We start from the raw sequence: 115,343 nt of genomic DNA, 5'->3' as shown, positions 1-115,343 counted from the left end.
TTTCACTATTGAAGTAGCCATCCCTAATGAGCAGGGAAAAATAAAACCCAATCAAATTGCCACGCTCAAACTAAACGACTATACCGCAGAGAATGCCATGGTAGTACCCGAGAATGCCTTGCTAAAAAATGCAAAAGGCGAGAGCGTTGTTTTTGTGATTGAAGAAGAAACAGGAGAAAACGAAGCGAAAGCCCGGCGTGTGATCGTTGAAACAGGTTACTCCTACAAAGATATGGTAGAGATCACAAGCGGGCTTGAACCACAACAAACCCTAATTCTGGAAGGTGCCAAAAACCTAAGGGATGGGCAGAAAGTTAAAATAAGAAATTAAGGCATAATGAATTTAGATAGAGAATTTAAGCTTTCCTCCTGGGCGATCAACAATAAAATGACGGTATATGTAATTATTGCCATTATTATGATTGGTGGTCTTATGTCTTACTACAGTATGCCACGGGAGACCTTCCCCGAGGTGGTAGAGACTAAAATTTATGTAAGCTCCATAAACCCGGGTAACTCGGCCGAAGATGTTGAGAAATTTATCACCGAACCTTTAGAAGAAGAATTTAACGATGTTGCCGGGGTTAAAGAAATCACCTCTTCTACCTTTCAGGATTATTCTTTGGTAATTGTAGAATTTGAAGAAGATGTACAGGTAGAAAGTGCCAAAACCCAGATAAAGGATAAGGTAGATTTAGTAAAAGCAGAGACGACCTGGCCTACCCTGGATAACGGCGGCAAGGTAGAGCCCAATGTTTTCGATCTGAATATTTCAGAAGAAATGCCAATTCTAAATATCAATTTAACCGGTGACTACACAGTACAACAGTTAAAGGAATATGCAGAATATCTTCAGGATCGCATAGAATTGCTTCCACAAATAAAAGAAGCCAGTATTAGGGGAGCCGAAGAGATGGAAGTTGAGATTGCGGTAGATATTTATAAAATGACCGCTTCAAAAGTGAGTTTCTCCAATATTATTAACGCAATAAGTGCCGAAAACAGAACGATCTCTGGAGGAAATGTCATTACCAGCGGGGTACAAAAGAATATAAGGATTATTGGTGAAATTGAAGACCCCAGCGAATTAAAAGACGTAGTGGTAAAAAGAGAAGGCGGGAATATTTTTCTAAAAGATGTCGCCCAAATTAATTTTAGAGAAAAAGATGCCACAACTTTTGCCCGGGAATATGGCCAACCGGTGGTGATGCTTGATATTAAAAAGCGTGCCGGTAAAAATATGATTGAGGCGGTAGATGAAATTAAGGAAATTATAAAGAAAGAAGAGGAAGAATACCTGCCAGAAAGTTTGCATATTAGTCTTTCTAATGATCTTTCCACCAATACCAAAAGTCAGGTAGATGACCTGGTGAATAACATCATCTTTGGGGTGATTTTAGTGGTTTTGGTCTTGATGTTTTTCCTTGGATTTAGAAACGCATTATTTGTAGGAATTGCCATTCCCCTCTCTATGTTCCTCTCTTACATCATCCTTTCCAGTATGGGGTACACCCTAAATACCATGGTACTCTTTGCCCTGGTAATGGGACTGGGAATGCTGGTAGATAATGGTATTGTGGTTGTAGAAAATGTTTATACGCTAATGGACGAGGGCATGCCCAGAAAGCAAGCTGCCAAACAGGGACTTGGGGAAATCGCCTGGCCCATTATCGCTTCTACGGCAACTACTCTTGCGGCATTCTTTCCATTGGGACTCTGGCCGGGAATAATTGGTAGTTTTATGGTAATTTTCCCCATCACACTATCCATTGTTCTGGGCTCATCACTTTTCGTGGCGCTTATCATCAACTCTATGCTTACCTCGCAGTTTATGCGCACAGAGGAAGAAGAGTTCACTAAGAAGAAACTCATTAGAGTAAGCGGCGGCCTGGTAGCTTTTGGCGCAATTTTACTTGTTCTTGGTTTCGTAGTAGATGCCGGGGCACTTCGAGCATTAGGAAATATTCTAGTTCTCATCGCATTGTTACTATGGGCATATAAATATTTTATTTCCAGAGGTGTAGAATACTTCCAGACCAATGCGCTAAAAAAGATGGAGAACGCTTATGAGAAGACGCTAAAATATGCGCTACGCGGAAAAATGGCTTATGTATTTTTCTTCGGAACTTTAATTTTACTGGTGTTATCTTTTGTACTCATTGGCTTAGTGCAACCAAAAGTGTTGTTTTTCCCAGAAAATGAACCCAACCAGGTAATCACCTATATTGAATACCCTGAAGGTACCGATATTCATAAAACCAACGCGCTAGCAAAAAAAGTAGAGCAACGCATTATGGATGCCATTGAAATATATGAAGATGAAGATGGCTATAACTTCATGGTAGAATCTGCAATCTCCCAGGTGGGTGAAGGTGCAGGAAATCCGCAAACCGATGGCGGGCAGCAAAATGAAATGCCGCATAAAGCCAAAGTAACCCTTTCTATGCGGGAATTTAATGAAAGACGCGGCGTTAGCAGTAGCGAGGTGTTATCTATAGTTAGGGATGCAGTGCAAGGTTTTCCGGGAGCCTCTATTGTAGTAGAAAAAGATGCCGCCGGCCCACCAACCGGCTATCCCATTAATATTGAACTAAAGGGAGAGGATTATGAAAATCTACTTTCTGAAGCGGAAGATTTGCGATCTTACATCAACGAACTTAGTATCGCCGGGATTGAAGAGCTTAAGTTAGATGTTAACAAATCCAAACCCGAGTTAAGTGTAAAAGTAGATAGAAAGAAAGCAGGTCAACTTGGTGTCTCTACCTCCCAGGTGGGGCAAACGCTGCGTAGGGCCATCTATGGGGAGGAGATTTCTACTTATAAAGATGGTGAAGATGATTATGAGATAAATGTGCGTTTTGCAGATGAGTATCGTTACAATGAAAACATCCTGTTTAATCAACCCATTACTTTTAAAGATCAAAATACCGGGGAGTTAATTCAGGTGCCTATTTCGTCGTTAGTTACTAAAGAATCCTCATCGTCGTTTAGTTCTATTAAACGAAAAGACCTAAAAAGGGTAATTACGCTTTACTCTAATGTGCTACAGGGATATAATGGAAATGAAATTGTAGGTCAGTTAAAATCGGCTTTAAAAAATTATGAACTTCCGAAGGATATCGATTTAAAATTTACCGGGGAACAGGAGGAACAGGAAGAGAATATGGACTTCCTGGTAAAAGCCCTGCTCATTGCTCTTGGTGGAATATTGCTTATCCTGGTAGCTCAATTTAACTCTATCTCCAAACCTATCATTATTATTATGGCGGTAGTACTTAGTTTGGTAGGCGTATTCCTTGGATTGATCATTTTTCAAATGGACTTTATCATAATTATGACGATGATGGGAATTATTTCCCTTGCTGGTATTGTGGTAAACAACGCCATTGTTTTGATAGATTATACCCAAATACTCATAGATCGTAAAAAACGCGATCTTAATTTAGACGACGATGACCTTCTAACCAAACCTCAATATTTTGATGTTATTGTGAGAGGCGGTAGATCCAGGTTGCGCCCGGTATTGCTTACCGCGATTACTACCGTGCTTGGTTTAATTCCGCTTGCGGTAGGATTAAATATAGATTTCTTTAGCTTGTTTATAGATTATGATCCCCAGGTATTTATTGGGGGAGATAACGTAATCTTTTGGGGACCATTGGCCTGGACGGTGATCTTCGGATTGGTATTTGCCACTTTCTTAACCCTAATTGTGGTACCGGTGATGTTCTACCTGGTAAACCGGGCGAAAGTAAAAACCGCAAATAAACGGAAAGCGAGGAAGCAACGGAAATTGGAAGCGAGAGCTTAAAGCTAAAAAACCTGAGGTTTAAACTTCAGGTTTTTTTAGTTTTAATTTTTCAGGATTCTTTGAAGAATTTCAGAAGTCATTATTACTAATACATTGATGTCAGATAAAAATATTACCAAATAGCACGTTCTCTTTTATAATAGAGCCTAACAGCGATCTCATAATTACCCTCATTGCTAATTGAAATCTTTAAAGGGTTGTTGAAGAATAATATATATGAAAGATTACAATTATTAGCTAGTTACAATTTAGTCTTTTTTCTTTTTTCTTGCAGCCCCGAACTTTCGGGGATCTTGGTTCTTTACCGGACAATAGTGATTACTAATATTTACTGTGCCAATTTTTACACGCCTATTTTAGCGGCAAACCCATAAGAACTTCTTACTTTTGCGCTACTAAAAATTTCAGCGATATTATGTATAGAAGTCATACCTGCGGAGAATTAAATGCGTCCTCAATAGGACAGGAAGTACAACTTTCTGGATGGGTTCAAAAAATTAGGGATAAAGGTTTTATGGTTTGGGTAGATCTACGCGATCGATATGGAATCACCCAACTTATTTTCGATGAAGAACGCTCTTCTAAAGTACTTATGGAAAAAGCCCAGAAACTGGGCAGGGAGTTTGTGATACAGGTTTCTGGAGAAGTGATAGAACGCGAATCAAAGAATCCCAATATTCCAACCGGGGAGATCGAAGTTTTAGTAGCTGAAGTTAATATCCTTAACACCTCCCTTACCCCTCCTTTTACTATTGAAGAAGATACCGATGGCGGAGAAGATCTAAGAATGAAGTACCGTTACCTGGATCTTAGGAGAAATCCTGTAAAAAACAAACTGAAATTTAGACATAAAGTAGGAATGGAAGTTAGGAATTACCTTTCTAATCAGGATTTTATAGAAGTAGAAACTCCATATTTAATAAAATCTACGCCAGAAGGTGCCCGCGACTTTGTGGTACCAAGCCGTATGAACGAGGGGCAATTTTATGCCCTGCCACAATCGCCACAAACTTTTAAGCAATTGCTTATGGTGGGCGGAATGGATAAATACTTTCAAATCGTAAAATGCTTTAGGGATGAAGACCTTCGCGCAGACAGGCAACCGGAGTTCACCCAAATTGACTGTGAGATGGCCTTTGTAGAGCAGGAAGATATCCTGAATATATTTGAAGGTTTAACCAGGCATTTGCTGAAAGAGATCAAAAATGCTGAAGTAGATAAATTCCCCAGAATAACTTATGCTGAAGCCATAGAGAAATACGGTAATGACAAACCAGACATAAGATTTGGGATGGAATTTGCCGAATTAAATGAACTGGCCAAAAACAAAGGTTTTAATGTTTTTGATCAACAGGAATTAGTTGTGGGAATCGCAGTTCCCGGTGCAGCTTCTTACACCAGAAAACAGATAGACAAGCTTATTTCCTGGGTAAAAAGACCACAGGTAGGCGCTAACGGACTCGTTTGGGCAAAGTATAATGACGATGAGACTTTAAAATCTTCAGTAGATAAATTTTATTCAGAAGATGATTTAAAATCCTGGGCAGAAGCCACAAATGCAAATCCGGGAGACCTTATTCTTCTGATGGCCGGAGAAGTCAATAAAACCAGAACTCAACTAAGTGCGTTGCGTATGCATTTGGGCAACGAGCTGGGACTTAGAAAGCCAGATGAATTTGCTCCTCTTTGGGTAGTAGATTTTCCGCTTTTGGAATGGGATGAAGAGACACAGCGTTACCACGCTATGCACCATCCGTTTACTTCACCAAAAGAAGAAGACTTTGCCTTACTGGAAACCGAACCCGGGAAAGTTAGGGCCAATGCCTATGATCTTGTTTTAAACGGAAATGAGATTGGCGGTGGTTCTATTAGGATTCACAATAAAGAAACCCAGGCCAAAATGTTCGATTATTTAGGTTTTACTCCAGAGGAAGCTAAAGCGCAATTTGGCTTTTTAATGGATGCTTTTCAATATGGAGCGCCACCTCACGGTGGTATCGCCTTTGGTTTTGACAGGCTGGTAGCTATTCTTGGTGGCCAGGAAAGCATTAGGGATTTTATTGCATTTCCTAAAAACAATGCGGGGCGTGATGTGATGATAGATGCACCTGCAGAATTAGATGAAGCTCAATTGAAAGAACTTCATCTTCAGGTAAAATTATAAACAACAAGGCATCCTGGTGACTCACTGGGATGCTGCATCTTTACTTAAATTATTTTAAATGTGAGCACTAAAGCTACAAAACTGGTCTTTAAGGTTTCAGAATGGAGCAACCGACACCTAAGTCATCAACAATTCCTGATGATCTTAAGTGCTATTATTGGTTTTACCGCTGGTTTGGGCGCTGTAGTGATTAAAAACCTCACCCATTATATTCAGGGTTTATTAGAAGGAAACCTAATTATAAATTTTCATCACGCTTTTTATTTTATATTTCCGGTAATTGGTTTAAGTCTTACGTTTTTCGTCATTAAATATATTTTTAAAAAAGATATTGGGCATGGGATACCTTCTACGCTATACGCTATTTCCCGGCGCAAAGGAATTATGCGTTCGTTCCAGATGTATGCTTCCATAATCACCGCCCCCTTAACCGTTGGCTTTGGAGGTTCGGTAGGACTGGAAGGCCCCACAGTTGCCACGGGTTCTTCGCTTGGTTCTAATATTTCGAGGTTCTTTAAAATGAACCAGAGCTCACGCACCTTATTAATTGGTTGTGCGGCGGCCGGTGCGATGTCCTCTATTTTTAAAGCACCAATTGCCGCTATTATTTTTGCGATAGAAGTTTTTAGTTTGGACCTCACCTTAATATCCATGGTGCCTTTACTTATAGCTTCTGTATCTGCCATACTTACCTCCTACTTCTTTTTTGGCTCCGATACTATTTTACCCTTTCAGCTTCAGGATAACTTTAGCTTTTCTGAAGTACCATTTTATATATTTCTGGGAGTACTTGCGTCTGGCTGTTCTATGTATTTCACTTATATCTATTTTAAAATTAGTGATGCTTTTAAAAGAATAGACTCTCTATATTACCGGCTTTTATTTGGTGGATTGGGGCTTGGTGTCCTTATTTATTTTATTCCTCCGCTTTACGGGGAAGGTTATGGAGTTATTAATAATCTTTTATCTGAAAATTATCTGGAAGCACTGGGCACTAACTTTTTTAACGCTTACTTAGATAATATCTGGATTGTAATAGTTTTACTTGCAGGGCTGGTGCTCTTCAAAATTTTTGCCACGGCACTCACATTTGGTGCAGGCGGAATTGGCGGTATTTTTGCCCCTGTACTTTTTATGGGAAGCGCCATGGGACATTGTTTTGCACTAATTGTAAATAACCTGGGGATTCTTAAAAATCCCATTTCGGTAAGCAGTTTTACTATGGTTGGTATGGCCGGTTTAATGGCTGGAGTGCTTCACGCCCCACTCACCGCAATTTTCTTAATTGCCGAGCTTACCGGCGGTTATGAATTGTTCGTTCCGCTTATGATCACTGCAGCGATCTCTTACACCATCACCAATCAGTTTCAGGAACATTCGGTTTATACCATGGAGCTTGCAAAGCGTGGCGACCTCTTAACGCATAACAAAGATCAAACTGTACTCACCTTACTGAATATAAAGAATTTAGTAGAGAAAAACTTTGTGCCTTTAGAAATTACAAAAAACCTTGGCGATGTAATTCACGAGGGAGTGATAAAATCTTCCCGTAATATTTTTCCCGTTATCGATGAAAATCGTAACTTTTTGGGAATTCTTTTATTAGACGACATTAGACCTATAATGTTCGATCAAAAAATGTATGAAGAAGTTGAAGTAAGCGATATCATGCAACGGGCTCCAGAAATAATTGACATCAATAAAGACCGGCCAAAGGCAATAATGAGCAAATTTCAGGAGACTAATGCCTGGAACCTGCCGGTTGTGGACAACGGAAAATATATTGGTTTTATTTCTAAATCTAAGATGCTTACCGCTTACCGACAAAAATTAATTGAAGTAACCGTATAAATTATGAATACCGTTTTAAAGATTTTGGGAATTTTAATCCTTATAGCATTGGGAACAGGTTTTTATTACCGGACTTTTGAAGATGTACTACTGGGGGATCGCATCATTGGTATCGCTGTACTTGCCAGTGCTTTTGTTTTAATGCCTATTTTCCTCTATGTGAGATGGAAAGGAAAAAAGCTAAAAGACTACACGCTTACCAAGGAAAATATGGACAAAATGAAGGATCGGGGTATAGATTAAATGTTGGTTTTAAAAGACTTTCAAAATAAAAACCATTTTCTTGCGGTCGCTTCAATTATATTATGCTAACTTTGCCACTTATTAATTATTTATTTTTTTATTACAATGGAAGGTACAGTTAAATTTTTTAATGAGTCTAAAGGATACGGATTCATAACCAACGACGAAACAGGAAGAGACATCTTCGTACACGTAACCGGATTAGATGGCGAAAGTCTTAACGAAGGTGACAAAGTGGAGTACGTTGAAGTAGAAGGAAGAAAAGGAGTTAACGCTGCAGAAGTACGCGTTATAGAATAATATATATTATCCTATTCAAGAACTGTAAAAGCCGCTTTTTAAAAAGCGGCTTTTTTTATTTTCTGTTTAAAAGAATATTTGCGATTAAATTTTAGCAGCAAATTGTGCTTTTACCCCGGCAAGCATTTCTTTTACAACACTTTGCAAATCGAAGTCATGCTCCCATCGCCAGTCTTCCCTTGCCTGCGAATCATCTATGCTGGAAGGCCAGGTACCGGCGATTTCCTGTCTAAAATCTGGCGCGTAATCTATCTTAAAATCTGGAATTTCCTTTTTAATAGCTTCAGCAAGAATTTTTGGCGTAAAACTTAAAGCCGAAAGATTATAGGAAGAACGCACTCTAATCGTTTCAGTAGGTGCTTCCATAATATCTATGGTTGCTTTTATGGCGTCATTCATATACATCATGGGCAACGAGGTGTTTTCACTTAAAAATGAGGTATAGGTTTTATTTTTAAGTGCCTCGTGGAAAATTTCTATGGCATAATCTGTAGTACCACCACCGGGTAGGGTTTTATAACTAATAATCCCGGGATACCTCATACTTCTTACATCTACCCCATATTTATCGTGGTAATATTTACACCATCTTTCCCCGGTCTGTTTACTAATCCCATAAACGGTACTGGGCTCCATAATGGTGGTTTGTGGCGTTTGTTCCTTTGGGGTAGTAGGACCAAAAACTGCAATACTGGAAGGCCAGAATACTTTTTTTATTTTCTTGTCTTTAGCAAGGTTTAGTATATGAAAAAGAGAATCCATATTGAGGTTCCAGGCTTTCATAGGCGCTTTTTCTGCAGTTGCACTTAGCATAGCCGCCATGAGATAAACCTCACTAACCTTATATTTATCAATTACAGTTTCAATAAGCCTCCCATCTGTTGCATCTATAGTTTCAAAAGGACCAGACTGCATCAATTCTTCATTGCCTTCTCTAATATCGCTGGCAACAACCTGCTCATTACCATAATTCTCCCGCAATTTTAAGGTTAATTCGGTTCCAATTTGCCCACAAGCTCCTATAATTAAAATTTTTCCGGCCATTGTATTATTTTTTCCGCAAATATATTTATTTAAACAGAGCTAAGGCTAACGAAATCCCCGAAAACTACGTTTCTATTTTCAATATTGCCCGATTTAAAGAAATAATCCCGATGGCCATCAAGACGATGTTTAAAAAAAGAGAAAGACTAAATTGTAACTAATTAAAAACCTTTATTCTTCAGAAATAATATTGTTCAATTAATTCATTGTTTTGCAGTTTTGTAAATAGCACGGGGAATAATTGTGAAATCGCTTTGAGCTCTTGCTATAAAAGAAAGGTTACTAATTAATTTGTCTTTACCGGACATCAACAACGCTTCTAAATCAACAACCTCGACCCAAGGGTGCGAGGTATGCTTCCGAAAAAGCTCTTTTATTTCGAGGCAAGCCCCGGGGAATTAAACCCTTGGCTATCGCCCCGCGATTAAAAATTAGCGACAGAAAATGAAGGTTTGAGAAAATTATTGCTCCTGTTTGAATTTAGATTAACTTTGTTAGTATGAAAAAACTGGTTTTTAGTTTTGTTGTGCTTCTCTACTCCTGTGGTGAAAAGTCTGCTAGTGATGAAATGTCGTACTCTTCTCTAGATTCTACCACATTAAGCCAGCCTATACCTTCAACAAGGGAAGAGGTGAATTTATTGCCAGAAGCCAGGGAGCAGGCTCTGGAATGGTTGGCATATATAGCTGCTCAAAATGAAATAGACAAACTAAAAGGTGCCAGCCTTGGCGAGACAATAGAAAGTGCCAGGCCATTGGCCCAAATTATGGAAAGCCTGCGCAATACAGTGCCAGATTCTTTAGACTCTAAAGCTGTACATGCCCGCCTTAGTGTTATTTTAACCAAGGCAAAAACTTTAGAGCAACTGGCCTATAGACGAAAATTAGATGCTGAAAAAATTACAAGAACCGCGAGTGAAATTCCCACGGAATTCAACAATTTTAAAATTCAGCTCAATGAACTATTCCTTAAAACACTGGAAGAATTTGAAGCCGAACTAGACAGGTTTGAAGTTGAAAGGGATAGCATTCCTGCCGATAGCCTGTTTGTAGATTAAACTCCTTGGATGCACCTCCAGGTGCACTATAAATATAAAGACAAATCTCGATTATCGAGTATTCAAACCTATTTTAATGCAAAAAATTGTTTTCTTTTTTATCGCCAGTTTATTTAGCATAAATATTGCAGCCCAGCAAAATGTTGAAATAAACAGCGTTTTAGACCAGTGGCACCAGGCAGCAGCAGAGGCCAATTTTAAAAAGTACTTTAGTCTTATGACAAAAGATGGTGTTTTTATTGGCACCGATGCTACAGAGAACTGGCAAAACGAAGCCTTTAAAAAATTTGCAAAACCTCATTTTGATAAAGGTAAAGCCTGGAGTTTTGAGACTTTAGAACGAAATATTTACACTAGCGAGAATACCAAAATCGCCTGGTTTGATGAGCTATTAATTACGCAAATGGGAATTTGTCGTGGTTCTGGCGTTTTGGAAAAGACTGGAAATGACTGGAAAATTGCGCATTACGTATTATCTATTACGATTCCCAACGAAGATGTACAGGCTGTGACCAAGATGAAGAAGAAATTCGACAAAAATTTAATAAATACGTATAAAAAGTGATTATAAAACCAAACTACACTATTAATTTTATTTTTGGGTGCTTTTGTAGCAATCGTGCAAGAAATTACAACACTTAATTTAGTATTATAATTCAAGTCATTAACGAAAACGGTATATCTAAAAACAGGGCAAACCTATAAAGCTTAATTAAAAAGAAGAATCGCCACATATACTGTTTTTTAGTATTTTAGCATCAAAATTTTAATAATTCAAACCACACATGAAAAAAGCAACTAAAGTATTTTTTCTATCGGCTCTTGGCATTGCCGGTCTCACGAGCTGCCAAAACGATAAAAAAGAGACTAAAGAAAAAGAAACCATCCACGGCATCAATATGGCCTATATGGATACTACCGTTTCCCCACAGGACGACTTTTTCCGTTATGTAAACGGAAAATGGGTAGATTCTACTGAAATTCCTTCAGATCAAACTACCTGGGGAAGTTTTATGGAACTAAGGGACCGAACAGATGAAAACGCCCTTGCATTATTGGAAGGTGCATCAAACAACGACAGTTTAGACCTTTCCAGCGACCAAGCAAAAGCGGTACAGCTTTACAACACGATTATGGATACCGCAAGCCGAAATAAACACGGAGTAAAACCGGTAAAGCCTTACCTGGATAAAGTTGATGCCATAGAAAACAAAGAAGATTTACAAAATTTCCTTACCGAAATGCAGGAATATGGTGGTGCAGGCTTTTTCTCTTTTGGAGTTCGTGCCGATGCTAAAAACAGCAATATGAACGCCGCTTACCTTTATCCAGCAGGTTTAGGCTTGCCAGACAGGGATTACTATGTTGCCAATGATTCCGATTCTAAAGAAAAACGAGAAAAATACAAGGAGCACATTACCAGAATGCTTCAGTATATAGATTATTCGGAAGAAGAAGCGGCAGATGCGGCAAAAAGAATCCTTGCTTTTGAAACTAATCTTGCAGAACCTCGGCTAGATAAAGTTGAGCGCCGAGATGCCCGTAAAACCTACAATCCGAAGACTGTTTCTGAACTTCAAAAAATGGCTCCGGCTATTGAGTGGAGTACCTATTTTAACGATATAGGTGCAAAAGACCTGGATACCATCATTGTTTCTCAACCTAAATATATAGAGGCAATGCAACAGGTTTTCGCAAAAAATAATGTAGAAGATTGGAAAGATTATTTAAAATGGAGCATTTTCAACGATGCTGCTGGAACACTTTCTACAGAAATTGAAACCGCCAATTGGGAATTTTACAACAAAACCCTTCGCGGTGCACAAGAGCAGCGTCCTAGAAAAGAACGTGCCTTAAAAACGGTAAACAGAACTGTAGGTGAAGCGCTTGGAAAATTGTATGTAGAAGAACATTTCCCGGCCGAAGCAAAAGATAAAGCCCAGGAAATGATATCCAACCTCATTAAAGCTTACGAGAGCCGAATAGACAATTTGAGCTGGATGGATGAAAAAACCAAAGAAAAAGCCAAAGAGAAATTAAGCACTACCACCATTAAAGTGGGCTATCCAGATGATTGGAAAGATTATAGCGATCTTGAAATTGTAGCTGTTGAAGATGATGGTTCTTATTTCCAAAATATGATGAATGCCAGCAAATGGCGCGTAGCCGATAATATGGCAGACCTTGGACAACCCGTTGATAAAACCGAATGGTTTATGCCCCCACAAACTGTGAACGCTTATTACAACCCAAGCTATAACGAAATTGTATTCCCGGCCGCTATTTTGCAGCCTCCATTCTATGATTACAAAGCCGATGCTGCTGTTAATTACGGTGGAATTGGCGCTGTAATTGGTCACGAAATTTCGCACGGTTTTGATGATAGTGGTGCTAGATTTGATGCTGAAGGAAACCTGAACAACTGGTGGACAGATAAAGACCTGGAAAAATTTGAAGCCTTAGGAAAAGACCTGGCAGATCAATACAGCAATATTGAAGTTCTGGACAGTGTTTATATTAACGGACAATTTACCCTGGGTGAAAATATTGGTGACCTTGGTGGTGTTAATGCTGCTTACGACGGACTTCAAATTCATCTTAAAGAACACGGAAATCCAGGTAAGATTGATGGTTATACTCCAGAGCAACGTTTCTTCCTATCCTGGGCCACCGTTTGGAGAACAAAAATGCGCGATGAGGCTTTAAAAAACAAAATTAAAACCGATCCACATTCCCCGGGAATGTACCGCGCTTATGTACCGCTTCAAAATATAGACGCATTTTACACCGCATTCGATATTAAAGAAGGTGATGAGATGTATGTAGCTCCAGAAGACAGAGTAAAGATCTGGTAATAAGATTTCTTGAATATATAGTCCTCACTGGTCTCAGAGACCTGTGAGGACTTTTTTTTACTCAAAATGATAAAAAGCATCTTCCAAATGCTGCACCTGTATCCCGGCTTTATTTTTAATGATCGCCACTATATCAAATCGCGTTTCCAGGTCCAGGTTATTATCATTGAGAAAAAAATCGGCAGCCTTTACAAGCTGCCTGATTTGTTTAGGCTTTACAAAACTTTGGGGATCTCCAAAATCTGGAGTACTACGTGTTTTCACCTCTACTACTACCAAAGTATTGGTGATCCTGGCTAAAATATCTATTTCTGCTTTATTATGAACATAATTTTTAGCAAGAATTTTATACCCCTTTTTTACAAGATGGTTTTCTGCCAGGCGTTCCCCAAATTCTCCCAAAGCATTGTGCTGTGCCATTTAGAAATTTAGAATTTATTGGGCAATTGTCTATTAAGGGATTTTCAGTAATTATAGAAAACTTTTATTCCACCAACATAATACTGGTTACCTTAAGATTAAGCGCTTTTATTTCATCTGAAGTTGCTTTTACAATGCGATCTCCGTAATACTTATTGGCCACCTGATCTCCCGGAGCTAAAAAGACACGTATACCGGAATCTTCCAGCTCACCTTCATTCCACATTACGGCACCGCCATAATCCCAGCCAAAGCCATAGAAAGAGATTTCTTTTTTATTAAGCTTGTTTAAAGCTTCATAAGTAGTCCCAATTTTAATCCCTTTTTTAGTTTTCCATTTACCGTCTTTAGAAAACCGGATATCGTGTATTTTGGTGCGGTCACTGTCCTTCCATGTAACATGAAGCTCATTTGGAGTATCGGGATACAACACACTAAAGGCGCGTTCTACACTTCCTTCCTCAAACATTCCCGAGTCCTCATAGATATTGGCCTCGGGGTAAGTTTTGGCAAGTTCTTCGGCATTCATATCCTTAATATTTTCTGCGAAAAACCTATCTTTAGATACATTTTTATTTCCGCAGGCCGCAAGTGTTATCAGCGCAATAAGTACAAAGATCTTTTTCATAAATTGGTGTATTGGTTTTATAAAATCGCGTAGCCTGTATTCAGTTTATATTGAACTTAGCGCTACACTAAATTTATTGGTTAGTTCTCAATTTCAGAAGAAAAACTTCCTAAGAATTTTGAAAAATTAAAATTAGAAACTATTACAAGACCGTCCACGTGTTTTACAAGAATTTAACGCCTATTTTTATGGAGTTGCTTACCTTTACAGCTTCATAAAATTTAAAGTAAATGAGCAATTCTCCAGAGCGATACACGATTACCGCAGCATTACCATACACCAACGGACCTATTCATATTGGGCACCTCGCCGGGGTTTATGTCCCCGCCGATATCTACGCGCGCTATTTGCGAATGCAGGGAAATGATGTGGCTTTTGTATGCGGAAGCGATGAGCACGGAGTACCAATTACCATAAAAGCAAAAAAAGAAGGCGTTACCCCCCAGGATATTGTCGATAAATACGACGGAATAATAAGGGAATCCTTCAAAGAGTTTGGGATTTCTTTCAATAATTATTCCCGAACCTCAGCAAAAGTTCATCACGATACTGCTTCAGAATTTTTCAAGACAATGTATGAAAACGGAAAGTTTATTGAAGAAACGACCAAGCAGTTATACGATGATAAAGCCGGGCAGTTTTTGGCTGATAGGTTTGTAACCGGTACATGCCCAAAGTGTGGCAATGAAGAAGCTTATGGTGACCAATGTGAGAGTTGTGGCACTTCGCTAAATGCCACAGACCTTATCAATCCCAAATCGGCAATTACCGGAGAGGTGCCGTCTTTGAAAGAAACACGACACTGGTTTTTACCTTTAGACCAATACCAGGAGTGGCTGGATGAATGGATTGTAAAAGGCCACGCTCACGACTGGAAAAGCAATGTACACGGCCAGGTAAAGTCCTGGTTAAATGACGGTTTGCGCGCCCGTGCGGTAACCCGCGATCTCGATTGGGGAATTCCCGTGCCTGTTGAAGGTGGCGACGGAAAGGTGCTCTACGTATGGTTTGACGCACCAATTGGCTATATTTCTTCTACAAAAGAATGGGCCGAACGAGAAGGAAAGGACTGGAAACCTTATTGGAAAGACGAAAACACCAGGCTTATCCATTTTATTGGTAAAGATAATATTGTATTTCACTGTATTATTTTCCCGGTAATGCTTAAAGCACATGGCGAGTTTATTTTACCGGAGAATGTACCGGCAAACGAATTCCTTAACCTGGAAGGCAAAAAATTATCTACCTCCAAAAATTGGGCGGTTTGGTTACACGAGTACCTTGAAGACTTTCCCCATAAACAGGACGTTTTACGTTACGCTTTAACCGCCAATGCACCTGAAACTAAAGACAACGATTTTACCTGGAAGGATTTCCAGGCGCGAAACAACAATGAATTAGTGGCCATTTTTGGTAATTTTATAAACCGCGTAGTGGTACTTACCAATAAATATTACTCGGGAATAGTTCCAAAACCAAACGAATATTCTGAAGTTGACGAGCAAACCATTGCCGAGCTAAAGGCTTATCCCGCCGTTATTGCCAGTTCTATTGAAAAATACCGCTTTAGGGAAGCCCAGGCAGAACTTATGAACCTGGCGCGTTTGGGCAATAAATACCTGGCCGATGAAGAACCCTGGAAACTAATTAAAACAGATGAAGAACGGGTGAAAACCGTGATGTATGTGGCCTTGCAAATTGCTTCTGCCCTGGCTACATTAAGTGAACCTTTCTTACCGTTTTCTTCAGCGAAACTTCAAAAGATGCTCAACTTCACCGATGCAGAGAGCAAACTTTCTGGCGAGGAATATTCGCAATGGGATAAGATAGCTACCCGGGACTCCCTGCTCCCCGGTGGACATCAAATTGGAAAAGCAGAACTACTTTTTAGCAAGATAGAAGATAAAGAAATTGAAAAACAATTGGATAAATTGGAAGCTACAAAAACAGCTAACGCCGCGGCAGACAAAGAAGTAGAACCACAAAAAGAAACTGCTTCTTTTGAAGATTTCACTAAAATGGACCTTCGTGTAGGTACCATCATAGAAGCTCATAAAATGCCAAAAACCAAAAAATTAATGGTAATTAAAGTGGATACCGGTCTCGATAAAAGAACGGTAGTTTCCGGAATTGCCGAGCATTATAAAGCGGAAAACATTCTAGGTAAAAAAGTAACTGTTTTAGCCAATCTAGCCCCAAGAAAATTAAGGGGTGTTGCCAGCGAGGGAATGATCCTAATGACAGAAAATGCCCAGGGAAAATTGGTCTTCGTAAATCCCGATGAAGACGGGGTGGAACCAGGTGCAACGATAAATTAGGTCTCGTCTGAACCGGTAAGGAGAAGCCGAAATACTCGAACTGACAGGAAAATGCTCAAAATCGCCTACCATCCACGTTACAATCACCCCTTACCGCCGGGACATCGTTTCCCTATGGAGAAATATGAACTTTTGCCTAAACAGTTGTTGTACGAAGGAACCTGTAGCGAAAAGAACTTTTTTAAACCCGATTTCGCTTCGGAAGAATATATTCTTAACGTCCACGATACAGATTATTTTAACCGACTTAAAAACTTAGAATTAAGTAAAAAAGAAATCAGGCAGAGTGGTTTTCCACTTTCAAAGGAGCTTGTGGATCGGGAGATGATTATTGCCGGTGGCACCATAAAAAGTGTGCTTTATTCTTTGGAAAACGGGATTTCCTTTAACATTGCCGGGGGAACGCACCACGCTTATACCGATAGAGCCGAAGGGTTTTGCCTCCTGCATGACCAGGCGATAGCTGCCCGTTATCTTCAGCAACATAAATTGGCACAGAAAATCCTGATCGTCGATTTGGATGTACACCAGGGAAATGGCACTGCCGAGATATTTCAAGATGATCCTTCGGTCTTTACTTTTTCTATGCACGGAAAAGGAAATTATCCATTTAAAAAGGAACAATCTGACTTAGACATTGAAGTTCCCGATGGTAGTGGTGATGCCACCTACTTAAAATTACTAAAGGACACTTTACCAGGTTTAATAGAACAAGAGAATCCAGACTTTATCTTTTACTTAAGCGGAGTTGATATTTTGGAAACCGACAAGCTTGGCCGACTTTCCTGCAGTATCAATGGATGCAAAGAACGCGACAGATTTGTGCTACAAACCTGTCACGACCTTGAAATTCCCGTGCAATGTAGTATGGGTGGTGGCTATTCTAAAGAAATACGGTTTATTATTGATGCCCACGCGAATACCTACAGATTGGCTAAAGAAATTTATTTTTAAAAGCCCATCCCCCTGCCCCCTTCCCAATGGGAAGGGGAGTTAACTTCAGAACTAACTTTAGCTCTTTTTTTCGAGAAGTATGGTGAAAAAATTACTTCAAAAGTAAAAGCTCATTGCAAACTACTTCGGTAATATAACGTTTTGCGCCATTTTTATCATCCCAACTGCGATTGGTGAGTCTCCCTTCTATCCCAAGCTGCTTACCTTTATTTACATATTTTTCTACCAGCTCTGCGGTCTTTCCCCAGGCAATAATATTGTGCCAATGCGTATTCTCTTTTCGTTCCCCGCCCCCGTTTGTATAACTTTCATTAGTCGCTATAGAGAATTTCGCTAGTTTTTTACCAGATTCCAGGTTTACGATCTCGGGCTCCTGTCCCACATGTCCAATTAACTGTACTTTGTTTCTAATAGTGCTCATAACAGAATCATTTAATAAAGTTGAAAATCGTTAGTTCATTTCAACAGTACAAACATAGCTGCAGCTTGCATTATTAATCGTCTGGTAATTATTTGTTTACGTTTATAGACGTTTGGAAACGTTTGTAAATGATTATTTTTAATAAATTACGCAACCTTTTTATGATTTAGCATCTAATTAACAACTAAACCAACATAAAATTAAATGAGAAAAATAGTCAGCCTTTACAGATAACATTTTTAGATCTGGTTTTGGCATTCGCTATCGGTTTTTAAAGGAATAAAATCTAATTTATTCAATATTAAATAGGGAAAAGCTAAAATCAAAGGCTTTGCGCTCTCTGTGCTCTACTTAGCGAGCTTTGGATGAAAATTCGGGGTTAAAGATTGTAAATTTCACTAAGAAATCATTTCTTGTAATAAAAAATGTCACAAGAAGAACCAAAAGTATGGTATGCTTGCTATGGCTCCAATTTATTAAAGGAACGCTTTAGCTGTTATATTGGCGGTGGTCAGCCGGCTAATGCAAAAAGGGTTTACCCCGGTTGCACCAATAAAACCCTACCTAAAGAATCTAAGAGAATCATTATAAATAGGGAGCTTTATTTCGCAAAATCCTCCAAAACCTGGAGCGGTGGTGGTGCCGGATTCATAAAATCTAATTACGAAGACAATGTAGAAACCCTGGGTAGGATGTACCTTATTACCGAGCAGCAATTTGTTGATTTGGTGCAACAGGAAATAAAATTTGAGGGCCATTTCGACATAGATCTTAAAAAAGTGATTCGGGAGGGCTTTTTAGATATGAAAAACAACTCGTGGTATGGCCAGATTATTTATTTGGGCAATGAAGATAGCTACCCCATCTACACCTTTACCAACGAAGATTATTTGGCAGATGACATAAACGCCCCACACGAGTTTTATTTAAAAATCATTATTGAAGGACTCAAAGAGACTTATGCGATGAACAATGCTGAAATAGAGACTTACCTAAAAGAGAAAGAAGGTATTAAAGGATTCCCTATCGCAAATAAATTAGCTGAAATCATTAAAAACTGAAACGATTTTCAATTAATCAAACTGAATATCCTGAGAGACCTCACAGTCCCGATAGCTATTCGGGATCAAAAAACCTGTGAGGTCTGGCTTAATGGGAGTTTCCATATTTTATGAATAAAAACGGATACAATTTAATCGAAAAGATATGATTGAAGAAATAATAAACCTTAATGAAAAGTTTGAGCTTTTTAATGAACATTGGACACCCAAAATTGTTGGTGAACTTAACGGACAACAGGTGAAGTTAGCCAAATTGAAAGGTGAGTTTGTGTGGCATAACCATAGAGAAGAGGACGAAATGTTCCTGGTTATTAAAGGAAGCATGCAAATTCAATTTAAGGATAAGAAAATTCATTTAAATGAAGGCGAAATGTATATTGTGCCTCGTAGCGTAGAGCATAAGCCCATAGCAGCAAAGGAAGCCTGGGTTTTACTTTTTGAACCGAAATCTACCAAACATACCGGCGCAATAAAGGATAAAATGAGCGTTGAGAAACAAGAGTGGATTTAATACTTTATATTTTATGTTATTCGAAATCGCTAGAAAAATCTATCCCTAATTTAATAAATATTCATAGCGTTAATAATTTTTTACCAATTCCATAACAGCTAAATCGGGTTTAAATCTTTAGCTTCCCATTGAAAAATTATAATTATGGGATTTGAACATTTTGATGTATTTGTAATAGGAACCGGTACCGCGGGAAAAGGAGTAGCTACCACTTGTGCCAAAAAAGGCTTAAAAGTCGCCATTGCCGATAATAGGGAATATGGAGGCACCTGTCCCAATCGCGGTTGTGATCCAAAAAAGGTGTTGATGAGTTTTACTGAAATTATTGATCGCGCCTCGAAAATGCAGGGAAAAGGTGTCACAAAAATGCCAGAAATAAACTGGAAAGACCTTATGGCCTTTAAAGAAACTTTTGTAGATGCCATCCCGGCAGCTACCGAAAAAGACCTTAAGGCTTTAGATATCAAGATGTATCATCAGTCGCCAAAATTTCTAGATAAAAACACGCTTTCGGTGGAAGGTAAAACCGTGACCGCCGATAAATTTGTGATTGCTACCGGCCAAAAACCTATGGAATTAAAAATCCCCGGCGAAGAACACGCGCTAATTAGCGATGATTTCCTAAAATTAGAAGAATTGCCCGAAAGTATGATTTTTATTGGCTCTGGTTATATTGGGATGGAGTTTGCACATATCGCCGCGCGCTTTGGGGTAAAAGTCACTATGGTAGATATGGCGCCCAGGGCACTATCTACTTTTGATGAAGATATGGTGAGTTACCTGCAACAGGTTTCTGAAGAAGACCTGGGGATAGAATTTATTTTCAACTTGCAAATTAGTGAAATTGAGAAACTTCAAAAGAATTTTAGGGTTAAGGGAACACGCGATGGAAAAGAAATTTCTGCCAAAGCTGCAATGGTCTTTAATACCGCCGGAAGAGTTCCTTCCATGGAAGAGCTGGATTTAGAAAAAGGAGGAGTTACTTTCTCTAAAAAAGGGATTGAGGTAAATGAATATCTTCAAAATACAGGAAATGAACGTGTTTATGCCTGCGGAGATGTTTCTGCGAGCGACGGCTTACCATTAACTCCCTTATCTTCACAGGAAGCAAAAATAGTTTCAGATAATTTAACAGACGAAAAAGAAAAGAAAAAAGCAGACTTCCCGCCACAACCTTCAGTGGTTTATACATTGCCAAATTTGGCTTCCGTAGGACTTTCCGAAGAGGAAACAAAAGCCAAAGGTTATGACTATACCCTGGAGCATAAATTAATTCCAAAATGGTTTAGCGCAAAGCATATTAACGAAAAGGTTTATGCTTATAAAACCCTCGTTGATAATAAGACAGGATTTATAATTGGCGCGCATTTAGCGGGTCCAAAGGCAGGAGAGATAATTAATATGTTTGCAATGGCGATGTGTGGAAAACTGGATTCTTTAAGCATTAAAAAAATGATCTTCACCTATCCCAGCTGGGCAAGCGACATTAAAGGAATGGTTTAGAAAAAGCCTCCCCCGCCACTCTAAAGGAGGGGAAGCCTGATAGAAATATAAATATCCTTTAGACTTTATTCTTAAATAATCTCGTTATGGGGTTTGTGTCTTTATTCATCCAGGCGTGATAAATAATATTGGAGAAAATAGCTACCGCTCCAATTAAAGCAGCATAAGCGATTAAAGGAATTTCCGCAAAATGCCTAAAATAAATAGCTATTAACGCCCAAACTCCTACTGCGGCAAACTCCCGCATATTCCTGCGCCATATCATTGCGATATTTAAAACGCTTGCCACGGTTAACATAATAACCGTCCAGATTTCTTCAGAAAAAAAAGGAGCATTCCATTCAATTTTTACAAGGTAGGCAGAGATATTGGCAATAGTTGCTACCGCTATCCATCCCGAATACAAACAAATTGGCCACCAACTTAGGGCAAGTATCTTAAGTGGCGCGTCCCATCGCTCCATATTGGTATTTAAGATCACTTTAATTAATGCGAAAAGGATTAAAAGCATAAGCAAAACCGAAAGGCCTGTGAGTTCGTATAACCAGGTAACAACCCAGCCCACATTCGCCAGGTTTGCGATAAAAAACCAATATCCAGATTCCTCTAAAAACCTTAACTCTTTACGGGCGAAAAAAGCCTGAAACAACTGATGTCCAGAAAAAACCAAAAGCGATAAGAATATAATGCCCCAAATAGCAAAAGCATAACCATCTGGTGTGAAAAGATTATAATATTCAGCACTTAGGCTTCCCATGGTATTGCCGTTTATAATTCCGGTTTGTGAAATGTAACTCACAGCAATTGCTAAAACCACCGAAAGAAAATTTAATACTGCTAATCGTTTTTCCATAATATAATGACAAAGATTTCGATTTATATCTATACTTTAAGAATAACTTTAGTTTCATTATCCTTAACTAATCACCAACCTCGACCCAGGGGTGCGAGGTATGCTTCCAAAAAATAACTCTTTTATTTCGAACCAAGCCACCAGAGAATTCAACCCGTGGCTATCACCCTGGGATTAAAATTACTTCTTTTTGTGTAATTGCGTAAGCCTTCTCCCCTTCTTTTAGCTGCATTATATAGTTCCCGGTAAATTCCCCAAAAGCAGGGAGTATAAGTTGTTGTTTTTTTTGAAAGAAACACGGCAGTTTAAGCTGCTGTTTCGCCATCCCCACTAATCGATAACCAGGGTGAATATGTCCACAAATATTAAAGAAGTCGCTTCTATCTTCGGGGTGATGCGTGAGCAGAAATCCACTCAATTGCCACTCTGAATGTATAGCAACGCCTAATTCCCGGTATTTTAAAGGAGAAATGATATCGTGGTTACCGGCTATGAGGATTACTTTAGCTTCTAAAGTTTCCAACCAATTTTCAAACAAATCCCATTCCTTATTTATGCTGCTATGAAAAAGGTCACCCAAAAAGCAAATAATCTTCGGTTGATATTTAGCAACCACTTCGTTTAATCTTAAAAAATTAGCATTAATGGCTTTAAGGGGTACGGCACTTCCAAATTTTCTAAAGTGGGAAATTTTCCCAAGGTGCACATCACTAATTAACAGGATTTCTTTCTCCTGCCAAAAAGCAGCACCACTTGGATGTAGTTGAAAATTTTGATTTTGAAGGTTTATGGTCATTTATTTGTTGAAGTTCCAACGTTTTGAACCCGTATAGTTATCAGAACTATGAGGCCCCTTGTAATGTATTATTCAACGTTATAATTTATGAAGTATTTCGGCTGCTTTCTCCAGGGTTTCTTCGGTTTTAGCAAAGCAAAAACGTAGTTTTTTATCATCTTTCCCATCCTTATTAAATACTGAAATCGGGATACTGGCCAAACCATTTTCAGTAATCAAACGTTTTGCAAAATCTACATCGTGCTCATCGGTTATTGCTGAATAATCCATTACCTGAAAATAAGTACCTTTAGAGGGAGTTCCTTTAAATTTTGAGCCATGCATTAGTTCCAAAAACTTATCCCGTTTCTGCTGATAAAAATCCCCCCGTTCAAGATAGTGGTCAGGGTTCTTTAAATAATCCGCGAAAGCCCATTGCATAGGGTGGTTTACACAAAAGACCGTGGCCTGGTGAAATTTAATAATTTCGTTCATTAGAACTTCCGGCGCAACACAATAGCCCATTTTCCAACCGGTATTATGGAAAGTCTTTCCAAAAGAAGCACAAACAATCGCTCTTTCTGCCAGGCCGGGAAACTTTGAAGCGCTCTGGTGTTGAGCATCATCATAAATCAAGTGTTCGTAAACCTCATCGCTTAGTAAAATGATATTGGTATTGTTAAGCAATTTTTCCAAACGCAACATATCTTCTTTATTCAAAATCGTGCCGGTAGGATTATGTGGCGTATTGATAATGACCATCCTGGTTTTCGAACTGATCTTTTGTTCCAGTTCCTCCCAGTTAATTTTAAAATCTTCTCCTTTTAATTCTATCAACACCGTTTTTCCGCCGGCTAATTTAATATCGGGTTCATAGGAATCATAAGCCGGTTTAAATACAATCACTTCATCTCCCGGGTGCACAAAAGCGGTTATAGCACAGTACAAAGCCTGGGTAGCGCCAGCGGTAAAGATAATTTCTGAAGCTTCATTATATTTTTTTCCGTAGAGCTTTTCAATCTTAGCAACCACCTGCTCTCTTAACTCCGGGATACCATTCATTGGCGGATATTGATTATAGCCTTCTTTCATCGCTTTATAAACCAATTCTTTAAGCTTCCTATCGGTTTCAAAATTTGGAAAGCCTTGTGAAAGGTCTATCGCGTTATGCTTTCTGGCCAGGCTGCTCATCACAGAAAAAATACTGGTTTTTCCTGCTGGGAGTTTTGAAGGTAATTGGTTAAAGTTTGGCATCGGCTTATTTTTAAATAAGATGCATAAAAAATCCCAAACTCTAAAAGAATTTGGGATTTGATTTATCGATATTTAAAAGATTTATCTTTTTGTACTCGCTGAAAGATATTCCCGGTTCATTCTAGCGATATTATCTAAAGAAATTCCTTTAGGACATTCTAACTCACAAGCACCGGTATTACTACAGTTTCCAAAACCTTCATCATCCATTTGTCTAACCATGGCCTGCACCCTTTCTGTAGCCTCAATACGTCCTTGTGGCAGTAAAGCGTATTGTGAAACTTTTGCCGAAGTAAATAGCATTGCACTCGCATTTTTACAAGCTGCTACACAAGCGCCACAACCAATACAGGTCGCTGCATTAAAAGATTCATCGGCATTAGCTTTTTCAACCGGAATAGTATTGGCATCTACAGTGTTTCCGGAAGTATTTACCGAAACATATCCCCATGCCTGCTGTATCCTATCAAAAGCAGTTCTATCTACAATAAGGTCTTTTATCACAGGAAAGGCCTTTGCCCTAAAAGGCTCTATATATATTGTGTCCCCATCGTTAAAAGAACGCATATGCAACTGGCAGGTGGCCACCAACTTATCTGGACCGTGAGGTTCGCCGTTTATTTGCAAAGAACAGGAACCGCAAATCCCTTCACGACAGTCGTGATCAAATTCAACGGTATCTTCACCTTTTTCTACTAACTGCTCATTAAGAATGTCCAGCATCTCCAAAAACGACATATCACCTTCTATCCCATCTATAGGATAGTCAACCATTTTCCCTTTAGCAGTGGCATTTTCCTGACGCCATATTTTAAGTGTTAACTTCATAATTGTAATCTGTTATGGGTTATGAGTTAAGGGTAAAGTGCACCCTCTTCTTCCTAACCATTTTTAGCATTCTTTAAATAATTAATATAACCATTTAAAATTGCTTTGGTACTATTGAATCTATTTCTAAATTCTTCCAAAGTTTTTATATCAATATAATTTTCATCTTTCGCGGTTATAACTTGATTTAATGCTTCACAAAGCGAACCACGAGCAATTCTACAAGCCTGAATGTTTTCCTGATAATTAAATCTTCCAAAACCTTCGGCTATGTTGTCACCTATTGATCTCGAAGAACGACGTAGTTGACTTGTTAGGGAATATTTTTCAAATTCAGGGAATCTGGGAAGCACTATCTCAGAAACAAATCTTCTAAGTTCTCGCGAGGCTTTCCAGCACTCTAATTCTTCAAAAGATAGAATATTCCCCATATGATTAACGCATAACCCCTAACTAATAACCTACTTATAACTTCTTGTTTTCAATTCTATATTTTCAAATACCAGATCTTCCTTGTGAAGTTTTGCTTCTCTAGGGTTGCCGGTATATTCCCAGGCCGCTACATATTTAAAGTTTTCGTCGTCCCTTAAAGCTTCTCCTTCTTCAGTTTGATATTCTTCCCTAAAGTGACCTCCACAAGATTCATTTCTATGCAGGGCATCCTTAGCAAATAACTCTCCTAATTCTAAGAAATCTGCTACCCTACCGGCTTTTTCAAGCTCGGCATTTTTCCCGTTTGCTTTTCCGGGTACTTTTACGTTTTTCCAAAAATCTTCACGCAAAACAGCTATTTCGCCAATTGCATCTTCAAGATCTTTAGCATTACGGGCCATTCCACATTTATTCCACATGATTTGCCCTAATTCCTTGTGATAAGAATCTACAGATTTTTTTCCACCGGCATTCATCAATTTCTCGATACGATCTTTTACAGCTTTTTCAGCTTCATCAAATTCTTTAGTATCGCTTTCTATTTTCCCGGTACGAATATCATTAGACAGGTAATCACCTATGGTATATGGTAGCACAAAATAACCATCGGCCAGACCCTGCATTAAAGCTGAAGCTCCTAATCTATTGGCTCCATGGTCTGAGAAATTAGCTTCTCCTGTTGCATAACATCCGGGCACTGTGGTTTGCAGGTTATAATCTACCCAAAGTCCGCCCATGGTGTAATGTACAGCCGGGTAGATCATCATTGGGGTTTCATAAGGATTTTGATCTACAATTTTATTGTACATGTCAAAGAGGTTTCCATATTTTGAAGCAACCACTTCTTTCCCCAATCGTGTAATTTCCTCTTTAGATGGATTTTTATGTCCCGCGGTAAAAGCTTTTTCTTTTCCGTAGCGTTGTATAGCGCTCTTAAAATCCAAAAATACTGCCTGCCCGGTTTTATTTACACCAAACCCGGCATCGCAACGTTCTTTAGCAGCCCTGGAAGCCACATCACGAGGCACGAGGTTACCAAAAGCGGGATATCGTCTTTCTAAATAATAATCTCTTTCCTCTTCTGAAAGTTCAGTTGGCTTCTTCTCTCCTTTCCTAATAGCTTCAGCATCTTCTTTCTTTTTGGGAACCCAGATTCGTCCGTCATTCCGAAGAGATTCAGACATAAGGGTTAGCTTAGACTGATGATCTCCCGTAACCGGAATACAGGTTGGGTGAATTTGAGTATAGCAAGGATTGGCAAAGTAAGCTCCTTTACGGTGTGCCCTCCAGGCTGCCATCACGTTACATCCCATCGCATTTGTAGAAAGGAAAAATACGTTACCGTACCCACCGGAAGCAAGCACTACTGCGTGAGCAGAGTGACGTTCAATCTCGCCGGTAATCATATCCCTGGCGATAATTCCTCGGGCTTTGCCGTCTACCAAAACCAAATCCATCATTTCATGACGGTTGCAAGGCTGAATCTTACCACGATTAATTTGACGGTTCATAGCAGAATAAGCGCCCAACAATAATTGCTGACCTGTTTGTCCTTTAGCATAGAACGTACGGGACACTAAAACCCCGCCAAATGAACGGTTATCTAAATAACCTCCATACTCCCGCGCAAAAGGAACGCCTTGCGCTACACACTGGTCTATAATATTACCGGAAACCTCGGCCAATCTATAAACATTAGATTCGCGGGAGCGGTAGTCGCCTCCTTTTACAGTATCATAGAATAAGCGATAGTCTGAATCGCCATCACCCTGGTAGTTCTTAGAAGCGTTAATACCTCCCTGCGCCGCAATAGAGTGAGCACGTCTTGGAGAATCCTGGTAACAAAAAGTTTTTACATTATAGCCCAATTCTGCCAGGGTTGCGGCGGCACTACCACCGGCTAACCCGGTTCCAACTACAATAATATCTATATTACGCTTATTGGCAGGGTTTACAAGATTAATATTATTCTTATGATTGGTCCACTTTTCTGCTAGAGGCCCTTTTGGTTCTTTGGAGTCTAAAACTGACATAAATCTTAAGTTTTAAAGGTTATTAATATAGTGAAAAAGGGCTATAAAAATAAATCCTAGTGGAATAATAATCGCATAAGCTACAGTAAAGCCCCGTAGACCTTTGGCATATTTGTTACTCCACCCCACAGACTGGAATGAAGAAGAAAAACCGTGAATAAGGTGAAGACTTAAAAACACAAATGAGATTACATATAATATGGTTCTAACCGGGCTTTGAAATTTCACAACTAACTCATCATAATATCTGGCGACATCCTCTGGATTAGATTCAAAATACTTATGAACCATCTCGGGAAACCAGAAATCGTAAAAATGCAAGCCCAGGAAAGCCAAAACCACTAAACCAGAATAAATCATATTCCTGGACATCCAACTGGAATTTGCACTACCGTTAAATTTAACGTAAGAAATGTTCCTGGCACTTCTGTTTTTAGCTTCCAGAATAAAACCCATTACAAAGTGAAAAATAACCCCAAGAATTAAAATAGGCTGTAAGAATGCCTGGACTACAAAGTTAGTCCCCATAAAATGAGAGATATCATTGAATAGGTCCTTGCTAATAACCGAAGTAAAATTGATTGTAAAATGCTGAGCTAAAAATAAGACCAGAAAAAGTCCCGATAAGGCCATAGCAAATTTTCTTGCTATAGTTGAATTTAGAAATCCACTCATTGGTATGATTATTTTATAGAAAATTTACGTCAAAAATACAGCTCAATTTAGTTACGTACAACTTTTGCCTGCCAAAATAGCCGCTATTTAGAACCAATACAAAGAAGACGAGAAAGCTGCAAATACAGAAAGAAAATTTAATCTGTCCCTACATAAATCATTAAACGAGGTGCAATTAATGCATTTTTTTGATTTTACAAAAGCTTAACGAAGACTATGCTTGTTTTTTAGTAAATTCATCCAAACTATTTTAAACGTAAAGCCAGGTTAACAATAAACAGGGTTTATTTTAGCAATAGCTTTCTATTTATTCTTCGGAAATCAACAACCTCGACCTTAAGCTACGAGGTATGCTTCCGAAGAAAGCTCTTTTATATCGAGGCAAGCTCCGGGCAATTAAATCCCCGGCTCTGGTCCCGCCCTAAAAGAACTTAACCTGAAAGGAAAATAGTTTGTTAATCAATCGAAACAACCAAATTTTATGGATTTTATAGATTATTATAAGCTGCTTAATTTGGATAAAGGCGCCAGCGAGTCCGATATTAAAAAGGCCTATCGCAAGTTAGCCCGAAAATATCATCCAGATTTAAATCCCAACAATAAAGAAGCCCAGCATAAATTTCAACAAATAAATGAAGCGCACGAGGTATTGAGCGATCCTGAAAAACGAAAAAAATACGATCAATACGGAAAAGACTGGCAACACGCCGATGCTTATGAAGAAGCTAAAAAACAACAGCAAAGTAGCGGAAATTATGCCGGCGGCGGATTTAACCAAAATGCAGGTTTTGGCGGCAACCAGGGAGACTATTCCTATTCTGGCAATTTTGATGAAGACACTTTTTCAGACTTTTTTGGAGATATGTTTGGTAGCCGCGCAAGATCGCAAGGTGCTGGAAGAGGAGGTCATTTTAAAGGCCAGGATTTTAATGCAGAACTTCAGCTTAGGCTTAGTGATGTTTACACCAGTCACAAACAAACTATTACCGTAAATGGCAAAAATATTAGGTTAACCATCCCAGCGGGAGTAGAAAATGGACAAACCATAAAAATTAAGGGACACGGCGGCCCAGGCGTTCAAGGTGGACCAAAAGGCGACCTTTATATTACATTCAACATCCTTAATGATACCAGCTTTAAACGAGAAAAAGAAAATTTATATCAAAACGTGGAGTTAGATCTTTACACAGCGCTGCTAGGTGGAGAAATTACTACCAAAACCTTTGATGGCTCGGTAAAGTTAAATGTTAAACCCGAAACCCAACCCGGCAATAAAGTAAGGCTTAAAGGTAAAGGCTTCCCTAAATACAAAAAGAAAGGCGAATTTGGGGATTTAATTATCACCTACAACATCAAAATGCCCACTAAACTAAGTAACAGGGAGAAAGAATTAATTAAAGAACTTCAAAAATTACGCTCATGAATTTAGAAGATTTAATACCAACCGATGAGATTTGCACCCGCTACAAAGTGGAACGCAATTTTGTTCATGCATTAACTGAGAGCGGACTTTTACATACAGTAACCGTCCAAAAAATAACCTATGTACATTGTGACGAGATTTCTGAATTTGAAAAACTAAGAAGGCTACATTATGAACTCGATATTAACCTGGAAGGTCTCGAAGCTATTCAGAATTTATTGAGCCAGGTAAAGAAGCTACAAAACCAAAATGTAGCGCTTAAAAATAAGTTGAATTTATATGAGTAAGCAAGCTTTAGCACATAGGAGCTGTAGTTTAATACCAATTTAACCATAGAACCTTCAAGGTCGTGCTATTTTCTTATTTCTAATTTCCAAGCAAACCAATCGCAGCATTACAGAACAAAAAAAGGGACTTCGCCTTTTACATGCGATTTTACAAAGTTAAATTGACATAACTTCCATGCGACATAACCCTCGATACAACCTTTAGACTATAAAAGAAACAATTATTTAGATTGGACCATTTGAACCTTCAACTCCCCAGAATATTAATAACTTTGCAATTCGAATTCAAAATTTAAAGCCTTAATGGTTTTTAGAACCAGTAAGGTATAAAAATAGCTATTTATGAGATACGAACAGATTGACAGCAAACTTTTTATAAAAAACCGCAAAAGTTTTATGGCGGGCATGAAATCCAGCAGCCTTGCTGTTTTTAATGCTAATGACATTTATCCCATTGGCGCCGATAGCACTTTGCCGTTTCAACAAAACCGCGATCTATTTTATCTTAGTGGGGTAGATCAGGAAGAGGCTATTTTAGTATTATTTCCAGACGCGCCAAAACCAGAACATCGCGAGATTCTTTTTCTCACCGAGACCAACCCGCATATTGCCGTTTGGGAAGGAGCAAAACTAACCAAAGAAAAAGCACTGGAAGTAAGCGGAATAGAAACAGTTTACTGGCTTCAGGATTTCGAAAAAGTTTTTTTTGAATTGATGTCCCAGTGCGAAACCGTATATTTTAATACCAACGAGCACTACAGGGCCAGCGTACAAACCGAAACCCGGGACGATAGGTTTATAAAATGGTGTAAAGAGAAATATCCTGCGCACCGGGTAGCAAAAAGTAATCCTATCTTACAACGCTTACGTTCGGTAAAAGATCCTATTGAATTAGATTTAATGCAAAAGGCTTGCAACATTACCGAAAAAGCTTTCCGTAGAGCTTTAAAATTCACTAAACCCGGAGTTTGGGAACATGAAATTGAAGCTGAATACTGGCACGAAATGATTAGAAACCGCAGCCGGGGATTTGCTTACACCCCAATAATTGCCAGCGGAAACAATGCTAATGTTTTACATTACACCGAAAATAACCAGGAATGTAAAGCCGGGGACTTAATTTTATTGGACACCGGAGCAGAATATGCCAACTATTCCAGCGATATGACGCGCACCATCCCGGTTTCAGGAAAATTTAGCCAGCGGCAGAAGCAAATTTACAATACGGTAAACAAGGTGAAAAAAGAAGCTACCAAATGGTTGGTACCTGGAACAATTTGGGCCGAATACCATAAAGAAGTTGGAAAACTAATGACTTCCGAATTACTGGATCTTGGGCTTTTAGATAAAGCCGATGTACAAAATGAAAACCCAAAATGGCCGGCTTATAAAAAATACTTTATGCACGGTACCGCGCATAACATAGGTTTAGATACGCATGATTATGGTATTCTAACAGAACCCATGAAACCAAATCAGGTTTTTACCGTAGAACCCGGTATTTATTTACCAGATGAAGGTTTTGGAATTCGTCTGGAAGATGACGTGGTGATCCAAAAAGAAGGCGAACCATTCAATTTAATGGGCAACATCCCAATTGAAGTTGAAGAAATTGAAGAGATCATGAATTCTTAATTCGTTAAACCTGAAAGTTTTTGCGAGTGGCATTAGCAGCGCAGCAATTTGTTGTGATTGGTTAATTCGACTCATAAAAGAAAGACTGCTACTGTACTAGCGTCTTCGAAGTGAAACTTTTAGAATTGCGAATTCAACAAATTATTAGAATCAGAGCCACGGATTTCCTTTAGATTCGTGGCTTTTTATATATTTAAAATTGAGAAAAACAACCTACAAAAAGGCCGCTATTCACTATACCGTTAAAGGAACCGGAAATCCGCTTGTGCTCCTTCACGGCTTCCTGGAAAGCAAAGAAATTTGGACAGATTTTGCTGAAGAACTTTCTTTAAAACGCCAGGTCGTTTGTATTGATTTGCCGGGTCATGGAGACTCGGGTAGTTTTGGAAGTATTCACAGCATGGGGGAAATGGCAGAAGCTGTAAAAACCGTTTTAGACGAGTTAAACATTAAAAAAGTGGCACTGGCGGGACATTCCATGGGTGGTTATGTGGGTTTGGAATTGTGTTATAAATTCCCTATGCTATTAAATGCATTGGTGCTAGTAAACTCCACTCCTTTTGCAGACGATGACAAACGCAAAATAAACCGGGATAGGGCTGCAAATTTTGTTTTACGAAATAAAAATGCTTTTGTTAAGATGGCCATTGCCAATTTAATGACCCGCGAAAATTATAAGCGCTTTAAACCTCAACTGGAAGTGATAAAGCTGCGCGCGCTCAACATTCCTAAGACCGGGATTTATGCAGCAATAAAAGGTATGAAAGTTCGCAAAGACCATCTCGAACTTTTTGCTAACTTTGAACATCAAAAAATTATTGTGGCGGGGATTAATGATCCCATTGTAGATTACAATACAATAAAACTGATTTCAAAACGTTGTGGAAGTGAGTTTAAAAGTCTCCCAGACGGGCATTTATCTTTTTTAGAAAACAAAAAGGAACTGCTGGAAATTTTGCAATTTATCGATTAATATAAACGTTTAATTAAAAGTTAGCTTTTTAGAATATTTTATAGACACAATTAAAATAAAATCAAACTTTTATGAAGGAAAGAAACCCCAAAACATTTTCGTTCGCCAAAGTTTTTTGCAGCATTTTTGGACACAAGTTAGTGGTATCAAAAAATGTGACAGATCATGTACACGAATATACTTGCAGAAAGTGCGGCATGGAAATGACCGATACCGCCAATGGCCTTCTAGCTCGTTTAACTCCTAAGTTTAAAGAAACCAACGAGTATATTGCACAAATTCATCAAAAAAGAAAGCGTAAACACCTTAAGCACGCCTCTTAAGCGCAAAATCTTCAAATTTAATTTTAGGAAAAAGGAAACTTTACTCTTTACCTTCCATAGAATTCCAACCTTTTGCGATAAGTGGTAATTTTTGGCTGGCACGGGTGATTAAATGCATGCCTTCTTTTTCTTCGGTTATGTGACCAATTATTGATAAATTAGGATTTGCTTTTATCTTATCATAATCATCCTGGGAAATACTAAATAGTAACTCATAATCTTCCCCCCCACTTAAGGCGATGGTGGTGCTATCTAAATCAAATTCCTCACAAACGGAAATTACCGCAGGATCTAAAGGAATTTTCTCTTCAAATAAGTTTGCACCTACCTGAGAGTTTTTACAAAGATGAATTATTTCAGAAGAGAGTCCGTCGCTAATGTCTATCATGGAAGTCGGTTTTACTTCCAATTCTTCTAGCAAAGGCGGAATATCTTTTCTAGCTTCAGGTTTTAACTGGCGTTCAATAAGATATGTATAAGGATCCAGGTCTGGCTGCGCATTGGGATTAGCTTTAAATACCTCTTTTTCTCGTTCCAGGATTTGCAAGCCCATATAAGCAGCGCCAAGATCACCGGTTACCACCAGCAAATCATTGGGTTTTGCCCCGCTACGATACACCACATCTTCTTTTTCCGCTTCCCCTAAAGCAGTAATACTAATCATTAAGCCAGAAGTAGAAGAAGTAGTATCCCCGCCAACCACATCTACGTTATAAAGTTTTGCTGCCAGCTCGATCCCGGCATACAATTCCTCAAGCGCCTCTACCGGAAACCTGTTTGAAGCAGCGATAGAAACCGTAATCTGGGTAGCCCTGGCGTTCATCGCATAAATATCAGATACATTTACCATTACAGCTTTATATCCCAAATGTTTTAAAGGCATATAAGCCAGATCAAAATGCACGCCTTCTACTAAAAGATCGGTTGAAACCAGGGTTTGTTTTTCTTTAAAATCCAGCACGGCGGCATCGTCCCCAATCCCTTTTATTGTAGAAGGCAGTTTTGGCGTAAAACCTTTAGTTAAATGATCTATCAATCCAAACTCTCCTAATTCTGAAAGGTTTGTACGCATTTCCTGATTATTCTCAAACATATCTCGCTAATTTAGTTCTGCAAAATAAACGAATATTCTGAAACTCTCCACATAAAGCTTCCGTTAGATTAAGCTCAAGTATATATTTTTTTAAGGATTTATTGTAGCTGCTTTCCATTCAGCGAAGTTTATAGTTTTTCAGTAACGCCTGGTTAAAGATTAGAGAACAAAGAAACAAGAAATAACACTGTTTATTTTGTTAGTTTTCCGGTTCCATTTCTTCGGAAAAAAATATCAAATTCAATTATTTTTAAAATCTCCTAAACCGTTTCTTCAGAAACCTTCCACAAAACATAATCTTCGGCCAGGAGAAATTATCACTTCCGTTTAATTTCTTATAGAAACCAGCTTATTTTCAGTTAAATAAGAAAATAATTTCGATTGATTTCAGAATTGATAAGACCTATCAAACTATTCTTAAAACATATAAATGCTTTATGGTAATACGCTTGTTTTATAGTATATTTGTGCCTAATTTAGAATTAATCTTTTTAAGCTATGATAAAAGTAAGCGAAGACGCTAAGAAAAAGATTGCCGCTTTAATGCTGGAAGGAGGTTTTGACAATACTCAGGACTTCGTTCGGGTAGGCGTTAAAAGCGGAGGATGTTCTGGTTTATCTTATGAATTAAATTTTGATAAAGCCCAAACCAACGATGACAAACTTTTTGAAGATAATGAAGTTAAAATTGTAGTGAACAAGCGCAGCGTTTTGTACCTCGCGGGCACTATTTTAGAATATTCGGGAGGTCTCAATGGAAAAGGATTTGTTTTCAACAACCCCAATGCAGAAAGAACCTGCGGCTGTGGAGAGAGTTTCTCTTTATAAATTGGTTCAAGGTTTAAAGTTCAAAGTTTAAGGTTATGGGAACAATTAAACAATTTGAGGATTTAGAAATTTGGCAAGGTGCCAGGGAGATTTGTCAAATTGTTTATCAGATAAAAGAAAAATCCAACCTTAAATCTGATTTTAGACTGTACGACCAATTAAATGGATCCTCCGGTTCAATTATGGACAATATAGCCGAGGGTTTTGAGAGAAATGGCAATAAAGAATTTAATCAATTTTTGTCTATAGCCAAAGCATCTTGTGGCGAAACAAGATCACAGCTTTACAGAGCTTTTGATCGCGATTATATAAATCAGGATGAAATTAATATTTATCGAAAAAAAATAATAGCGCTTAGTAAGCAAATAAGTTCTTTAATGAACTATTTGCAAAAATGTGATATGAAGGGAACAAAATTCAGGAATGAACCTTGAACCCGAAACTTTAAACTTTGAACTAATAAGAGATGGCATATACTGAAGATGATTTAAAAAAAGAGCTCGAGACTAAGGAGTATGAGTATGGGTTTTACACCGATATTGAGTCAGACACCTTTCCTGTGGGCTTAGATGAAGATATTGTGAGGGCGATTTCTAAAAAGAAAGAGGAGCCCGAGTGGATGACAGAGTGGCGCCTGGAGGCGTTTCGCCACTGGCAAACCCTGGAGGAGCCAGATTGGCCTAATGTGAATTATCCGAAACCAGATTTTCAGGATATTTCCTACTATTCTGCGCCTAATAAGAAACCAAAATACGATAGTTTAGATGAAGTAGATCCAGAGCTTTTGGATACTTTTAAAAAACTGGGTATTTCTGTAGATGAACAGAAAAAACTGGCTGGCGTAGCAGTAGATGTGGTAATGGACTCTGTATCTGTTACAACAACTTTTAAAAAGAACCTCGCCGAGAAAGGAATTATATTCTGCTCTATATCAGAAGCGATAAGAGAGCATCCCGAGTTGGTAAAGAAATATTTGGGAACCGTAGTTCCAAAAACAGATAACTTCTATGCCGCGTTAAACTCGGCCGTATTTAGCGATGGTTCTTTCTGTTATATCCCAAAAGGCGTGCGTTGCCCAATGGAACTATCTACCTATTTTAGAATTAATCAGGCTGGAACAGGACAATTTGAGCGTACCCTTGTAATCGCAGAACCCGAAAGTTACGTAAGCTACCTGGAAGGATGCACCGCGCCAATGCGGGACGAGAATCAACTACACGCTGCGGTGGTAGAATTGATTGCTTTGGATGATGCCGAAATTAAATACAGTACCGTTCAAAACTGGTTCCCGGGATCTAAAGATGGAAAAGGCGGCGTATTTAACTTTGTAACCAAACGCGGACTTTGCGAAAAAAATGCAAAAATTTCCTGGACCCAAGTGGAAACCGGTTCTGCAGTAACATGGAAATATCCATCCTGTGTGTTAAAAGGGGATAATTCTATTGGAGAATTTTACTCTATCGCAGTAACCAATAATTTCCAGCAGGCCGATACCGGTACTAAAATGATCCACCTTGGCAAAAACACAAAAAGTACAATTATCTCTAAAGGTATTTCTGCCGGTGAGTCGCAGAACTCTTACCGCGGATTGGTACAGATAAACAGCCGGGCAAAGAACGCTCGTAACTTCTCAGAATGTGACTCCCTGTTAATGGGTAACAAATGTGGCGCGCATACCTTCCCTTATATTGAAGTAAAAAACAAAACGGGACAGGTAGAACACGAAGCCACAACGAGTAAAATTGGAGAAGACCAAATTTTCTATTGTAACCAAAGAGGAATTGATACCGAAAAAGCCATTGCACTTATAGTAAATGGATTTAGTAAAGAGGTATTAAACAAATTACCAATGGAGTTTGCGGTAGAAGCCCAAAAACTATTGGAGATTTCTTTGGAAGGTTCTGTAGGATAAAACAGGAATTAAAGCCTGAAATAATGAAGAAGATTTTGTTCATATTAACGCTCGCTATAACAGCTTTCTCCTGCCAGGATGAAGGTCGCGAGGAACTAATGAACCAGCCTGAAACTGAAAAAGTACCCGATAGTATTCAAGTGCTCACCGGGAAGTTTATTTATGCCGGGGATGCAGCAGTACTTAGAGGAAGTGATTTTGTATATGGGGTAACCGTAGATTCAATGTCTAAAGTTTTGGCAGAAAAAATTGTACCTTACAAAAAAGAAGATTTTGATATGGTTTCAGTTAAGGTTAAAGGAAAAATTGTTCCCAGTGATCACAGGGATAGCTGGAGTGAAAATATAGAAATACGCGAGATATTAGAAATATTGGAAACTGAAAATGTTTCAGAAAAAAAAGATAATAAATAAACTAATCCCGTTTTTCGGGATGCATACCGAGAATTTATGCTAAAAATAAAGAATTTACACGCAAGTATAGAAGATAAAGAAATCCTTAAAGGTATTGATTTAGAGATCAACGCAGGGGAAGTTCACGCCATTATGGGACCAAACGGTTCTGGAAAAAGTACTCTTTCTTCAATTATTGCCGGGAGAGAGGAGTTTGATCAAACCCAGGGAGAAATCATTTTTGAAGATACAGAAATTTCAGAAATGGATCCAGATGAAAGAGCGCATAGAGGTATCTTTCTTTCCTTTCAATATCCGGTAGAGATTCCAGGGGTTTCAGTAACCAACTTTATAAGAACAGCTATCAACGCGCACAGAAATGCCAATGGACAGGAAAATATGCCTGCCAATGAAATGCTGAAGAAAATTCGTGAGAAATCTGAAATGCTGGGCATAGATCGTAAATTTTTGTCCAGATCTTTAAACGAAGGTTTTTCGGGAGGAGAAAAGAAAAGAAATGAGATTTTTCAAATGGCTATGTTAGACCCAAAACTTTCCATACTGGACGAAACAGATTCTGGTTTGGATATTGATGCTCTTAAAACTGTGGCCGATGGTGTAAATAGTCTTAAATCTAAAGACAAATCTGTATTACTTATTACCCACTACCAAAGATTGCTAAATTATATCGTGCCAGATTTTGTGCACGTAATGGTAGATGGTAAGATTGTAAAATCTGGTGGAAAAGATCTTGCCAAAGAGTTAGACGAAAGAGGTTACGAATGGATTAAAACCGAAAAAGCGGTTTAATTCAGAAAGATTTCAGTAAAAGTCTCAGGTTTATTTGAAAACAGGAAACTTGTAAGACTGAAATAATTGAAATTGGCAATATTATAAAACTGCACCAATAGTATATATTGGAAAGCACAAAAGAATTGAAAATGGATTTTAAAGAAAAATTAGTATCATCTTTCCTGGCTTTTGAAGAAGAATATACAGGAAGTAACGATGATCTTAGAAATATAAGAAGCCAGGCCATAAAGGATTTTGAAACTATAGGTTTTCCGGGTAAAAAGGAAGAAGCTTACAAATATACTTCACTTAAAAGCGTATTAAAGGAAGACTATAATATCTTTCCTAAAGGAGAGAATTCTTTGGAATACCGGGATATTCAAAAGTATCTTATTCACGAGATAGATACTTATGATTTGGTGTTTATAGATGGGGTATATTCCTCCCATTTATCCAGCACCACCCATGATAAGATTGACGCTTGTCTAATGTCTTCGGCCATAAATAAAGATCAATACAAACCGGTAATTGACAACTATTTTAACAAAATAGCGCCCAAAAATGGCTTAAATTCCCTAAACACCGCTTTTACTAAAGAAGGGGCATTTATACACATTCACAAAAACACGATGGCCGATAAGCCCATCCAGATCATAAATTTCTCTACCGGCAATGAATCTTCACTATTTGTTCAACCACGTAATTTAATCGTGGTAGATGAAAATTCACATTGTCAAATTATTGAGCGTCACCAAAGCTTAACCGAACAACCGGTGTTGACCAACAGTGTCACCGAGGTATTTGCAGATAAACGCGCGATTGTTGACTACTACAAAATTCAAAATGATAATCTTTCAGCTTCTCTAATAGATAATACGTTTATAGAGCAGCAGTCTGAAAGTTTTTGCTCTGTGCATACTTTTTCCCTGGGCGGAAAATTAACGCGTAACAACCTTAACTTCTATCAAAAAGGAGAACGTATAGATTCTACGATGAAAGGAATCACCCTTATTGAAGGAAAACAACATGTAGATCACAATACTTTGGTACACCATACCCAGCCTAACTGTGAATCACATCAGGATTACAAAGGTATTTTTGATGATAAATCGGTGGGTGTTTTTAATGGAAAGGTTTATGTAGATAAGATAGCGCAAAAGATTAATGCTTATCAATCTAACAATAATGTTTTATTAAGCGACAGAGCTACGATTAACTCCAAACCTCAGCTGGAAATTTTTGCAGACGATGTAAAATGTAGTCACGGCTGTACCATTGGCCAATTAGACGAAGAAGCTTTATTTTATCTAGAGTCCCGCGGGATTCCGAAGAAAGAAGCCAGAGGTCTGTTGATGTATGCTTTTGCCAATAATGTACTGGAAAGTGTAAAAATTCCAGAGATCAAAAAGCGAATTAATAAACTTATCGCTAAAAAATTAGGTATCGAATTAGGGTTTCACCTATAAATTCGGGCTACGGTCTTAAAATTAAATAACCTGATTATTTGATTTGAGCCAAGATTACTCAAGAAAAGTCGCAGACCCGTCTAAGTGAATTGATCCCGGTGAGCCTGGTGCGAGTCGGGATTAATATCAATTAGAGCGTAGCATAAAAGAAACCCTCAAACTAAATTTAAGAAAATGAGTATTGCTACCAATAATATAGCTTTAAACCTGGAAAAGATAAGAAAGGATTTTCCTGTGCTAAACAGGGAAGTGAATGGTTATCCACTGGTTTACCTGGACAATGCGGCTACTTCGCAAACCCCTAAGCAGGTGATGGATGCTATTGTAGATTATTATTCTAACTACAATGCAAACATTCACCGGGGCGTGCACAGTCTCTCACAAGAAGCGACCGATAAATATGAGGCTGCCCGAAAAACCATTCAACAACATTTTAACGCTGAAAAATTACATGAAATTATATTCACTGCCGGCACCACCCATGGGATAAATCTCGTTGCCAATGGATTCGCCTCTATTCTAAAAAAAGGTGATGAAATTCTGGTTTCGGCGATGGAACACCATTCCAATATTGTTCCCTGGCAAATACTTTGTGAGAAAACCGGGGCCGTTCTAAAAGTGATTCCCATGAACCAGGAAGGTGAACTTGTTTATGAGGAATTTGAGGCCTTACTTTCAGAAAAAACTAAAATGGTTTTCGTGAATCACGTTTCCAACGCTTTGGGCACTATCAATCCTATTAAGAAGATAATTGATAAAGCCCACGAATACAACGCAGCGGTTTTGATTGACGGCGCCCAGGCAGCACCGCATATTAAAGCCGATGTACAGGCATTAGATGCAGATTTTTACGTGGTTTCTGCCCATAAAATGTGTGGACCAACAGGGGTTGGTATTTTATATGGAAAAGAAGAATGGCTTAATAAAATGCCTCCTTACCAGGGTGGTGGCGAAATGATTGCAACGGTAAGTTTCGATAAAACCACTTATGCCGATCTTCCGCATAAATTTGAAGCGGGAACGCCAAATATTTGTGGTGGTATCGCATTTGGCGCAGCCTTAGATTATATGAATGCCATAGGTTTTGAGCCTATTGCGCGCTACGAAGAAGAATTGCTGAACTATGCAACATTAAAACTTCAGGAGATTGAAGGTATGCAGTTCTACGGCACATCCCGCGAAAAAACAGCGGTAATTTCTTTTAATATTGAAGGGCTTCACCCCTACGATATCGGAACACTTGTAGATAAGATGGGCATAGCGGTTAGAACCGGGCATCATTGTGCGCAACCCATAATGGATTTTTATAAAATTCCGGGTACGGTTCGGGCATCTTTTTCGTTCTATAATACCAAAGAAGAAATAGACCGTTTTATTGAAGCGTTGAAGAAAGCAAAAATGATGCTTTCATAAATTACTGTTATGAAGAAAATCTTAATCCTATGTATTACACTTGTGATATTTTCCTGCGGAAATTCCGAAGAAAAGGTTTCAGAAGATCCTGCAGATCTCAATAATTTACAGGGAGATTATAATCTAATTGCGTTAGATGGAGAAAATATTTCTTCTGAAGGCTTTATACTTAATTTCAACGGTAAAAAACAGCAATTGGCTGGGAAAACCGGTTGTAATAATTTTGTGGCAAGCTATAAAATTCAGGATTCAATCATAAAGTTTAATCCGCCGCTGGGAACAAAAATGTACTGTGAAGGAGAAATGGAGTATGAAGATACCTTCAATAAAATACTTCCTAAAGTTAGAAACCTTCGCATTAGCGATAAAGATTTAATATTTTTGTCGCAAAATAACGAGCAACTTTTAAACCTCGAAAAACAAGAACAAAGTGAGTAAGACCATACAGGAAATACAGGAAGAGATAGTAGATGAATTTGCGATGTTTGAAGATTGGATGCAGCGCTATGAATATATGATAGAATTGGGAAAAGCACTTCCCCTTATCGACGAGCAATACAAAATAGAAGAAAACTTAATTAAAGGATGCCAAAGTAGAGTTTGGGTTCACGCCGAATTAGAAGATGAGAAATTAGTCTTCACGGCAGATAGTGATGCGATAATCACCAAAGGCATAGTTGCCATTCTAATAAGGGCATTTTCCAATCATCATCCCTCTGAAATTATTGAAGCCGATACCAAATTTATTGACGAAATAGGACTGAAGGAACATTTATCCCCAACAAGGGCAAATGGTTTGGTTAGTATGATTAAACAACTTAAAATGTATGCTGTGGCATACCAAACACAACTCGATTAACATGGAACAAGAAATAGATACACAAGAACTGGGAGAAAAAATCGTTAAGGTTATAAAAACCATTTATGACCCCGAAATCCCTGTAGATATATACGAACTGGGGCTTATTTATGATGTCATGGTAAATACAGACAGGGAAGTGAAAATTTTAATGACCCTTACTACCCCAAACTGCCCGGTTGCTGAGAGTTTACCCCAGGAAGTAAAAGAAAAAGTAGCTTCTATAGATATGGTAAAAGACGCCGAAGTTGAAATCACTTTCGATCCACCGTGGAGCCAGGATCTTATTAGCGAGGAAGCAAGATTGGAACTGGGGCTATTGTAAAAATAAAAGCTCCTAATCCCCAAGGGGAAATTAAAACATTTGCTTCAAAAATTGTATAAACTAATAACTTTTAACCCCTAACTTTTAACTTCAAATATGGCCGAAGAAATTGTAAACCGGGTAGCCAACAGTAAATTAATCACGTTTAACCTGGAGGATCACTATCCTGCGGGAGAACGTGTAGTATTTGATGTTAAAGATTGGTTACTGGAAGGATTTGTATTGCGTGAAAAAGAGTTTAGAAAAGAGGCAAAAGCTCATAACTGGGCTAATTATAAAGACAAATTTGTCGCTTTAACCTGTTCTAGTGACGCAATTATTCCTGCCTGGGCTTATATGTTAATCACCACATATTTACAGCCTTATGCAAAAAAGGTAGTCGCTGGCGACCTGGAAACCCTGGAAACCGTTATCTACACCGAGGTACTTCAAAATCTAAATATAGATGATTTAAAGGATAAACCGGTAATCGTAAAAGGTTGCGCTAATAAACCTGTACCCACCAATGCATATCTATTATTAATTGAAAAATTACAACCCGTAGTAAAAACTTTAATGTATGGAGAGGCTTGCTCCTCTGTACCACTCTATAAAAAACCCAGAAAATAAAATGAAGAAATTCTTACTTGCATTCGCCTTATTTGGCGGAATAATGAGTCTATCGGCTCAGGAAGAAGACGAAGAGCAAAAACAAGGTTGGAGCAGGGAAGGCGATATTTCGCTACTTTTTAACCAATCTGCTTTTAACGCAGAATGGACCGGAGGCGGGACTTCGAATCTTGCCGGAAACATCCTGGTAAATTATAATTTCAATTATTTAAAAGACGATTTTACCTGGGACAATAAACTTATGTTAGACTACGGTCTTACCAAGCAAAAAGGTGATGATTTTAAAAGAAAAACCAGTGACCGCCTGGAGTTTAACTCTATCGCAGGTAAGCAAATTGAGGAATCCAATTGGTATTACTCCTTATTTTTAAATTTTAGGACCCAAATTACTAAAGGTTATAAATTTGGTGAAAATGAAGAAACTGGAAAAACCACTAGAAGAGAATATACACATTTCCTTTCTCCCGGTTATTTACAATTTGGACCCGGTATGCTTTGGAAAAAGAATGAGAATTTCTACGTAAATATAGCGCCCGCGACTGGGAGAATGGTCTTTGTTGATAAAGACTTTACTTCTGGCCCCAATTATGAAGATGGGGATTATTTTGGACTCGACGCAGGGAAAGCCATGCGCTTTGAGTTGGGTGCATCTGTATCTGGTTATGCTAAATTTGAAGTCATTAAAAACGTGACTATGGAGAATATGCTTAATCTTTATTCCAACTACCTGGAAGATGCTAAAAACGTTGACATTGATTATACGATGAATCTAAAGATGAAGATTAATGAGTACCTTTCTACTAATTTGGTAATCCAGGCTATTTATGACGATAATGCAGTGCAGGGCTTTCAAATACGGGAAGTTTTTGGACTCGGCTTTAATTATGCATTTTAAGGCTTAAATCTTACTTATATTTTCAAAGCCAGCTTCCTATTTAAACGGAGCTGGCTTTTATTTTATAATAAATTAAAGCATTTTTAGTTAAATAAATGTTGAAATAATTTCCACAAAAATCACAATAGCAATCTATTGTGTAACTTTGTATCTATGATTGAAAAAACCGACCTAAGTCACGAAAAATCTGTATTAATTGGTATCATCACCAAAGAACAGGGACAGGATAAATTAAAAGAATACCTGGACGAGTTAGAGTTTCTCACTTATACCGCGGGAGGTGAAGTGGTAAAACGCTTTAGCCAGAATATGGACAAACCCAATCCTAAGACATTTATAGGCAGCGGAAAAATGGACCAGGTTAAAGAATTCGTTATCGAAAACGAGATTGGTACCGCTATTTTTGATGACGAACTTTCGCCCGGTCAACAAAAAAATATCGAAAAAATCCTTAAATGTAAGGTTCTTGATAGAACAACCTTAATCCTCGATATTTTTGCCCAAAGGGCACAAACCAGTTACGCGAGAACACAGGTAGAATTAGCCCAATACGAATACCTTTTACCCAGGCTTGCCGGAATGTGGACTCACCTGGAACGTCAACGTGGAGGTATTGGGATGCGCGGTCCCGGAGAAACAGAGATTGAAACCGACCGTAGGATTGTTCGGGATAAAATTGCTTTGTTAAAGAAAAAACTGGCAACCATAGATAAACAAATGGAAGTGCAACGAGGAAACCGCGGACAATTGGTGCGGGTTGCCCTGGTTGGTTACACCAACGTTGGGAAATCTACTTTAATGAACACCATAAGCAAAAGCGAGGTTTTTGCTGAAAATAAATTGTTTGCAACGCTGGATACCACGGTTAGAAAAGTAGTAATTCGCAACCTTCCCTTTTTATTAACAGATACCGTTGGTTTTATAAGAAAGTTGCCTACCCAGCTGGTAGAATCGTTTAAATCTACTTTAGACGAAGTTAGGGAGTCAGATTTATTGTTGCACGTGGTCGATATCTCTCATCCAAATTTTGAAGATCATATAGAATCTGTAAATCAGATCATGAGTGAGATAAAAAGTGGAGATAAGCCAACCATTATGGTTTTTAATAAAATTGACCAATATGAAGCTGAAGAAATTGAGGAAGATGATTTAATGACCGAAAGAACCAAGGCGCATTACACGCTTAAAGAATGGAAGCAGACCTGGATGAACAAATTGGGCGACAATGTATTGTTTATTTCGGCTTTAAACAACGAGAATATGGAAGATTTTAGAAAGAAGGTTTATGAAGCTGTGAGAAAAATACACGTCACCCGCTTTCCTTACAACGACTTTCTGTACCCTGAATATGATAAATACGGCGAAGAAAAGTAGATCCCGGATTGCGAATTTTATGATCTCAAGCCGAATTGATTTCAGATCTTATTTTGAATTACTCCGGAATTCTATAACGTAATTTTTCTAATTAATCCTGGAGACGGGTCTAAAACACCTCTTACATTCAGAAAAGACTCGCTAGTTAAAAAACTAATTTATTTTATAATTTTTTTATAAATTAGTAATGTATTAAGAACTTTCATAATGGAAAAATTAACCCTATTAGCATTTATTTTCTGCTTCGGAATGATATCGGCACAAGACCTGAAAGGAGCCTGGAAATTAGTCGAAAAAGACGGTAAACCAGTTAATGATCGCGAAGTCATTAAAATTATTCAAGATGGCTATTTTGCCCTGGGGTCTAAAAATCTTAGTGATAATACTTTTTTAGGTGCTGCCGGAGGTGAATTTAACCTGGAAGACGAAACACTCACAGAAGTAAGGGATTTTGATACTTATGAAGAAAAAAATATTGGCAGCGAGCAGGATTACAATATTTCGTGGGAGGGCGATAATAAAATGGAGGTTTCTGATGGAAGAACTACAAAAACCTGGGAAAGAATTTCTGATAAAAGCGATGATCTCACCAGAAACTGGGTAATTACCGGCCGGGAACGAAATGGCGAAATAAACACAATGACCCCAGACGACAGGCGAACGATTAAGATTTTAAGCGGCGGCAGGTTTCAATGGGTGGCCTTTAACTCCGCTACCAAAAAATTTAATGCCACCGGCGGCGGAACTTATACTGCCAAAAATGGCACATATACTGAAAACATTGAATTCTTTTCTAAAGATGCCACTCGGGTAGGAGCAAGTTTGGAGTTTCAATATGAAGTAAAAGATGGCAAATGGCACCACAAAGGTAAAAGCTCTAAAGGTGATCCTATTTACGAAATATGGTCGCCATATAACGAAGCATATAAAGAATAATTACTTTCTGGATACACCAATTATCTAAAAAGTTATCGGCTTAAATCTTCGCTATTTACATTCCATAATTTTACAAAGTCGTGCATTCGTGGTAATTTTTTATATAGGAGCCGTAAATTCGAATTCCAACTCTTTTTTTAAATTCACAGAACCTATTATTTTCCCTTTAGATACCGCTGTTAGATCAAAGGATGGTGTATTTAAGTTTAGCTTTTTGGCTGTCTCAGTATAATAATCCTCTTTGGTAGGATGCTCAGGATACGCTGCATTAAAAACTTTACCCCAGGCTTCTTTTTCAATAATTTGCTGAATAATGGCTATACAATCCTTTTGGTGAATAAGGTTTACCGGAGCTTTAGGATTTTTAACCCCTGTTTTGTTCGTCAGGTAATTTACGGGATGCCTCCCCGGGCCAATTAAGCCCCCAAACCGGATTATAGAAGTTTGAACTTCTTTTATGCCCAAGAGCTTCTCTTCAGATTCACTAAGTTGTCGCGCTGCATTTGTGATGCCATTGGGTTTATCTTCTTCGGTGTATTCAGGAAAGTTTTCATCATCTTTATATACCGAGGTAGAGCTTATAAAAATTACCTTTTCCACCACCGATTTTTCCACGTATGTAATAATTCGTTCTATTTTTCCTACAAAATCAGCTTCAGGGTTACTCCGCAATCCCGGCGGAATGTCGATAATCAACAGCTCTGAGTTTGCTAAAAACGCCGTAAGATCTCCCTGCACTCCTTCAGCAAGAACTTTTAATTCATAAGGTGTAAGGCCAGCTTCTTGTAGTATCTGCATCTTTTCGCGGCTGGTAACAGACGCTTTTACCACGTGTTCTTCTTCCTGTAACATTTTTGCCAGTGGTAATCCCAACCAGCCGGCTCCCAATATAGATATATTCATAATATAAGTTCCTCCCAGGCTCCCCGAAGGGGAGGTGTTTTTAGATTTTATAATTTAATTATTTTTATTGTTGTTTTTCTATTTATGTTCTGCAATTTGCACCAATATTTTATTCAATGAGTTCCCCCTTTGGGGGCTAGGGGGCTGTTATGGTCTTCTTAAATATAATAGCATCATTAAGCACAAAAGGCCTGGGAATCATATTTTTTGGCCGTGGCGCAATATTCAATTCCTCATTTTCAAGTAGCTTATAGCTGGATTCATAAAGCGTAAATTCCGGAACTTTATCTTTCTTTAAACTAAATGCTATTCGCAGGGTGTCATTACTGGAGACGTGATAAGTGAGCAAACGCTCCTGCCAGCGGTGAGTATGAATATGGAATTTATTCTGCCCCAAATAAACGCTGTCGGCTGTTTTATTATTCAATTTAAAATTATCAAAATCCATAGTTCTATCTGCGAAAAGTTCTATTCTATCCACTTCCCTGTTTGCGGCTATTTTTAATAAATAGGAATTTGTAGATTCAGTAGAATCGGTTTTTTCCCAAACAATTCCCGGTTCCGGTAAATCAATTTTAGGCGCATCTGCTTTCCAGGTAAAGCGGGTGCCATATTTACTGCTTAGAGTATTACCTTTTGGCGGGGCATTTAATGGCTCTTCTCCAAAATACTCTTTAGTCCATTCATCGGGCATCTTGTCATAAGAATACCAGTTGGTGGTTTCTTTATCGGCATCGGCGAGATAAACCAGGGAATTAGGTTTAGGATGTTCCGAAGTGAAATCGGCTTTAAAATGAGCTGTAATAAGTAGAATATTAAAAATCAAGAAACAAATCACCGCTATTGTTTTATTGCTTTTTAAGTAAACAAAAACAGGTAATAAAAGCTGAAACAACAAAACGCTTAGTAAAACAGAAACAAACAGTATTTTTAATCCCAAAGCCACGGGAAACATTTTTATGAATGGCGTTAAAATAAAAATTGCCGGCAAACTTAGAAAAGCCATAAGCAGCGAAGCCGGATTTTTTTGTCGCAACATCACAAAGAATTGGAGCAATCCAAAATAAACCGGAATAATAAAATAAGCTGCTCCTTTTAGAACAAAAGCCAGCAAAGTGCATAATAAAAGCCAGAAAAATAGCGGAATTACGTAAAGGTTGGCCTTCAACTTTATATGCCTGAACCTATGATAGGCGAAAAATGAAATAAATAAAGCTAAAAATACAAAAGCAGCGATATAATAATAACCATTGTAGGTAAAGCCCTGCTCCATTTCTGAATATTCCGGATAACTATACAAAATTAATTTCCAAAGAAAGAAGGAAAGCAAACCGGCGAAAATTAGACTAAGCGAAAATGGAACTAAACTTTTCACAATACTGCTTCCCTGCAGTTTATTTTGGTTAAAGCCATAAATAACAAGTCCTATAAAAACAATAAAAGCTAAAATAAGTAAGGGAAATATCCAGGAAAACGGATAACTAATAATCTCTCCGCCGGGCAGGTTGAAAAATAGCACCTCCTCATCAGATTTGACTTTGGATAACGGGGCATCTTTAAAATAATCAAGCAATGGCATCAAATAACTACCCTGGTGCGCCAGGCTCTCTTTGTCCAGGTTTTTAGGAATATCGGTGGCAGCGTGGTAATCAAAATGATCGTCAATAAAAGCAAAATTGTACCCGGGAATATCTCCCTGCTCCCGCAACACCGTTAGATCGGTGTCATTTGGGAGCATTTTATAAACACTATACACCAGGGAATTGGTTACCGGAAACCTGGGATTGGCTTTCTTAAAACCATCTATAAGCGCAGCATTACCGGAGTTTGTTTCCAAAAACATAAAAGAATCCCCACCACTGCCGCGGGCTTCAAAATTAAGAGCGAGTTTTACATCACCGGCCCAGGGATGATCTTTTATAAACAATTCAGCACCATTTAAACCCAATTCTTCGGCATCGGTAAAGAGAATGATAATATCGTTTTTATGCGTTTCATTCTTTGCTAAAAAAGCACGAATTCCTTCTAGGATAGCACCAACCCCACTCCCGGCATCACTTGCACCATAGGAAGAATGCGGGTTACTGTCATAATGCGTCATAATTACCAGCGCTTCTCCATCTCCCGATCCTGCCAGCCTGGCCAAAATATTTTGTGGTCGTACTAAAGTGCCATTTTTTGTAAGGCTATAATCTTCGTGGGTTTGGGGCTGCAATCCCATTTCTTGCAATTGGGCTACTATATAATTGCGAACCTGGCTATGGGCTTGTGTACCTACATAATGCGGTTTCTGGGCAATAGCTTCAACGTGTGTAAAGGCTCGTTGGGTAGAAAATGTAGTTTCTGGGGCATCTAAAGCTTCAATGCTAACCGGTTGGCTGCTATAAAAGCTAAACCAAACTGCGACACAGATAAGTAAAAGTGAAAAAATTCGTGGGATGTTTTTCAGCATAATTCAGGAAAAAGAAAAGGATTTAAGACTTTAAAGATACAGAATAGTAAAGAAAAATATAATTTCAACACTCCTTTCATTCAAAACCCAACAGTGTTTTCAGCATAAGTATAAATTTCATTTATAATTTAATTTTCGCTATATTTAACTACTTAACAATCAAAAAAGTAGAATATGGGTATTAAAAGTTTTCAGGGAAAAAGGGCAGCGCCAGAGAAACCTCAGCACGTGCCCATGTTGGTAAAAGATTATATGAGCACCAATTTAGTGACGTTTATGGAGCACGAAAATATTATGGATGTGGCTGAAAAATTAATTGCTAATAAAATATCTGGCGGGTGCGTGGTAGATGAAAATCATAAATTAATTGGGCTTATTTCTGAAGGGGATTGTATGAAACAAATTTCAGACAGCCGCTATTACAACATGCCCATGGACGATGCTACGGTGAAAAAAAGAATGACGTGCAATGTAGAAACCATAGACGGAAATATGAATATTATGGATGCCGCCAAACTTTTTATTGAAAAGCGTTTTAGAAGATTTCCTATTGTAGAGTATGGAAAACTCGTTGGTCAACTTAGTCAGAGTGATGTTTTAAGGGCTGCTTCCAGGCTAAAAGCAAACGACTGGCATCCTTAATTACGTTTTACCAAAGCATAAATTCCGTTATCTAACGGTAGGTAACCCTGGTCGTAAACAAAATAATAGACCTTGCCGGTTTTTGTTGTATAAAGATTGGTAAGATATTCAAAATTAAAGCCACGCTCGAGTAATTTATTTTTGCTCACCGTGGTTTTTTCATGGGGATTAAGACTTTCCAAAATTCTATAATTCTTCCGCAACTGGTTATTTACATTACGAACCAGGTTTTTCCTGTCTTTATTGCGATTGTTATGAAATGCATTGCGACAATAATCGCTGCAGAACTTCTTATCTACACGCCCTACAATCTTATCTCCACATTCCAAACAGGCTTTTGGCATTTCTAGTGACTTTTACCCTTTAAAGATAAAGAAAAAAGTATAAGTATCGAACCGTCAAATTTTTAGGTTTTTAAGTTAAAAATAGACCCAGGGGTTGCGGAACAAAATTTCTGCAATTATCTTTGCGTCAATGACTAAAAATAATATTGCCGAAAGCTTTGCACAATCCCCGCAACAGCAGGAATTGAGGGATTCCCTTGTTTTATCTGAAACGATCAAAGGTAGCAAAGAAGAAAGAAAACATTCTAAAATTCACTTAAAAGGACTTATTGGCTCTTCATTTTCCTTTGTTGCAGCCAATGCATTTAGGGATACCGATAGACCTTTCCTACTAATTTTTAATGATAAAGAAGAAGCTGCTTATCATTTAAACGACCTGGAACAACTGGTTGGTGAAAAGAATGTTCTTTTTTATCCAGGCAGCTACCGCCGGCCTTATCAATTAGAAGAAACCGATAATGCAAATGTTCTGTTGCGGGCAGAGGTTTTAAATAGAATTAATTCGCGTAAGAAACCGGCAATAATCGTCACCTATCCCGATGCTCTATTTGAAAAAGTAGTCACCCGAAAGGAACTGGAAGAAAGTATTTTAAAAATAGCTGTAGAAGATGAGCTTTCTATAGATTTTATTAATGAAGTGCTATTTGAATACAAGTTTAAACGTGTCGATTTTGTAACCGAACCTGGAGAATTTTCGGTGAGAGGGGGAATTATAGACGTTTTTTCCTTTAGTAACGACGAGCCTTACCGCATTGAATTTTTTGGTGATGAAGTAGATAGCATTAGAAGTTTTGATATTGAAACGCAGCTTTCTACAGAAAAAGTGAAGAAAATTTCGGTGATGCCTAATGTGGAAAATAAGCAGTTGGACGACACTTCAACCGCGATGCATAAAACAAGGGTTAGTTTTCTTCAGTATATATCAACAGAAACAGCGATATTTTTAAAAAACCTGGACTTGTTTACCGCGCAAGCCGATAAGTTATTCGAAAAGGCAGAAGAAGCTTTTCAAAACCTTTCCGGAGAATTAAAGCAGAGTGAGCCTAAAGAATTATTTTGCAATGGCGAATTAATCAAACAGCAATTACAGGGTTTTACGATAGCCGAATTAAGCAATCAGGCTTTTCTTGAGATAGACAAAACTATTCAATTTAATACCAAACCTCAACCTTCTTTCAACAAACAATTTGAGTTATTAACCGATAATTTAATTGAAAATCAGGAAAATGGTTATACAAATTATATTTTTTGCGTAAGCGAGCAACAGGCAAAACGTTTCCACGACATTTTTCAAGACCAGGAAAGGAAGCTTAAGTATGAAACTGTTACATTATCACTATTTCAAGGCTTTATAGATGAAACGGGGAAAAATGTATGTTATACAGATCATCAAATCTTTGAGCGTTATCATAAATTTCAGCTTAAAAATGGTTATGCCAAAAAGCAGGCAATTACCATAAAAGAGCTTAGTAATTTAGAGGTTGGCGACTATGTCACCCATATAGACCACGGAATTGGTAAATTTGGCGGACTTCAAAAAATAGATGTAGAAGGGAAAAAACAGGAAGCCATTAAGCTGTTCTACGGCGAGCGCGATATCCTTTACCTTAGCATTCATTCCCTTCATAAAATTTCAAAGTACAACGGAAAAGACGGAAAAGAGCCAAAAATTTACAAACTGGGCAGCAATGCCTGGAAAAACCTAAAGAAAAAGACCAAAGCCCGTGTAAAACACATTGCGTATAATTTAATAGAACTTTACGCAAAAAGAAGGCTTCAAAAAGGATATGCTTTTGGTCCCGATTCTTATTTGCAGCACGAGTTGGAAGCTTCTTTTATGTATGAAGACACGCCAGACCAAAGTACTGCGACCCAAGCCGTAAAAGAAGATATGGAAAGCGAAAGACCAATGGACCGATTGGTTTGTGGGGATGTTGGTTTTGGCAAAACAGAGGTTGCCATAAGAGCTGCTTTCAAAGCAGTGGATAATGGAAAACAAGTTGCCGTTTTAGTGCCTACTACGATTTTGGCTTTTCAGCACCACCAAACTTTTTCTGAACGATTAAAAGATTTTGCCATTAGCGTAGATTATTTAAATAGGTTTAGAACCGCAAAAGAACGTCGCGAAACCCTCGCCGATCTCGAAAGCGGAAAAGTAGATATTATTATTGGTACGCACCAATTAGTCAATAAAACCGTGAAGTTTAAAGACCTGGGCTTGCTCATTGTAGATGAAGAACAAAAATTTGGTGTTTCGGTAAAAGATAAATTAAAAACAATAAAAGAAAATGTAGATACCCTCACGCTCACGGCTACACCTATTCCGCGTACGCTTCAGTTTAGCCTTATGGCCGCCCGGGATTTATCGACCATTACCACTCCGCCTCCAAATAGGTATCCCATAGAAACCAATGTGGTGCGGTTTTCTGAAGAAACCATTCGCGATGCGATTTCTTATGAAATTCAGCGCGGTGGGCAGGTATTTTTTATCCATAATCGAATTGAAAACATCAAGGAAGTCGCGGGATTAATTCAGCGGGTAGTACCAGATGCCAAAATAGGAATTGGCCACGGCCAGATGGAAGGAAAAAAACTCGAAAAATTGATGCTCAGTTTTATAAACGGCGAGTTTGATGTACTGGTTTCTACCACCATTGTAGAAAGTGGCCTGGATGTGACCAATGCCAATACTATTTTTATTAATAACGCGAATAATTTTGGGGTTTCAGATCTACACCAAATGCGAGGCAGGGTAGGCCGAAGTAATAAAAAGGCGTTTTGCTATTTTATTACCCCGCCATATTCGGTAATGACCGAAGATGCCCGCAAGCGAATTAGCGCTTTAGAACAATTTTCTGAACTTGGTAGCGGAATTAATATTGCAATGAAAGATCTCGAAATTCGCGGTGCCGGGGACTTATTGGGCGGGGAACAAAGCGGGTTTATCAATGAAATTGGTTTTGATACGTACCAGAAAATATTAAATGAGGCTATAGAGGAATTAAAAGAAAATGAGTTCCAGGAACTCTATAAAGAAACCGATAATATTGAGGAAAAGAGCTTCGTAAAAGATACGCAAATCGACACCGATTTTGAAATCCTGTTCCCAGATGATTATATCAATAATATTACTGAGCGTTTAAACTTATACACCCAGTTAAATAAAATTTCTTCGGAAGAAGAACTGCAAAAGTTTGAAGGTGAACTAATAGACAGGTTTGGAGAAGTACCCACACAAGGTGAAGATCTTCTTAACAGTGTACGTATTAAATGGATCGCAGCCAGCATAGGGTTAGAAAAAGTGATCCTGAAGCAAAATAAGATGATAGGGTATTTCATCGCCGACCAGCAGTCCAGGTTCTACCAAACCCAGGCTTTTACTAAAGTGTTACAGTATGTGCAATCCCATCCGCATAAATGCACAATGAAAGAAAAGAAAACCAGAAATGGATTGCGTTTGCTCTTGACATTCGAGAAGATCACTTCTATTGAAAGTGCGCTAAAAGTTTTGGAACCCCTTGATGCTAGGAAAAAACAGGAAGCTACGGTTTAGGTCAATTCAGTTGGCAGTACCAGTGGGCAGTAGACAGGATAATAAACAACAAGAGATTGCCGCGCTCCTTACGTCGCTCGCAATGACGCAACCCGCAACAAACATCAGTTGGCAGTCGCAGTTCTCAGTGGGCAGAACACCTAACCACAAACTCAAAACAAAATCAATAGATAGTAAGTTTAAAATCAACTTATCGAACAATCTGAGAACCGATAACCCACAACCGTTTCTACCTCACCAAGAAGGCTTCTTTAGGTAGATAAAATTTGCCGGGTGGTGCTTTTTTTAGATAAAATCGAATAGCTTTCTCCTTCTTTAAATATTGCAGCCTAATTTTTCCGATAGTTGCGCTTACCGCACTTTCTATGGTTCCATCGTAAATACCATTGGCGATACGAACCAAATTAAGGCTAAATCCCTGCTCGGTTCTTTTACAGTCGGTATTCTTTTCCTGTCCAAAAACTACACAATGATTTCCTTTTATTATTTTTTGATTTTCATATTCTAAATCTAATTTCATGGTGTTTTGACCATTGGTAGACTCCCAAAACCACGTGCCAGACATTTCCTGGGAGTTTTGGCTTGAAGCATTAAAAGTAAGTAAGAAAAAGAGGAATAGTAAAATATGCTTCATTGAGTATTTTTAAAATTATCTGTTAAATATACTCAATTTCCGGTTATTCGAATATTATCAATATCATAAGTTGTGGTTTTATCGGGGGCGCCACCCAAATACTTAAAAGCAAAGTGTATCTCTCCGCGCAAACAGGAAATATTCAATTCAGTTTTTAAAAAATGCTTTCCGTATTGATTGGTGGGACCTACCGGAATTTTTGCGTCCATTTGCTTCCATGCTGTGCTTAACGGGTTCCCGGAATAATCCTCGGTTACCCACAGGCCCAAAATACTGGCGTTATCATAAGATGCCATAACCTCAAAAGATAAGGCTATATCGGTTGCCCCTTGCAAATCGATTGGCGGACTCACCAACCAGGCTTCCAACAGCGTTTCTTCAGTATTAAATGCTGAAATCCTAATATGACGATCTCCATTAAAGGTACTGGTTTTAAACCCCTGTCCACCGTTTACATTTACATTGCTCCAGCCTTTATTTTCCAATTTATCCAGGGTTGTAATTGTACTAAAATCCTCCTCAAAAAGCACCTCAAGACCTTGATTTGTTTGGTTTCCGCAGTCCAAAAATTCCGGGTCACATCGTTCAGCATCAAAATTAAAAGCATCGGGGGAGTTTACAGAAATGACAAAATAATCGTCGTAGAAGTTTCTGCTTAAAACTCCTTCCACACTGCCTGAGTTCTTCGGAAGATACAATGATTTAAAACCAGAAAAAGTGCTGCTACTCAAGGTCGTGGTCGCCTCGGTTTCACAACTTTCCAATTGCCGTTCCCCATCATATTCATCTGTTGTTTCTCCTGCAAAAGTGAAGTGATGATTTGCTCTGAACAAATTGCGGTTAAATTGCACCTTTTTTAACTTAATAAACAAATTCTCATGTGCCTCTGTGAATTCTGAAATCTCCAATTCCAGCGGAATTATTTCAGCGGTTTCTTCGGTTCTTAAAATATGATCATCAATCCTGGAGGAGGGTATCGCCAGCACATCTCCCCTATTCTGAATTCCCAATTGATGCACACCATTATTACTCCATAAAGCCAAACCATCTAATTTCACATAGATTTTTCGGCCAAAATTATAAGTTTCAAAAAGGGAGTTGTCATCAATTAATAAGAGGATGCCGGCAGTGGGATTTTCGGGTTTATCCTGCAACACCAATTCTTTATAAAAGTTGCCACCTTCATCACTGGAGACCACATAAGCTTCCATCCAGGTATTGGTTTCAGAAAAAACATAAATATCTTCGGTTTCCGGATTAAAGTTGCTTTTCACCGCAGAAATTCCCGTAATATCGCCGGTTATGGAAATTTCCTTGCTTTCAGATTTCGGTAACTCAAAATCGTCTGTTTTTACACAGGAAATACAGGTGAAAAACACGAGTATCGGTATGTAAAACTTTCTCTTCATTTTTAATCATTTAATCCAGATTATTTATAAAAATTACTGAATGTTTTAAAATCTCACATAGACCATCGCATAATAAGAAGCACCGGCACCCAACCAGTATTTAGGGGAAAATATGGGTTTTGATCGCTCCCGGTCTTCTTTTAGTGTGCGATAATTAGCATTCCGGGATTGTTCAAATCCGCCGGTTTTATAGCGTTTGTCAAAAATATTGTTCAGGCTCACAAAAAAGCCGATAAACTTGCCTTTTATCAACCAGGATTTACCACCAATGGCATTTACCAAAATGTAGTCGCCAAATTGTTCTTGTTTTAATAGTTTCTCAGCAATATTTTCATCGTATTCCAGAATAGGCAAACCATCGGTATCATTAAGAAAATTAGCTGTTCTGGTTAACGGACTAATATCTAAAAATGCGTGACTAAAAAAGTTCACTGTGGTTCCAAACCACCAATAATCGGGATCGCGATATTCTACTCCCAACTGGGCAGCTTGCTGGGGACCACCCGCTATTCGATAATTTTTTAGATAAGCAGTGCCATAATCTACTGTTTCCTTAAAATCATCTGAAGTTAGGTACAAATTGGGATTATTATTATAGGTAAATTGCCCCATTGCTCCCGCTGCTTTTAGTTTTATAGCTGGTGTGATTTGAGCTTCAATCCCAAATTCCAAACCAAAATATTGTTTATCAATTCCACTTAAAACCTCCTGCACAAAGGCCGTAGTGCTGTTTCTTCCCAAACCCGAAAGACCATCGGCATAGTAAAATGAAATTTCTGTGGCATCTTTAATTTGAGAGAAATAACCGGTTAACCTCGCCTTGATTAAGGCTGATCTAAACCGATAGCTAAAATCTAAATTGCTGATGTTTTCACTTTTCAAATCTTCAACTACTGCATTATTTTGTCTCGAATTGGAAAATGAATTTCTAAGATTGGGAGGTTTGGTAAGGTAAGCAGCGTTTACGCCCAGCAAATGTTTTGCGGTGAATTTATAATTTCCGCCAAATTTAAGTCCGAAATCGGTAAACTGAAGTTTCTCACTTTTTCCTAAGGAATTATCAGGGTAATTACCGTTTTGAAAAAGACCTTCCCTTTCATAACTGGTTTGAGATGCTTTTATACCGATGTAAAAATCTAAACGATCGTATTCAAACTCCAGCTGCCCAAAAGCTTTGTAAAGATTAGCGTAAAAGTTAAAATTGTATTTATAAGGTTCTCCTACCCCAACGCTACGATTAGGATTTTGCAAATCACTTTGGGCTCTTTTCTCCAGGCTATTTTCAGCATCACCTTCAGCAAAAAAATCTACGTCAAGATAAGTTTTTCCGCCCAGCATATCCTTAATCGAAGCAAAATTATGACTCTTTAAACGGCTGTAAGCTAATTTTGTATTCAGCTTAAGATGTTCATTTAACCTGGTGTCAAGTAAAGTGTTAACATCAAACTTTATATCATCATTTCTATCTTCAGAAAGTGAATAAACTGTATAGCCGGCGCGGGCATTGGCGGCATATAGTTTCTCCCAATCTAATTGGCCGTTTTGTTTAAAATCTTCCTGTACCAAGTAGGCTGCCTCATAATTGGGATTGTCTTTAAAACGCAAAAAATAACCGGGCAACTTCTGATAATAAGTAGGATCTGGGTTAGTGCCTCCGCCAACATAAGAATTTTGTTCATTTATTGCTGAAAGCCTTGTTCCCCCAAAATCTATTCTCGAATTACCGGTTTTACCCAACTGCAGCGCAACATTAGCATTAATTTTTGTTTCTTCTGAAACCGTGTAGAAATGATTCAGCATAAAGACAGGTTCTTTAATTTCCCTAATCCTGGAATTCCTTATTTCACCATTCTGATAGCCCCAATAGGCATTGTATTTCCTGTTTTTTAGTTCATAAACTTCTTCGGTATTGGGAGAGGATTTTCCGCGGATATTCGGGGTATAAAAACCGGTGAAATTCAACCTATGCCGCTCATTAAAAGTTTTTTCCACGGAAATAAAAAAGCCATTGGCATCATACAAGCTACCATCAACATAGGCTTCTTTGGCAAAACGTCTGGAGGCCGAAACCGCATAAGCCCAACCATTTTTTAACTCGCCGGAACCATAACTTGCCATTAACCGGCCGGAGTAACTTCTATTGGCAGCCGCCAGGGAAGCTTTACCTCCTTTAGCATATTTTGAAGCGCGCATTATAATATTTGTGGTGCCGGCCAGCCCACCAAAACTAACATTGGAAGGCTGCAAGCCCATGCTAAAAATCTGGTTGCGTTGCACATCATTAAGTCCGCCCCAATTGCTCCACTGGGGACGCCCGGTATAGATTTTATTCATTTCCACGCCGTTAATAAGCACTTTTCCATGTTCGCTATCCAAACCTCTGGGCCTAAAAAAGGTCTGACTAAAATCGAAGGCAGCTGCATTTAAAAACACGTCACGGGAAGCCTGCAACAAGCCCGATAAATTATCGATATTAGCTTCTTCTTCATCCAATTGGACAGTAGAAAGTTGAATGGTACTAATTTGATCGGCCAGGTTAGAAAGTACGGGCTGCATCAGGATAAGACCAAGGTCTTTTGTGGTATTCGGAACTATTATTATGGGCACCCGCAGCGTTTTATAATCCGGAAGTTCAATAATTAGTAAAGACTCACCGGCAGGAAAATCACCCAAAAGCTTAAATTCTCCATTTTCCTTAGAGCGGGTTTCAACAAAACTATTCTCTAACCAAATTTTTGCCCCTGTTAGTTTTTTAGCCGATTGTGCATCGGCTAGACTTCCGTGTAGCGAAGTTTCCTGCGCAAACAATGTTGAAAACATAACGCATCCAAAAAGTAGAAATAAGAATATTTTCATCGGTTTAACACAAAATAGCCGGTTAATTTTCAACTAAAAACAGATAACTTGCAAAAAATGAGTAATTTAAATTCATAAATTAGTTGAACTATCAGAAAATGCTTATTCGTAATTTCCCCCTTTTTATAATTAATTTGCTGTTGCTATTGGCTTCTGAAAAGCTTTGTGCACAAGAGCGGGAATTCAAAATTGTAAGCATCGCTTTTTATAATTTGGAAAACCTTTTTGATACTAAGAACAACCCATTTACTTTTGATGACGATCGCACGCCAGAAGGTGATGACGTTTGGACAACACCTAAATACCACGAGAAATTACAGCATTTGGCAAAAGTGATTTCAGAAATTGGAATAGCCGAAATTCAGCAACCGCCGGTGCTTATTGGTATTTGCGAGGTGGAAAATCGCGAAGTAGTAGAAGACCTAATTAAACAACCGGATTTACAGCAATATAATTATGGGATTATTCATTACGATTCCCCAGATAGGAGGGGAATTGATGTAGCTTTATTGTATCGGAAAGACTTCTTTTTTCCGAAGCATTCACAATCCCGGGAACTACTTATTTTTAACAGCAATAAATCTAATAAAAGAGTGTACACCAGGGATCAATTGGTGGTAAGCGGTATTTTGGATGGGGAAACCTTTCACCTTATTGTAAACCATTGGCCTTCTCGCAGCGGTGGGCAGGCTGCCAGCAATTACAAACGGGAAAAAGCAGCTGCATTAAACCATAAAATTATAGACTCTATTTTTAATAAAGAACCCCTGGCCCGGATTATTAGTATGGGCGATTTTAACGATGACCCTACCAATAGTAGCTTTAAAAAAATTCTTGAAACCAAGAAAAGCCCCAAAAACTTAAATCTACATCAATTGTATAATCCTATGGAGAAAATGCGAAAAAAAGGCCTGGGAACTTTAGCTTATCGGGATGGCTGGAATTTATTCGACCAAATTATACTTTCGGGAGGCTTCACTACCAAAAGCTATGAAACTTTTCAATATTATAAAGCAGGGATTTTCAATAAGAAATACCTGATTAACCAAAACGGGAAGTTTAAAGGCTATCCGTTTAGAAGTTATGGTAGTTCAGGCTACCAGGGCGGTTACAGCGATCACTTTCCGGTATATGTTTATTTAATAAAAGAAGTTCCCTCTAACTCCTCCTATAAGGAAGAATAAAACACTTCATAGCAATGCTACAACCATCTACAACCAGGCGCTCCAGGGAATACGACTAAGCATCACTAACAAACCAAGGGTATAAAAAATCGCCAGGGTTTTAAATTTAGGCTTAGAGGTAAGCTTTGATTTATGTTTTGAGTATCCTATGGTGATTAAAACCAAGGCTATAATCATCATTAACGGGTGCTCCATAATATACAATCGCAAAGTAGAATCGCCCATAACCTCGCCCATTCCTTTTTCCAGTAAAACTTGAAAATAAGGAGCTACAAAGTACAATACAATTCCAATTAACAATTGAATATGGGAAATGATTAGTGTAAATAAAGCAATTCTGAAATTTGTAGCGCCATATTCTTTGTTGGAAGCATAGCCAATAATAGCATTTATGGAAGCGACAAATAAAACGAGCACTACTAAATAAGCCCAGTAAGAATGTATAAATTGTACAGTTGGATACATTTTTTTGCAATTTTTACGGCCTAAACCGAATGTTTATAAAACTTAAAACTTTGCAGCGATTTTGCGCAAAATCCTAATCTAAATTTTAATGAGTAAAGATAGGATTTTCTTTAAAATAGACAACTCTTTTTCGTTGTAGGTAGTTTTATATTTTGGGAGTTATAAATCAGGATAAAAAATCAGTTTAAACCTTGTTAATCTCTTAATACCTAGTTAATTTAAGATTAAGGTTTGTATATTTTTTATGAGACGCCAGAAGGGAAAGCTTTAATAAATTCTATAATTTTAGGAATCATTAGTTCAGAAGGTTTTTTGAAGCTGAATTAAAACCAATTTAATCTTCGAAAAGACTTCTTGTTGAATAACCCGGCTAAAGTTTATGCTTGATCTAATACTCAAAAATGCCGCACGATTAAATATACAAAACGGGAAAGAAATATTCCGGCAAATTTTGTAATCCCGGAAGCAAAAAATGCTGTTAAGACCATGAGGATAATTGCACAACACCTGGTAAGTTTTAAAAATGGAAAACAAACTTTTTCTCACGAAAAAGCAAAAATATACTTTAATCGATAATGCAAACATCAACTAATATCACTAAAAAAGACACCGAACATTTAAGGTATTGTCTTTCCCTGGCAAAAGAAGCGCTAAATGCCGGTGATGAACCTTTTGGTTCTATCCTGGTAGATGCTAATAATAATGTTATTGCTGAAGCCAGAAATAGGGTAAACGAGAAAACTGCCCTTGCACATCCGGAAATTGAACTTGCGCAGTGGGCAGCCGATAACTTAAATGTACAGGAGCGAAAAAATATCACGATGTACACTACCGGCGAGCATTGTCCTATGTGTGCCGCTGCCCACGGTTGGGTAGGTATTGGGAGTTTAGTTTATTTGAGTTCCGGGAAACAGCTAAACACCTGGCTGAATGAGTTTGGCGCAGAGCCTGCCCCTATCAAATTTATACCTTCCGAAGAAATAATTAAGAATTCTGCAATTAAGGGCCCGGCAAAAGGACCTATGCTTGAGAAAATAAAGAACCTTCATAGAAAGTATTATCAGTGATAAAACTGAATTAGATTAAAAGCACTATTTAACTATGAGAAAAGCTATACATTTTACACTTATTATCCTCTTAATAATAGGCGTAATTATTATTACAATCGTATGGCCTATTATTGGATTTTCTACCCTGGCTGTTTTAATTTTCGGGCTGGGAATTTATGATATTACGCAAAAAGAGCATACCATTTTACGCAATTTCCCGGTATTGGGTCACATGCGGTATTTGCTGGAAATGATAGGGCCAGAACTGCATCAATATTTTGTGGAAGATGGCACCGATGGAAAACCTATTGACAGGAATCACCGTTCTTATATTTACCAGCGATCTAAACTAGAGCGGAACACGCATCCTTACGGTACAGAGCTCGATGTAGAGGAAGATAATTACAAATGGATGAAGCACAGTATTTATCCCAGTAAAGTACATACAGAAGCACCAAGGATGGTGGTTGGTGGCCCTGACTGTACCAAGCCTTATTCCTCAAGTATTTTTAATATCTCGGCAATGAGTTATGGTGCCCTTAGTAAAAATGCAATAATGGCTTTGAATATGGGAGCAAAAGCCGGAAACTTTTTTCACGATACCGGGGAAGGTGGAATTTCTGAATATCACCGCAAAGGTGGGGACCTGGTTTGGGAAATAGGAACGGGTTACTTTGGCTGTCGCACTGAAGACGGGAATTTTTCTGCGGAAAAATTTAAAGAAAACGCCTCCCTTCCTGAAGTAAAAATGATAGAAATTAAAATCTCCCAGGGCGCAAAACCCGGTCATGGCGGCGTTTTACCTGCAAGTAAAAATAATGAGGAAATTGCCAAAATTAGGGGAGTAGAACCCCATACCACTGTACTATCCCCTCCCGGTCACAGTGCATTTAGTGATGCCAAAGGTTTATTAGAATTTGTAAAGGAATTAAGAGAACTTTCTGATGGAAAACCCGTTGGTTTTAAACTCTGTATTGGAAGCAAGGAGGAATTTATTGAAATTTGTAAGGAGATGCTGGCAACCGATATAAAACCAGACTTTATCACTGTAGATGGCGCCGAAGGTGGTACCGGGGCGGCACCCATAGATTTCTCAAATTATGTAGGAATGCCATGGGAACAGGCTTTAATTTTTGTAGTAGATACTTTAAATCAATACGGATTAAAAGAAGAGATTACTATAATTACTGCTACTAAAATCTTTACCGCTTTCGATATTTTTAAAGCGCTGTGTATAGGAGCAGATATTTGCAATTCTGCCCGTGGAATGATGCTTGCCCTGGGCTGTATCCAGGCTTTAAAATGTGATACGAATAAATGTCCTACCGGCGTTACCAGTAACGATCCCTCTTTTATGCGTGGTCTTGCGGTAGAAGAAAAGTGGAAACGTGTTAAAAACTATCAGGAGCAGACGGTGAATGAATTTTTGGAGCTTTTTGCAGCAGCCGGCTGTACAGATCTAAGTCAGTTAAACAGATCCCTAATTGAAAAACGGGTAATGGACGATGTGCTGCCATATGAGGAACTTTATCCTACGATAAAGCCTGAACGTTAAATATGATTTATATTTCTCTCGGACAAAATAGTGACGTTTTGGTAGGTGTAAGGTACTTTTTTAGTTTTCGATATTATTTATCCTTTCCAAGTTTTAATTTTGGTTCAGAAGAAATGAACTCGTTTAAACTTTCTCCATTGGCTGAAAAATTCCCCTTTTTTGCCCATTTCCTGTCTTTTTATTCCTTCCATAGCCCCGAAGTTTCGGGACTATGCAAGTCAAAAAAAAACCCTTCAAATGAACAAAAAATGGCTGAATTTTGCTTCAAAGTGAACAGTTTAAATGAGTTCTATAGAATATTATAAAAAAATCAATAATTAAAGATTAACAAAGCTTTAGTTTTAATTGGTTCAAAAAGTTCCGAACCGAATATACCTTTGTAATCTAAACACTAAGAATCATGAAATTTAAACTTGTAATACTAACCGTTTTAACTTTAGTCCTGGTAAGTTGTAATACAACAAAAAAAACCAGCGGTCAAAATGCAAATGCACAAATTACCAATACTACCTGGGAACTTGTGGAATTGGACGGATCTAAAATTGATCAAACCAACATTGAAGGTAAAAAGATTCAGTTTACTTTAAATAGCACAGACCAACGTGTTTTTGGTAATTCTGGCTGTAATAATTTCAACGGAAGTTATAATCTGGAAGATGGACTGCGCATTAAGTTTTCTCAAATAGCCAGTACAAGAATGGCCTGTCCCGAAAATGAGATAAATGAGCAGGAAGTATTAGACGTTTTTAACAAAACAGATAATTACACGGTAAATGGTAATAAATTAATGCTGAATATTGGAAAACGTGCACCTTTAGCTGTTTTTAAAAAAGTAGCTCCTAAAGATAAAATTGTAGAAAAATACTGGAAACTTAAAAAACTGGAAGGTAAGGAAGTGACAATGGCCAACAATCAGGAAAAAGAAATATTCTTTATGCTGAAAGCTAATGACAACAGGCTACAGGGATTTGCCGGCTGTAATTCACTTTCTGGAAGTTACAAACTGGAAGATGCCCAACGTATTAGTTTTTCTTACGTGGCGACTACCATGAAATCCTGTCCCGATGTATCTGTAAATGAAGCTGAATTCTTAAAAGTATTTGAACAAGCCAATAATTACAGTATCAATGGAGATGAATTGACGCTAAATGTGGGAAGAAGAGCTTCACTGGCTGTTTTTGAAGCCGTTTATTTTTAATAGAACGATACCTAAAAAATCAGTTTTATTCACCGGGGCTTCCGGTACGGTAGGTTTTGAAGTTTTAAAAACTTATAATTGAACTCATTTAAACTTTCGGATGATAATGATTAAAAATGACGCAAATTCAGCTTAACAATTTTCCAATGTTTCAAACAGGCTAATTTGCGGCAATTTGCTCATTTTCATCTTTGGTTTTTTCAAAAGGTTTAAAAGGAACTAATTCACGATAATGGTCGTATCGGCGGAAAATATCCCGTACATAATTGAAAGGCTCTGAACCACGAACAAGTCCGTAGTGAACTTCGGGTCTGCTAAAATATTTACGTTGTCGCAGTTTTAAAATAGAATTTTCTACGTGATCATCCCAGCGCTCTGGGTCATCACCCAGGGCTTCGGCCAGTCGTTGCGCATCGCGCACATGACCAAAGCCACAGTTATAAGAAGCCATTGTAAATTTAATTCGCTGTATACTATCTTTTATGTTGTCAAAACGCTTATAAAGATTCTTCAAATAATTTGTCCCACCACGAATATTATCTACCGGATCATTAATATTTGTCACCCCAAGCTCTTTTGCGGTTGCCGGCATAAGTTGCATTAAGCCACCCGCACCCGCCCAGGACTTCACTTGTTGGTTAAAACGCGACTCCTGATAGATCAAAGAGGAAATAAGGCGCCAATCCCAGCCTAAGTTTTCTGCATTACTGCGAATTATCTCATCGTAAGAACTAATTTTTCCTTCATTTTTACTGAATAAATCACTGGCAATACGTCGCCGATAACGCTTTTTATCTTTAAAGTATTTATCGTAAAGAGCATAGTAGAAATTTTTTTTCTTAGAAGTTTCTATCCAGGCATTTGCTGCCTTAAGCAACTTTGGAGAATCTTTGCGTACAGCCCAGGCTATGCGTTGCGAAAAACTCACATTGGTACTAATATCAAGAATAGGATGAAAGGTTTTATTGACCGAAGCAAGATTATAATCGGCTACGGTATAGTCAATTTCCCCGTTTACCACCATATTAATAATATCATCGGTTGTCTTGTTGCCCCCTACTTCTTTTACGTGAATTTTACCTCCAATTTCTTTTTCTAAATTCTTTAAACGGGTATAATAAGAAGTACTTTTTCTTACGTGCACGGTATCATCAATCAATTCAATAGGATCGTTAATTAACTCACGCTTTATTTTATAACCGGGAAGCTTTCGCCAATTTTTGGGCATTCGCTGCACTAAAACCTGATGGGTAAGATAAAGGTAATCTGTAAATGCTACCCTTTGCTTTCTGGATTCTGTGATCGATAGACCAAAAGCCACGATATCACCCTCACCAGATTCTAACATATTAAAAACTTCATCAAAATTATTGGCTACTTTAATATCCAATTCTAAACCCAGGCTTTTGGCAAGACGTTCGGCCATTTCATATTCAAAGCCCATAGTTTCGCCGCGGTAGAGGAAATAACTGGTAGAATTATATAGGGTAATTACATTAAGAACGCCATCTTCCTTTATTTCTGGTAGGTCACGTTCAATTTTATTTTTGATTATAACATTGGCAGGACTGCTTTCTTTATTATCGCAAGAAAAAAGCAGAAATAATGAGAAAAATACTATTATTTTAAGTTTGTAAATGTGCTTCATAAGCAATTATTGGCGAAATATGATTATTTCGCATTGCTTGAAGTTAAACATTAAATATATCAGAAAAAAATAAAATAATGTTAATTACTGACCTATAACATCTTGCATCAATTATATTCGAAATATTTATCGCACTAAACACGTCGTAGAAAAACTTCTCAACTGCGCTAGAACTAACCTTATAATTTAATAAAAAACCAGGTTCTATGTTAGGTTTAAGACTTCGACTAACAAAGCCCTAGCTTGTTAAAGAGGCTACGAATTGGAACGACAGGCTCGGCGAGGCAATTTAGTTTGTTAAACCGCAGTCAGCAGAAATTAAAAAAGATTTTGCAAGTAGTGACCTGCAAAATCTTTTTTTACGAATAATAATTTTCATTGATCTAATATAAAAATATAACTAATTAGCATGTTCTCTTTATAGCAAAGCCCGAAAGCGATTTTATAATTATCCTCTTTGCTATTAGAAATCTTCACGAAAAAGAGTTAATTGAAGAATATCACTTATAAAAAAGGCAGGATTCTCAGTTAGTTAGAGTTTAGTCTTTTCTCTTTTTTCTTTCAGCAAAGCGATCTTACTTCTTTACCGTACAATAGTGAATAATTTATAGTTGTTTATCAAAAAAATTATACTTCAGTTTGTTTCTTTAATTCTGGCATACTTCCGTTTGCAGTTTTACCAATAAGCAATCCATTGGCCTGGCCTTTACTAAAATAAGCAGTCGTCCAGTTCCACATCGTACTGATTCTGTTTCTGTAATTAATTAATAGAAACAGGTGTACAAAAAGCCACGCCATCCAGGCGAACCAACCGGTCATGGTCTTTTTTGGCGTGGTAAGGTCTGCCACGGCTTTACTTCTTCCTATTATCGCCATGGTTCCCTTATCGTTATAGGTAAAAGCTTTTGGTTCTTTATTATTAACCATAGCTTCAAAATTCTTAGCGAGTGCACTTCCTTGTTGGGTAGCAACACTTGCCAATTGTGGGTGTCCTTTGGGGAAATCTGGGTCTGAATATAACACACAGGCATCTCCTATCGCATAAATATTCTCGGTATGATCAACCTTAAAATATTCATTAACCCGCAACCTGTTTCCTTTTTCGTAGCTGTCTTCGGGAAGTCCGTCAAATTTCATCCCTGTCACTCCAGCCGTCCAGATTAAAGTTTTGGTTTCTATGCTGTCACCGTCTTTAAAAATCACTTTATCGTCCTTATAATCTGAAACCATTTTGTCCAGCTTTACGATAATCCCCATTCCTTCCAGGCTTTCCTTAGAATATTTCTGGGCTTTTTCACTCATAGGAGGCAGCACATTGGGAGCTCCATCTACAAGGTAGATGTTCAGTTTTTCATCTTTTAATTCAGGATAAATATCATTGAGGATATTATTACGCATTTCTGCGAGCATCCCGGCAACCTCAACTCCAGAAGGTCCTGCGCCAGAAATCACGATATTTCCCATTTTACGTCTTTCAACATCATCTTTAATATAGATAGATCTTTCAGCCTCACGCAGGAGATAGTTTCGCAGTTTTACAGCCTGGTTAATCGATTTCATGGGCAGGGCATTCTTTTCTATATTTTCCATTCCGAAGAAATTACTCTTTGTTCCCAGAGCCATCACCAGGTAATCATATTTAAGCTCGCCGGTACTCAACAAAACTTTGTTTTCTTCTGCTCGCACTTCTATTAATTTCCCTAAGCGGTACCTTAAATTTTTCTTCTTTTTAAAAAGGGTACGAAAAGGAATAGTAATACTGGAAACATCTAACATCCCCGTACTTACCTGGTATAAAAGTGGCGTAAAAAAGTTATAATTGTTTTTATCTACTAAAGTAACCTGAAGCCCTTCTTTATTACCAAGTTCTTTAGCAAGGTTAATCCCGGCAAATCCACCGCCAATAATTACTATCTCTTTATTTCGCATTTTTTCTGGTTTTTACAATTACCCATAAACTTATTCAAGGCTCTGCTAAAATAAGTTTAGGATAAATAATTGGTTGTTTAGTTGAGAAAATACAATGGGTAAAAATTAGAAACCTGCAACTCACAGCCTGTTATTTACAAGTTTAAGTAACTCGAAATGAGTCTCTTTTCACCCCATCATTTTTCCAATTCAAATATACTGAAAATGAGCTGTTTAAAAAATGGAAGCAGGGGAGAGTTAAGACTTGAAACCCTTGTATTAAGTGAGTTTTAACTTGGTTTAACGAAAGTTAACAAGCTAAACTATAGCAGCTGTTATTTAAAATTTTCAGAAATTATTTTCTTCATTTTTAATCTGAAAGGTTTAACACAGATTATTCGAGAATAATCCTAGTCACTGAGGGCGATAAAGATTACGTAAAAACTTTTTCGAGAGTTTAACCTCATCTAAGTCGGAGTTAAATTGTACCTTTTAAATTGTAATCAAAATTGCTTTTAAGGGTAGAGCCTATGTCCTGGATTCTTCTTTTTGAAATCATCTATATTATTATCCTGGTGCTTACAATTTTGCGTGTGTTGTATGATACCCGAAGTGGTTCTAAGATCCTGGCCTATATTTTATTTATTGTGTTAGTGCCTGTAGTGGGAATGCTTTTTTATTTTTCCTTCGGAATAAATTACAGAAAGCGGAAATTGTACAGCAAAAAACTTGTAGCCGATGAACCGCTTCGGAAAGAAATAAAAAACCGGCTTCAGGTATATAAAGAAAAATTGGACACATTAGGCCTTCTATCTAAAGCGCATCATAATTTATCCAACTTTATAAATAGCACCTCCGGAAGCCCCCTGACCGGGAATAACGAAGTAGAATTACTTTTAAACGGTGAAGAAAAATTCCCAAAAGTTTTGGCTGCCATAGAAGCTGCTAAGTCCCACATCCACCTGGAATATTATATTTACGAAGATGACAAAACCGGAAATGAAATTGCAGCGCTTCTTATAAAAAAGGCACAAGAAGGTGTTGAGGTTCGTTTTTTATACGACGATTTTGGAAGCCACGATTTAAGGAAGAAATTCATCAAAAAATTAGAAAACGCCGGGGTGGCCACAGCACCGTTTTATAAGATAAAATTATATGCGCTAGCCAATAGGTTAAATTACCGCAATCACCGCAAAATAATCGTGATAGATGGGGAACGTTCTTTTGTAGGCGGTATTAATATGAGCGATAAATACAGAAATGATACAAAAAACCAAGACAGTTTATATTGGCGGGATACGCATTTAATGCTTAAAGGTCCGGCCAGTCTTTACCTGCAATATCTTTTTCTATGCGACTGGAATTTTTGTAGCAAACAACAACTGGAGTTTGGCCCAAAGTACTTTCCGGAGCAGCCAGAAAATAAAACTATTGAAAAAGAACTACTGCAAATTGTGCCCTCGGGCCCGGATTCTAACCTGCCGGTTATTTTCTATTCTTTAATGCAAGCAATCGCATCGGCGAAAGAAAAAATTTGGATCACCAGTCCTTATTTTATTCCGGGAGAAAGCTTGATGGACGCCTTGATTATCGCTGCAAAAAGTGGCGTTGAAGTGAAATTATTGGTACCGGGAATTTCAGATTCTAAAATGGTAAATGCTGCGGCGCGCTCTTATTATTCTGAATTATTGCCACACGGAGTACAAATCTATCTCTATAACAAAGGCTTTGTACACGCAAAAACGATGGTGGTAGATGATAAGCTCGCGGTTGTAGGTTCTGCCAATATGGACTATCGGAGCTTTGATTTAAATTTTGAAGTAAACGCTGTCCTCTTTAGTGAAAACATCAATAAAAAACTTCAAAAAGCCTTCGAATACGATTTGACAGTAGCATCAAAAATCAATGCTGAGAAGTGGTTAAACCGTCCTAAGTATATTCATCTCTGGGAGAAATTTGTTCGCTTGTTATCACCTTTCTTATGAGATTTTTAGTCATTGATCTTCCATAAAAATATAACTAATTAGTATGTTCTCTTTTATAACAAAGACTTAAAGCGATTTCATAATTATCCTCCTTGTTATTTGAAATCTTGATGAGATGCTATTTAAATTTATTAGTGAATTTGAGACTTTTAGTTTCAGACTTAAAAAATTCAGCTTCAAATAAGTGATTAAAATGTTTTAAAACCTTCTCCTGAACTTCAGCCAAAGGAACTTCTTTTCTATTTAACTCTACATTTAAGGAAGTTACCGCTTTACCTTTAATTCCGCAGGGAATAATATGATCAAAATAACCAAGATTGGTATTTACATTTAGCGCAAAACCATGCATAGTCACCCATCTACTGGCCCTAACACCCATAGCGCATATCTTCCTGGCAAAAGGAGTGCCCACGTCTAACCACACGCCGGTTTCGCCTTCGCTTCTCTCAGCTTTTAGGTCATACTCAGCCAGGGTAAGTATAATTACTTCTTCCAGAAAGCGTAAGTATTTATGAATATCGGTAAAAAAATTATCGAGGTCCAAAATGGGATAGCCAATTAGCTGACCGGGACCGTGATAAGTAATATCACCACCGCGGTTTATCTTATAATAAGTCGCGTTTATTTTCGCCAGTTCTTCTTTAGAAATAAGCAGGTTTTCTATATCCCCATTTTTTCCAAGGGTGTAGACGTGGGGATGCTCCACCATAAGCAGGAAATTTGGTGTTTCAACGTTTAATTTTTCACGTCGGTTCTTAATCTTTAGATCCAGAATTCTCTTAAAAAGAAGCTCCTGATAATCCCAGGTCTCTTTATAATTTCTAACTCCTAAATTCTGTAGCTCTACTTTTTTATTCATACACCTTTTTTAGGATTGTTTAGAATAATAAGCGCAGCAATAACTCCCGGAATCCAACCTAAAACAGTAAGAATCAATACAATTAAAATAGAACCACATCCGCGATCGTAAACCGCCAGTGGGGGAAACAAAACAGAAAGAATTACACGCCAAACACTCATTTCACTCTTAATTTTTGATTTCTTAATCGCACAAAGGTAAGATTATAAATAGGAAAATTCAGATTTAACAAGCATTGGTTGGTAGTCTGATTGTCACTATATTTGCATTCGTTTTGCCAGTAAGCAAAACCAGAACGGCATTTATGGACAAAATCAAAGAATATAAATAATTGTAACAATCAGGTTAATAAAAGTTTCTGTTATAGCTCATTTTTTTCAGCAGAGAAAATGGAGCCTAAAGTTTTAAATTGATTAGTTACAAATAATCTATTTTATTGCAGAAATAAGTCCGCATACCGAGCAATTAAGAAACATCAAATTAGTAACATGCAGTTATCTGAACAGGAAAAAGTAAGAAGAGAAAAGCTTTCCGCATTGAGAAAAGCAGGTATAAACCCTTATCCCGCCAATTTGTATGCGGTAGAGAACACCAGTAAGGAAATTAAGGAGAATTTTGAAGATGGAAAGAAGGTAAAGCTTGCAGGGAGACTTATGTCTCGAAGAATACAGGGAAAAGCTTCTTTTGCCGAAATTCAGGATTCCAAAGGTAAAATTCAGGTATATTTTAACCGGGATGAAATTTGCACCGGGGAAGATAAAAGCAAGTACAATGATGTTTATAAAAAGTTACTCGATATTGGCGATTTCATAGGAATTGAGGGTGAACTTTTTAAAACCCAGGTAGGTGAAATGACCGTGATGGTTCATGACTTCACCTTACTTAGTAAGTCGATTAGGCCACTCCCCCTTCCTAAAACCGACAAGGATGGAAATATCTACGACGGATTTACCGACCCAGAGCATCGTTATCGTCAACGATATGCCGATCTCGCTGTGAACCCACAGGTTAAAGAGATTTTCGTAAAACGTACCAAGCTTTTTACGGCCATGCGTAATTTCTTTAACGAACGGGAGTATTTTGAAGTTGAAACCCCTATTTTACAGTCAATTCCGGGAGGTGCTGCGGCCAGGCCATTTGTAACACACCACAACGCTTTAGATATTCCGTTGTATTTAAGAATTGCCAACGAGCTTTATTTAAAACGTCTTATCGTTGGTGGTTTTGACGGGGTTTATGAGTTTTCTAAAAACTTTAGGAATGAAGGTATGGACAGGACCCATAATCCGGAATTTACCGCAATGGAAATTTACGTGGCCTATAAGGACTACAACTGGATGATGGAATTTACAGAAAATCTATTGGAGCACTGCGCCATAGCTGTAAATAATACTACCGAAGCTGTTTTTGGCGAGCACAAAATAGATTTTAAAGCGCCATACAAACGCGTGACCATGACCCAGGCTATTAAAGATTTCACCGGATTTGATATTACCGGAAAATCTGAAGCCGAAATTAGAAAAGCTGCCGAAGATATGAATATTGAGGTAGATGAGACTATGGGAAAAGGAAAGCTAATTGATGAGATCTTTGGTGAAAAATGTGAAGGAAATTATATACAACCTACATTCATCACCGATTATCCTAAAGAGATGAGTCCGCTTTGTAAAGAACACCGGGAAAATCCCGAGCTAACCGAGCGTTTTGAACTTATGGTTTGCGGAAAAGAGATCGCTAATGCTTATTCAGAACTAAATGATCCCATAGACCAGCGCGAACGTTTTGAAGAACAACTAAAGTTAGCGCAAAAAGGAGATGATGAAGCGACAGAATTTATAGATCAGGATTTCTTAAGGGCATTGGAATATGGAATGCCCCCAACCTCTGGACTTGGAATTGGAATGGACCGGTTGATTATGTTCCTTACCAATAACCAGTCTATACAGGAAGTACTTTTCTTCCCGCAAATGAAACCCGAGAAAAAAGCGGTAGAGCTAAGCGAAGAAGAAAAAGCGGTATTCAATCTTTTAAAGGATAATGAAATTCACGACCTAAACACAATAAAAGCAGACTCTGGGCTAAGTAATAAAAAATGGGATAAAACCCTTAAATCCCTTAGAAAACATAAGCTGATAGATGTTTATAAGGAAGATGAAAACATGAAGATAAAAGCGGTTTAAAAATAATTATCTTTCTAAATTGATAAGGCATTTTATTACTTTAAAATGCCTTATTTAATTTTCAAATTTTCCTAAAGATTATTTCTTTCCGAACATTCCTCCTACGTTCCCCAGAGTATCTCCTAAACCACCTTTATCACCTTCCTCTCCCCTAAGATATTTATCTACCTGGCCGGCCAGAGGTTCTGGCATGCGGTCTTTGAGAAATGAGGCTACGGTAGTAACCGCGGTTTGTGCTTGTTCTTCACTAATTCCAGCCTTTTCGGAAACTAATTTTACTATTTTGTCCATTACTATTATAATTTTAAGATTATATTTAAAGATAAAAATTTAAATCTCAACTTACCACCTATGGTAAAACATCAATTTTTTTTAACGCTCTTTTAAACCTTTTTAAGAAAAATAAGTCTAAAGACCACTAAATGGTGGTCTTTTTTCGTTTTTTAGTAACCGCTAAAGAAAAACATCACTTCAATAATCAAAAAAATCAAAATTCAATTTATGAACAAAAGAATTACGAATAGACTATTGTTATTAGCACTATCTATTTCGGTTTCCAGTTGTGCTATATTTCAGCCTAAAAAATCTTCGGCTGAAAGCGCTAAAAAAGAAACCAAAAAAGACGGGGATCTCAAGCCTTACTCCAAGGTAATAACAAAAGATGCAAAATCTGACAAAGGCCTGTTTACGGTGCATAGAGTAGATGATAAGTATTTTTATGAAATCCCCGATAGCCTTTTTAACCGCGAAATGCTCACCGTAACCAGAATTGCAAAAACCGCCACCGGCATTGGTTTTGGTGGTGGCAAACAAAATACCCAGGTACACCGTTGGCAGAAAAAAGACGGCCATGTCTTGCTAAGAGTTGTATCTCACGAAATTTATGCAGCAGATTCCCTGCCGGTGCACGAAGCAGTGGTAAATTCTAACTTTGAGCCGGTTTTAGAACGTTTTCCTATTAAAACCATAGGAAAAGATTCGGTGAATAAAACCACGGTGATAGAAGTAACGGATCTTTACACTAAAGACGTGAAAGCCCTGGGGCTGGGAGATGGCAGAAGAAAGCAATATAAAGTATCGCGCTTAGATGAAGGCCGGTCATATATCGATACTATTCGCAGCTATCCAGAAAATATTGAAGTGCGACACGTAAAAACTTATAGTGCGGGAGAACCACCTTCTAATGCCAGTACCGGTTCTATCTCTTTAGAGTTTAGTAATTCTATGATCCTATTGCCTAAAGAGCCTATGAAACGACGTTATTTCGATGAACGGGTTGGTTGGTTTGCTCGTGGCCAAACAGATTACGGCCTGGATGCTCAAAAAAGTAAAGAGGTGAAATACCTGGATCGCTGGAGGCTGGAAGTAAAGGAGGAAGACAAAGAAAAGTTTGAAAATGGGGAATTAGTAGAACCCAAAGAACCTATAGTTTATTATATAGATCGTGCCACGCCAAAAAAGTGGGTTCCATATATCAAAGAAGGAATAGAAGACTGGCAGGTGGCCTTTGAAGCTGCCGGATTTAAAAACGCTATTATCGCTAAAGACCCTCCCAGCAAAGAAGAAGACCCGGACTGGAGCCCAGAGGATGTTCGCTACTCTGTTGTACGATATTTGGCTTCCCCTATTCCTAATGCCAATGGACCTCACGTAAGCGATCCACGTTCCGGAGAGATTTTGGAATCAGATATTAACTGGTACCATAACGTAATGACGTTGCTTAGAAACTGGTTTTTTGTACAAACCGCAGCTATTAATGAAGATGCACGTGGAGTTGAGTTTAAAGATGAAGTGATGGGCCGCTTAATTAGGTTTGTTTCTTCCCACGAAGTAGGGCATACGCTGGGACTTCCCCACAATATGGGAAGTAGTGTTGCTTATGCGGTAGAAGACCTGCGAGATCCTGAATTCACTGCAGAATACGGCACCGCACCATCTATCATGGATTATGCGCGATTCAATTATATCGCACAGCCCGAAGATGGTGATGTGGCTTTAATGCCAGATATTGGGCCTTACGATAAATACGCTATTGAATGGGGCTATCGTCCTATTTTAGATAAATCTGCTAAAGAAGAAAAGTCGGTTTTAGATGAGTGGATCCTCGAGAAAGCCGGAAGTCCTTTATATCGCTTCGGAAAGCAACAGGGCAATGTAATAGACCCCAGTTCTCAAACCGAAGATCTTGGGGACGATGCAGTTTTAGCCAGTGAATACGGAATTAAAAACCTGAAGCGAATTCTGCCAAAATTAATTGAGTGGACGGCCGAAGATGGTAAGAACTATGATGATCTAGACGATCTTTACGGCCAGGTATTAGCGCAATTCAACCGCTACATGGGACACGTGACTGCTAATATTGGCGGGGTTTATGAATATTATAAAACCTACGACCAGGAAGGTGCAGTTTATTCTCACGTAGATGCAGCTCACCAGCAAAAAGCTATGGATTTCTTACAAAAACAGCTTTTTGAAACGCCGGAATGGATGATAGATCAGGAAATCTTCAATAAAATTGAATTCGACGGACAAATAGAACGGATTAGAAAAATGCAGGTTCGTTCCCTTAATAACTTATTGGACTTTGGAAGAATGGCCCGTTTAATGGAAAATGAAGAAATAAATGGAAAAGAAGCTTACGGGTTACTGGATATGATGACCGATGTAAGAAAGGGAATTTGGAGTGAACTTTCTTCTGGCAAAAAAATAGATCGTTACCGCCGTAATTTACAACGCGCTTATATAGAGCGTATGGAGCATTTAATGAACGAAGAGCAGGATGCCATCCCAGCAAAATACAGAGATTGGATAGGACAAAGCGATGTAGATGTAGCGCAAAGTGATATTAGACCTGTAGTGCGCGGAGAATTAAAGACTTTGGAGCGTCAAATAAAGAGGTCGTTAACCCGCAGCGGGGATCGCTTAACAAGATACCACCTTCAGGATGCATTAGAGCGTATTGATCTAATTTTAAACCCTATTAAATAAATGAAATAGCTTTACCTGCCGGGGTTTTTAAAAACCCGGCAGGTTTTAAAGTGAATAATTAGAGTAGAAACTTTTATCCAAAAACATATTATCTAAACTTTACCTCATCAATTAAACCTTTAGAAAAATTAAAGGTCTAAAAAACAACGGCTCGAAGAATTGCTATGAAAAAGATTCTTAGATTAAAAAAAATAATTTAGTTTTAGTTAGTTAAATTTGTTTGAGTTTTTTGAATAAGGAGCAGCAAGGGAACCGAAAATCTAGTTTTATGACTGAGCCAATAAAATTATATTTCCCACTGCTCTTTTTTTTTGCCGAAATTTTAAAATAAATCGGTAATTTTTATTCAGTAAAAAACTATAAAAAGAACTTTATAAAAAGACCTCCCGCTAACCAGGCATAACAAATAAAAGCTATATATTTTAAGCTACTTTCCAACAACTTACTTTTTGGCGCCATTTCTTTCATTTGCATTACATCGGTTCTTTTAAAAAAGCCCAGATAAATTAAGATTCCAGAGATAATTAGAAATACCATATTTAACCAAAAAGTATAATCAATTTTAAAGTGCTCACTTTTGGTAACACTTACAGCCGAAGGGTCTGGCAGGAGATTAAACAGATTAAAACCGTAATGCAATAGCAAGGAAGTACCTACCAACGCGGTAAAAAGCAGAAATAAAATAAAAAAAGACATTTTCCAGCCATAGTATTTGGCATTTATTCTAAGCACAGGAAACACTACCAAATCACTAAAAATAAAAGCCATAACCCCGGCAAAACTTATCCCTTTTCCAAAAAGTAGTGCCGCTAAAGGTATATTTCCCATAGAACCAATAAAAGTTAAAAAAGCAACCACGGGACCAACGATTATATGCTCTAAAATTGTAAAAAAACCAAAATCGGTGTTTCCGTTTCCGGTGTTAATGAACAAGGTTTGGAAGAAAGAATCTGGAATAAAAACTGCCACAATTCCAGCGATGGTAAATCCTAAGGTTACGTCTTTCCAAACCATTTTCCACTCCATCGCATACTGTTTGGCCACTTTAGCCCAGCTGGTTTCCGACTTTACCTTCTTTTTCCAGGATTTTTCTGAATTTGAGGCATCATCATCCTGATCTTTCAGGTTTTTTCTTGCATTTTTAATGAGCTTTTTCGGGTTTATAATTCTAATTAAGAGCCAGCTTATTAAAATTAAAAGCAGCCCTCCAATATATTCCCCAACTACAAACTGCCATCCAAGAAAAATAGCGATAATAATTCCCAGCTCTATCACCAGGTTTGTAGAAGCCAGCAAAAATGCTATGGAAGACGTAAAACTGGCTCCTTTTTTAAATAAACTCTTGGTAGAAGCCAGGGCAGAAAAACTGCAGGAACTACTAATAAATCCAAAAAAAGTACCGAGTAGGAGACTTTTGGATTCGTCCCGTCCCATAGTTTTTTCCATACGCTTTTCGGTTACAAAAATTTGTATGCAACTACTAATCACATACCCTAACACAAAAGCCCATAAGGCCATCCAGAAAAATCCGGCACTGGTGTAGGCCGCTTCTCCCCATTTACTTAAAAAATCCTGCATCTTTTAATTTTGGTTTATTTCAATATTTATCTACGTTTATAAATTAGTTGTTAATAACAAAAGCATTCCTATTAACAATTGACAAAGGAACGCTTAAACTAAATTAATCTAACTTAGCAGCTCTTAATCTTAGGGCATTTGCAATTACCGAAACCGAGCTAAAACTCATTGCCAGGGCCGCAATCATTGGCGATAACAACAATCCGAAAACCGGATACAAAACCCCGGCTGCAATTGGCACACCAATAGTATTATAGATTAGAGCAAAAAACAGGTTTTCCTTTATATTGCGCATTACCTTTTTACTGAGTTCTTTGGCCTTTTTTACCGCTTTTAAATCTCCTTTTACCAGCGTGATCTCAGCGCTTTCTATGGCTACATCTGTCCCGGTTCCCATAGCGATTCCTATATCGGCTTGGGCAAGTGCAGGGGCATCGTTAATTCCGTCTCCTGCCATGGCAACATTCTTTCCTTCATTTTGAAGTTTTTTTACTTCATTTTGCTTGTCTTCGGGCAGCATTCCTGCTTTAAATCCGGTTAATCCCAGTTCTTCAGCCACCGATTTTGCGGTTCTTTCGTTATCACCGGTAAACATATACACCTCAACACCATCGTCCATTAGCGAACTTAGTGCTTCTTTACTCGTTTTTTTAATCGGGTCGGTAATGGTAAAATAACCTTTAATTTCCCCTTTTACAGAAACAAAGGATACGGTTTTACCCTCTTGTTGTTCAGCTGTTGTTTTTTCGGTTATTTCTGAAGGAATAGCGACACTTTCGGCCTCCATAAGTTTATCATTACCAATAGCTACTTTTTTATTTTCTACCATTCCCGTAACTCCCTTACCGGTAACTGAATTAAAGTCTGAAGCTTCCATTAATTCAAGCTTCTTTTCTTTTGCGAAATCAACGGTAGCCCTGGCCAAAGGGTGCTCGCTCTGGGAATTTACCGAAGCGATATACTTTATAATTTCATCTTTATTTTGATCAGAAATCACTTCTACCTTTTCTACCCTGGGTTTTCCTTCAGTAATCGTTCCCGTTTTATCAATAATAAGGGTGTCTATATCATCCATTTGCTCAAGAACACGGGCATTTTTAATGAGCACCCCGTTTTGGGCACCTTTCCCAACCCCAACCATTACCGACATTGGTGTGGCGAGACCAAGAGCACAGGGGCAGGCGATAATCAATACCGCGATAGCATTTACCAGGGCATAAACATATTGCGGCTCGGGCCCGTAAACAGCCCAAACAATAAATGTGATTACCGAAATAATTACCACTACAGGGACAAAATATGCCGAAATCCTATCGGCCAATTTCTGAATTGGTGCCTGGGAGCGACTGGCATCATTCACCATTTTTATAATTTGAGAAAGCAGGGTTTCCTCTCCAACTTTTTCAGCTTTCATGGTAAAACTTCGGTTCCCGTTAATGGTTCCTGAACTTACTTTATCGCCTTCGGCTTTATCCACAGGAATGGGTTCTCCCGTAATCATAGATTCGTCTATATTAGAATTTCCGTTTTCAATAATTCCGTCCACCGGGATTTTATCACCGGGTTTTACCCTTAAAACATCCCCCTTCTGAATTTCATCTATCGAAACTTCTTTTTCTTCGCCATTAACTACTTTAATCGCTTTGTTGGGTGCAAGTTTCAATAATTCCTTTATCGCAGAATTGGTTTTGCTATGTGCGCGGGCTTCCAAAACCTGGCCCAGCAAAACAAGAGTTAGGATCACCGTGGCAGCTTCAAAATAAACGTGTACAGCCCCTCCATCGGTCTTGAACTGGGGCGGAAAGAAATCGGGGAACAATAAACCAAAAACACTAAAAATCCAGGCCACGCCGGCACCAATACCAATAAGCGTAAACATATTGAGGTTCCAGGTTTTTATAGACCTGTAAGCCCTTTCAAAAAACATCCAGGTAGCGTAAAAGACAACTGGCAGTGAAAGCCCAAATTGAATCCAATTCCAATATTTAATATCCAGAATATCATACAAAGGATTGCCCGGAATCATTTCAGACATCGCGATAATGAAAATCGGCAAGGTAAAAATAACCGCGATTTTAAACTTTTTTAGAAGTTTTTTATATGACTTGTTTTCTGAAGACTCTTCGGGTTCTTTTGGCACCAGGTCCATCCCACATTTTGGGCAGTCGCCCGGGCCATCCTGTACCACTTCGGGGTGCATAGGGCAGGTATATTTGGTGGCTTGCGGCTTTAGGTTGGCCTCTTCTACCAAATCCATTCCGCAAACAGGGCAATCGCCGGGCTTATCATAGGTTTTATCACCTTCGCAATGCATAGGGCAATAAAACACACCGGAACCCTCCCCACTATTGGAAGTTTTCTTTTTTTTAGGTTCTGCCTTTTTACCGGGTTCGTGAATTTCATAACCTCCGTCATCTTCTTTTAAAGCTTTTTGCAGTTTTTTTAAGGGGATATTCTCTTTTGAGACTATTCGTGCTTCAGATTTTTCCAAATTGACTTCAGCAAACTTAACGCCTTCAACTTTCTTGAGGGTTTTCTCAACATGGGACCTACACCCCATACAGGTCATTCCGCTAACGGGATAAATTTCGACCATATCTTCATCAGAATAAATCGAATAATTGCTGTCTTCCAATGCATTCTGAAATTTCTCGAGCGGAATATGTTTCCCCATCTCGATTTTGGCAGAAGCTTTTTCCAGATCTACCTTAGCATTGGTAACGCCTTCCACGTTATTTAAGGAGTTTTCAACGTGGCCCCTGCAACCCATACAGGTCATTCCTGAAATTTGATAAGTATGTTTCATAAGTATTATTGAAGAGAAAAGACTGTTTGAACCCCTGTTGTTAGTTACGTCATGCTGTTCCGAAGCCTCGGGATTGTTTCAGCATCTAAGTTGATAAAAATTAGAACCTGAAACAAGTTCAGGTTGACGTCTAACAGGGAAAATTCAAACAGCCTTAATAAAATTTAATTTCTATGCCAAATAAGCTTCACAAGCTTCAACACATTCTTTACAAGCCTGTGCGCAATCCTTACAGTGCTGGTGATCGTGCTTACCGCACTCATCTGCACATTCCTGGCAAACTTTTTTACAGTATTCAACCAGGGCATTCACATCGCTATAACTCGTGGCCAAAATTTGGCTAAGGGAAGAACAAACTTCTGCGCAAACCTTGTCCAACCTAATGCAATCTTTCATCATCTTTACGTTGTCTTCATCGAGACAGGCATCACCACAATAATTGCAATGGTTAATACAATTTCCTAACGCACTAATCAATTTCTCATTTCTCATAATATTGGTTTTTTATGGTTTATCTCAAAATTAGTGGTAATTAGAGAAACAGACTTTTAAAATTTTGGTAAGAAGTTTTAAGAAAATGGGAAATTTGAACTTTTTTTGTGAGACCAACTTTTGGTGTAAAACTACTTCACTTGTGAAATTGGAAAAATTGTGTGAACTTAAATACCTAATTCCTCCCACACCCATTAATATAATCTTCCAGGTTTAATTTAAACAAAGCGCCTTCAACCAGGTCATTTATTTGCTCTAATTCAGCAAAACTGACTTTAAAATTCATTTTATCTAAAGGGGCTCTAAGTAGGATATTTCTACAGTTCCTGTTTTTTGGACAATTATCGCAGTTGTAGTATCGGGCCGATTTTATATTATGGGAAAAGTTGCGAATTTCACAGGGCAACAAATAGAATCCCATATCCTTAAAAACCATTTGAATTCGGCGGGAATCTGTATTGGGAACATTTTGCTTCCATTTAAAAGCAATTCCTAAATTGTTGTGGTAAATAAGTTCAACATCTTCCATTTCTAAAAATCGGTTTTCCCAAAGATAAAATTTTTATTTAAAATGAATATAAATAGTAAACTGATTTTTATGAAATCGAGCCAATTTTAATGGTGTAGAGTTGTTTACTAAAAACCTAAATCACAGAGTAAGCAGTCAATATAAGTCCACTCTGAAAAGTATTAATTATTGATTTCTCAACTCCCTTACCTAAACCAAAAAAGAATTCGTTAAAAATCAATAGAGTGATAAAACTTCCCTACTCCCATATATAAACAACTCAAAAAAACAAAACTCAACTATTCGAACTAAATATCGCAAAAGGTTCTTAGTCGCGACACGGGTTTCGCCTTGATTCTTAAATCACAAATTATGGCTATAAAATTGATTGTAAAATTTCCGGATAAATAAAAGGAATGCCTTTTAAGTTTTTCGCTTAAATACTTACTTTTGCAACCTTAACAAACACAACACAATGAGCGATTTAAAAAAAGCAGGAAGTGCTTTAATTTCTGTATTCAATAAAGAGGGGCTGGAACCTATTGTTAAAAAACTCAATGAACTGGGAATCACCATCTATTCTACCGGAGGTACCGAAAATTTTATCAAAGAATTAGGTATTGATGTTGTCCCCGTTGAAGATATTACTTCCTATCCTTCTATTTTAGGCGGAAGGGTAAAAACCCTGCACCCTAAAGTTTTTGGCGGAATATTGAACAGGCAGGAAAATGAAAGTGATGTTAAAGAGCTCACCGAATATGAAATCCCACAGTTGGATATTGTGATTGTTGATCTTTATCCGTTTGAAAAAACCGTAGCTTCAGGCGCTTCAGAAGAGGATATTATCGAAAAAATTGATATTGGCGGCATTTCCCTAATTCGCGCTGCAGCCAAGAACTTTAAAGATGTCCTCTGCGTTTCTTCCGTAGAAGATTACAGCGATTTTCAGCAATTATTGGAAGAAAAAAATGGAGAAACCAGCTTAGCAGATCGTAAATTATATGCCGGGAAAGCTTTTAATATTTCTTCTCATTACGATACTGCAATTTTTAATTATTTTAATGCTGAAGGTGATATTGCTGCTTACAAACAAAGCATCCAAACAGGAAAAACCTTAAGATATGGCGAAAATCCGCACCAAAAAGGCACTTTCTATGGTGATTTTGATGCCATGTTTAGCAAACTTCACGGTAAGGAACTTTCATATAACAACCTGTTAGACTTAGATGCGGCCGTAAACCTTATTAATGAATTTAAAGAGGAAGCGCCAACATTCGCTATTCTAAAACACAATAACGCTTGCGGACTTGCTCAAAGGGAAACCTTGCACCAGGCTTATACAGATGCTTTGGCCGGAGATCCTGTTTCGGCATTTGGCGGGGTTCTAATTAGCAACCAGGAAATTGATAAAGCTACTGCAGAGGAAATTCATAAGCTTTTTTGTGAAGTGGTGATCGCTCCTTCGTTTTCTTCGGAAGCTGAAGAAATCCTAAAAGGCAAGAAGAACAGGATTTTATTAATTCAGAAAGAAACCGAATTACCAAAACAACAGGTAAGAACCTGTCTTAACGGCGTTTTAGTGCAGGACACCAATACTAAAACCGATGTAGCAGAAGATTTAAAGCAGGCGACCAACAATAAACCCACAAACGCAGAGTTATCTGATTTACTGTTCGCTTCAAAAATTTGCAAGCACACAAAGTCCAATACCATCGTGTTGGTAAAAAACAAACAATTATGTGCCAGTGGCACGGGGCAAACTTCGCGTGTAGATGCTTTAGAGCAGAGCATTGTGAAAGCCAGGGCTTTTAAATTCGACTTAAAAGGCGCAGTAATGGCCAGTGATGCTTTTTTCCCGTTCCCAGATTGTGTGGAGATTGCGGGGAAAGCAGGGATTTCAGCAGTAATCCAGCCGGGCGGTTCTATAAAAGACCAACTAAGTATAGATTACTGTAATGAAAATAATATTGCAATGGTGATGACGGGAACGCGTCATTTTAAACATTAAAATTAGTACATTTACCAAACCTCAATACAGAATAAAACATGGGATTTTTTGATTTTCTCATTGAAGAAATAGCAATAGATTTAGGAACTGCCAACACGCTAATTATCCATAACGATAAGGTCGTGGTGGACAGTCCGTCTATAGTAGCGCGCGATCGCACCACCGGTAAAATTACCGCCGTGGGTAAACAAGCTGCCATGATGCAGGGGAAAACACATGAGAACATCAAGACTATTAGGCCATTAAAAGATGGCGTTATTGCAGATTTTGATGCGAGTGAGAAAATGCTCACTATGTTCATTAAGGAAATCCCGGCGCTAAAAAAGAAAATGTTCACTCCGGCCCTTAGAATGGTTATTTGTATCCCTTCTGGAATTACCGAGGTAGAAATGCGTGCGGTAAAGGAAAGTGCCGAAAGGGTAAATGGAAAAGAGGTTTACTTAATTCACGAACCTATGGCTGCTGCAATTGGTATTGGGGTAGATATTATGCAGCCTAAAGGAAATATGATTGTAGATATAGGTGGTGGTACTACAGAGATTGCAGTACTTGCGCTGGGCGGAATTGTTTGCGATAAATCGGTTAAAATTGCCGGCGATGTCTTTACCAACGATATTGTTTATTACATGCGCACCCAGCATAACCTATATGTAGGAGAGCGTACTGCTGAAAAAATTAAAATACAGATTGGTGCTGCGACTGAAGATCTAGAAGTCCCACCAGAAGAAATGAGCGTTCAGGGACGTGACCTGTTAACCGGAAAACCAAAACAGGTAAATATCTCCTATCGGGAAATCGCCAAAGCTTTAGATAAATCTATCTTAAGGATTGAGGATGCCGTGATGGAAACCTTATCACAAACTCCACCAGAACTCGCTGCCGATATTTATAATACCGGTATATATCTTGCCGGGGGAGGTTCTATGTTAAGAGGTCTTGACAAGAGATTATCGCAAAAAACAGATTTGCCCGTTTACATTGCTGAAGATCCTTTGAGAGCAGTAGTAAGAGGAACCGGAATATGTTTAAAAACCATAAACCGTTATAAGGGAATTTTGATAAAGTAGGAGAGGTAGTTTTATGCAGCAAATTTTTAATTTTCTTATCCGAAATAAGAATAATATCCTATTCTTGTTTCTGCTCGCATTAGCTATTTTTTTTACCATCCAGACCCATTCTTTTCACAAAAGCAAATTTATAAGTTCTGCCAATGGCCTTACCGGGGGCATCTATTCCTGGGCCAATGATTTTGATACTTATATGCATTTAGATGAATACAATAAACGCCTGCTGGAGGAAAACAAAAAGTTGCGCAATACACTCACGAATCTTAGTGATACCATTTCGGTAGAAAATCATAGTGATACCAGTAGTTTTGAAGGCACATATTATTTTAGGACCGCCAGGGTAATCAATAACAATTATGCCAAGCCCAATAATTACCTCACTTTAAATCAAGGGGCTGCAAACGGCATAGAATCAGAGTTTGGTGTAATTACCAGTAAAGGTGTAATAGGCATTGTAGATAGGGTTAACAATAAATTTTCCCGGGTAATTTCTATTCTTAATTCAGAATCCCGAATTAATGCGCAATTAAATAAAACGAATCATTTTGGCAGCCTTGTTTGGAATGGCAAAAACCCCAACCTGGTACAACTTATAGACGTGCCAAGACAGGCTCCTGTAAAAGAAGGCGACACCATCGTTACCGGTGGAAGATCACTCATTTTCCCGGCAGGAATTCCCATTGGAAGCATCCAGGACTTTACACTGGACCAAAGCGAGAGCTATTATCAAATTAACGTGAAGCTTTTCAATGATATGACCAATATTGGTTACGTATATGTGATTGAAAACCGGGAAAAGGAAGAAATACGATCTTTAGAAGCCGAGAATGAACAGTAGTATCTTTAAAAATATCATTAGGTTTGTGGGGCTGGTCCTCATACAGGTACTTATTCTAAATAACATTAATTTTTTAGGATATATAAACCCCTATTTATACGTGCTCTTTCTGTTATTATATCCTTTTAACAGCAATCATAGCCTTTTTCTAGTACTTGCATTTTTACTGGGGTTCAGCATAGATCTTTTTGAAGATAGCGGGGGGATTCACGCCGCAGCTTGTGTGGTTATTGCTTTTGTTAGACCGCACTTATTGCGCTTTTCTTTTGGGATAAGCTATGATCACCAAAATCTTAGATTGTCCACTACCCCATTTGGGGCAAGACTCACTTACATTTTTCTAAGCATTTTAATTCATCATTTTATTCTTTTTTCTTTGGAAATGTTCAGCTTAAATCATATAATAATAGTGCTAAAGAAGACGTTATTTTCAAGTATCTTTAGTGTCCTAACAATTATTCTAAGCCTGGCGGTCTTCAGCAAAAAATATAGATGAGAAAATTACTGCTTTACATTATTATCATAACCACGGGAATTGCTTTTCTGGCGCGTTTATTCTACCTGCAAATCATGGATGAGTCCTTTTCGGTGCGATCGCAGGATAATGCTATTGAAATAGTTTACGATTACCCGCAGCGGGGTTATATTTACGATAGAAACGACAGCTTAATGGTCTCTAACCAGCCTTCTTATGATGTCATGGCAATTCCGCGAAATTTAAAACCTTTTGATACCACCGAGTTTTGTGAGATTTTAAGTATTGAGCCCAATGAATTGGCAAAACGCTTAGATAAGGCGAAGATTTACTCCCCGTTATTGCCTTCGGTAATTATACCGCAACTTACCAAAGCTGAATATGCAATTTTGCAGGAAAAAATGCGTAAATATGAAGGCTTTTACATACAAAAACGATCGCTACGTGACTACCAGGTGGACCACAGTGCCAATGTTTTAGGCTATATCGCACAGGTAAATCAGCAAATTATAAATGACAATCCTTATTATATTTCAGGAGACCTTATTGGCCGTAGCGGGGTAGAGAAAACTTACGAAGAGCTGTTACGCGGAGAAAAAGGGGTAAAATATATTCAGAAGGATAGGTTTAACAGGGATATAGGTAGTTACAAAGACGGGATTTATGACACGCTTCCAACCAAAGGAAAAGATATTAATATTACTATAGATGCAGAGCTACAGGCTTATGGTGAAAAATTAATGGAAAATAAACGCGGTGGAATTGTCGCTATAGAACCGGGAACCGGTGAAATCCTTTCTATGATCACGGCACCGAGTTATGATCCTTCTTTATTGGTGGGAAGGAAAAGATCCCCAAATTACACCAAACTTTATTACGACTCTATTGCCCGCCCACTTTATGATCGCGGACTTTTAGCTGAATATCCTCCCGGTTCACCTTTTAAAGCCGTAAATGCTTTAATAGCCTTACAGGAAAACGTAGTAGATACTACTGATAGTTTTCAATGCAACCACGGTTATTCCTACGGAAGAGGAAGAAGAATGGGTTGTCATGCCCATCGTAGTCCTTTAGCGATGGTAGATGGGATTGCCCAATCCTGTAATGCCTATTTTGCCAATGTGTATAGAAAGGTTATTGAAAAATACCCCACCCCACAAGAAGGAATGAATACGTGGCACGACCATTTGGAAAGTTTTGGGTTTGGTCAATATTTAGGGAATGACTTAAGTACCGGCAGGCCGGGAAAAATCCCCGATGCCGATTATTATAATAAAATTTATAATTATCCCACTTATAAATGGTATTCTACGGCAACCCTCTCTAATGCGATTGGCCAGGGCGAAGTTTTAATGACGCCCATTCAATTAGCTAACATGACGGCTACTATTGCCAATCACGGCTGGTACTACACTCCGCATATTTTAAAGAAAATTGAAGGTGACCCCATCAAAGAAGAGCGCTTTACGGTAAAAAATCATACTACGATAGATCCAGAAAATTTTAAACCGGTAGTAGAAGGAATGCACAAGGTTTATAAAAGCGGTACTGCCAGCAGGATGCAGATTCCCGATATAGAAATTGCCGGAAAAACAGGAACTGCTGAGAATTTTACCAGAATTGACGGAAAACGTGTACAGCTTACCGATCATTCTATCTTTGTTGCTTTTGCACCAGTGGAAAATCCAAAAATAGCCCTGGCCGTTTTTGTAGAAAACGGTTATTGGGGAAGCCGCTATGCCGGTAAGATAGCCAGCTTAATGATTGAGAAATATATAAAAAGAGAGATAACCCGAACAGATTTGGAAGACTGGATCTTAAGTCACAGTCTGGAAGATGAATATGCCAAGCCATTAAGTGGGGAACCTTTTATAATAAATCAATAAATGAGCAGAAGCAACGCAAGTTTCGACTGGACAACTATTTTTATTTATTTTTTACTGGTAGGCTTTGGCTGGGCAAATATATACTCTGCTTCTTCGGCACAATCTTCCCAGGATTTCTTTGAATTCAATCAAATTTATAGTAAACAGGGACTTTGGATTGTCTTAAGCGTAATTCTTATAGTCATTTTACTTTCTATAGAGGCCAAGTTTTATCAGCGTTTTTCCAGTGTGATCTACGCCATTAGCCTGGTAAGCCTGGCAGGACTATTTATTTTTGGAAGTACTATTGCGGGACAAACGGCCTGGTATCAAATTGGCCCTGTAAGTATTCAACCGGCAGAATTTGCCAAAGCTGCCACAGCGCTTGCTGTAGCTAAATATTTAAGCGGAATACAAACCGATATTAGGGATTTTAAGCATCAAATGGGAGTATTTGTGATTATCGCACTACCCATGATTTTGGTACTCCTTCAACCAGATGCCGGTAGCGCCCTTATTTATTTTTCTTTTGCCTTCGCACTTTACCGGGAAGGTCTACATTTTGCCTATTTATTACTCGGTTTCTTTGCAGCCAGTTTATTTGTGGCTACACTGGCTTTTGGTCCAATATGGGTAATTGCAGGGATTGTGCTAATTGCTATTTTAGTGTATCTCAAGAATTTAAAAAGAAGACCAAATATTATTAAATACCTGTTTTTTGCAGGTGTAGCGGTAGGTTTTTCTTTATCGGTAAATTATGTCTTTGAGAACGTTTTTAAGCAGCATCACAGAGACCGCTTTAATATTGTACTGGGAAAAGAAGTAGATGCCCGCGGGATTGGTTATAATACCAACCAGAGTGAGATTGCCATTGGTAGTGGGGGATGGTTTGGAAAAGGCTGGACAGAAGGCACTCAAACAAAAGGTCATTTTGTACCAGAGCAACACACAGATTATATTTTTAGTACCGTAGGTGAGGAATGGGGGTTTGTTGGGAGCGTTTTTATCCTGGCACTCTTTATCGTCCTTCTATTACGGCTCATTTACCTTTCTGAAAGGCAGCGTTCTACTTTTAACCGTGTTTATGGTTATAGTGTGGTAGGTATTCTCTTTATCCACTTTATGGTAAATATAGGCATGGTTATAGGTATATTCCCCACCGTAGGTATTCCTCTCCCCTTTTTAAGTTATGGCGGCTCAGGATTATGGGCCTTTACCATTCTTTTGTTTATTTTTATAAAACTGGACGCCGATAGAATGGCCCATTAATTACAGCGATCTACCAGTAACAGGATCGCAGCTACAATTAAAATCAACAAAGGATAAATGTATTTTCTTTTTAGCATAATATGGCGTTTGGATTTTTGAAGATCCTAGATCAAAAGTTCTTATATGTATAACCAATCTTTTTTAATGAAACTGAATGTTCTAACTTTTAAATCTGATAGCAGCAGAAATCAAAGCTTCTAGCTAGATATCTTATCTTTTACAAGCTCATTATTTATCTGAATCGGTCGCTTTTTGCAATTTCTCTTTTTTCTTCGCGTGATATAGAAATCCGTCGCTTTTCATACTTATCTAAGATAGTTACGAGGAAAAATAAAAAGTAACTACCAGCAAGAATATATTTATTTATATAATTATTGTCCCATATATACAATGCCGTAATAATAACACCTATGGCAAAAAATAAATATTTTAGGTAAGGCAAAAATCGCATATTTTTTTAGAATTGAATAATTATACAAATTAACCAAGTCAAGTAAGGACTCAATCAGACTCGTTCATTTGTCGGTGTATTTTTTACAATATAAAAATAAATACTCAGAAAAATCCTATAGGAAAATCACGTGCTTAGTTACAGATCATAAACAGTCGTATATTAATAATAAAAAAGCGCTTCATTCCTGAAACGCTTTTTTATTATTTCCGCAGAAAAATTAATCTTCTACTTTTGCCAACTTACCATTCTCTTTTTTACTGTTCATCATATCAGAAAGGACGTGTAGTGCCTCTTCCATATATACATCCTTACTTAAATTACTATGCCAACGATCTCTTTTCTCTTCTAAAATAGTGTCATTTACAAAAAGCTCTTTTTCATAAGGCAGGGATCTATAAGTTAAGTTTGTTTTATAATTCTTAATAGAATCAAAGCGTTTTGCCAGTTCCTTATTTCTAAGTGCTGTCTCGGCATATTCCTCAAAGTTTAAAGAATGACTATCGTCCTCACTTTGTTTCTTGATCCAACGCGCATGATCTTCTATTAATTGCAGTTGTTTGTTAGATTCCATTCGTTGTTTACTACTGGAGATTACCCCTTCATAATTGGTTAAACCTTCCCATTCATTATAATTTGCAGGTTCAATTTTATCCCAGGGCAAAGGGTTGTCCTGGTCTTTCTCCCCAATATCAACAAAGCTATACCTATCTGGCACCACCACATCACTTTTCACACCTTCTAACTGGGTGGATCCCCCGTTAACCCGGTAAAATTTTTGCGTGGTTAATTTTAATGCACCTACATCTCCAAACTCATTACTTCTCAACCATCTATTTAGGTCTATTACATTTTGAACGGTTCCTTTTCCATAGGTTTGTTTGCTACCAATAATGATCGCTCGTTTATAATCCTGCATTGCCCCTGCTAGTATTTCTGAAGCGGAAGCCGAAAGTTCATTTACCAAAATCACAAGTGGACCATCCCATAAAATTGAAGGATCTTCGTCTGAAAGTACTTCCTGACGCTTTCCGTTCGATTTCACCTGTACAATAGGTCCTTCTTCGATAAAAAGTCCTGCGATATCTACCACGGTTTTAAGCGAACCACCCCCGTTATTTCTAAGGTCTAATACCAGGCCGTCCATATTCTGCTCTTTTAAACGAATAATGTCTTTTTTGATATCTGAAGCCGCGTTACGCGCATCATAATCTTCCATGTCAAAATAGAATTTTGGCAGATTTATCACTCCAAACCTCTGGTCACCTTGATCTACCATAGCAGTTTTTGCATAAGTTTCTTCAATCTCTACAACATCCCGCGTAATGGTAATTTCTTCAATATTACCCATCAATTTTTTTCTTACGGTAAGAGTTACTTTAGAGTCTTTAGGCCCTTTAATAAGCTCTACTGCATCTGCCAAACGCATCCCAACAATACTTACCGGCTCTTCTTCATCTTCCTGTTTTACTTTTAATATCTGGTCTCCTTCAGCAAGTTCTTCTCCTCTCCAGGCGGGACCGCCAGAAATTACTTCCATTACGGTAATATTGTCACTCTTCTTTTGAAGCCTCGCACCAATACCCTCCAGTTTTCCAGACATCGCGATATCGAAGCGATCTTTATCCTGCGGCGCAAAATAAAAAGTATGGGGATCAAAGCGTTCTACAATAGAATTGATGTATAAAGCGAAATAATCTTTACGCTCCAAATCATCTGTAAAATCGTAGTATTCATTTAACGAAGTTAAGGTCACGTCACGCGCATCTTTTTCCAGCTCTTCATCAGATTTCATCTCATAATCGGGATCTTCTTCTTTCTTTTTCTTCTCATCTTCTTTCTTATCGTGATAGGTAATAAGCGTGGAGAATTTTAACTGTTGCTTCCAGCGCTCCTTCAATTCCTTTTTAGAAGAAACATAGGGCAGCTCCGAATAATCGGTCCTAATTGTTTCATCTTTTGAAAAATCAAAAGGCTCGGCGAGAATCTTTTTATAAATATCCTGCGCTTCTTTGGAGCGTTTTAGCAAGCGTTGGTAAGTAAGATCGAAAAAGCTTATCTCCTTATTTTTAATCTGGTCGTCTATTTTTTCTTTATATTTATCAAATTCTTCTATATCTTTTTGATAAAAAAAGCGCTTAGAACCATCCAGGCTGGAAAGGTACTTATCATAAACACCTTTAGAAAACTCATCATCTATATTTTTAGCGTCATAGTGACCTTCATTAAGTACATAAGTAATTAGGTCTATTAAAAGCTTATCTTTATTGGGATCATCAAAATTTTTTGTTGTAAAACTACAGGCAGTGGCGGCCATTAGCACTAAAACCACTAAAAGTTTAAAATTCCTTTTCATAAATCGCATATATTTCGTCATTAAGGGCAACCAAAGTACATTAAAAATTGTGCCATTAAGTTTAATTAGCACTAATAATTTGTTAAACTACTAAGTTAAGCTTTCTTGCGGAAATTAGTATTTTAGCTCAAAGAAAAAATAAAGTTATGGAAAATAAAAAGCCGTTAATTTTGGTAACCAATGATGATGGCATTACGGCACCGGGAATACGCAGTTTAATTGAGGTAATGAAAGAACTGGGAGATGTTGTGGTAGTAGCGCCAGATAGCCCTCAAAGTGGCATGGGGCACGCGATCACCATTAGCGACGCCTTATTCTGTGAACAGGTGGTCATTAAAGAAAGTTACAAGCATAAAGAATACAGCTGTTCTGGCACGCCTACAGATTGTGTAAAGATCGCAACACAAGAGATATTGGGACGCAAGCCAGACCTTTGCGTGAGCGGAATAAACCATGGTTCTAACAGTTCTATAAACGTGATTTATTCCGGAACCATGAGTGCTGCAGTTGAAGCCGGAATAGAAGGAATTCCTGCAATAGGATTTTCTTTACTGGACTACTCCCTAAATGCCGATTTTGAACCGACTAAAAAATATGTAAAAGCGATAACAAAGAACGTACTTAAAAACGGTTTGCCCAAAGGCGTGGTACTCAATGTAAACCTACCTAAATTACCGGCTTCAAAAATTAAGGGAATTAAAGTATGCCGGCAGGCAAATGCCCATTGGGAAGAAGCTTTCGATAAGAGGACAAATCCGCAGGGGCGCGATTATTATTGGCTTTCTGGGAAATTTGTAAATAAAGACGACGGGCAGGATACCGATGAGTGGGCGCTTAGTAATGGTTATGTGTCTGTAGTTCCGGTGCAATTTGATCTTACCGCCCACCACTTTCTCGACCGCTTAAACAATTGGGAGTTTCAGGATGATTAAACAGCATATTTTTATTGGTTTTCTAACCGGGATAGCGTCAAATATAGGTGGGGTTTTTCTCTATATCCTTATATTTTCAACTATGGGAATAGACGAGACTTTAGACGATGCCATAACCAATGGCTATATTGGGAAGATTATTGCTTTGGGCGCGATTTTAAACTTTTTACCATTTTTTCTTTTTCTTCGGAAGAAAGAAATTTATCGCGCAAGAGGCGTACTTTTCGCTTCAATCATCGCAGCTATTGCTATTTTCGTTTCCAAAATTTTGTAATAGAACGTTTATGGTTTGTGACTTAGAGTTTGATGTACTTTTGCATCTTGAATACCGAGACTGAAAACTATTAGTCGGTTTTGAGTTGTCGGTTATCAGTTGGGACACATAGATTGCTCATTTTCAAAAATGCAATATTAAAGTCTGAATTATGTGTTAACCTCAAACTTCTAACCTCTAAAATTTGAACTTTGAACCTTGAAATATAAAAAGAGATGAAGTATTATATTATTGCAGGAGAAGCTTCTGGGGATTTGCACGCATCCAATTTAATGCGTGCCCTAAAAAAAACCGATCCAAATGCCGAATTTCGGTTTTGGGGTGGTGATCTTATGCAAGAACAGGGTGGTACTTTGGTAAAACACTATCGGGAACTGGCATTTATGGGTTTTGTAGAAGTGCTTTTTAACCTTAAAACCATTCTAAGAAATATTTCTTTTTGCAAGAAGGATATTCTAAAGTTTAAACCAGATGCGCTTATTTTTATAGATTATCCCGGCTTTAATTTGCGTATTGCAAAATGGGCTAAAGAGAAAAAACTTCAAACCCATTATTATATTTCTCCCCAAATATGGGCCTGGAAGGAAAATAGAATCAAAGCCATTAAACGCGATGTAGATCACATGTATGTCATCCTTCCGTTTGAAAAAGAATTTTATGAAGAAAAACATAATTTCCCGGTACATTTTGTAGGTCATCCATTAATAGATGCAATTGCGCAAAAAGACCTGCCAGATATCGCTACCTTTAAAAAGGAACACCAGATAGACGATAGGCCAATAATTGCGGTTTTACCGGGAAGCCGAAAACAGGAAATCTCCAAAATGCTGGAAGTGATGTTAAGCATTACTCAAGACTTCCCTGAATATCAATTCATCATTGCCGGCGCTCCAAGCCAGGAGACAGAATTCTATGCCACTTTTATAAAAAAGAAGAATATAAAACTGGTAATGAACCAAACCTACAATATTTTGAGTCTTTCTACCGCTGCCCTGGTTACCTCTGGTACTGCTACTTTAGAAACTGCATTGTTTAAAGTGCCTGAAGTTGTTTGTTATAAAGGTAGCTTTATCTCCTATCACATTGCCAAGCGTATAATAAACCTTAGTTATATTTCGTTGGTAAATCTCATTATGGACCGGGAAGTGGTAAAAGAACTAATCCAGGAAGATTTTAATAAGAAAACGCTTAAAACCGAACTTGATAAAATCCTGGATAAAGATCGCCGCAAACAAATTTTTGAAGATTATTATGCCCTGGAACAAAAACTGGGAGGAAAAGGAGCCAGCCAAAAGACTGCAGATCTTATTGTGGCAGCCATAAGATAACCCGGCTCACGCCTAATCAGCATTAAACTGAAAAAATTATGTTGATTACGCGACAAGCCCGGGGACATTTAATCTCGATTATTGAGCAAAACAAGAATAATGATACGTAAGTTTATATACCTATTTTCTATCACAGCTTTTACCCTAACTTCCTGTGGCGGTTCCCGGGTAGTCACAAAGAAAGATGATAGCCGCACCATAGAGAAGCGTTATTCTAATGCAGAAGAAAAGGATGCAACTGAAACGTATAACAACGAAATACCATTAGCAAGTCCTAAAATTGCAAATATTATCACCACCGCAAAACAGTTTGAGGGCACTCGCTATAAATATGGTGGTACCACAAAACGGGGAATGGACTGCTCGGGGCTTATTTATACCGCATTTATAGAAGAAGATATTTCTATGCCCCGAACTTCACGTGCCATGTCTTTAGAAGGTGAACGTCTTCATATTAAAGAAGTTGAACCGGGGGATTTACTTTTTTTTGAGACCAATAAAAATAAAAAAGTGATTAATCACGTGGGCTTGGTGGTAGATGTATATGCCCAACAAATCTTTTTTATTCACGCTTCCACCTCCAGTGGTGTCATAATTTCTTCCCTTTCAGAGAATTACTGGAATGAACATTTTGTAATGGCAAGACGTGTTTTGTAATTTTTAAGTAACTTAACAGTCCCTGCACGCCCCAAAAAAGTGTAATTGTAAAGCTTTGGGTATGCAATTTTTAAACGGTTTTTTAGTAAAACTTGCTATTTTTCTCACATTGGGAATCTTTACGGGATTCAGCCTTCAAATCCCAGGTGCTTATCTATGGATTCTTACCGGCTTTGTATTCATCAGTTTTTCTTTCGCTTTTTTTAGAGCCAGGCGGCAAATTTTAGAAGATATATTCTTCGGAATAAATACCTGGGTTTTAGTATTCGTTTTGGGAATTATGACTGCTCATCTAAACAAACCGCAAAATATTCCCAGGCATTATCTAAATTTTAAAAATACCGAAGCGAAATTCCTTCAAATAAGCATTACCGAAAGCCTAAAAGAAAATGCCTACACCCTACCCTACCTCGTAGAAGCCGAAAAATTGATTTTTGAAAATTCAGAAAAGCAAATTTCAGGAAAAATCTTACTGAATATTGATCGGGATTCTGCCGTGGATAAACTAAAACCGGGAATGAAGGCGCTGGTACGTTTTCGCTTATCGACAATTCGGGAACCTCTAAACCCCTATAGATTTAATTACCGGGAATATATGCACAACCAACGAGTAGAAAGTCAACTTAGCCTAAATCCAGCAGAAATTTCTATCCTTTTCAGGCCTAAGTACAACTTAAGAACTTATGCTGAAACCTACCGGAACAAAATTATTGAAAAGCTTAAGCAAGAATCGTTTTCAAAAACAGAACTTGGTATTATCCAGGCTTTACTTCTTGGAAAGCGGCAGGATATTTCAAAGGAATTACGAGACAGTTATGCCGCAGCAGGCGTGATTCATATTTTAGCGGTATCGGGCTTGCACGTGGGTATTATTTTATTGTTATTGTCCTGGGTTTTAAAACCTTTGGAGCACTTTAAAAATGGACGATATATAAAGACCACATTACTCATCTTACTTATGTGGGGTTTTGCACTGCTGGCGGGGTTATCACCCTCGGTGACCCGCGCTGTAACGATGTTTTCCTTTGTTGCCGTTGGAATGCAAATGAGACGAAAAACAAGCGTTTTAAACAGTCTTTTTACCTCGCTGTTCTTCTTACTACTCATTAACCCTTATTTTATTTTCCAGGTTGGTTTTCAATTAAGCTATGTCGCGGTTTTCGCTATTGTATGCCTGCAACCTAAGCTTTTTAAACTATGGCAACCAAAGTTTAAACCGATTAAATATTTATGGGGGATTTTAAGCGCAAGTATCGCCGCCCAAATTGGCGTGTTGCCCTTAAGCTTGTTTTACTTTCATCAATTTCCAGGGCTATTCTTTATCTCGAATTTAGTCATCCTCCCCGTACTGGGAATTATTCTGGGCGCAGGTATCCTCGTGATTGTATTATCTTTATTAAACCTATTACCTCATTTTCTGGCAGAAGCCTATGGCTCACTAATAAGCATACTAAACACCTTTATAAGCTGGATCGCAACAAAAGAAGATTTTGTTTTTACCGAAATCCATTTTACAATTTGGCAAAGTTTAGGCGCATATCTCGTTATCCTGGCTTTTATTATTTTGATCTACCGCAAAAGCTTCAGAAGTCTTTTATTTTTTCTCTTCGGAATAGTGCTCTTCCAAACGGGTATGCTCTTTAGCAAAGCAAAACAGTTTTCTTCAGAGTTAATTATATTTCACAAATCCAGAAAAACGATGCTGGGCGTAAAAGCTGATAGGGAATTTAAATTATATCATAATATAGAAACATCAGTAGTCACAAAAAACAGTTTGAAGGATTATAAAGTCGCTACGAATATCAAGGAAATTGATGAAGATTCGGTTCCCAATATATTAGGCTTTGGGAGTAGAGAATTACTAATTATAGACAGCGCTGCAGTTTATAAAATCCCACATCTTAAACCAGATTATATCCTGTTAAGAAATTCGCCCAAGCTTAATTTAAACCGACTTATCGAACAATTAGCTCCAAAACAAATTATTGCAGATGGGAGTAATTATTATTCGTATGTTGAGCGCTGGAGGCAAACCGCTAAACAACAAAAAACCCCTTTTCACCATACGGCTAAAAACGGGGCTTTTCGCATCTCAATTGAACCTTAGGCTCAAGATCAACTAACACTTAAATCTTACTCATTAAACGAGGTTCTAATATTTTCAATTCTTACAATTTAAAAAGGAATTTATTCAAATGTACCTTCAAAATTCTTCTCATAATTTGCAAAAGCTTCCTGAGAAGTCATTTTTTTATATTCTTCTTTGGCAAACAATTTTAAATAAAGTTCCAATTGCTTGGGGGTTCTATACCCAGAAACCGGCGCCAGCAAATTCGCTTCTTCATCAAAAAACACCAAACTGGGATAGCCTTTAATCTTTAGCGCCCTGGTTAATTGGTGTGGTGAATTACGTCCCTTGCGATTGGAATCATACTGCGGATTTTCAAAAACCTGTCCTTTAAAGTCGATCTTTTCATTACCCTCTGCATTAAATTTAACCGGGTAATAATGCTTATTGATATAAGCAATCACATCTTTATGGCTAAAGGTATTCTTATCTAACATCTTGCAGGGGCCGCACCAATGTGTGTAGGCGTCCATAAAAATCTTTTTAGGTTCTTTTTCCTGGGCTTCCAGCGCCTCATTCATCGTCATCCACTCTATTTCCTGAGCTTGTAGGTTACCTATTCCAATAAACAAAAATGCAATCGTAATTATTCTAATCATTGTGTTTTTTCTTTGGAACTCTAATAAACAAAAAACGTTCCTAAATTAAGAACGTTTTTTGAGTTATATATATTGTGGTTACATTTTATCAGATTCTGTATCGGAAATTTCATATTGCTCTTGTTCCCGCATTTCAACTTCCTCGTCTTCTACACCGTGGGTAAGACGTTTTAAAGGTTTCAGCATAAATATTACAATAAGACCAAACGCAGTTGTAAAAATTGTAATGCCAATAAACGTACTAAACTCCCTATCGGTTTGCACTTCATCTACAATAAAATCACCCACATAACCGGTGTTTTCATCATTCTGTCTAAATTTCACCATCACGTGATAAGGATCCTGGGCGGTTGCTCCTTCTTCAGCCAGGGTTTCTTTCATATCATTGATTCCCTTCTTATTAGTAAAATTCAAATAGTCTAGAACAGGCTCCCCTGTTTCCATATCTACCACTTTTAAATCTCCATTTTCAGTATATATTTGAGCGTTTATAGAAAAATTTTCTTTATTCTCAAAGATGCTATTGTCAATTAAAAAATGATTGGAAATTTGAGTTTCTGAAGTTGCCAATTCTACGGTAATAGGATCACCCTGTGAAAACTCACCAATCACACCTGCCATCTTATTTCCAAGACCCGTGGCTGCAAAATAAACCCCCATCATTAATGAAGCATATTTCACAGGAGCCAGTTTAGTAATAAAAGAAAGCGCTACCGGCGAAGAACACAATTCCCCAATGGTATGCAGTAAATAAGCCAATAACAACCAGTACATAGCTCCTTTACTATCAAACGGCACATATTCGCTTGCCGCGAAAGCCATAAAGATAAAACCAAGTCCCATTATAATTACCCCGGTTGCCATTTTAAAGATGGAAGAAGCCTCTTTATTTTTTAACTTTCGGCGAGCCCAGAAATTGGCTATTATAACCCCAAAGATGATAATAAACAGGGCATTTAGCGATTGAAACCAGGTGGCAGGAACTTCATTGCCTATTAATGGAAGACTAAACGATAAGGTTCGGTCTGTTTTATCTGCGGCATAGATATTCATTAATCCTCCCGCCTGCTCGAATGCACCCCAGAAAACAACTACCAGCAAGAATGAAAGCACCATAACCACATACCGGTCTTTCATCACCTGGGTGGTGATTTCTTTATATACCATAAGCATAAGGGCGGTCACAAGGGTTAGGAAAATAAACAATAGCCCGTAAGGGATCGATTCGAATATTAGATAATATATAGAACCAAGCATTAAAACAGAAGTAATTATTAACTGCAGTGGTGATTTTAACAAATCGCTAAACATATTTCCAAGCGAAGCACCTTCGTCCCTTTCGGCTTTAGAAAGGAGGTTCCCAACATTTGTTAGGTATTTTTGCCCCCACCAATAGATAATAAGACCAAGTGCCATGGCAATTCCGGCAATTCCAAAGCCATAGTGCCAACCAATATTTTCCCCAACATAACCAACAATTAAACTGGATAATAGCGCCCCCAGGTTAATCCCAATATAAAAAATGGTAAAACCTTTGTCCCTTCTTATGTCACCCGGTTTGTAAAGTCCGCCAACCATGGTAGAAATATTTGCTTTCAACATTCCCACACCAATAATTATTAACACAAGCCCAGAGTAAAAAGCCCACATCTGTTCTACGGCCAGGATTCCGTGGCCGGCTACCAGGACAACTCCACCCCATAACACGGTTTTTTTCTGCCCCAGGAGTTTATCTGCAATCATTCCGCCGGGAATAGAAGCTACATACACCAACATTGTATACCATCCATAGAGTGCAAGAGCTTCAGCTCTTGTCCAGCCCAAACCTGCATTTCCACCGGTAGTGGCACTTACCAGGTATAGCACCAAAATGGCACGCATTCCATAATAGGAAAAGCGTTCCCACATTTCGGTCATAAATAAAATGTATAATCCTATTGGATGTCCAAATAGTTCTTTTTGTGGAACTCTGTTTTTTGCTGTTGCCATTTCCTATTTATAATTTTTCTTTAATAAAATTCGTCATTAGCGTGTATAAGTGCAATCTTGTATTGCCACCGTAAATACCGTGATTTCTATCGGGATAAATGGCCCAATCAAATTGTTTATTGGCCTGCACCAGCGCCTCTACCATTCGCATCGTATTTTGCAGATGCACATTATCGTCTCCACCCCCGTGAATTAACAGGTAATCGCCTTTTAATTTCTCCACGTGATTAATTGGTGAATTCTCATCATAACCGGAAGGGTTTTCCTGTGGGGTAGTCATATATCTTTCAGTATAAATAGAGTCGTAAAACCTCCAGCTAATTACCGGGGCCACAGCAATTGCCATAGAAAAGGTATCGTTTCCTTTAAGAATAGCGTTAGAAGACATAAAACCACCGTAGCTCCAACCCCAAATACCAATGCGATCTTCGTCTATATAATCTCTTGCCCCTAATTTTTTCGCAGCATCAATTTGATCTTCAACTTCATATTTACCCAATTCTTTTTGAGTTACTTTTTTGAAAGCTGCGCCTTTAAATCCGGTGCCACGTCCATCTACTGTCGCGATTATATAACCTTCGTTAGCAAGTAGCTGGTACCAGTAATCATTTGTTCCAAAATATGAATTAGAAACCGATTGGGAACCGGGTCCTGAATATTGGAACATAAGTAATGGATATTTTTTCTTCGGATCAAAATCTTTTGGTTTGATCATCCACATGTTTAATTCATTGCCATTTACTTCTATTGTGCTCAACACCTTCGCAGAAAAATTATAGGCAGCTTCCTTTTCTAATAAGGCCGAATTATCCTTAATTTTCCTAACTAATTTGCCGTTTTTAGCATTGTGCAATGTAAACTCATAAGGTGTTTCTGTACTGGTGTAAGAATTGATAAAGTAGGTGAAGTCTGCACTAAAATCGGCGCTATTCATCCCTTCTTTTTGGGTAAGTCTGGTTTTGCGTTTCCCATTGGGTTTAATGGAATAAACATCGCGGTTAACGCTTCCGTTTTCGGTACTTTGATAAAAAATGCGATTGGCATTTTTATCATAACCATAATAATTGGTTACTTCCCAATTTCCTTTTGTCACCTGATTCTTCAGTTTACCTTTTTTGTTGTACAGATAAATATGGTTCCAGCCATCTTTTTCACTGGTCCAAATAAAGCTATTATCTTCCAGAAAAGTAAGATTGTCGGTAATATCTATATAGGCATCGTCGGTTTCGTTCATTACCACATTAGCTTCGTTATTAGTGGCATCTACAAAAATAAGATCTAAATTATTTTGGTGTCTGTTAAGCACCTGTACACTTAATATTTCGGGATCCTGGGTCCATTTTATTCGCGGAATATAGAAATCCTGGTAATCTCCCAGTTTAACTTTCTCATTTTTTTCTGAAGATAGTTCATACATATACAAAGCTACTTCAGAGTTTTTCTCTCCGGCTTTTGGGTATTTAAAAACCTGTTGAGTTGGGTACAGGTCTTTTCCAAAAATATCCATGGAAAATTCTGGCACTTCAGATTCATCAAACTTAAGGTAAGCAATGTGAGTTCCGGTTTTATTCCAGGCAAAAGCCCTTACAAACGCAAACTCTTCTTCATAAACCCAATCGGTAACCCCGTTTATAATTTTATTTTTCTCACCATCTGTAGTGATTTGGGTTTCTTCTCCTGAAGTCAGATTGTAGGTATAAATATTATTTTCAAACACATAGGCGATTTTAGAAGCATCGGGAGAAAAGGTAGGCTCCTGTACTTTTTTATCGCTCAATTTGGTAAGATTTCGATCCTTTACATTATAGATGTAATAAACCGCCCGGGAAGAGCGTCTATAAATTTGCTCTACTTTGGTAGAAAGTAGGATCTTACTTTCATCATCACTCAACTGAAAGCCCTGAAAGCCCGAAATTTCTGCTAAATTTTCACTATCCAGAAGACTTCTTAACTTTTTACCGGTTTCGTAGGAATATACATCTATACTGCTGGTGTTGGTGTCCTGATTACGGTTTAGAACAACATATTCCTCCCCGTTATTTAAAGACTGAAGCGATTGTAAACGCTCCTGCCTAAAAGTGCCATCATAAATTTCTTCCAGGCTTATTTCCTTGTCTTGAGCATAAATTACTGAGCTTGCTGTAATTAGCAAGCCAACAAATATTTTAGAGAACTTCATAAAATTTATAGCATGAATTTTGATTGCCAAGTTTACTAAATTTTCAGCAAAAAATGCCGGTTTTGAGTGTTAAAAACTAAGGATTTGTTAAAGGATAATTTTGTTCAGTTGGCAGTAGCGGTAAATCAGTGGCAGTGGCAGTGGGCAGTCGCGTTATTCATAGTCTTAACAATAAACCATAAACACCAAACAGTTTCCAAAACAAACAAGAGATCGCCACGTCCTGCGTCCTCGCGATGACACTTGATAACCCTCGAACCTGGAACTTCAAACTTCGGAGGCAAGGTCAAGTATAAAACTGACAACCGATAATCCGCTAACGAGAACTAACAGCCGAATATCTTATTTAACGATTAAGGCTGCTTGCGATAACAATTGTATCTTTACAGGTTAAAACCAGGATAAAAAATGATAAAACCCATTAGCGGCTTCTCCCGGCTAAGCAAAAAAGAAAAAATAGATTGGCTGGCTAAAACATATTTAAAAAATCAGCCGGAAGACGTGGCGGTGTTAAGGCAATACTGGAACGAAGATTCCCACTTACAACGACTACACGACGAATTTACAGAAAATACCCTTTCCAATTTCTACCTGCCTTTTGGATTGGCACCAAATTTTTTAATTAACGGCGATCTTATGGCCATTCCTATGGCTATTGAAGAAAGCTCGGTCATCGCGGCAGCCAGTAAAGCTGCAAAGTTTTGGGGTACACGAGGCGGATTTAAAGCCCGGGTAATTGATACCAAAAAAATAGGGCAGGTCCATTTTAAATACAATGGCAACAAAGAACTATTAAATAGATTTTTTACCAGCGTTAAACCAAAGCTTCTTCAAGCGGTAAAACCCATCACCTCAAATATGGAAAAACGAGGTGGCGGGGTGTTGGATATTCAATTAAAGGATAAAACCGCAGCAATCGAAGCATACTACCAATTGCATTGCGAGTTTGAAACCCGGGATTCCATGGGTGCTAATTTTATAAACTCCTGTCTCGAGAAGTTCGCAGAAGTTTTTGAAAATGAAGCCAATAAAGATCCTCATATTACTTCGGAAGGAAAAACACTGGATATCATTATGAGTATTCTTTCCAACTATGTACCAGAATGTTTAGTGCGGGCCGAAGTTTCATGCCCGGTAGAAGAATTAAACGAAAATAAAGACATTGAAGGTAAAGAGTTTGCCAAAAAATTTATAGAAGCTGTAAAAATTGCCGAAGTGGAGCCTTATCGTGCAGTCACACATAACAAAGGGATTATGAACGGTATAGATGCCGTAGTACTGGCTACGGGGAACGATTTTAGGGCCGTAGAAGCCGGGGTGCATGCTTATGCCGCAAGAAATGGTCAATATTCCAGCTTAACTCATGCCGGCCTGGAAGATGGGATCTTTAAATTTTGGATAGAAATACCCCTGGCACTGGGCACCGTTGGCGGATTAACCAGCTTACATCCTTTGGTGAAATTAGCGATGGATATTCTACAAAAACCCAACGCACAGGAGTTAATGAAAATTGTCGCCGTCGCTGGGCTTGCACAAAATTTTGCCGCACTAAATTCCTTAACCACAACCGGAATTCAGCAAGGACACATGAAAATGCACCTTATGAATATCTTAAATCAACACCAGGCCACAGAAGAGGAAAAGAAAGTTTTAATAGAATATTTTACTAAAAATACGGTCACTCATAGCAGCGCCGTTGCACAACTTAAAAAAATTAGGTCGCTATGAAATTTCACAGCAACGGAAAACTATTAATCACGGGTGAATATGCAGTTTTAGATGGTGCAAAAGGCTTGGCTCTACCCACAAAACAAGGCCAGTCCCTGGAAGTGAAAAACAATAATTCTAACAAGTTAAATTGGAAAAGTTTAGACGAAGCTGGGGAATTATGGTTTGAAGGAAATTTTGAGTTTGCAGCGGGAAATTTTAAGCTTTTAAATGAAGGAAATGAGGTTGGAAAACGGTTGGAAAAACTATTACAGGAAGCCCACCAACTAAATCCTGAAATTTTCAATGAGCAGCAAGGTTTTGATGTTGTTACCCGCCTGGATTTTAACCGCGATTGGGGACTGGGCACTTCTTCTACCCTGGTAAATAATCTTGCAAACTGGTTTAAAATAGACGCCTATCGATTACTTAAAAAGACTTTTGGAGGTAGTGGTTATGATATCGCCGCAGCGCAGCATAAACAACCTATAACTTACCAAATCACCTCATCTGGCCCTTCGATACTAAAAACCGATTTTAATCCGGGGTTTTCTAATGAAATCTTCTTTGTATATCTTAATGAAAAAAAGAATAGTCGCAATGCCATAAAACACTATCGGGAATTACCCCAATCCAATAAAAATGGGCTAATCGATAAAACTTCGGCATTAACCCAACAATTTATTGCCTGCGAGACCCTAACCGAATTTGAGCTGTTAATAAATGTTCACGAGACCCTTATTGCCAAAACCTTACAGTTACCAAAGATAAAACAAGTGCGCTTTTCAGATTTCCCGGGAGCAATTAAAAGCCTGGGGGCCTGGGGTGGAGATTTTATTCTTGTTACCGGAAATAAAGAGGAAGTTTTTCAATATTTCAACCAAAAAGGCTTCCATACTATTTTTGAGTATAATAAACTTATTTTTTAACTGAAATTACTGAGTTAAAACACAAAAAAGCCCGGAAAATATCCGGGCTTTTTAGTAAGTATAGTTTTTCTAAAGCTTAGTAAAATCTTGCTCTATTATCTTCAATTTCTGCTTTTTCACGCAGGGCAGAAAATAAGCGTTGTGATACATTCTGTCTTCTTTTAACAGTTTCCTGCTCAGCTATGCCTTTATAAGAATTCATTTCTGGAACCTCATTTTTATTTTCCAGTTCCACCACATAGACTCCTTTCTCACCAGCAATTGGCTTACTTACAGCTCCCGCTTCCAATGCAAAGACAGAACCTACAACCTCTGGTTCTCTTCCAGCGCCCGGTAAAGTAGGACTGGCCAATGTTACGGCGTTGGCAGATTGCACCATAGTATTATTTTCAGAAGCTATTTTTTGAAGATCATTACTATTAATTTTCTTCTTAATAATTTCTGCTTTTTTCTGTTTGGTAAGAATTGGAATCACTTTAGAAGAAGCGTTTTCCGCAGTGGAAAGTCCGGCTTTATTTTTTGCGGTCAATTGCGCAACCACATATCCAGACGGAATATCAAAACGCTTTACATCTCCCGTTTTAACACCATCTTCAAAAGCCCACTGCACAATTCTTCTTTGTGCACCTACACCGGGAATATTCTCATCAAGCGCTTTCATTTCTTTTACCGTTCTAACCTGATAATTCCCCTCCTTGGCAATTTCATTAAAATCCCCATCTTTAGCGGCAATTTCAAATTTAGTAGTTTTATTGAACAGGTTATTTCTTGAGGTTTCAGAAGCTTCTAATTCCCTGGCAATAGTTGCTATTTTAACCGCTTTTTGTTTTTCGCTCTGCTCTTTAATTTTTACTACGTGGTAACCAAAATCGGTTTCAACTACATCTATATCTCCTTCGTTATTATTTAGCACAAAATTATCTACTTCAGCAACCATCATTCCAGGACCAAAATATCCAAGATCACCACCTTCTTCACTGTTGGAACGGTCTGATGAAAATTCAGCAGCTAATTCATCAAATTTAGATTTATCGGCTTTAATCACGTTCAAAAGACTATCTGCTAAATTTCTTGCTTCTTCCTTAGTCCTGGTAACATCTGGAGCAAATTGCTGCCCTTTATAAGCCACCAAAATATGACTGGCTTTAATAGAATCTGGGATCTTTTTAGTTTCTACCAGTTTAGAAATCTTGTAATACCCCTGGTCTTTATAAGGACCAAAAGTCTCTCCTTCATTTAAGCTAAATAATTCTTCGGCAAATTCTGAAGGAAGTTCGTTTTTGAACTTAAACCGACCTTCATAAGGTAAATCTGAATTAGATTCTACAAAATCCTCATAATCCTCTGTATTATTAAAGCCGGGCAAAGTATCGTTTGCGTTGGTCACGGCGTTAAATTCTACACGGCTATCCTTCATGGAATTAAGCTCGTCTTCGGTAGCTTTAATGTCTTCTTTAGAAGCCGTTTCTTCAAAGTAAACATATCTAATATTTCTGGAAGCTTCAGTTTCAAATTCTGAAGCGTGATCTTTTATGTAAGATCTTATTTCATCTTTAGAAACATCTACCTCATCATCTGAAACAGAAGAATAAGGAATTTGAACATATTTTAAATCTACACTATTATTCTCTAACTTATAAGCTTGTTCGGCCTCGGTAAGTGTAGCACCAACCCCGGCAGTTACCATATTAAAGTAGGTGTTTTGGCGCGCCATGTTCCCCATGTTATCTTCCATTTGCAACCATTGTTGGTAAGCTTGTGGTGAGCTGGCTTTTAAATTAGCAACATATTCCCTAAGTCGGTTTTCATCAAACATTCCCGCCTGGTTCGTAAAAGCTGGATTATTTGCCATTTGAGTTTTCATCACTTCTCTAATTTGAGCTTTTTCTGCTCTAATTCCCAATTTCTCCAGTTCTTCCTGAAGGATTGTTTCTCTAAGTGTTTGCTCCCAAACCTGACTTACCGCCTGGGTTGTGCTCGCGTTAGCTCCCATATTACGTTGGTAAGCTTCTACCTGGCGGGCAAAACCTTCACGGTCTATATCCTCACCGTTTATAGTAGCTATGGTGTTTTGGTCTTTTTGCGAAGAGAAGCCACCGTTACGAATCACATCGGCCAAAACGAAAGAAAACAAGGCCAAAGCGATGATAATGATCAAGAAAACAGAACGCTGTCTGATTTTATTTAATACTGCCATTTTTAATTATTTATCAAAATATAGTGGGCGAAAATAGTGCTTTTAAGCTAATTATAAAACTTATAATTAGCAAAATATTAACTACCCGACGTTATTCTTCAGGTTTTATTTTTAATTCAACTAATTCGATTTTGGTATTGGACACTTCCAGGATCTTAAATTGAAAATCATCTATTTCCAATTCCTCGTTTTGCTGCGGAATTTCTTCGGTATGGTTTACAATATAACCACCTAAAGTTTCGTAATTCTCCCCGTCTGGGATATTGAGCTTGTAGTTTTCATTTAAATAATCTATTTCCAGCCGGGCCGAGAATTTATAGTGATCGTCTTCTACCTCTTCTTCGGTAAGGACTACCGGGTCGTGTTCATCTTCTATCTCCCCAAAAAGTTCTTCTACAATATCTTCTATAGTAATCATCCCACTAGTGCCGCCATATTCGTCTATCACTACCGCTATACTTTTATGCCGTTTGGTTAGGTTGTTTAGTACATCTTTTACCCACATCGTTTCTGGAACAAAAACTACGGGCAACAAAATAGATTTTATGGATTCAGGCTTTTTAAAAAGCTCAAAAGAATGTACATAGCCAATAATATCGTCTATGGTTTCATTATAGATAAGCAATTTTGAAAGCCCTGTTTCAGTAAAAGTTTGTACCAGGTCTTTGGGCGCTAAATCTTGATTTACTCCAATAATCTCGGTTCTGGGAATCATCACTTCCCTGGCTTTTATATCGGAAAATTCCAGTGCATTTTGAAAGATTTGTATTTCAGAATCTACTTCTTCATCATCTTCAACCGTTTCCATTTGCTCATTTATAAAGTTCCCCAGCTCTACTTTACTAAACGCCAGTTGCACTTCATCACCTTCGGTTTTAAAGAATCGCTTCAGAATAAAATCTGACACCCAAATCACAAAACTGGAAATAAAACTAAAAAGTATATAAAATATATAGGCCGGAATTGCGAAAAACTTCAGCATAGAATTCGCATAGATTTGAAAGAACACCTTTGGAAGAAATTCGGCAGTAAGTAAAATTACCAGCGTAGAAATTACGGTTTGGGTAAACAGGTTAAGATCTACAATAAAATATTCTAAGAAAGCACTATCTACAGGTTGAAGACCTTCCAACCAGGTCATGAGTAAATCCCCCATAAAAAAACCATAAACTACCAATGCAATATTATTTCCCACCAGCATGGTAGCAATAAACTTAGACGGTTTTTTGGTAAGTTTCTTAAGGATGGTAGCCAGAAAATCGTCCTGGCGTTTCTCTATTTCAATATAAATCTTGTTAGAAGAAATATAAGCAATTTCCATCCCGGAAAAAAAGGCAGAAAACAGGAGGGATAGAACAATAATAAGAATATTAATTTCCATTACTTGGGCTTATTGCGCTCTTCAATTTTACGCCTAAAGCGCCTTTTGAAGAAAAACATAAATATTGAAATTAAGACAAAAAATAGAAATAAATAAGCCCGGTTACGCTCTGTATTCCATATTCGCACAGCTTCAAATAGAAAGAAGGCAGCTAAAAATAAATAGGCGTATTCGAAGTATTTAAAATATTTACTCATCTGGTTTTTTATCTTCTATGACTTGAACTCCAATATTGGTACGAGAGCGAAAATTACCGAAATTTTGATTAGCATCAAAACCTTTCCCCTCATTGAGTGCTCCATTAGGAAATTTAATTTTATTGGGCCTATCGGTAAAAACCCAGTTTAAAGTTTGGTCCCAGTAGAGTTGCGAAGCTTCAAGCCGCAAACTATCGGCTGTAAAAATCACGACATTACCCTGCAGGTCTATCAACTTTGTATCTTCGTAAACGATGCCATAGTCTGCGGTTACCGTACTTTTCTCATTATTCTCATCAAAGAACTCTACTTCAAGCCCATCGGGAAATTCCCGGTAAGGAAAATCCTTATTGGTAAAGTCTTTCATTTTAGGGCTTTTTAAATTCGCTACCATCCTTCCCGAATCGGTATATTTTAAATTCACACCCTTAGCGATTGCCTGGGGCGCATCACCTTCTATATCTAATGCTCTTAATTCACTAAGCTTACCCTGGCATGAAAAAAGCATTGTCACCCCTATTAGCGTGACAATGCTTGTTATTATTTCCTTATATGTTAAACTCATATTACATTTGTGGGATACGAACGGTTTCCCCAATCCAACATCCAATCTTTATCGCTTCCCCGGCTTTCTTACCTTTTTGGAAAACATCAGTCTTTTGGGGAGCTCTACCTCGGTAAGCTGTAGCAGATTCATTTGCATTTGAAGCAATAGAAGGATCTACCCTTGCAGCTCTGGCAGCATATTCTGCCGCTAACCAATATACAGCTCTTTTACTAAAAGAATCTTCTCCACAGTTATTAGCACTTTTAGCAACCATATTAGCGATTTGTAAATAAGCAGTACCTAAGGATGGTTTGGCTTTTAAAGCTTTTCTATAGAAATTTCTCGCTTGAGAAAAACTTCCTCTATCTTTATAGTTAGAAGCAATTCTATAATAAATTCTAGCTCTATCGTTAGGATCCTGCTCCAACTCGGCTGCTTCGTTATAATAGTCTAAAGCTTTAGCTCTATCCCCGTCGGCTTCTGCCAACTGACCTAAAGAATACGCAGATTTCGCAGAAGGTTCTAACTGGTGAAGTGCTTCTGAAACCTGAAAGAATAATGGATCTTCAGTACAATCTTTAGCAGACAACCTCGCGTTAGCATTCTGCAACCAATTCACATCTGATTTCTTTGCTTCGAAATCTTTCTTATAAAGTGGGATCAAATTATCACAATCTGCCCTGGCACCAAGTTTGGCGTTTAAAGCCTTTTTTACGCTGTTATAGTTATTCAAATTAATCTCAGCATATTTTATTTTCTTCTCCTCTTTTTTAGTAAGATCTTCTCCGGCCTCCTGTTTTTTCAACAAGGGAGCTAAATTCTCGGCAGCTTTGTTCTCCTCCTCTTCAATCTTCTCCATCACTTTATCATAGCTGTCAAAAACATCCTGTAATTCCCTGTCACCAGCATCTTGCATATCTACCATCAATTGGAAATAAGAATAAAGACCTTTAGGACTGGTAAAGTTTTCCTTGTCTTCCTTATAAACTTTATCAAAAGCATTATAAAGCTCTTCGGTAGTGCCAATCTTATTATCAAATTTTAACTGTGCGATATCAGAATACACCTTTCCTTTAGAAGTTTTTGCCGGGAACAATTCTAAACGCTCTTCCCAAAGCCCTATAAGTTCTTTAATAAACTCCTTTTTTTCGGCACCTTCAGTATTATCAATTTTGTACTCAAGTGCGCGTTCTCCATATTGAAAGGTAGCAAGACTATATTCTGGACATTTCTCTCTAACCTTCATTAAGGGTTCATAAGCTGCGTCATAATTTTTTGCCTTGGCATCATCATAAGCTAACGCTGCCATGGTAGCACAATCATTAGACTGTGCACTTAAAACACTCGAACCTAAAACGGCTCCTGTAAGTAATGCTATAAATCTCGCTTTCATTTGTTTGTTTATTGTTGTTGTTAATTAAATTTTCTTCTTTCGAACCATCTTCTTGCTTCAGTTAAAGAAAGTCCCACTGAAACTCTAAAGTAGTCCTCCTGTATTAATCCGGAAGCAGTTGTACCGCGCTGTCCATACTCCAATCCCAGATTTATATTTGAGAACCCAGGTCCTACTGGTAATCCAACTCCAAAAGTAATGCCAAACTCATTAACTGCTTCATCCCGAAGGTTAAGCCCGGTCTCCTCATACCGGAATCCAGCCCGGTAAACTATTCGTTTAAAGTAATTTGTTAAAGAATTGTACTGTGGAATAAAATACCCACCTATTTTATACTGTGAAGCTTTTGCAAAATCTGAATTCTGTCCTCCACTCGTATTTACGGCAAGATAAGAATTATTGTCTGTGCTGGTATATTCTGCTCCCAAAAACCAATTATTAGGTCTTCCAACTCCTGCACCCAGGGAATACCTGGAGGGTAAAGTTAATTCAGACTCGGGCACATCTACATCCCGTTCCTTTACAACGCGCTCACCTAAGGCAGAAAATGCAATAGTTGCCAATTCTCTTGAATTCTCGGCGTCTATATTTGTTGTTGGCGTGTAACTTGCGGCAGCATGTAGCTTTAATCCACTCTTTAATTTTTTCTGAAAATCTGCTCCAAAGTTAAAGGTAAATCCGCTAAGATCAGACCTACTTACATCGCGGGTCCCCAATTGCACCTCTTCCCGCACCAGGGTTCTTCGATTTTGAAGATTTCCGAAGTTATAATTCGCGTCAACCCCAATACTTAAAGCCGGGATAATTTGATAACCTGCAGAAGCAAATACTTTATTCATCCCGCCACGACCTTCCAGCCGGCTCGCGACATCTTCCCGAATGTCAAGAATTTGATAACCTACTGAGGTGTATGGTGTAAGCCCAATTCCAAAAGCTAATTTATCACTCACGGGAACCCCAATAGCCAGGTAATCTAAGGAAGTGGTTTTAGCATTATCTTCACCGCTATTTGATTCTAAATTGGTACGGGTATGAGAACCGCCAACCGCATAAGTTGTTCTTCGCAACCTACCGTATCCTGCGGGGTTTCTTAAGTTAACGTGAATACTGTCTGAAAACACACTTAAGCCTCCCATAGATCTGTTTTCTACGGTTCCTTTAAATGAGGTAAGTCCAATCCCGTAGTAAGAATATGGAGATGCCACGTTCTCCTGCGCAGTAGCAACAACTGTAAAGAAAACAGCGACGATTACTGTAAATCGTTTAATCATTGAGTCTTATTAGATTCTAAAATGTAGTTCAATCCCTCTAAAAGAAAATTAGGGTTGGCAAATATGCTATTTTTTACCCGCTTTAACAAAAATTGAGCATTTCCACCTGTTAAAATAACTGTTAAATATTTATTCTCAGTCTTGTAGCGATCTACCAGCCCATCAATTTCTGCCACCACCCCATTTACTACTCCAGAGAGGATGCTACTATGAGTAGAATCACCAATTAAATGTGCTTCCCCCACAAATTCTACAAACGGTAAATTATCTGTAAAATTATGCAAAGCTTTAAAACGCATCTCAATACCCGGGGAAATAGCACCTCCCAAATACTCATTTTGATCATTCTTAAAATCGAAAGTAATACAGGTTCCCGCGTCGATTACCAGCAAATTGTTTTCTTTAAACTGTTTTGCTCCTGCCGCAACCAGAGCAATCCTGTCTTTCCCCAAAGTGTTTGGGGTTGCGTATTTATTGGTAAAAGGCAAATCTATTTTTTCATCGAGGACAAAAAGCTGGGTCTCATTTTTAAGCACTTTTTCGATGTGAAAAGTATCTTTTACTACCGAAGCCAGGATAGAAAACCTTATTTCTGGATATTCTTTTTTTATTTCCTGAAATTTCTTCGGAAATTCCTCTAAACTCGCCCAAAAGGTTTTTAGGTGTTTATACCGCTGAAATACAGCGATTTTCACCAAAGAATTACCTACATCAACAATTAAATTCATATAAAAATCGTTCTGCCGGCTAATGTACAAAAGCATTTTTTTAAAATTTCTTTTGTGAGATTATAAAAATGAATATATATTTGCACCCGCTTATCACAAGCAACTGGTGCCTTAGCTCAGTTGGTAGAGCAAAGGACTGAAAATCCTTGTGTCCCTGGTTCGATTCCTGGAGGCACCACCTTAGAAGCCCGATACACTTAGTGTTTTCGGGCTTTTTTAATTTCAGGGTGTTACATAGGGTGCAACATAAATTTTTCTTTTATTTCTTATCTTTAAAGGAAAATGAAAACTTTTTCAGCTAAAAATGCGCTTTACGATCTATTCTCTATTGCTCCCCAACTTAAAAACGTACCGCAAGAAAGACCCGAATTTGAAACCTTAATAAAGTTCATCCTATCAAAGGACTTTTATTATGATGAAGATATTCCCTACCCACGCCTTTTAGAAGTTCAAAATAAATTAGGAATTAAATCTCACACTCTGCGAAAACTAATTAAAGATTTGTATGAATATATTTTAGATCACGAAGAACCACTATTAAACTTCAAAAAAACTAAAGTTATATTTCATCTCTCCTACCTTGACCGCAGGTTCCAGTTTTCTGTAAAGCATTTACCCGTAATACCCAGGGTTGGAGAATCTTTTGAAATTTCTTTTACCAAAGGTAAAATGGATTGTAGGCAATTCTATGTAGATCATATTTACCACTCTCTGGAATTAGATACTCAAAAAATATTTATAGCTTTAAAGAATGGGAAATTCAATTCATATTTTAAATTTAGAAGAGATAAAGCGGACACTTTAAAAGAATTGCATTTAAAAGACTGGTTTATTGATGATTGGTCGTTTGAACAAAAACTTCTGAAGGGAGAATTAAAGCCATAAAAAAACCGCCCCGGGGAAGGCGGTTTTCAGGGCAAAAAAAGGTGCGGGGCACTAAGAAGCTGTACCAGATCCTAAGTATGCACTGTTTGAAACTTTACTTCCATCTTCTGAAATAAAAGCTAAATAAGTTTCAATCGTATCACCTGCAAAAGATGCCGGAATTGAAACGCTTTCAGCTCCAGTACTCCTATCGGCTCCTTCCAGGATATAAACCGATTCTTTCTTGGATGGATTATATACTAAAACCATTGCTTTATCGGTTGTACTGGCATTAGCTTCACCCGAGTTATCATCCCAGGTAAAATCTACCTGACCCGAAGTGGAATCATCCATTGCTCCATTTGAAACGCCAAGCAGTGTGCCTTTACTAACTAAAGCTAAAGCGTAATCTACAGTAAAGTTAGGGGCACTACCAGTAATGGCATTGTTAAGCACATAAGACATAGCCGCGTTAAAGGCAGTCTTTTTAATAGCAAGGTTTTTATAACCTTTTTTTAGAAAATCAAGATTAGGTTGTAAAAATTCTAAAACGGCAGTAAACTTTGTTCTTTGGTTTACCTGGCCAACGGTTCGGGGGTTTGCAACTTTAGAGGGCATTATCCTTAGATAATCAATTCCCTTCCAGCTGGCTCCAACTACGTTACCAACTTTTCCAGAGATTCCTCCTAATATGCCTTGTGAAATCTTTCCCATAGCAGTTTGTTTTTTGGGGTTAAATATTCAGTTTATTCGGACTTGGTACGGACTTGAATTAAGGAAGCACCTGTCCATTTGCATATAAAATAACTATTGAAAAGCCACTTTTTCTAATCCTGGGAACCGATTGACATAGTTTGCGCCTGATTACCTCGTTTTTCCCTTTAATATATTTTTCAAAAGAAAAAAAGAGAAAAAAGAAAGCCGTTGTTTCAAAATGCGAAGCCAGCAGGCAAGCTTTTCAGCGGAAATACCATCCGATCTAAAGTATTAGAGATAAGAAGTATTTTGTTTTGGTTGGAGATTTCCGTTGAAACCCGTAGGGCTTGAGCTTAGCCTGCGCCCGCGGAGCATTTTATCCTTGTTTTCTTTTTTAGATTTTTTATTTCATATCTTAAAACTATGTCTAAACTGAGAGAACACTCCCGAACCGATTTATTTGATGCTTCAAGTATTGCAGATGATCTAGTAGAATTTAAATTTGATTATTTTTTTACTGGAAAACGAACACATAAAAAATCCCATATTATCGATTTCTTCGTAGTAACCTGGGTTATGGACGCAGCTGAAAATTTATTTATTCGCTATTGTAATTATTATGGTGATGGGAAAACCTGGAAAATGGTGGTAGAGAAACAAATGCGCGAATTGATGGCAGATATTTCTGTTGGAGCAACTTTTATTACCAGCGAATTACGTTTTTTTGAAGTAGAAAAAGAAAAACACCTACCGGTTGAAAAGTTTGAGCAAAAGTTCCTGGACTTAAAGGCTAAAATGAAAAGTAATCATTAAACTAAGCAACTTCTGAAGCTATTAAAGGCACTTCATAAGGAAAAGCAAAATTTGAATGATCGGTGCCATTAAGCCAGCTTTGATGATCCTGGGCTTTTAAAACCACCGGCATTCTCTTTTTGTTATTGTGGATCTCAGCCATTAATTCATTGGCCTCTGTGGTTACGATGGAATAAGTGTTTAGGGTTTCATCGGTTTCCGGATTTATCCAGGTAGAATAAATACCGGCGAAGGCAAAAATCTCCTGATCTGTTGGAGTAATTAAATATTTCTGTTTCTCTTTTCCTTTAGGATCTTTCCATTGCCATTCGTAATAACCATCAGCTATAATTAAACAACGTTTTTTTACTGAATTTCGAAAGGAAGGTTTTTCGGCTATGGTTTCAATTTTGGCATTCAGGGTCATTTTTTTGATTTTATCATCTTTTGCCCAAAATGGAATTAACCCCCAATTAAACATTTGAATTTCACCCTGGTTCTCATCAGCAATTACCGGTGTTTTTGAAAATGTAAATGCATTAATTTCCAGTTGTGGCTTATATTCATCTGGGTCAATAAATCGTGCTTCTAAAGTACGTTCTATATCACTTAGTTTGGAATTGAGTTTGGTTCGGTAGCACATTGTTTAAAATTTATATCAATTTACTAAAATCTGTTGAATTATCGGGGCAGGTAAACCAAAAGGCGCGTGCCGTTGCGAGTAGGAACAACGGTGGTGTGGGGAAAGCACGTAGCGGCGGCGGAGTGCGTCCCACAGCTATGTAGCATACACGGCTGGCGGATTTTTTGACCTTTTTAGTTGAGATTTACAGGCTTAAGGAGGGGCCAACGAAGAACGGCGCGGTAGCGTCGGGCGTAGTGTGCCGACTTATGCCTGTGTGAGGGCAAATAAGGGCTTTGCCTGTTGATTTAACCTCAGCCTTACTCTATGTCCATTTTTATTTTAAAATACCTATAATTTGTGTTTAAACTGCAAAGCTGTTATGCCCTGAGTTCAGATGCTTCAATTGAACTACAAGTTTCTTATGGAAAATTAACTCAAAAAATATGACAGCACCTACGCCGTTGTGACCTCGCAGGCTCGCACAAAGTGAAGTTGCGGTTTGCCCTTAATTCAGATTACTCACGCGGTAGCGTGAAACTTTATTGGATTTTAAGGGCAAAAGATAGCAACGCGTGAGGATGGAGTGGAATGTGTGAAATAAAGCAAGTGACCAGGTTTAAAAACCTGAGGGCGGAAGGTTTTTAGGCCGTGGGAACGGTAAGTGCAAAATGCTTAGGAGTTGGGGTTTAGAAAGAAGTGGGTTTCTCCAAAGAGTTCCCCACCTTCGTGGGGAAGACAAACCTATTTTGCAATTATGTTTTATGGAACAAAATGGAACGACTGACGAACACCGATTTACCTGCCCCCGTTGTTGATTAGCACTACAGATTCTTAACTTCGATACTATATTCTAAAAAAAACTTATTACTTTTTACAGGA

At 38.1% G+C, this 115,343-nt stretch carries 99 protein-coding genes and 1 tRNA gene (1 of these 100 only partly in view); 59 read left to right on the top strand and 41 right to left on the bottom strand.

Annotated elements, in window-relative coordinates:
* The 6 genes from BUA71_RS05865 to BUA71_RS05840 all read left to right on the top strand — a co-directional run.
* A protein-coding gene (locus BUA71_RS05865) for an efflux RND transporter periplasmic adaptor subunit (protein WP_083572044.1) crosses the window boundary here: on the top strand, positions 1-331 show its final stretch. The gene continues 863 nt to the left of window position 1, outside the view; only the last 331 of its 1,194 coding nucleotides appear in the window; its start codon lies off the left edge, out of view; its stop codon occupies positions 329-331.
* Positions 332-337: 6 nt separating this feature from the next.
* A complete protein-coding gene (locus tag BUA71_RS05860; RefSeq protein WP_072877665.1) occupies positions 338-3,811 on the top strand; it encodes an efflux RND transporter permease subunit in 3,474 nt (1,157 codons plus the stop codon).
* Between the two features lie 415 nt (positions 3,812-4,226).
* Positions 4,227-5,975, top strand: coding sequence for an aspartate--tRNA ligase (aspS, locus tag BUA71_RS05855; protein ID WP_072877663.1), 1,749 nt, complete (start codon positions 4,227-4,229; stop codon positions 5,973-5,975).
* A 60-nt stretch (positions 5,976-6,035) separates the two neighbouring features.
* Positions 6,036-7,826, top strand: coding sequence for a chloride channel protein (locus BUA71_RS05850; RefSeq protein WP_072877661.1), 1,791 nt, complete (start codon positions 6,036-6,038; stop codon positions 7,824-7,826).
* A 3-nt stretch (positions 7,827-7,829) separates the two neighbouring features.
* Positions 7,830-8,069 carry a hypothetical protein gene (locus tag BUA71_RS05845; RefSeq protein ID WP_072877659.1) on the top strand — a complete coding sequence of 80 codons (240 nt, stop codon included), beginning with the start codon at positions 7,830-7,832 and terminating at the stop codon, positions 8,067-8,069.
* Positions 8,070-8,174: 105 nt separating this feature from the next.
* Positions 8,175-8,369 (top strand): cold-shock protein, encoded by a 195-nt coding sequence (locus BUA71_RS05840; RefSeq protein ID WP_072877657.1) that lies wholly within the window; start codon positions 8,175-8,177, stop codon positions 8,367-8,369.
* Positions 8,370-8,453: 84 nt separating this feature from the next.
* On the opposite strand, the gene BUA71_RS05835 is transcribed toward BUA71_RS05840, so the two are convergent.
* A complete protein-coding gene (locus BUA71_RS05835) occupies positions 8,454-9,413 on the bottom strand; it encodes an NAD-dependent epimerase/dehydratase family protein (RefSeq protein ID WP_072877655.1) in 960 nt (319 codons plus the stop codon).
* Positions 9,414-9,912: 499 nt separating this feature from the next.
* On the opposite strand from BUA71_RS05835, the gene BUA71_RS05830 reads away from it, so the two are divergent.
* From BUA71_RS05830 to BUA71_RS05820, 3 genes are all read left to right on the top strand, one after another.
* Complete coding sequence (locus BUA71_RS05830; RefSeq protein ID WP_072877653.1) at positions 9,913-10,470, top strand: hypothetical protein; 558 nt, start codon at positions 9,913-9,915, stop codon at positions 10,468-10,470.
* A 76-nt stretch (positions 10,471-10,546) separates the two neighbouring features.
* Positions 10,547-11,035: a nuclear transport factor 2 family protein gene (locus BUA71_RS05825; protein ID WP_072877651.1), complete on the top strand. Its 489-nt coding sequence runs from the start codon at positions 10,547-10,549 to the stop codon at positions 11,033-11,035.
* Between the two features lie 220 nt (positions 11,036-11,255).
* The gene (locus tag BUA71_RS05820; RefSeq protein ID WP_072877649.1) at positions 11,256-13,325 is read left to right on the top strand and encodes a M13 family metallopeptidase; all 2,070 of its coding nucleotides are present in this window, start codon (positions 11,256-11,258) and stop codon (positions 13,323-13,325) included.
* 57 nt (positions 13,326-13,382) lie between these two features.
* Here BUA71_RS05820 and BUA71_RS05815 read toward each other — a convergent pair whose 3' ends face one another.
* Both BUA71_RS05815 and BUA71_RS05810 read right to left on the bottom strand, forming a co-directional pair.
* Complete coding sequence (locus BUA71_RS05815; protein ID WP_072877647.1) at positions 13,383-13,745, bottom strand: YraN family protein; 363 nt, start codon at positions 13,743-13,745, stop codon at positions 13,383-13,385.
* Positions 13,746-13,809: 64 nt separating this feature from the next.
* Positions 13,810-14,373: a hypothetical protein gene (locus BUA71_RS05810; protein ID WP_072877645.1), complete on the bottom strand. Its 564-nt coding sequence runs from the start codon at positions 14,371-14,373 to the stop codon at positions 13,810-13,812.
* A 230-nt stretch (positions 14,374-14,603) separates the two neighbouring features.
* Between BUA71_RS05810 and metG the strand changes: the two genes are divergently transcribed.
* Positions 14,604-16,691, top strand: coding sequence for a methionine--tRNA ligase (gene metG, locus BUA71_RS05805; protein WP_072877643.1), 2,088 nt, complete (start codon positions 14,604-14,606; stop codon positions 16,689-16,691).
* Between the two features lie 51 nt (positions 16,692-16,742).
* Positions 16,743-17,645, top strand: a complete 903-nt coding sequence (locus BUA71_RS05800; RefSeq protein ID WP_072877641.1) for a histone deacetylase family protein — start codon at positions 16,743-16,745, stop codon at positions 17,643-17,645.
* A gap of 91 nt (positions 17,646-17,736) precedes the next feature.
* Here BUA71_RS05800 and BUA71_RS05795 read toward each other — a convergent pair whose 3' ends face one another.
* Complete coding sequence (locus BUA71_RS05795) at positions 17,737-18,066, bottom strand: single-stranded DNA-binding protein (protein ID WP_072877639.1); 330 nt, start codon at positions 18,064-18,066, stop codon at positions 17,737-17,739.
* Between the two features lie 425 nt (positions 18,067-18,491).
* Between BUA71_RS05795 and BUA71_RS05790 the strand changes: the two genes are divergently transcribed.
* The 3 genes from BUA71_RS05790 to BUA71_RS05780 all read left to right on the top strand — a co-directional run bounded on the left by BUA71_RS05790 (position 18,492) and on the right by BUA71_RS05780 (position 21,141).
* A complete protein-coding gene (locus BUA71_RS05790; RefSeq protein ID WP_072877638.1) occupies positions 18,492-19,127 on the top strand; it encodes a hypothetical protein in 636 nt (211 codons plus the stop codon).
* 145 nt (positions 19,128-19,272) lie between these two features.
* Positions 19,273-19,638 carry a cupin domain-containing protein gene (locus BUA71_RS05785; protein WP_072877636.1) on the top strand — a complete coding sequence of 122 codons (366 nt, stop codon included), beginning with the start codon at positions 19,273-19,275 and terminating at the stop codon, positions 19,636-19,638.
* A gap of 144 nt (positions 19,639-19,782) precedes the next feature.
* Positions 19,783-21,141 (top strand): dihydrolipoyl dehydrogenase family protein, encoded by a 1,359-nt coding sequence (locus BUA71_RS05780; protein ID WP_072877634.1) that lies wholly within the window; start codon positions 19,783-19,785, stop codon positions 21,139-21,141.
* A 58-nt stretch (positions 21,142-21,199) separates the two neighbouring features.
* On the opposite strand, the gene BUA71_RS05775 is transcribed toward BUA71_RS05780, so the two are convergent.
* From BUA71_RS05775 to BUA71_RS05745, 7 genes are all read right to left on the bottom strand, one after another.
* Positions 21,200-21,994 carry a hypothetical protein gene (locus BUA71_RS05775; RefSeq protein ID WP_072877633.1) on the bottom strand — a complete coding sequence of 265 codons (795 nt, stop codon included), beginning with the start codon at positions 21,992-21,994 and terminating at the stop codon, positions 21,200-21,202.
* 163 nt (positions 21,995-22,157) lie between these two features.
* Positions 22,158-22,790: a ligase-associated DNA damage response endonuclease PdeM gene (gene pdeM, locus BUA71_RS05770; protein WP_072877631.1), complete on the bottom strand. Its 633-nt coding sequence runs from the start codon at positions 22,788-22,790 to the stop codon at positions 22,158-22,160.
* A gap of 78 nt (positions 22,791-22,868) precedes the next feature.
* Complete coding sequence (locus BUA71_RS05765; RefSeq protein ID WP_072877629.1) at positions 22,869-24,023, bottom strand: methionine aminotransferase; 1,155 nt, start codon at positions 24,021-24,023, stop codon at positions 22,869-22,871.
* Between the two features lie 81 nt (positions 24,024-24,104).
* Entirely contained in the window at positions 24,105-24,851 is a 747-nt protein-coding gene (locus tag BUA71_RS05760; protein WP_072877627.1) for a succinate dehydrogenase/fumarate reductase iron-sulfur subunit, read from the bottom strand.
* Between the two features lie 53 nt (positions 24,852-24,904).
* Positions 24,905-25,282: a four helix bundle protein gene (locus BUA71_RS05755; protein ID WP_072877625.1), complete on the bottom strand. Its 378-nt coding sequence runs from the start codon at positions 25,280-25,282 to the stop codon at positions 24,905-24,907.
* A gap of 30 nt (positions 25,283-25,312) precedes the next feature.
* Entirely contained in the window at positions 25,313-27,316 is a 2,004-nt protein-coding gene (locus BUA71_RS05750; RefSeq protein ID WP_072877623.1) for a fumarate reductase/succinate dehydrogenase flavoprotein subunit, read from the bottom strand.
* A 12-nt stretch (positions 27,317-27,328) separates the two neighbouring features.
* A complete protein-coding gene (locus tag BUA71_RS05745; protein WP_072877621.1) occupies positions 27,329-27,991 on the bottom strand; it encodes a succinate dehydrogenase cytochrome b subunit in 663 nt (220 codons plus the stop codon).
* A gap of 481 nt (positions 27,992-28,472) precedes the next feature.
* Here BUA71_RS05745 and BUA71_RS05740 point away from each other — a divergent pair, with 481 nt between their 5' ends.
* The 5 genes from BUA71_RS05740 (at position 28,473) to BUA71_RS05720 (ending at position 32,632) form a co-directional block, all read left to right on the top strand.
* Positions 28,473-29,414, top strand: a complete 942-nt coding sequence (locus BUA71_RS05740) for a DnaJ C-terminal domain-containing protein (protein WP_072877619.1) — start codon at positions 28,473-28,475, stop codon at positions 29,412-29,414.
* A complete protein-coding gene (locus BUA71_RS05735; protein WP_072877617.1) occupies positions 29,411-29,701 on the top strand; it encodes a chaperone modulator CbpM in 291 nt (96 codons plus the stop codon). The genes BUA71_RS05740 and BUA71_RS05735 overlap by 4 nt, the downstream gene beginning before the upstream one ends.
* Before the next feature lie 342 nt (positions 29,702-30,043).
* Positions 30,044-31,336: an aminopeptidase P family protein gene (locus tag BUA71_RS05730; RefSeq protein ID WP_072877615.1), complete on the top strand. Its 1,293-nt coding sequence runs from the start codon at positions 30,044-30,046 to the stop codon at positions 31,334-31,336.
* Positions 31,337-31,535: 199 nt separating this feature from the next.
* Positions 31,536-32,309, top strand: coding sequence for an alpha/beta fold hydrolase (locus BUA71_RS05725; RefSeq protein WP_072877613.1), 774 nt, complete (start codon positions 31,536-31,538; stop codon positions 32,307-32,309).
* 71 nt (positions 32,310-32,380) lie between these two features.
* Entirely contained in the window at positions 32,381-32,632 is a 252-nt protein-coding gene (locus BUA71_RS05720; protein ID WP_072877611.1) for a hypothetical protein, read from the top strand.
* Positions 32,633-32,672: 40 nt separating this feature from the next.
* Here BUA71_RS05720 and thiL read toward each other — a convergent pair whose 3' ends face one another.
* Positions 32,673-33,725 carry a thiamine-phosphate kinase gene (gene thiL / locus BUA71_RS05715; protein ID WP_072877609.1) on the bottom strand — a complete coding sequence of 351 codons (1,053 nt, stop codon included), beginning with the start codon at positions 33,723-33,725 and terminating at the stop codon, positions 32,673-32,675.
* A gap of 498 nt (positions 33,726-34,223) precedes the next feature.
* On the opposite strand from thiL, the gene BUA71_RS05710 reads away from it, so the two are divergent.
* The 14 genes from BUA71_RS05710 (at position 34,224) to BUA71_RS05645 (ending at position 45,526) form a co-directional block, all read left to right on the top strand.
* The gene (locus BUA71_RS05710) at positions 34,224-34,553 is read left to right on the top strand and encodes a HesB/IscA family protein (protein ID WP_072877607.1); all 330 of its coding nucleotides are present in this window, start codon (positions 34,224-34,226) and stop codon (positions 34,551-34,553) included.
* Between the two features lie 35 nt (positions 34,554-34,588).
* Positions 34,589-34,987, top strand: coding sequence for a four helix bundle protein (locus BUA71_RS05705; protein ID WP_072877605.1), 399 nt, complete (start codon positions 34,589-34,591; stop codon positions 34,985-34,987).
* Positions 34,988-35,019: 32 nt separating this feature from the next.
* Positions 35,020-36,465, top strand: coding sequence for a Fe-S cluster assembly protein SufB (gene sufB / locus BUA71_RS05700; protein ID WP_072877603.1), 1,446 nt, complete (start codon positions 35,020-35,022; stop codon positions 36,463-36,465).
* 23 nt (positions 36,466-36,488) lie between these two features.
* Complete coding sequence (locus BUA71_RS05695) at positions 36,489-36,878, top strand: hypothetical protein (protein ID WP_072877601.1); 390 nt, start codon at positions 36,489-36,491, stop codon at positions 36,876-36,878.
* 36 nt (positions 36,879-36,914) lie between these two features.
* Positions 36,915-37,667, top strand: coding sequence for a Fe-S cluster assembly ATPase SufC (sufC, locus tag BUA71_RS05690; protein ID WP_072877599.1), 753 nt, complete (start codon positions 36,915-36,917; stop codon positions 37,665-37,667).
* Positions 37,668-37,798: 131 nt separating this feature from the next.
* The gene (sufD, locus tag BUA71_RS05685) at positions 37,799-39,115 is read left to right on the top strand and encodes a Fe-S cluster assembly protein SufD (RefSeq protein ID WP_072877597.1); all 1,317 of its coding nucleotides are present in this window, start codon (positions 37,799-37,801) and stop codon (positions 39,113-39,115) included.
* Between the two features lie 174 nt (positions 39,116-39,289).
* Complete coding sequence (locus BUA71_RS05680; protein ID WP_072877595.1) at positions 39,290-40,528, top strand: aminotransferase class V-fold PLP-dependent enzyme; 1,239 nt, start codon at positions 39,290-39,292, stop codon at positions 40,526-40,528.
* A 9-nt stretch (positions 40,529-40,537) separates the two neighbouring features.
* Complete coding sequence (locus BUA71_RS05675; RefSeq protein WP_072877593.1) at positions 40,538-40,966, top strand: META domain-containing protein; 429 nt, start codon at positions 40,538-40,540, stop codon at positions 40,964-40,966.
* A 43-nt stretch (positions 40,967-41,009) separates the two neighbouring features.
* Positions 41,010-41,387 (top strand): SufE family protein, encoded by a 378-nt coding sequence (locus BUA71_RS05670; protein ID WP_072877761.1) that lies wholly within the window; start codon positions 41,010-41,012, stop codon positions 41,385-41,387.
* Position 41,388: 1 nt separating this feature from the next.
* Entirely contained in the window at positions 41,389-41,712 is a 324-nt protein-coding gene (locus tag BUA71_RS05665) for an iron-sulfur cluster assembly protein (protein ID WP_072877591.1), read from the top strand.
* A 96-nt stretch (positions 41,713-41,808) separates the two neighbouring features.
* On the top strand, positions 41,809-42,321 hold the full coding sequence (locus tag BUA71_RS05660) for a DUF2480 family protein (protein WP_072877589.1): 513 nt from the start codon (positions 41,809-41,811) through the stop codon (positions 42,319-42,321).
* Between the two features lies 1 nt (position 42,322).
* Complete coding sequence (locus BUA71_RS05655) at positions 42,323-43,216, top strand: DUF3078 domain-containing protein (protein ID WP_072877587.1); 894 nt, start codon at positions 42,323-42,325, stop codon at positions 43,214-43,216.
* Between the two features lie 153 nt (positions 43,217-43,369).
* The gene (gene hflX, locus BUA71_RS05650) at positions 43,370-44,590 is read left to right on the top strand and encodes a GTPase HflX (RefSeq protein WP_072877585.1); all 1,221 of its coding nucleotides are present in this window, start codon (positions 43,370-43,372) and stop codon (positions 44,588-44,590) included.
* Positions 44,591-44,797: 207 nt separating this feature from the next.
* On the top strand, positions 44,798-45,526 hold the full coding sequence (locus BUA71_RS05645) for a hypothetical protein (RefSeq protein ID WP_072877583.1): 729 nt from the start codon (positions 44,798-44,800) through the stop codon (positions 45,524-45,526).
* A gap of 99 nt (positions 45,527-45,625) precedes the next feature.
* Here the strand turns inward: BUA71_RS05645 and BUA71_RS05640 are convergent, their stop codons facing one another.
* Together BUA71_RS05640 and BUA71_RS05635 are read right to left on the bottom strand one after the other, a co-directional pair.
* The gene (locus BUA71_RS05640; RefSeq protein ID WP_072877581.1) at positions 45,626-46,429 is read right to left on the bottom strand and encodes an NAD(P)H-binding protein; all 804 of its coding nucleotides are present in this window, start codon (positions 46,427-46,429) and stop codon (positions 45,626-45,628) included.
* Positions 46,430-46,565: 136 nt separating this feature from the next.
* Positions 46,566-48,881, bottom strand: coding sequence for a M28 family peptidase (locus BUA71_RS05635; RefSeq protein WP_072877579.1), 2,316 nt, complete (start codon positions 48,879-48,881; stop codon positions 46,566-46,568).
* Positions 48,882-49,055: 174 nt separating this feature from the next.
* Between BUA71_RS05635 and BUA71_RS05630 the strand changes: the two genes are divergently transcribed.
* Positions 49,056-49,523, top strand: a complete 468-nt coding sequence (locus BUA71_RS05630) for a CBS domain-containing protein (protein ID WP_072877577.1) — start codon at positions 49,056-49,058, stop codon at positions 49,521-49,523.
* Here the strand turns inward: BUA71_RS05630 and BUA71_RS05625 are convergent.
* Positions 49,520-49,867, bottom strand: coding sequence for a hypothetical protein (locus BUA71_RS05625; RefSeq protein ID WP_072877576.1), 348 nt, complete (start codon positions 49,865-49,867; stop codon positions 49,520-49,522). The two genes, BUA71_RS05630 and BUA71_RS05625, sit on opposite strands and share 4 nt — an antisense overlap.
* Positions 49,868-49,997: 130 nt before the next feature.
* On the opposite strand from BUA71_RS05625, the gene mfd reads away from it, so the two are divergent.
* Positions 49,998-53,420 (top strand): transcription-repair coupling factor, encoded by a 3,423-nt coding sequence (gene mfd, locus BUA71_RS05620; protein ID WP_072877575.1) that lies wholly within the window; start codon positions 49,998-50,000, stop codon positions 53,418-53,420.
* A gap of 229 nt (positions 53,421-53,649) precedes the next feature.
* Here the strand turns inward: mfd and BUA71_RS05615 are convergent, their stop codons facing one another.
* Genes BUA71_RS05615 through BUA71_RS05605 form a run of 3 tightly spaced genes read right to left on the bottom strand, consistent with a single transcriptional unit; the run spans position 53,650 to position 58,319 of the window.
* The gene (locus BUA71_RS05615; RefSeq protein WP_072877574.1) at positions 53,650-54,054 is read right to left on the bottom strand and encodes a hypothetical protein; all 405 of its coding nucleotides are present in this window, start codon (positions 54,052-54,054) and stop codon (positions 53,650-53,652) included.
* 32 nt (positions 54,055-54,086) lie between these two features.
* Positions 54,087-55,463 carry a DUF5689 domain-containing protein gene (locus tag BUA71_RS05610; RefSeq protein ID WP_072877573.1) on the bottom strand — a complete coding sequence of 459 codons (1,377 nt, stop codon included), beginning with the start codon at positions 55,461-55,463 and terminating at the stop codon, positions 54,087-54,089.
* A 45-nt stretch (positions 55,464-55,508) separates the two neighbouring features.
* On the bottom strand, positions 55,509-58,319 hold the full coding sequence (locus tag BUA71_RS05605; protein WP_072877572.1) for a TonB-dependent receptor: 2,811 nt from the start codon (positions 58,317-58,319) through the stop codon (positions 55,509-55,511).
* A 98-nt stretch (positions 58,320-58,417) separates the two neighbouring features.
* On the opposite strand from BUA71_RS05605, the gene BUA71_RS05600 reads away from it, so the two are divergent.
* The gene (locus tag BUA71_RS05600; RefSeq protein ID WP_072877571.1) at positions 58,418-59,503 is read left to right on the top strand and encodes an endonuclease/exonuclease/phosphatase family protein; all 1,086 of its coding nucleotides are present in this window, start codon (positions 58,418-58,420) and stop codon (positions 59,501-59,503) included.
* A 27-nt stretch (positions 59,504-59,530) separates the two neighbouring features.
* Here BUA71_RS05600 and BUA71_RS05595 read toward each other — a convergent pair whose 3' ends face one another.
* Positions 59,531-59,968, bottom strand: a complete 438-nt coding sequence (locus BUA71_RS05595) for a hypothetical protein (RefSeq protein WP_072877570.1) — start codon at positions 59,966-59,968, stop codon at positions 59,531-59,533.
* A 575-nt stretch (positions 59,969-60,543) separates the two neighbouring features.
* Between BUA71_RS05595 and BUA71_RS05590 the strand changes: the two genes are divergently transcribed.
* From BUA71_RS05590 to BUA71_RS05575, 3 genes are all read left to right on the top strand, one after another.
* Positions 60,544-61,035 (top strand): nucleoside deaminase, encoded by a 492-nt coding sequence (locus BUA71_RS05590; protein ID WP_072877569.1) that lies wholly within the window; start codon positions 60,544-60,546, stop codon positions 61,033-61,035.
* Between the two features lie 34 nt (positions 61,036-61,069).
* Positions 61,070-62,572, top strand: a complete 1,503-nt coding sequence (locus tag BUA71_RS05585; protein ID WP_072877568.1) for an FMN-binding glutamate synthase family protein — start codon at positions 61,070-61,072, stop codon at positions 62,570-62,572.
* Between the two features lie 400 nt (positions 62,573-62,972).
* Positions 62,973-63,770 (top strand): META domain-containing protein, encoded by a 798-nt coding sequence (locus tag BUA71_RS05575; protein ID WP_072877566.1) that lies wholly within the window; start codon positions 62,973-62,975, stop codon positions 63,768-63,770.
* 160 nt (positions 63,771-63,930) lie between these two features.
* On the opposite strand, the gene BUA71_RS05570 is transcribed toward BUA71_RS05575, so the two are convergent.
* Together BUA71_RS05570 and BUA71_RS05565 are read right to left on the bottom strand one after the other, a co-directional pair.
* Complete coding sequence (locus tag BUA71_RS05570; RefSeq protein ID WP_072877564.1) at positions 63,931-65,418, bottom strand: MltF family protein; 1,488 nt, start codon at positions 65,416-65,418, stop codon at positions 63,931-63,933.
* Between the two features lie 627 nt (positions 65,419-66,045).
* Positions 66,046-67,347, bottom strand: a complete 1,302-nt coding sequence (locus BUA71_RS05565) for an NAD(P)/FAD-dependent oxidoreductase (protein WP_072877563.1) — start codon at positions 67,345-67,347, stop codon at positions 66,046-66,048.
* A gap of 509 nt (positions 67,348-67,856) precedes the next feature.
* On the opposite strand from BUA71_RS05565, the gene cls reads away from it, so the two are divergent.
* Positions 67,857-69,311, top strand: coding sequence for a cardiolipin synthase (cls, locus tag BUA71_RS05560; RefSeq protein WP_072877561.1), 1,455 nt, complete (start codon positions 67,857-67,859; stop codon positions 69,309-69,311).
* A 118-nt stretch (positions 69,312-69,429) separates the two neighbouring features.
* Here cls and lipB read toward each other — a convergent pair whose 3' ends face one another.
* Positions 69,430-70,170 (bottom strand): lipoyl(octanoyl) transferase LipB, encoded by a 741-nt coding sequence (gene lipB, locus BUA71_RS05555; RefSeq protein WP_072877559.1) that lies wholly within the window; start codon positions 70,168-70,170, stop codon positions 69,430-69,432.
* Positions 70,167-70,331, bottom strand: coding sequence for a YqaE/Pmp3 family membrane protein (locus BUA71_RS05550; RefSeq protein ID WP_072877557.1), 165 nt, complete (start codon positions 70,329-70,331; stop codon positions 70,167-70,169). Before BUA71_RS05550 ends, lipB begins: the two co-directional genes overlap by 4 nt.
* 327 nt (positions 70,332-70,658) lie before the next feature.
* Between BUA71_RS05550 and lysS the strand changes: the two genes are divergently transcribed.
* On the top strand, positions 70,659-72,350 hold the full coding sequence (gene lysS, locus BUA71_RS05545) for a lysine--tRNA ligase (protein ID WP_072877555.1): 1,692 nt from the start codon (positions 70,659-70,661) through the stop codon (positions 72,348-72,350).
* 78 nt (positions 72,351-72,428) lie between these two features.
* On the opposite strand, the gene BUA71_RS05540 is transcribed toward lysS, so the two are convergent.
* On the bottom strand, positions 72,429-72,641 hold the full coding sequence (locus tag BUA71_RS05540; RefSeq protein ID WP_072877553.1) for a hypothetical protein: 213 nt from the start codon (positions 72,639-72,641) through the stop codon (positions 72,429-72,431).
* Between the two features lie 210 nt (positions 72,642-72,851).
* Between BUA71_RS05540 and BUA71_RS05535 the strand changes: the two genes are divergently transcribed.
* Positions 72,852-75,338, top strand: coding sequence for a zinc-dependent metalloprotease (locus tag BUA71_RS05535; RefSeq protein WP_072877551.1), 2,487 nt, complete (start codon positions 72,852-72,854; stop codon positions 75,336-75,338).
* A gap of 357 nt (positions 75,339-75,695) precedes the next feature.
* On the opposite strand, the gene BUA71_RS05530 is transcribed toward BUA71_RS05535, so the two are convergent.
* The 4 genes from BUA71_RS05530 to BUA71_RS05515 form a co-directional block, all read right to left on the bottom strand.
* A complete protein-coding gene (locus BUA71_RS05530; protein ID WP_072877549.1) occupies positions 75,696-76,916 on the bottom strand; it encodes a permease in 1,221 nt (406 codons plus the stop codon).
* 103 nt (positions 76,917-77,019) lie between these two features.
* Positions 77,020-79,722 (bottom strand): heavy metal translocating P-type ATPase, encoded by a 2,703-nt coding sequence (locus tag BUA71_RS05525; protein WP_072877548.1) that lies wholly within the window; start codon positions 79,720-79,722, stop codon positions 77,020-77,022.
* A gap of 171 nt (positions 79,723-79,893) precedes the next feature.
* Positions 79,894-80,214 carry a four-helix bundle copper-binding protein gene (locus tag BUA71_RS05520; protein WP_072877546.1) on the bottom strand — a complete coding sequence of 107 codons (321 nt, stop codon included), beginning with the start codon at positions 80,212-80,214 and terminating at the stop codon, positions 79,894-79,896.
* A 175-nt stretch (positions 80,215-80,389) separates the two neighbouring features.
* Positions 80,390-80,743: a hypothetical protein gene (locus BUA71_RS05515; protein ID WP_072877544.1), complete on the bottom strand. Its 354-nt coding sequence runs from the start codon at positions 80,741-80,743 to the stop codon at positions 80,390-80,392.
* Between the two features lie 454 nt (positions 80,744-81,197).
* Between BUA71_RS05515 and purH the strand changes: the two genes are divergently transcribed.
* From purH to rodA, 6 genes are read left to right on the top strand one after another with little or no spacing between them, the layout of a single operon-like run.
* Positions 81,198-82,730 carry a bifunctional phosphoribosylaminoimidazolecarboxamide formyltransferase/IMP cyclohydrolase gene (gene purH, locus BUA71_RS05510; RefSeq protein WP_072877542.1) on the top strand — a complete coding sequence of 511 codons (1,533 nt, stop codon included), beginning with the start codon at positions 81,198-81,200 and terminating at the stop codon, positions 82,728-82,730.
* Positions 82,731-82,768: 38 nt separating this feature from the next.
* Positions 82,769-83,797, top strand: a complete 1,029-nt coding sequence (locus BUA71_RS05505; RefSeq protein ID WP_072877540.1) for a rod shape-determining protein — start codon at positions 82,769-82,771, stop codon at positions 83,795-83,797.
* 13 nt (positions 83,798-83,810) lie between these two features.
* A complete protein-coding gene (mreC, locus tag BUA71_RS05500) occupies positions 83,811-84,635 on the top strand; it encodes a rod shape-determining protein MreC (RefSeq protein WP_072877538.1) in 825 nt (274 codons plus the stop codon).
* Positions 84,625-85,131 (top strand): rod shape-determining protein MreD, encoded by a 507-nt coding sequence (locus BUA71_RS05495; RefSeq protein WP_072877536.1) that lies wholly within the window; start codon positions 84,625-84,627, stop codon positions 85,129-85,131. Before mreC ends, BUA71_RS05495 begins: the two co-directional genes overlap by 11 nt.
* The gene (mrdA, locus tag BUA71_RS05490) at positions 85,128-86,996 is read left to right on the top strand and encodes a penicillin-binding protein 2 (protein WP_072877534.1); all 1,869 of its coding nucleotides are present in this window, start codon (positions 85,128-85,130) and stop codon (positions 86,994-86,996) included. Before BUA71_RS05495 ends, mrdA begins: the two co-directional genes overlap by 4 nt.
* Positions 86,997-88,244: a rod shape-determining protein RodA gene (gene rodA, locus BUA71_RS05485; protein ID WP_072877532.1), complete on the top strand. Its 1,248-nt coding sequence runs from the start codon at positions 86,997-86,999 to the stop codon at positions 88,242-88,244.
* Between the two features lie 671 nt (positions 88,245-88,915).
* On the opposite strand, the gene BUA71_RS05475 is transcribed toward rodA, so the two are convergent.
* Entirely contained in the window at positions 88,916-91,051 is a 2,136-nt protein-coding gene (locus BUA71_RS05475; RefSeq protein WP_072877528.1) for a carboxy terminal-processing peptidase, read from the bottom strand.
* A gap of 146 nt (positions 91,052-91,197) precedes the next feature.
* Between BUA71_RS05475 and surE the strand changes: the two genes are divergently transcribed.
* The 5 genes from surE to BUA71_RS05450 all read left to right on the top strand — a co-directional run bounded on the left by surE (position 91,198) and on the right by BUA71_RS05450 (position 96,349).
* Positions 91,198-91,983, top strand: a complete 786-nt coding sequence (gene surE / locus BUA71_RS05470; protein ID WP_072877526.1) for a 5'/3'-nucleotidase SurE — start codon at positions 91,198-91,200, stop codon at positions 91,981-91,983.
* Entirely contained in the window at positions 91,976-92,257 is a 282-nt protein-coding gene (locus BUA71_RS05465; protein ID WP_072877523.1) for a hypothetical protein, read from the top strand. The genes surE and BUA71_RS05465 overlap by 8 nt, the downstream gene beginning before the upstream one ends.
* A 215-nt stretch (positions 92,258-92,472) precedes the next feature.
* Positions 92,473-93,585, top strand: coding sequence for a lipid-A-disaccharide synthase (gene lpxB / locus BUA71_RS05460; protein WP_072877522.1), 1,113 nt, complete (start codon positions 92,473-92,475; stop codon positions 93,583-93,585).
* A 99-nt stretch (positions 93,586-93,684) separates the two neighbouring features.
* Positions 93,685-94,242: a C40 family peptidase gene (locus BUA71_RS05455; protein WP_072877520.1), complete on the top strand. Its 558-nt coding sequence runs from the start codon at positions 93,685-93,687 to the stop codon at positions 94,240-94,242.
* Between the two features lie 61 nt (positions 94,243-94,303).
* Positions 94,304-96,349: a ComEC/Rec2 family competence protein gene (locus BUA71_RS05450; protein ID WP_072877518.1), complete on the top strand. Its 2,046-nt coding sequence runs from the start codon at positions 94,304-94,306 to the stop codon at positions 96,347-96,349.
* Between the two features lie 80 nt (positions 96,350-96,429).
* Here BUA71_RS05450 and BUA71_RS05445 read toward each other — a convergent pair whose 3' ends face one another.
* The 3 genes from BUA71_RS05445 to BUA71_RS05435 form a co-directional block, all read right to left on the bottom strand.
* Positions 96,430-96,969 (bottom strand): thioredoxin family protein, encoded by a 540-nt coding sequence (locus tag BUA71_RS05445; RefSeq protein ID WP_072877516.1) that lies wholly within the window; start codon positions 96,967-96,969, stop codon positions 96,430-96,432.
* 78 nt (positions 96,970-97,047) lie between these two features.
* A complete protein-coding gene (locus BUA71_RS05440; protein ID WP_072877514.1) occupies positions 97,048-98,958 on the bottom strand; it encodes a peptide MFS transporter in 1,911 nt (636 codons plus the stop codon).
* 7 nt (positions 98,959-98,965) lie between these two features.
* Complete coding sequence (locus BUA71_RS05435) at positions 98,966-101,137, bottom strand: S9 family peptidase (protein WP_072877512.1); 2,172 nt, start codon at positions 101,135-101,137, stop codon at positions 98,966-98,968.
* Between the two features lie 408 nt (positions 101,138-101,545).
* Here BUA71_RS05435 and BUA71_RS05430 point away from each other — a divergent pair, with 408 nt between their 5' ends.
* Both BUA71_RS05430 and BUA71_RS05425 read left to right on the top strand, forming a co-directional pair.
* Positions 101,546-102,865 carry a hydroxymethylglutaryl-CoA reductase, degradative gene (locus BUA71_RS05430; protein WP_072877510.1) on the top strand — a complete coding sequence of 440 codons (1,320 nt, stop codon included), beginning with the start codon at positions 101,546-101,548 and terminating at the stop codon, positions 102,863-102,865.
* Positions 102,862-103,773 carry a GYDIA family GHMP kinase gene (locus tag BUA71_RS05425; RefSeq protein ID WP_072877508.1) on the top strand — a complete coding sequence of 304 codons (912 nt, stop codon included), beginning with the start codon at positions 102,862-102,864 and terminating at the stop codon, positions 103,771-103,773. The genes BUA71_RS05430 and BUA71_RS05425 overlap by 4 nt, the downstream gene beginning before the upstream one ends.
* Before the next feature lie 76 nt (positions 103,774-103,849).
* Here BUA71_RS05425 and BUA71_RS05420 read toward each other — a convergent pair whose 3' ends face one another.
* From BUA71_RS05420 to BUA71_RS05390, 7 genes are all read right to left on the bottom strand, one after another.
* Complete coding sequence (locus BUA71_RS05420) at positions 103,850-105,970, bottom strand: peptidylprolyl isomerase (protein ID WP_072877506.1); 2,121 nt, start codon at positions 105,968-105,970, stop codon at positions 103,850-103,852.
* A gap of 91 nt (positions 105,971-106,061) precedes the next feature.
* Positions 106,062-107,351: a hemolysin family protein gene (locus tag BUA71_RS05415; RefSeq protein WP_072877503.1), complete on the bottom strand. Its 1,290-nt coding sequence runs from the start codon at positions 107,349-107,351 to the stop codon at positions 106,062-106,064.
* Positions 107,351-107,548 carry a hypothetical protein gene (locus BUA71_RS17795; protein WP_072877501.1) on the bottom strand — a complete coding sequence of 66 codons (198 nt, stop codon included), beginning with the start codon at positions 107,546-107,548 and terminating at the stop codon, positions 107,351-107,353. The genes BUA71_RS05415 and BUA71_RS17795 overlap by 1 nt, the downstream gene beginning before the upstream one ends.
* Positions 107,541-108,113 (bottom strand): LPS export ABC transporter periplasmic protein LptC, encoded by a 573-nt coding sequence (gene lptC / locus BUA71_RS05405; protein WP_072877499.1) that lies wholly within the window; start codon positions 108,111-108,113, stop codon positions 107,541-107,543. The genes BUA71_RS17795 and lptC overlap by 8 nt, the downstream gene beginning before the upstream one ends.
* Before the next feature lies 1 nt (position 108,114).
* The gene (locus tag BUA71_RS05400; protein WP_072877497.1) at positions 108,115-109,488 is read right to left on the bottom strand and encodes a tetratricopeptide repeat protein; all 1,374 of its coding nucleotides are present in this window, start codon (positions 109,486-109,488) and stop codon (positions 108,115-108,117) included.
* A gap of 20 nt (positions 109,489-109,508) precedes the next feature.
* A complete protein-coding gene (locus tag BUA71_RS05395; protein ID WP_072877495.1) occupies positions 109,509-110,759 on the bottom strand; it encodes a BamG family beta-barrel-assembly machinery protein in 1,251 nt (416 codons plus the stop codon).
* A complete protein-coding gene (locus BUA71_RS05390) occupies positions 110,756-111,487 on the bottom strand; it encodes a type III pantothenate kinase (RefSeq protein WP_072877760.1) in 732 nt (243 codons plus the stop codon). Before BUA71_RS05390 ends, BUA71_RS05395 begins: the two co-directional genes overlap by 4 nt.
* Before the next feature lie 105 nt (positions 111,488-111,592).
* On the opposite strand from BUA71_RS05390, the gene BUA71_RS05385 reads away from it, so the two are divergent.
* Both BUA71_RS05385 and BUA71_RS05380 read left to right on the top strand, forming a co-directional pair.
* Positions 111,593-111,665 (top strand) — tRNA-Phe (locus BUA71_RS05385).
* Positions 111,666-111,769: 104 nt separating this feature from the next.
* Positions 111,770-112,372 carry a hypothetical protein gene (locus BUA71_RS05380; RefSeq protein ID WP_072877493.1) on the top strand — a complete coding sequence of 201 codons (603 nt, stop codon included), beginning with the start codon at positions 111,770-111,772 and terminating at the stop codon, positions 112,370-112,372.
* Between the two features lie 51 nt (positions 112,373-112,423).
* Here the strand turns inward: BUA71_RS05380 and BUA71_RS05375 are convergent, their stop codons facing one another.
* On the bottom strand, positions 112,424-113,065 hold the full coding sequence (locus BUA71_RS05375) for a DUF6266 family protein (protein WP_072877491.1): 642 nt from the start codon (positions 113,063-113,065) through the stop codon (positions 112,424-112,426).
* A 405-nt stretch (positions 113,066-113,470) separates the two neighbouring features.
* Here BUA71_RS05375 and BUA71_RS05370 point away from each other — a divergent pair, with 405 nt between their 5' ends.
* Positions 113,471-113,860, top strand: a complete 390-nt coding sequence (locus BUA71_RS05370) for a hypothetical protein (protein WP_072877489.1) — start codon at positions 113,471-113,473, stop codon at positions 113,858-113,860.
* A 1-nt stretch (position 113,861) separates the two neighbouring features.
* On the opposite strand, the gene BUA71_RS05365 is transcribed toward BUA71_RS05370, so the two are convergent.
* Complete coding sequence (locus BUA71_RS05365) at positions 113,862-114,482, bottom strand: SOS response-associated peptidase (RefSeq protein WP_072877487.1); 621 nt, start codon at positions 114,480-114,482, stop codon at positions 113,862-113,864.
* Between BUA71_RS05365 and BUA71_RS17600 the strand changes: the two genes are divergently transcribed.
* The gene (locus BUA71_RS17600) at positions 114,482-114,625 is read left to right on the top strand and encodes a hypothetical protein (RefSeq protein WP_175545937.1); all 144 of its coding nucleotides are present in this window, start codon (positions 114,482-114,484) and stop codon (positions 114,623-114,625) included. The genes BUA71_RS05365 and BUA71_RS17600 overlap by 1 nt on opposite strands.
* The last annotated feature ends 718 nt before the right edge of the window (positions 114,626-115,343 follow it).

Origin of the sequence: Salegentibacter echinorum (assembly GCF_900129445.1) — a bacterium.
In the GTDB taxonomy this organism is placed as follows: Bacteria; Bacteroidota; Bacteroidia; order Flavobacteriales; family Flavobacteriaceae; genus Salegentibacter; species Salegentibacter echinorum.
This window is presented reverse-complemented; position numbering and strand designations above follow the sequence as displayed.

What these genes read in the sequence shown, in the direction of transcription:
- BUA71_RS05840 (WP_072877657.1), top strand. Translation starts at nt 8,175, where the DNA reads ATGGAAGGTACAGTTAAATTTTTTAATGAGTCTAAAGGATACGGATTC.
- BUA71_RS05440 (WP_072877514.1), bottom strand. Translation starts at nt 98,958, where the DNA reads ATGGCAACAGCAAAAAACAGAGTTCCACAAAAAGAACTATTTGGACAT.
- BUA71_RS05530 (WP_072877549.1), bottom strand. Translation starts at nt 76,916, where the DNA reads ATGCAGGATTTTTTAAGTAAATGGGGAGAAGCGGCCTACACCAGTGCC.
- BUA71_RS05820 (WP_072877649.1), top strand. Translation starts at nt 11,256, where the DNA reads ATGAAAAAAGCAACTAAAGTATTTTTTCTATCGGCTCTTGGCATTGCC.
- BUA71_RS05455 (WP_072877520.1), top strand. Translation starts at nt 93,685, where the DNA reads ATGATACGTAAGTTTATATACCTATTTTCTATCACAGCTTTTACCCTA.
- mfd (WP_072877575.1), top strand. Translation starts at nt 49,998, where the DNA reads ATGACTAAAAATAATATTGCCGAAAGCTTTGCACAATCCCCGCAACAG.
- BUA71_RS05815 (WP_072877647.1), bottom strand. Translation starts at nt 13,745, where the DNA reads ATGGCACAGCACAATGCTTTGGGAGAATTTGGGGAACGCCTGGCAGAA.
- mreC (WP_072877538.1), top strand. Translation starts at nt 83,811, where the DNA reads ATGCAGCAAATTTTTAATTTTCTTATCCGAAATAAGAATAATATCCTA.
- BUA71_RS05475 (WP_072877528.1), bottom strand. Translation starts at nt 91,051, where the DNA reads ATGAAAAGGAATTTTAAACTTTTAGTGGTTTTAGTGCTAATGGCCGCC.
- BUA71_RS05375 (WP_072877491.1), bottom strand. Translation starts at nt 113,065, where the DNA reads ATGGGAAAGATTTCACAAGGCATATTAGGAGGAATCTCTGGAAAAGTT.
- BUA71_RS05640 (WP_072877581.1), bottom strand. Translation starts at nt 46,429, where the DNA reads ATGAATATATCTATATTGGGAGCCGGCTGGTTGGGATTACCACTGGCA.
- BUA71_RS05785 (WP_072877636.1), top strand. Translation starts at nt 19,273, where the DNA reads ATGATTGAAGAAATAATAAACCTTAATGAAAAGTTTGAGCTTTTTAAT.
- BUA71_RS05395 (WP_072877495.1), bottom strand. Translation starts at nt 110,759, where the DNA reads ATGATTAAACGATTTACAGTAATCGTCGCTGTTTTCTTTACAGTTGTT.
- BUA71_RS05465 (WP_072877523.1), top strand. Translation starts at nt 91,976, where the DNA reads ATGATTAAACAGCATATTTTTATTGGTTTTCTAACCGGGATAGCGTCA.
- purH (WP_072877542.1), top strand. Translation starts at nt 81,198, where the DNA reads ATGAGCGATTTAAAAAAAGCAGGAAGTGCTTTAATTTCTGTATTCAAT.
- BUA71_RS05720 (WP_072877611.1), top strand. Translation starts at nt 32,381, where the DNA reads ATGAAGGAAAGAAACCCCAAAACATTTTCGTTCGCCAAAGTTTTTTGC.
- BUA71_RS05400 (WP_072877497.1), bottom strand. Translation starts at nt 109,488, where the DNA reads ATGAAAGCGAGATTTATAGCATTACTTACAGGAGCCGTTTTAGGTTCG.
- BUA71_RS05570 (WP_072877564.1), bottom strand. Translation starts at nt 65,418, where the DNA reads ATGAAGCACATTTACAAACTTAAAATAATAGTATTTTTCTCATTATTT.
- BUA71_RS05765 (WP_072877629.1), bottom strand. Translation starts at nt 24,023, where the DNA reads ATGCCAAACTTTAACCAATTACCTTCAAAACTCCCAGCAGGAAAAACC.
- BUA71_RS05675 (WP_072877593.1), top strand. Translation starts at nt 40,538, where the DNA reads ATGAAGAAAATCTTAATCCTATGTATTACACTTGTGATATTTTCCTGC.
- surE (WP_072877526.1), top strand. Translation starts at nt 91,198, where the DNA reads ATGGAAAATAAAAAGCCGTTAATTTTGGTAACCAATGATGATGGCATT.
- BUA71_RS05705 (WP_072877605.1), top strand. Translation starts at nt 34,589, where the DNA reads ATGGGAACAATTAAACAATTTGAGGATTTAGAAATTTGGCAAGGTGCC.
- BUA71_RS05670 (WP_072877761.1), top strand. Translation starts at nt 41,010, where the DNA reads ATGTTTGAAGATTGGATGCAGCGCTATGAATATATGATAGAATTGGGA.
- sufD (WP_072877597.1), top strand. Translation starts at nt 37,799, where the DNA reads ATGGATTTTAAAGAAAAATTAGTATCATCTTTCCTGGCTTTTGAAGAA.
- BUA71_RS05435 (WP_072877512.1), bottom strand. Translation starts at nt 101,137, where the DNA reads ATGAAGTTCTCTAAAATATTTGTTGGCTTGCTAATTACAGCAAGCTCA.
- BUA71_RS05425 (WP_072877508.1), top strand. Translation starts at nt 102,862, where the DNA reads ATGAAATTTCACAGCAACGGAAAACTATTAATCACGGGTGAATATGCA.
- mrdA (WP_072877534.1), top strand. Translation starts at nt 85,128, where the DNA reads ATGAGAAAATTACTGCTTTACATTATTATCATAACCACGGGAATTGCT.
- BUA71_RS05750 (WP_072877623.1), bottom strand. Translation starts at nt 27,316, where the DNA reads ATGTCAGTTTTAGACTCCAAAGAACCAAAAGGGCCTCTAGCAGAAAAG.
- BUA71_RS05450 (WP_072877518.1), top strand. Translation starts at nt 94,304, where the DNA reads ATGCAATTTTTAAACGGTTTTTTAGTAAAACTTGCTATTTTTCTCACA.
- BUA71_RS05710 (WP_072877607.1), top strand. Translation starts at nt 34,224, where the DNA reads ATGATAAAAGTAAGCGAAGACGCTAAGAAAAAGATTGCCGCTTTAATG.
- BUA71_RS17795 (WP_072877501.1), bottom strand. Translation starts at nt 107,548, where the DNA reads ATGAGTAAATATTTTAAATACTTCGAATACGCCTATTTATTTTTAGCT.
- BUA71_RS05610 (WP_072877573.1), bottom strand. Translation starts at nt 55,463, where the DNA reads ATGAAGAGAAAGTTTTACATACCGATACTCGTGTTTTTCACCTGTATT.
- BUA71_RS05835 (WP_072877655.1), bottom strand. Translation starts at nt 9,413, where the DNA reads ATGGCCGGAAAAATTTTAATTATAGGAGCTTGTGGGCAAATTGGAACC.
- lpxB (WP_072877522.1), top strand. Translation starts at nt 92,473, where the DNA reads ATGAAGTATTATATTATTGCAGGAGAAGCTTCTGGGGATTTGCACGCA.
- lipB (WP_072877559.1), bottom strand. Translation starts at nt 70,170, where the DNA reads ATGAATAAAAAAGTAGAGCTACAGAATTTAGGAGTTAGAAATTATAAA.
- BUA71_RS05695 (WP_072877601.1), top strand. Translation starts at nt 36,489, where the DNA reads ATGAAGAAGATTTTGTTCATATTAACGCTCGCTATAACAGCTTTCTCC.
- BUA71_RS05665 (WP_072877591.1), top strand. Translation starts at nt 41,389, where the DNA reads ATGGAACAAGAAATAGATACACAAGAACTGGGAGAAAAAATCGTTAAG.
- BUA71_RS05630 (WP_072877577.1), top strand. Translation starts at nt 49,056, where the DNA reads ATGGGTATTAAAAGTTTTCAGGGAAAAAGGGCAGCGCCAGAGAAACCT.
- BUA71_RS05760 (WP_072877627.1), bottom strand. Translation starts at nt 24,851, where the DNA reads ATGAAGTTAACACTTAAAATATGGCGTCAGGAAAATGCCACTGCTAAA.
- BUA71_RS05645 (WP_072877583.1), top strand. Translation starts at nt 44,798, where the DNA reads ATGGAAAAATTAACCCTATTAGCATTTATTTTCTGCTTCGGAATGATA.
- pdeM (WP_072877631.1), bottom strand. Translation starts at nt 22,790, where the DNA reads ATGACCATAAACCTTCAAAATCAAAATTTTCAACTACATCCAAGTGGT.
- sufC (WP_072877599.1), top strand. Translation starts at nt 36,915, where the DNA reads ATGCTAAAAATAAAGAATTTACACGCAAGTATAGAAGATAAAGAAATC.
- BUA71_RS05370 (WP_072877489.1), top strand. Translation starts at nt 113,471, where the DNA reads ATGTCTAAACTGAGAGAACACTCCCGAACCGATTTATTTGATGCTTCA.
- lysS (WP_072877555.1), top strand. Translation starts at nt 70,659, where the DNA reads ATGCAGTTATCTGAACAGGAAAAAGTAAGAAGAGAAAAGCTTTCCGCA.
- BUA71_RS05795 (WP_072877639.1), bottom strand. Translation starts at nt 18,066, where the DNA reads ATGAGCACTATTAGAAACAAAGTACAGTTAATTGGACATGTGGGACAG.
- BUA71_RS05420 (WP_072877506.1), bottom strand. Translation starts at nt 105,970, where the DNA reads ATGGCAGTATTAAATAAAATCAGACAGCGTTCTGTTTTCTTGATCATT.
- BUA71_RS05790 (WP_072877638.1), top strand. Translation starts at nt 18,492, where the DNA reads ATGTCACAAGAAGAACCAAAAGTATGGTATGCTTGCTATGGCTCCAAT.
- BUA71_RS05590 (WP_072877569.1), top strand. Translation starts at nt 60,544, where the DNA reads ATGCAAACATCAACTAATATCACTAAAAAAGACACCGAACATTTAAGG.
- sufB (WP_072877603.1), top strand. Translation starts at nt 35,020, where the DNA reads ATGGCATATACTGAAGATGATTTAAAAAAAGAGCTCGAGACTAAGGAG.
- BUA71_RS05735 (WP_072877617.1), top strand. Translation starts at nt 29,411, where the DNA reads ATGAATTTAGAAGATTTAATACCAACCGATGAGATTTGCACCCGCTAC.
- cls (WP_072877561.1), top strand. Translation starts at nt 67,857, where the DNA reads ATGTCCTGGATTCTTCTTTTTGAAATCATCTATATTATTATCCTGGTG.
- BUA71_RS05390 (WP_072877760.1), bottom strand. Translation starts at nt 111,487, where the DNA reads ATGAATTTAATTGTTGATGTAGGTAATTCTTTGGTGAAAATCGCTGTA.
- BUA71_RS05635 (WP_072877579.1), bottom strand. Translation starts at nt 48,881, where the DNA reads ATGCTGAAAAACATCCCACGAATTTTTTCACTTTTACTTATCTGTGTC.
- BUA71_RS05365 (WP_072877487.1), bottom strand. Translation starts at nt 114,482, where the DNA reads ATGTGCTACCGAACCAAACTCAATTCCAAACTAAGTGATATAGAACGT.
- BUA71_RS05755 (WP_072877625.1), bottom strand. Translation starts at nt 25,282, where the DNA reads ATGGGGAATATTCTATCTTTTGAAGAATTAGAGTGCTGGAAAGCCTCG.
- BUA71_RS05380 (WP_072877493.1), top strand. Translation starts at nt 111,770, where the DNA reads ATGAAAACTTTTTCAGCTAAAAATGCGCTTTACGATCTATTCTCTATT.
- BUA71_RS05415 (WP_072877503.1), bottom strand. Translation starts at nt 107,351, where the DNA reads ATGGAAATTAATATTCTTATTATTGTTCTATCCCTCCTGTTTTCTGCC.
- BUA71_RS05845 (WP_072877659.1), top strand. Translation starts at nt 7,830, where the DNA reads ATGAATACCGTTTTAAAGATTTTGGGAATTTTAATCCTTATAGCATTG.
- BUA71_RS05780 (WP_072877634.1), top strand. Translation starts at nt 19,783, where the DNA reads ATGGGATTTGAACATTTTGATGTATTTGTAATAGGAACCGGTACCGCG.
- BUA71_RS05445 (WP_072877516.1), bottom strand. Translation starts at nt 96,969, where the DNA reads ATGATTAGAATAATTACGATTGCATTTTTGTTTATTGGAATAGGTAAC.
- BUA71_RS05800 (WP_072877641.1), top strand. Translation starts at nt 16,743, where the DNA reads ATGCTCAAAATCGCCTACCATCCACGTTACAATCACCCCTTACCGCCG.
- BUA71_RS05575 (WP_072877566.1), top strand. Translation starts at nt 62,973, where the DNA reads ATGAAATTTAAACTTGTAATACTAACCGTTTTAACTTTAGTCCTGGTA.
- BUA71_RS05625 (WP_072877576.1), bottom strand. Translation starts at nt 49,867, where the DNA reads ATGCCAAAAGCCTGTTTGGAATGTGGAGATAAGATTGTAGGGCGTGTA.
- aspS (WP_072877663.1), top strand. Translation starts at nt 4,227, where the DNA reads ATGTATAGAAGTCATACCTGCGGAGAATTAAATGCGTCCTCAATAGGA.
- BUA71_RS05430 (WP_072877510.1), top strand. Translation starts at nt 101,546, where the DNA reads ATGATAAAACCCATTAGCGGCTTCTCCCGGCTAAGCAAAAAAGAAAAA.
- BUA71_RS05680 (WP_072877595.1), top strand. Translation starts at nt 39,290, where the DNA reads ATGAGTATTGCTACCAATAATATAGCTTTAAACCTGGAAAAGATAAGA.
- BUA71_RS05730 (WP_072877615.1), top strand. Translation starts at nt 30,044, where the DNA reads ATGAGATACGAACAGATTGACAGCAAACTTTTTATAAAAAACCGCAAA.
- BUA71_RS05515 (WP_072877544.1), bottom strand. Translation starts at nt 80,743, where the DNA reads ATGGAAGATGTTGAACTTATTTACCACAACAATTTAGGAATTGCTTTT.
- BUA71_RS05825 (WP_072877651.1), top strand. Translation starts at nt 10,547, where the DNA reads ATGCAAAAAATTGTTTTCTTTTTTATCGCCAGTTTATTTAGCATAAAT.
- BUA71_RS05550 (WP_072877557.1), bottom strand. Translation starts at nt 70,331, where the DNA reads ATGAGTGTTTGGCGTGTAATTCTTTCTGTTTTGTTTCCCCCACTGGCG.
- BUA71_RS05505 (WP_072877540.1), top strand. Translation starts at nt 82,769, where the DNA reads ATGGGATTTTTTGATTTTCTCATTGAAGAAATAGCAATAGATTTAGGA.
- BUA71_RS05525 (WP_072877548.1), bottom strand. Translation starts at nt 79,722, where the DNA reads ATGAAACATACTTATCAAATTTCAGGAATGACCTGTATGGGTTGCAGG.
- BUA71_RS05520 (WP_072877546.1), bottom strand. Translation starts at nt 80,214, where the DNA reads ATGAGAAATGAGAAATTGATTAGTGCGTTAGGAAATTGTATTAACCAT.
- BUA71_RS05860 (WP_072877665.1), top strand. Translation starts at nt 338, where the DNA reads ATGAATTTAGATAGAGAATTTAAGCTTTCCTCCTGGGCGATCAACAAT.
- BUA71_RS05495 (WP_072877536.1), top strand. Translation starts at nt 84,625, where the DNA reads ATGAACAGTAGTATCTTTAAAAATATCATTAGGTTTGTGGGGCTGGTC.
- BUA71_RS05810 (WP_072877645.1), bottom strand. Translation starts at nt 14,373, where the DNA reads ATGAAAAAGATCTTTGTACTTATTGCGCTGATAACACTTGCGGCCTGC.
- BUA71_RS05660 (WP_072877589.1), top strand. Translation starts at nt 41,809, where the DNA reads ATGGCCGAAGAAATTGTAAACCGGGTAGCCAACAGTAAATTAATCACG.
- BUA71_RS05655 (WP_072877587.1), top strand. Translation starts at nt 42,323, where the DNA reads ATGAAGAAATTCTTACTTGCATTCGCCTTATTTGGCGGAATAATGAGT.
- BUA71_RS05775 (WP_072877633.1), bottom strand. Translation starts at nt 21,994, where the DNA reads ATGGAAAAACGATTAGCAGTATTAAATTTTCTTTCGGTGGTTTTAGCA.
- BUA71_RS05830 (WP_072877653.1), top strand. Translation starts at nt 9,913, where the DNA reads ATGAAAAAACTGGTTTTTAGTTTTGTTGTGCTTCTCTACTCCTGTGGT.
- metG (WP_072877643.1), top strand. Translation starts at nt 14,604, where the DNA reads ATGAGCAATTCTCCAGAGCGATACACGATTACCGCAGCATTACCATAC.
- BUA71_RS05565 (WP_072877563.1), bottom strand. Translation starts at nt 67,347, where the DNA reads ATGCGAAATAAAGAGATAGTAATTATTGGCGGTGGATTTGCCGGGATT.
- BUA71_RS05745 (WP_072877621.1), bottom strand. Translation starts at nt 27,991, where the DNA reads ATGAGTGGATTTCTAAATTCAACTATAGCAAGAAAATTTGCTATGGCC.
- BUA71_RS05585 (WP_072877568.1), top strand. Translation starts at nt 61,070, where the DNA reads ATGAGAAAAGCTATACATTTTACACTTATTATCCTCTTAATAATAGGC.
- thiL (WP_072877609.1), bottom strand. Translation starts at nt 33,725, where the DNA reads ATGTTTGAGAATAATCAGGAAATGCGTACAAACCTTTCAGAATTAGGA.
- BUA71_RS05605 (WP_072877572.1), bottom strand. Translation starts at nt 58,319, where the DNA reads ATGAAAATATTCTTATTTCTACTTTTTGGATGCGTTATGTTTTCAACA.
- hflX (WP_072877585.1), top strand. Translation starts at nt 43,370, where the DNA reads ATGATTGAAAAAACCGACCTAAGTCACGAAAAATCTGTATTAATTGGT.
- lptC (WP_072877499.1), bottom strand. Translation starts at nt 108,113, where the DNA reads ATGAGTTTAACATATAAGGAAATAATAACAAGCATTGTCACGCTAATA.
- BUA71_RS05615 (WP_072877574.1), bottom strand. Translation starts at nt 54,054, where the DNA reads ATGAAGCATATTTTACTATTCCTCTTTTTCTTACTTACTTTTAATGCT.
- rodA (WP_072877532.1), top strand. Translation starts at nt 86,997, where the DNA reads ATGAGCAGAAGCAACGCAAGTTTCGACTGGACAACTATTTTTATTTAT.
- BUA71_RS05740 (WP_072877619.1), top strand. Translation starts at nt 28,473, where the DNA reads ATGGATTTTATAGATTATTATAAGCTGCTTAATTTGGATAAAGGCGCC.
- BUA71_RS05535 (WP_072877551.1), top strand. Translation starts at nt 72,852, where the DNA reads ATGAACAAAAGAATTACGAATAGACTATTGTTATTAGCACTATCTATT.
- BUA71_RS05600 (WP_072877571.1), top strand. Translation starts at nt 58,418, where the DNA reads ATGCTTATTCGTAATTTCCCCCTTTTTATAATTAATTTGCTGTTGCTA.
- BUA71_RS05595 (WP_072877570.1), bottom strand. Translation starts at nt 59,968, where the DNA reads ATGTATCCAACTGTACAATTTATACATTCTTACTGGGCTTATTTAGTA.
- BUA71_RS05540 (WP_072877553.1), bottom strand. Translation starts at nt 72,641, where the DNA reads ATGGACAAAATAGTAAAATTAGTTTCCGAAAAGGCTGGAATTAGTGAA.